Origin of the sequence: Chroococcidiopsis sp. [FACHB-1243], assembly GCF_014696895.1 — a bacterium.
Lineage (GTDB): Bacteria > Cyanobacteriota > Cyanobacteriia > Cyanobacteriales > Chroococcidiopsidaceae > Chroococcidiopsis.
The window spans coordinates 1-109,320 of record NZ_JACJQX010000024.1 but is presented as its reverse complement, the minus strand read 5'-3'; the positions used below and the strand labels follow the sequence as shown (position 1 = coordinate 109,320).

General features: G+C 44.6%; 108 protein-coding genes and 1 pseudogene. 70 read left to right on the top strand and 39 right to left on the bottom strand.

Annotated features, from left to right (window positions below; translation table 11 throughout):
- Positions 1-181: 181 nt before the first annotated feature.
- Positions 182-484, top strand: a complete 303-nt coding sequence (locus tag H6G17_RS18820) for a hypothetical protein (RefSeq protein WP_192159696.1) — start codon at positions 182-184, stop codon at positions 482-484.
- Between the two features lie 38 nt (positions 485-522).
- Here the strand turns inward: H6G17_RS18820 and H6G17_RS18815 are convergent, their stop codons facing one another.
- The gene (locus tag H6G17_RS18815; RefSeq protein WP_192159723.1) at positions 523-1,443 is read right to left on the bottom strand and encodes a shikimate dehydrogenase; all 921 of its coding nucleotides are present in this window, start codon (positions 1,441-1,443) and stop codon (positions 523-525) included.
- Between the two features lie 268 nt (positions 1,444-1,711).
- Here H6G17_RS18815 and H6G17_RS18810 point away from each other — a divergent pair, with 268 nt between their 5' ends.
- From H6G17_RS18810 to H6G17_RS18760, 11 genes are all read left to right on the top strand, one after another.
- Complete coding sequence (locus H6G17_RS18810; protein ID WP_192159694.1) at positions 1,712-2,647, top strand: alpha/beta fold hydrolase; 936 nt, start codon at positions 1,712-1,714, stop codon at positions 2,645-2,647.
- Between the two features lie 165 nt (positions 2,648-2,812).
- Positions 2,813-3,475 (top strand): TIGR00266 family protein, encoded by a 663-nt coding sequence (locus H6G17_RS18805; protein ID WP_192159692.1) that lies wholly within the window; start codon positions 2,813-2,815, stop codon positions 3,473-3,475.
- Positions 3,476-3,574: 99 nt separating this feature from the next.
- Positions 3,575-4,252: a TIGR00266 family protein gene (locus H6G17_RS18800; protein WP_192159690.1), complete on the top strand. Its 678-nt coding sequence runs from the start codon at positions 3,575-3,577 to the stop codon at positions 4,250-4,252.
- 86 nt (positions 4,253-4,338) lie between these two features.
- The gene (locus H6G17_RS18795; protein WP_192159721.1) at positions 4,339-5,031 is read left to right on the top strand and encodes a TIGR00266 family protein; all 693 of its coding nucleotides are present in this window, start codon (positions 4,339-4,341) and stop codon (positions 5,029-5,031) included.
- Between the two features lie 215 nt (positions 5,032-5,246).
- The gene (locus H6G17_RS18790; protein ID WP_192159688.1) at positions 5,247-5,723 is read left to right on the top strand and encodes a chemotaxis protein CheW; all 477 of its coding nucleotides are present in this window, start codon (positions 5,247-5,249) and stop codon (positions 5,721-5,723) included.
- A 59-nt stretch (positions 5,724-5,782) separates the two neighbouring features.
- Positions 5,783-8,806, top strand: a complete 3,024-nt coding sequence (locus tag H6G17_RS18785) for a methyl-accepting chemotaxis protein (protein WP_242038479.1) — start codon at positions 5,783-5,785, stop codon at positions 8,804-8,806.
- Between the two features lie 146 nt (positions 8,807-8,952).
- Positions 8,953-11,775: a hybrid sensor histidine kinase/response regulator gene (locus tag H6G17_RS18780; RefSeq protein ID WP_192159686.1), complete on the top strand. Its 2,823-nt coding sequence runs from the start codon at positions 8,953-8,955 to the stop codon at positions 11,773-11,775.
- 137 nt (positions 11,776-11,912) lie between these two features.
- Positions 11,913-13,103, top strand: a complete 1,191-nt coding sequence (locus tag H6G17_RS18775) for an HlyD family efflux transporter periplasmic adaptor subunit (RefSeq protein WP_199316838.1) — start codon at positions 11,913-11,915, stop codon at positions 13,101-13,103.
- Entirely contained in the window at positions 13,090-13,272 is a 183-nt protein-coding gene (locus H6G17_RS18770; protein WP_192159684.1) for a hypothetical protein, read from the top strand. Before H6G17_RS18775 ends, H6G17_RS18770 begins: the two co-directional genes overlap by 14 nt.
- Entirely contained in the window at positions 13,269-14,507 is a 1,239-nt protein-coding gene (gene devC / locus H6G17_RS18765) for an ABC transporter permease DevC (protein ID WP_192159682.1), read from the top strand. Before H6G17_RS18770 ends, devC begins: the two co-directional genes overlap by 4 nt.
- 1 nt (position 14,508) lies before the next feature.
- On the top strand, positions 14,509-15,183 hold the full coding sequence (locus H6G17_RS18760) for an ATP-binding cassette domain-containing protein (RefSeq protein ID WP_192159680.1): 675 nt from the start codon (positions 14,509-14,511) through the stop codon (positions 15,181-15,183).
- Positions 15,184-15,214: 31 nt separating this feature from the next.
- On the opposite strand, the gene H6G17_RS18755 is transcribed toward H6G17_RS18760, so the two are convergent.
- The 3 genes from H6G17_RS18755 to H6G17_RS18745 form a co-directional block, all read right to left on the bottom strand.
- Entirely contained in the window at positions 15,215-16,351 is a 1,137-nt protein-coding gene (locus H6G17_RS18755) for a glycosyltransferase (protein ID WP_192159717.1), read from the bottom strand.
- Between the two features lie 71 nt (positions 16,352-16,422).
- Entirely contained in the window at positions 16,423-18,666 is a 2,244-nt protein-coding gene (locus H6G17_RS18750) for a polysaccharide biosynthesis tyrosine autokinase (RefSeq protein ID WP_192159678.1), read from the bottom strand.
- A gap of 39 nt (positions 18,667-18,705) precedes the next feature.
- Positions 18,706-19,797, bottom strand: coding sequence for a glycosyltransferase (locus H6G17_RS18745; protein WP_192159676.1), 1,092 nt, complete (start codon positions 19,795-19,797; stop codon positions 18,706-18,708).
- Positions 19,798-20,581: 784 nt separating this feature from the next.
- On the opposite strand from H6G17_RS18745, the gene H6G17_RS18740 reads away from it, so the two are divergent.
- The 4 genes from H6G17_RS18740 to H6G17_RS18725 all read left to right on the top strand — a co-directional run bounded on the left by H6G17_RS18740 (position 20,582) and on the right by H6G17_RS18725 (position 25,218).
- Positions 20,582-21,007: a DUF1824 family protein gene (locus H6G17_RS18740; RefSeq protein ID WP_192159674.1), complete on the top strand. Its 426-nt coding sequence runs from the start codon at positions 20,582-20,584 to the stop codon at positions 21,005-21,007.
- Positions 21,007-21,609: a pseudouridine synthase gene (locus H6G17_RS18735; RefSeq protein ID WP_192159673.1), complete on the top strand. Its 603-nt coding sequence runs from the start codon at positions 21,007-21,009 to the stop codon at positions 21,607-21,609. Before H6G17_RS18740 ends, H6G17_RS18735 begins: the two co-directional genes overlap by 1 nt.
- 326 nt (positions 21,610-21,935) lie before the next feature.
- The gene (locus tag H6G17_RS18730; RefSeq protein ID WP_192159672.1) at positions 21,936-23,990 is read left to right on the top strand and encodes a serine/threonine phosphatase; all 2,055 of its coding nucleotides are present in this window, start codon (positions 21,936-21,938) and stop codon (positions 23,988-23,990) included.
- A 4-nt stretch (positions 23,991-23,994) separates the two neighbouring features.
- A complete protein-coding gene (locus tag H6G17_RS18725) occupies positions 23,995-25,218 on the top strand; it encodes a protein kinase (protein ID WP_192159671.1) in 1,224 nt (407 codons plus the stop codon).
- 265 nt (positions 25,219-25,483) lie between these two features.
- Here H6G17_RS18725 and H6G17_RS18720 read toward each other — a convergent pair whose 3' ends face one another.
- The 5 genes from H6G17_RS18720 to H6G17_RS34185 form a co-directional block, all read right to left on the bottom strand.
- Positions 25,484-25,702, bottom strand: a complete 219-nt coding sequence (locus H6G17_RS18720; protein WP_015154334.1) for a DUF4327 family protein — start codon at positions 25,700-25,702, stop codon at positions 25,484-25,486.
- Between the two features lie 326 nt (positions 25,703-26,028).
- Positions 26,029-26,604, bottom strand: coding sequence for a Uma2 family endonuclease (locus H6G17_RS18715; protein WP_192159670.1), 576 nt, complete (start codon positions 26,602-26,604; stop codon positions 26,029-26,031).
- A 172-nt stretch (positions 26,605-26,776) separates the two neighbouring features.
- Complete coding sequence (locus tag H6G17_RS18710) at positions 26,777-27,106, bottom strand: type II toxin-antitoxin system RelE/ParE family toxin (protein ID WP_192159669.1); 330 nt, start codon at positions 27,104-27,106, stop codon at positions 26,777-26,779.
- Positions 27,106-27,375, bottom strand: a complete 270-nt coding sequence (locus H6G17_RS18705) for a type II toxin-antitoxin system ParD family antitoxin (protein WP_192159667.1) — start codon at positions 27,373-27,375, stop codon at positions 27,106-27,108. The genes H6G17_RS18710 and H6G17_RS18705 overlap by 1 nt, the downstream gene beginning before the upstream one ends.
- A gap of 57 nt (positions 27,376-27,432) precedes the next feature.
- Positions 27,433-27,561 (bottom strand): hypothetical protein, encoded by a 129-nt coding sequence (locus tag H6G17_RS34185; RefSeq protein ID WP_277876033.1) that lies wholly within the window; start codon positions 27,559-27,561, stop codon positions 27,433-27,435.
- A gap of 254 nt (positions 27,562-27,815) precedes the next feature.
- Between H6G17_RS34185 and H6G17_RS18700 the strand changes: the two genes are divergently transcribed.
- Positions 27,816-28,205: a tetratricopeptide repeat protein gene (locus H6G17_RS18700; RefSeq protein ID WP_192159665.1), complete on the top strand. Its 390-nt coding sequence runs from the start codon at positions 27,816-27,818 to the stop codon at positions 28,203-28,205.
- A 39-nt stretch (positions 28,206-28,244) separates the two neighbouring features.
- On the opposite strand, the gene H6G17_RS18695 is transcribed toward H6G17_RS18700, so the two are convergent.
- From H6G17_RS18695 to H6G17_RS18685, 3 genes are all read right to left on the bottom strand, one after another.
- On the bottom strand, positions 28,245-29,042 hold the full coding sequence (locus H6G17_RS18695) for a hypothetical protein (protein ID WP_192159663.1): 798 nt from the start codon (positions 29,040-29,042) through the stop codon (positions 28,245-28,247).
- Between the two features lie 66 nt (positions 29,043-29,108).
- Entirely contained in the window at positions 29,109-29,579 is a 471-nt protein-coding gene (locus H6G17_RS18690) for a type IV pilin-like G/H family protein (RefSeq protein ID WP_192159661.1), read from the bottom strand.
- Positions 29,580-29,853: 274 nt separating this feature from the next.
- The gene (locus H6G17_RS18685) at positions 29,854-30,405 is read right to left on the bottom strand and encodes a type IV pilin-like G/H family protein (protein WP_192159659.1); all 552 of its coding nucleotides are present in this window, start codon (positions 30,403-30,405) and stop codon (positions 29,854-29,856) included.
- Positions 30,406-30,659: 254 nt separating this feature from the next.
- Here H6G17_RS18685 and H6G17_RS18680 point away from each other — a divergent pair, with 254 nt between their 5' ends.
- Positions 30,660-30,830, top strand: coding sequence for a hypothetical protein (locus H6G17_RS18680; RefSeq protein ID WP_192159657.1), 171 nt, complete (start codon positions 30,660-30,662; stop codon positions 30,828-30,830).
- Here the strand turns inward: H6G17_RS18680 and H6G17_RS18675 are convergent.
- Both H6G17_RS18675 and H6G17_RS18670 read right to left on the bottom strand, forming a co-directional pair.
- Positions 30,780-31,124 (bottom strand): DUF86 domain-containing protein, encoded by a 345-nt coding sequence (locus tag H6G17_RS18675; RefSeq protein WP_192159656.1) that lies wholly within the window; start codon positions 31,122-31,124, stop codon positions 30,780-30,782. The two genes, H6G17_RS18680 and H6G17_RS18675, sit on opposite strands and share 51 nt — an antisense overlap.
- Positions 31,121-31,411 (bottom strand): nucleotidyltransferase family protein, encoded by a 291-nt coding sequence (locus H6G17_RS18670; RefSeq protein WP_106545024.1) that lies wholly within the window; start codon positions 31,409-31,411, stop codon positions 31,121-31,123. The genes H6G17_RS18675 and H6G17_RS18670 overlap by 4 nt, the downstream gene beginning before the upstream one ends.
- A gap of 16 nt (positions 31,412-31,427) precedes the next feature.
- Between H6G17_RS18670 and H6G17_RS18665 the strand changes: the two genes are divergently transcribed.
- Positions 31,428-31,574: a hypothetical protein gene (locus H6G17_RS18665; RefSeq protein ID WP_192159654.1), complete on the top strand. Its 147-nt coding sequence runs from the start codon at positions 31,428-31,430 to the stop codon at positions 31,572-31,574.
- A 19-nt stretch (positions 31,575-31,593) separates the two neighbouring features.
- On the opposite strand, the gene H6G17_RS32745 is transcribed toward H6G17_RS18665, so the two are convergent.
- The 5 genes from H6G17_RS32745 to H6G17_RS18635 all read right to left on the bottom strand — a co-directional run bounded on the left by H6G17_RS32745 (position 31,594) and on the right by H6G17_RS18635 (position 33,603).
- A complete protein-coding gene (locus H6G17_RS32745; RefSeq protein WP_199316836.1) occupies positions 31,594-32,085 on the bottom strand; it encodes a BrnT family toxin in 492 nt (163 codons plus the stop codon).
- A 43-nt stretch (positions 32,086-32,128) separates the two neighbouring features.
- Positions 32,129-32,437, bottom strand: coding sequence for a hypothetical protein (locus H6G17_RS18650; RefSeq protein WP_192159650.1), 309 nt, complete (start codon positions 32,435-32,437; stop codon positions 32,129-32,131).
- 36 nt (positions 32,438-32,473) lie between these two features.
- A complete protein-coding gene (locus H6G17_RS18645; RefSeq protein ID WP_199316835.1) occupies positions 32,474-32,899 on the bottom strand; it encodes a type II toxin-antitoxin system VapC family toxin in 426 nt (141 codons plus the stop codon).
- Positions 32,896-33,159, bottom strand: coding sequence for a hypothetical protein (locus H6G17_RS18640; RefSeq protein ID WP_199316834.1), 264 nt, complete (start codon positions 33,157-33,159; stop codon positions 32,896-32,898). Before H6G17_RS18640 ends, H6G17_RS18645 begins: the two co-directional genes overlap by 4 nt.
- A 180-nt stretch (positions 33,160-33,339) precedes the next feature.
- Positions 33,340-33,603 carry a hypothetical protein gene (locus tag H6G17_RS18635; protein ID WP_192159646.1) on the bottom strand — a complete coding sequence of 88 codons (264 nt, stop codon included), beginning with the start codon at positions 33,601-33,603 and terminating at the stop codon, positions 33,340-33,342.
- A 312-nt stretch (positions 33,604-33,915) separates the two neighbouring features.
- On the opposite strand from H6G17_RS18635, the gene H6G17_RS18630 reads away from it, so the two are divergent.
- From H6G17_RS18630 to H6G17_RS18595, 9 genes are all read left to right on the top strand, one after another.
- The gene (locus tag H6G17_RS18630; protein ID WP_192159644.1) at positions 33,916-34,080 is read left to right on the top strand and encodes a hypothetical protein; all 165 of its coding nucleotides are present in this window, start codon (positions 33,916-33,918) and stop codon (positions 34,078-34,080) included.
- 152 nt (positions 34,081-34,232) lie between these two features.
- The gene (locus H6G17_RS18625) at positions 34,233-34,439 is read left to right on the top strand and encodes a hypothetical protein (protein WP_192159642.1); all 207 of its coding nucleotides are present in this window, start codon (positions 34,233-34,235) and stop codon (positions 34,437-34,439) included.
- Positions 34,440-34,449: 10 nt separating this feature from the next.
- Complete coding sequence (locus tag H6G17_RS18620) at positions 34,450-34,824, top strand: PIN domain-containing protein (RefSeq protein ID WP_192159640.1); 375 nt, start codon at positions 34,450-34,452, stop codon at positions 34,822-34,824.
- Between the two features lie 142 nt (positions 34,825-34,966).
- A complete protein-coding gene (locus H6G17_RS18615) occupies positions 34,967-35,248 on the top strand; it encodes a UPF0175 family protein (protein ID WP_192159638.1) in 282 nt (93 codons plus the stop codon).
- A complete protein-coding gene (locus tag H6G17_RS32740; RefSeq protein WP_199316833.1) occupies positions 35,248-35,487 on the top strand; it encodes a hypothetical protein in 240 nt (79 codons plus the stop codon). Before H6G17_RS18615 ends, H6G17_RS32740 begins: the two co-directional genes overlap by 1 nt.
- Positions 35,488-35,523: 36 nt before the next feature.
- The gene (locus H6G17_RS32735; RefSeq protein ID WP_199316832.1) at positions 35,524-35,715 is read left to right on the top strand and encodes a DUF3368 domain-containing protein; all 192 of its coding nucleotides are present in this window, start codon (positions 35,524-35,526) and stop codon (positions 35,713-35,715) included.
- A 304-nt stretch (positions 35,716-36,019) separates the two neighbouring features.
- A complete protein-coding gene (locus H6G17_RS18605; RefSeq protein WP_192159636.1) occupies positions 36,020-39,262 on the top strand; it encodes a DEAD/DEAH box helicase in 3,243 nt (1,080 codons plus the stop codon).
- A 21-nt stretch (positions 39,263-39,283) separates the two neighbouring features.
- Complete coding sequence (locus H6G17_RS18600; RefSeq protein WP_192159635.1) at positions 39,284-40,159, top strand: SWIM zinc finger family protein; 876 nt, start codon at positions 39,284-39,286, stop codon at positions 40,157-40,159.
- A gap of 237 nt (positions 40,160-40,396) precedes the next feature.
- A complete protein-coding gene (locus H6G17_RS18595) occupies positions 40,397-41,071 on the top strand; it encodes a VWA domain-containing protein (protein WP_181245383.1) in 675 nt (224 codons plus the stop codon).
- A 68-nt stretch (positions 41,072-41,139) separates the two neighbouring features.
- On the opposite strand, the gene H6G17_RS18590 is transcribed toward H6G17_RS18595, so the two are convergent.
- Entirely contained in the window at positions 41,140-42,855 is a 1,716-nt protein-coding gene (locus tag H6G17_RS18590; RefSeq protein WP_347276449.1) for a polysaccharide deacetylase family protein, read from the bottom strand.
- Positions 42,856-43,346: 491 nt separating this feature from the next.
- Here H6G17_RS18590 and purC point away from each other — a divergent pair, with 491 nt between their 5' ends.
- From purC to H6G17_RS18545, 9 genes are all read left to right on the top strand, one after another.
- The gene (gene purC, locus H6G17_RS18585) at positions 43,347-44,099 is read left to right on the top strand and encodes a phosphoribosylaminoimidazolesuccinocarboxamide synthase (protein ID WP_192159633.1); all 753 of its coding nucleotides are present in this window, start codon (positions 43,347-43,349) and stop codon (positions 44,097-44,099) included.
- Positions 44,100-44,336: 237 nt separating this feature from the next.
- A complete protein-coding gene (locus H6G17_RS18580) occupies positions 44,337-46,925 on the top strand; it encodes a BamA/TamA family outer membrane protein (protein ID WP_192159631.1) in 2,589 nt (862 codons plus the stop codon).
- Between the two features lie 4 nt (positions 46,926-46,929).
- On the top strand, positions 46,930-47,973 hold the full coding sequence (lpxC, locus tag H6G17_RS18575) for a UDP-3-O-acyl-N-acetylglucosamine deacetylase (RefSeq protein WP_242038477.1): 1,044 nt from the start codon (positions 46,930-46,932) through the stop codon (positions 47,971-47,973).
- 113 nt (positions 47,974-48,086) lie between these two features.
- On the top strand, positions 48,087-48,623 hold the full coding sequence (gene fabZ, locus H6G17_RS18570; RefSeq protein ID WP_015154306.1) for a 3-hydroxyacyl-ACP dehydratase FabZ: 537 nt from the start codon (positions 48,087-48,089) through the stop codon (positions 48,621-48,623).
- Positions 48,624-48,743: 120 nt separating this feature from the next.
- Positions 48,744-49,577, top strand: coding sequence for an acyl-ACP--UDP-N-acetylglucosamine O-acyltransferase (lpxA, locus tag H6G17_RS18565; protein WP_192159629.1), 834 nt, complete (start codon positions 48,744-48,746; stop codon positions 49,575-49,577).
- 109 nt (positions 49,578-49,686) lie between these two features.
- Positions 49,687-50,928: a lipid-A-disaccharide synthase gene (gene lpxB, locus H6G17_RS18560; protein ID WP_192159627.1), complete on the top strand. Its 1,242-nt coding sequence runs from the start codon at positions 49,687-49,689 to the stop codon at positions 50,926-50,928.
- Positions 50,929-51,055: 127 nt separating this feature from the next.
- Positions 51,056-53,224, top strand: coding sequence for a M48 family metalloprotease (locus tag H6G17_RS18555; protein ID WP_192159626.1), 2,169 nt, complete (start codon positions 51,056-51,058; stop codon positions 53,222-53,224).
- A gap of 678 nt (positions 53,225-53,902) precedes the next feature.
- The gene (locus H6G17_RS18550) at positions 53,903-54,400 is read left to right on the top strand and encodes an RNA-binding protein (protein ID WP_192159624.1); all 498 of its coding nucleotides are present in this window, start codon (positions 53,903-53,905) and stop codon (positions 54,398-54,400) included.
- A 695-nt stretch (positions 54,401-55,095) separates the two neighbouring features.
- Complete coding sequence (locus H6G17_RS18545) at positions 55,096-56,376, top strand: glycosyltransferase family 1 protein (RefSeq protein WP_192159622.1); 1,281 nt, start codon at positions 55,096-55,098, stop codon at positions 56,374-56,376.
- A 72-nt stretch (positions 56,377-56,448) separates the two neighbouring features.
- Here the strand turns inward: H6G17_RS18545 and alr are convergent, their stop codons facing one another.
- The gene (alr, locus tag H6G17_RS18540; protein WP_192159621.1) at positions 56,449-57,654 is read right to left on the bottom strand and encodes an alanine racemase; all 1,206 of its coding nucleotides are present in this window, start codon (positions 57,652-57,654) and stop codon (positions 56,449-56,451) included.
- Between the two features lie 244 nt (positions 57,655-57,898).
- On the opposite strand from alr, the gene H6G17_RS18535 reads away from it, so the two are divergent.
- The 9 genes from H6G17_RS18535 to H6G17_RS18495 all read left to right on the top strand — a co-directional run bounded on the left by H6G17_RS18535 (position 57,899) and on the right by H6G17_RS18495 (position 65,886).
- Complete coding sequence (locus H6G17_RS18535) at positions 57,899-58,396, top strand: HNH endonuclease (protein ID WP_015154299.1); 498 nt, start codon at positions 57,899-57,901, stop codon at positions 58,394-58,396.
- Positions 58,397-58,607: 211 nt separating this feature from the next.
- Positions 58,608-59,894, top strand: coding sequence for a bifunctional oligoribonuclease/PAP phosphatase NrnA (locus H6G17_RS18530; RefSeq protein WP_192159619.1), 1,287 nt, complete (start codon positions 58,608-58,610; stop codon positions 59,892-59,894).
- Positions 59,895-60,003: 109 nt separating this feature from the next.
- Positions 60,004-60,540, top strand: coding sequence for a phosphohistidine phosphatase SixA (gene sixA, locus H6G17_RS18525; protein ID WP_192159710.1), 537 nt, complete (start codon positions 60,004-60,006; stop codon positions 60,538-60,540).
- A gap of 91 nt (positions 60,541-60,631) precedes the next feature.
- Positions 60,632-61,771 carry a citrate synthase gene (locus H6G17_RS18520; protein WP_192159617.1) on the top strand — a complete coding sequence of 380 codons (1,140 nt, stop codon included), beginning with the start codon at positions 60,632-60,634 and terminating at the stop codon, positions 61,769-61,771.
- Positions 61,772-62,077: 306 nt separating this feature from the next.
- Entirely contained in the window at positions 62,078-63,196 is a 1,119-nt protein-coding gene (gene nuoH, locus H6G17_RS18515; RefSeq protein ID WP_192159615.1) for an NADH-quinone oxidoreductase subunit NuoH, read from the top strand.
- Between the two features lie 94 nt (positions 63,197-63,290).
- Complete coding sequence (ndhI, locus tag H6G17_RS18510; protein WP_192159709.1) at positions 63,291-63,881, top strand: NAD(P)H-quinone oxidoreductase subunit I; 591 nt, start codon at positions 63,291-63,293, stop codon at positions 63,879-63,881.
- Positions 63,882-63,979: 98 nt separating this feature from the next.
- A complete protein-coding gene (locus H6G17_RS18505; RefSeq protein ID WP_192159614.1) occupies positions 63,980-64,627 on the top strand; it encodes an NADH-quinone oxidoreductase subunit J in 648 nt (215 codons plus the stop codon).
- A gap of 28 nt (positions 64,628-64,655) precedes the next feature.
- Positions 64,656-64,961, top strand: a complete 306-nt coding sequence (nuoK, locus tag H6G17_RS18500) for an NADH-quinone oxidoreductase subunit NuoK (protein ID WP_015154291.1) — start codon at positions 64,656-64,658, stop codon at positions 64,959-64,961.
- A 4-nt stretch (positions 64,962-64,965) separates the two neighbouring features.
- Positions 64,966-65,886 (top strand): NAD(+) kinase, encoded by a 921-nt coding sequence (locus H6G17_RS18495; RefSeq protein WP_015154290.1) that lies wholly within the window; start codon positions 64,966-64,968, stop codon positions 65,884-65,886.
- A gap of 21 nt (positions 65,887-65,907) precedes the next feature.
- Here H6G17_RS18495 and H6G17_RS18490 read toward each other — a convergent pair whose 3' ends face one another.
- Genes H6G17_RS18490 through H6G17_RS34725 form a run of 3 tightly spaced genes read right to left on the bottom strand, consistent with a single transcriptional unit; the run spans position 65,908 to position 66,812 of the window.
- Positions 65,908-66,165 carry a hypothetical protein gene (locus H6G17_RS18490; RefSeq protein WP_192159612.1) on the bottom strand — a complete coding sequence of 86 codons (258 nt, stop codon included), beginning with the start codon at positions 66,163-66,165 and terminating at the stop codon, positions 65,908-65,910.
- A 13-nt stretch (positions 66,166-66,178) separates the two neighbouring features.
- Positions 66,179-66,508, bottom strand: a complete 330-nt coding sequence (locus H6G17_RS18485) for a flavoredoxin (protein ID WP_192159610.1) — start codon at positions 66,506-66,508, stop codon at positions 66,179-66,181.
- A 58-nt stretch (positions 66,509-66,566) separates the two neighbouring features.
- Complete coding sequence (locus H6G17_RS34725; protein WP_347276450.1) at positions 66,567-66,812, bottom strand: ATP-grasp domain-containing protein; 246 nt, start codon at positions 66,810-66,812, stop codon at positions 66,567-66,569.
- Between the two features lie 435 nt (positions 66,813-67,247).
- On the opposite strand from H6G17_RS34725, the gene H6G17_RS18475 reads away from it, so the two are divergent.
- From H6G17_RS18475 to H6G17_RS18465, 3 genes are all read left to right on the top strand, one after another.
- A complete protein-coding gene (locus H6G17_RS18475; RefSeq protein WP_192159608.1) occupies positions 67,248-69,260 on the top strand; it encodes a serine/threonine-protein kinase in 2,013 nt (670 codons plus the stop codon).
- Positions 69,261-69,512: 252 nt separating this feature from the next.
- Complete coding sequence (locus tag H6G17_RS18470) at positions 69,513-70,160, top strand: ParA family protein (RefSeq protein ID WP_192159606.1); 648 nt, start codon at positions 69,513-69,515, stop codon at positions 70,158-70,160.
- A complete protein-coding gene (locus H6G17_RS18465) occupies positions 70,154-70,627 on the top strand; it encodes a hypothetical protein (protein WP_192159604.1) in 474 nt (157 codons plus the stop codon). The genes H6G17_RS18470 and H6G17_RS18465 overlap by 7 nt, the downstream gene beginning before the upstream one ends.
- A 4-nt stretch (positions 70,628-70,631) precedes the next feature.
- On the opposite strand, the gene H6G17_RS18460 is transcribed toward H6G17_RS18465, so the two are convergent.
- From H6G17_RS18460 to H6G17_RS18445, 4 genes are all read right to left on the bottom strand, one after another.
- On the bottom strand, positions 70,632-72,467 hold the full coding sequence (locus tag H6G17_RS18460; RefSeq protein ID WP_192159602.1) for an ABC transporter ATP-binding protein: 1,836 nt from the start codon (positions 72,465-72,467) through the stop codon (positions 70,632-70,634).
- Between the two features lie 63 nt (positions 72,468-72,530).
- Positions 72,531-72,911, bottom strand: a complete 381-nt coding sequence (locus H6G17_RS18455) for a hypothetical protein (RefSeq protein WP_192159600.1) — start codon at positions 72,909-72,911, stop codon at positions 72,531-72,533.
- Positions 72,912-73,069: 158 nt separating this feature from the next.
- On the bottom strand, positions 73,070-73,726 hold the full coding sequence (locus H6G17_RS18450; protein ID WP_192159598.1) for a hypothetical protein: 657 nt from the start codon (positions 73,724-73,726) through the stop codon (positions 73,070-73,072).
- Positions 73,723-74,394, bottom strand: a complete 672-nt coding sequence (locus H6G17_RS18445; protein ID WP_192159705.1) for a DUF2834 domain-containing protein — start codon at positions 74,392-74,394, stop codon at positions 73,723-73,725. Before H6G17_RS18445 ends, H6G17_RS18450 begins: the two co-directional genes overlap by 4 nt.
- Positions 74,395-75,367: 973 nt before the next feature.
- On the opposite strand from H6G17_RS18445, the gene psaB reads away from it, so the two are divergent.
- From psaB to H6G17_RS18430, 3 genes are all read left to right on the top strand, one after another.
- Complete coding sequence (gene psaB / locus H6G17_RS18440; protein WP_192159596.1) at positions 75,368-77,593, top strand: photosystem I core protein PsaB; 2,226 nt, start codon at positions 75,368-75,370, stop codon at positions 77,591-77,593.
- A 420-nt stretch (positions 77,594-78,013) separates the two neighbouring features.
- On the top strand, positions 78,014-78,499 hold the full coding sequence (locus H6G17_RS18435; RefSeq protein WP_192159703.1) for a Photosystem I reaction center subunit III: 486 nt from the start codon (positions 78,014-78,016) through the stop codon (positions 78,497-78,499).
- A 73-nt stretch (positions 78,500-78,572) separates the two neighbouring features.
- Positions 78,573-78,713: a photosystem I reaction center subunit IX gene (locus H6G17_RS18430; RefSeq protein ID WP_192159594.1), complete on the top strand. Its 141-nt coding sequence runs from the start codon at positions 78,573-78,575 to the stop codon at positions 78,711-78,713.
- A gap of 551 nt (positions 78,714-79,264) precedes the next feature.
- Here H6G17_RS18430 and thrB read toward each other — a convergent pair.
- A complete protein-coding gene (thrB, locus tag H6G17_RS18425) occupies positions 79,265-80,185 on the bottom strand; it encodes a homoserine kinase (protein ID WP_192159592.1) in 921 nt (306 codons plus the stop codon).
- Positions 80,186-80,255: 70 nt separating this feature from the next.
- Between thrB and H6G17_RS18420 the strand changes: the two are divergent.
- Positions 80,256-80,441 (top strand): annotated as a pseudogene (locus H6G17_RS18420) (MerR family transcriptional regulator); the annotation flags it as partial.
- A gap of 33 nt (positions 80,442-80,474) precedes the next feature.
- Here the strand turns inward: H6G17_RS18420 and H6G17_RS18415 are convergent.
- From H6G17_RS18415 to H6G17_RS18405, 3 genes are all read right to left on the bottom strand, one after another.
- Positions 80,475-80,831 carry a tRNA-binding protein gene (locus H6G17_RS18415; RefSeq protein ID WP_192159588.1) on the bottom strand — a complete coding sequence of 119 codons (357 nt, stop codon included), beginning with the start codon at positions 80,829-80,831 and terminating at the stop codon, positions 80,475-80,477.
- A gap of 8 nt (positions 80,832-80,839) precedes the next feature.
- Complete coding sequence (modB, locus tag H6G17_RS18410; RefSeq protein ID WP_192159586.1) at positions 80,840-82,654, bottom strand: molybdate ABC transporter permease subunit; 1,815 nt, start codon at positions 82,652-82,654, stop codon at positions 80,840-80,842.
- Between the two features lie 236 nt (positions 82,655-82,890).
- Positions 82,891-84,243: a hypothetical protein gene (locus H6G17_RS18405; RefSeq protein ID WP_192159580.1), complete on the bottom strand. Its 1,353-nt coding sequence runs from the start codon at positions 84,241-84,243 to the stop codon at positions 82,891-82,893.
- Positions 84,244-84,708: 465 nt separating this feature from the next.
- Between H6G17_RS18405 and H6G17_RS18400 the strand changes: the two genes are divergently transcribed.
- Positions 84,709-85,851, top strand: a complete 1,143-nt coding sequence (locus H6G17_RS18400) for a hypothetical protein (RefSeq protein WP_192159578.1) — start codon at positions 84,709-84,711, stop codon at positions 85,849-85,851.
- Positions 85,852-85,924: 73 nt separating this feature from the next.
- Here the strand turns inward: H6G17_RS18400 and H6G17_RS18395 are convergent, their stop codons facing one another.
- Complete coding sequence (locus tag H6G17_RS18395) at positions 85,925-86,701, bottom strand: class I SAM-dependent methyltransferase (RefSeq protein WP_192159576.1); 777 nt, start codon at positions 86,699-86,701, stop codon at positions 85,925-85,927.
- Between the two features lie 275 nt (positions 86,702-86,976).
- Between H6G17_RS18395 and metH the strand changes: the two genes are divergently transcribed.
- Positions 86,977-90,513: a methionine synthase gene (gene metH / locus H6G17_RS18390; RefSeq protein WP_192159574.1), complete on the top strand. Its 3,537-nt coding sequence runs from the start codon at positions 86,977-86,979 to the stop codon at positions 90,511-90,513.
- Positions 90,514-90,591: 78 nt separating this feature from the next.
- On the opposite strand, the gene H6G17_RS18385 is transcribed toward metH, so the two are convergent.
- Complete coding sequence (locus H6G17_RS18385; protein WP_192159573.1) at positions 90,592-91,479, bottom strand: LysR family transcriptional regulator; 888 nt, start codon at positions 91,477-91,479, stop codon at positions 90,592-90,594.
- Positions 91,480-91,647: 168 nt separating this feature from the next.
- Here H6G17_RS18385 and H6G17_RS18380 point away from each other — a divergent pair, with 168 nt between their 5' ends.
- Together H6G17_RS18380 and H6G17_RS18375 are read left to right on the top strand one after the other, a co-directional pair.
- A complete protein-coding gene (locus tag H6G17_RS18380) occupies positions 91,648-92,568 on the top strand; it encodes a glucose 1-dehydrogenase (protein WP_192159572.1) in 921 nt (306 codons plus the stop codon).
- A 202-nt stretch (positions 92,569-92,770) separates the two neighbouring features.
- Positions 92,771-93,007 carry a hypothetical protein gene (locus H6G17_RS18375; protein WP_199316830.1) on the top strand — a complete coding sequence of 79 codons (237 nt, stop codon included), beginning with the start codon at positions 92,771-92,773 and terminating at the stop codon, positions 93,005-93,007.
- 24 nt (positions 93,008-93,031) lie between these two features.
- Here the strand turns inward: H6G17_RS18375 and H6G17_RS18370 are convergent, their stop codons facing one another.
- Positions 93,032-94,477, bottom strand: coding sequence for a bifunctional orotidine-5'-phosphate decarboxylase/orotate phosphoribosyltransferase (locus tag H6G17_RS18370; RefSeq protein WP_192159571.1), 1,446 nt, complete (start codon positions 94,475-94,477; stop codon positions 93,032-93,034).
- Between the two features lie 125 nt (positions 94,478-94,602).
- On the opposite strand from H6G17_RS18370, the gene H6G17_RS18365 reads away from it, so the two are divergent.
- Both H6G17_RS18365 and H6G17_RS18360 read left to right on the top strand, forming a co-directional pair.
- A complete protein-coding gene (locus H6G17_RS18365; RefSeq protein ID WP_192159570.1) occupies positions 94,603-96,177 on the top strand; it encodes an ATP-binding protein in 1,575 nt (524 codons plus the stop codon).
- Between the two features lie 2 nt (positions 96,178-96,179).
- On the top strand, positions 96,180-96,860 hold the full coding sequence (locus H6G17_RS18360; RefSeq protein ID WP_192159568.1) for a response regulator transcription factor: 681 nt from the start codon (positions 96,180-96,182) through the stop codon (positions 96,858-96,860).
- 32 nt (positions 96,861-96,892) lie between these two features.
- Here H6G17_RS18360 and H6G17_RS18355 read toward each other — a convergent pair whose 3' ends face one another.
- Positions 96,893-97,180, bottom strand: a complete 288-nt coding sequence (locus H6G17_RS18355; RefSeq protein ID WP_192159566.1) for a hypothetical protein — start codon at positions 97,178-97,180, stop codon at positions 96,893-96,895.
- A 265-nt stretch (positions 97,181-97,445) separates the two neighbouring features.
- Between H6G17_RS18355 and H6G17_RS18350 the strand changes: the two genes are divergently transcribed.
- The 3 genes from H6G17_RS18350 to H6G17_RS18340 all read left to right on the top strand — a co-directional run bounded on the left by H6G17_RS18350 (position 97,446) and on the right by H6G17_RS18340 (position 99,036).
- Entirely contained in the window at positions 97,446-97,742 is a 297-nt protein-coding gene (locus tag H6G17_RS18350) for a hypothetical protein (protein WP_192159564.1), read from the top strand.
- Positions 97,743-97,751: 9 nt separating this feature from the next.
- Positions 97,752-97,988: a DUF4327 family protein gene (locus tag H6G17_RS18345; RefSeq protein ID WP_015154262.1), complete on the top strand. Its 237-nt coding sequence runs from the start codon at positions 97,752-97,754 to the stop codon at positions 97,986-97,988.
- Between the two features lie 799 nt (positions 97,989-98,787).
- Positions 98,788-99,036, top strand: a complete 249-nt coding sequence (locus tag H6G17_RS18340) for a Mo-dependent nitrogenase C-terminal domain-containing protein (RefSeq protein ID WP_199197493.1) — start codon at positions 98,788-98,790, stop codon at positions 99,034-99,036.
- Between the two features lie 47 nt (positions 99,037-99,083).
- Here H6G17_RS18340 and H6G17_RS18335 read toward each other — a convergent pair whose 3' ends face one another.
- Positions 99,084-99,986 (bottom strand): DUF3365 domain-containing protein, encoded by a 903-nt coding sequence (locus H6G17_RS18335; protein ID WP_192159562.1) that lies wholly within the window; start codon positions 99,984-99,986, stop codon positions 99,084-99,086.
- 148 nt (positions 99,987-100,134) lie between these two features.
- Here H6G17_RS18335 and H6G17_RS18330 point away from each other — a divergent pair, with 148 nt between their 5' ends.
- From H6G17_RS18330 to H6G17_RS18310, 5 genes are all read left to right on the top strand, one after another.
- Positions 100,135-101,013: a PhnD/SsuA/transferrin family substrate-binding protein gene (locus H6G17_RS18330; protein WP_015154259.1), complete on the top strand. Its 879-nt coding sequence runs from the start codon at positions 100,135-100,137 to the stop codon at positions 101,011-101,013.
- Between the two features lie 53 nt (positions 101,014-101,066).
- On the top strand, positions 101,067-101,288 hold the full coding sequence (locus H6G17_RS18325) for a hypothetical protein (protein WP_192159560.1): 222 nt from the start codon (positions 101,067-101,069) through the stop codon (positions 101,286-101,288).
- 239 nt (positions 101,289-101,527) lie between these two features.
- The gene (locus H6G17_RS18320) at positions 101,528-102,139 is read left to right on the top strand and encodes a superoxide dismutase (protein WP_192159558.1); all 612 of its coding nucleotides are present in this window, start codon (positions 101,528-101,530) and stop codon (positions 102,137-102,139) included.
- 212 nt (positions 102,140-102,351) lie between these two features.
- The gene (locus H6G17_RS18315) at positions 102,352-102,819 is read left to right on the top strand and encodes a hypothetical protein (RefSeq protein ID WP_015154257.1); all 468 of its coding nucleotides are present in this window, start codon (positions 102,352-102,354) and stop codon (positions 102,817-102,819) included.
- Between the two features lie 59 nt (positions 102,820-102,878).
- On the top strand, positions 102,879-103,523 hold the full coding sequence (locus tag H6G17_RS18310) for a metalloregulator ArsR/SmtB family transcription factor (protein ID WP_192159556.1): 645 nt from the start codon (positions 102,879-102,881) through the stop codon (positions 103,521-103,523).
- A 30-nt stretch (positions 103,524-103,553) separates the two neighbouring features.
- Here the strand turns inward: H6G17_RS18310 and H6G17_RS18305 are convergent, their stop codons facing one another.
- The gene (locus H6G17_RS18305; RefSeq protein ID WP_199316829.1) at positions 103,554-105,251 is read right to left on the bottom strand and encodes a radical SAM protein; all 1,698 of its coding nucleotides are present in this window, start codon (positions 105,249-105,251) and stop codon (positions 103,554-103,556) included.
- A gap of 142 nt (positions 105,252-105,393) precedes the next feature.
- On the opposite strand from H6G17_RS18305, the gene H6G17_RS18300 reads away from it, so the two are divergent.
- Positions 105,394-105,978, top strand: a complete 585-nt coding sequence (locus H6G17_RS18300; RefSeq protein ID WP_192159554.1) for a hypothetical protein — start codon at positions 105,394-105,396, stop codon at positions 105,976-105,978.
- Between the two features lie 23 nt (positions 105,979-106,001).
- Here H6G17_RS18300 and H6G17_RS18295 read toward each other — a convergent pair whose 3' ends face one another.
- Positions 106,002-107,222: an MFS transporter gene (locus H6G17_RS18295; protein ID WP_192159552.1), complete on the bottom strand. Its 1,221-nt coding sequence runs from the start codon at positions 107,220-107,222 to the stop codon at positions 106,002-106,004.
- Positions 107,223-107,612: 390 nt separating this feature from the next.
- Here H6G17_RS18295 and H6G17_RS18290 point away from each other — a divergent pair, with 390 nt between their 5' ends.
- Both H6G17_RS18290 and H6G17_RS18285 read left to right on the top strand, forming a co-directional pair.
- The gene (locus H6G17_RS18290) at positions 107,613-108,476 is read left to right on the top strand and encodes a hypothetical protein (protein ID WP_192159550.1); all 864 of its coding nucleotides are present in this window, start codon (positions 107,613-107,615) and stop codon (positions 108,474-108,476) included.
- A gap of 190 nt (positions 108,477-108,666) precedes the next feature.
- Positions 108,667-108,939: a DUF1830 domain-containing protein gene (locus H6G17_RS18285; protein ID WP_192159548.1), complete on the top strand. Its 273-nt coding sequence runs from the start codon at positions 108,667-108,669 to the stop codon at positions 108,937-108,939.
- The last annotated feature ends 381 nt before the right edge of the window (positions 108,940-109,320 follow it).

Genomic DNA, 109,320 nt, shown 5'->3' with positions numbered 1-109,320 from the left:
GTTCATTGGATGGAGAAGATCGTGAAATGTTGACCGATTCTCTTTTCACAGAGAAGTATCAAAAATTATATGAAGATTTGTCTCAGGATTCAACATTTCTGCATCTTGGGGGAATAGTTGGCAAAAACTCACTTTAGAACAAAAAAAACTAGTAAGTGAAGTTTTTCACAAACCAGTCTGCTTGACAGTTAAGTTTATCAGTGTAGAAAATTTGATTGGCGATATGAAAATTGAACCCGAACCAACTAATCTAATTAATCGGAAAACTGGAGCTATTTGGTTACTGACTTTTAAGCAAAAACACTTAACAATAAGCGTACCTAACTTTAGCTTTCCAATTTATTCTTGTAGCCCAACTCAATTTAAACCAATCGATCCAGAAATGAAAATAGACATTGAATTTGATGAAGATTACCAAAATCAGAACTTACTGATGCACTTGTATACTAAAGGTCTGAAACGTGCTACTTTTGAAGCTCTTTAAAAGTGAGTAGTAAGTGACGAGTAGTTGTAAAAGCTTTTCTAGAGTTGGTGTTGTAGTGCTTGGCGCATAATCTCTACAGGAACGGGTTGCTGTAACCAAATTTTTAAAGCAGCTGCGCCTTGTTGTACTAGCATTTCCAAACCATCAATAGTTATTGCACCTTGTTGTTGTGCCTGTTGTAGAAAAAGCGTCGGGCGAGGAGTATAAATCAAATCGTAGGCGATCGCACCTTGTTTTAATACTGCCATCTCACTTAGACTCAAAGGCGATCGATCGACATGAGGATACATACCAATGGGCGTTGTATTCACTAGTAAATTAGCACGGGCAATTAAATCCGGTAGCTTATCCCAAGTATAGACTTGCAAGTTAGCTTGAACTTGAGAATTACCCCAACTCGTGTAAAACTCCTGTAACTTTACCTCATTACGCCCTACGACACAAATTTCCGCACAACCTAGCTGAGAACAACCCGCCACTACAGCCCTAGCTGCACCGCCATTACCGAGAATGACTGCTATTGGTAATTGGTAATTGGTAATTGGTAGTTGGTAGTTGGTAGTTGGTGAGTTAGTTTCAACTTTTGACTTTTGGCTTGGGACTTTTGACTTTTCCAAAAGCGGTGCGAGAAATCCTTCCACGTCAGTATTGGTTCCCGCCCACCCTTCATCTGTGCGCCAGACAGTATTGACTGCGCCTACTGCTTGCGCTACGGGAGAGACTTCTGATAGAAAGGGCAAAATCGCCTGTTTGTGAGGAATGGTGGCGTTAAAACCGACTAAGCCAATCGCTGCAAAACCTTGGAGTGCAGCAGCTAAATCTTCTGGTTTTACGGGTAAGGGGAGATAAACATAATCTAATCCTAAATGGGCGATCGCGGCATTGTGCATCGCGGGTGAAAGGGAATGTTCCACCGGATGTCCAATTACGCCAAGTAGTTTTGTTTTGCCTGTAATCATATGAGGGAATTGTCGGGGCGGGTTTTTTGTAGGGGTGGGTTTTGTGAGGATACCTGTCTCGTCACAAATAATTCGGCAGCTAAACCCACCCGTGTCTGCAATTGTAGAAGCGAGTTTATTCAACACGTCCGTGGAAAACAAGTAATTTTCAGTCAAACCCCCTGTACAGAAGTAGGGAAATCACCAATTACCGATTACCAATTACCAACTACCAGTTACCAATTACTACTAAATTAAAATTAGTAAAGTTACTTAACATTACTAAATCGTGCAAACAACAACAGCTGCTACAACCTCGGTTCCTGGTAAATATTGGCAGTGGCGCGGGCATTCGATTTACTATGTCAAGGCGGGAACGCCCCATCCTCAGCACCCACCTTTACTATTAGTACATGGATTTGGTGCTTCTACCGACCACTGGCGCAAAAATATTGCCGAACTGCAAAAGGATTTTCAAGTCTACGCGATCGATCTGATTGGTTTCGGACGCTCCGCTAAAGCTAAACTGCAATATAGCGGTAACTTGTGGCGCGACCAACTGCATGATTTTATCACCGAAGTCATCGAACAGCCTGCGGTACTAGCTGGTAACTCATTAGGCGGATATGCAAGTTTGTGCGTTGCTGCCCAGCGTCCAGATGCCGCAGCAGGGTTAGTATTACTGAATAGTGCTGGTCCTTTTAGCGAAGAACAGCCTAGCGTGGAATCCGAATCAGTGCAAACTGAAGTTCAACCACCACGCCAACCAGATTTATGGCAAAAATTCTTTGGCGATGTGACAAAGTGGATTTTTCAGCAGCCTTGGGCGCGGTTTCTGTTATTTCAGTACATTCGCCAACCGTGGGTAATTCGGCAAACTTTAGAAAAAGTCTATCTCGATAAAAGTGCCATCACAGACCAGTTAGTAGAAGACATTTATCGTCCGGCGTGCGATCCTGGTGCAGTGGATGTATTTGCCTCAGTTTTCAGCACTCCTCAAGGGGAAAAAGTTGATATATTGCTACAACAATTGACTTGCCCGTTATTATTATTGTGGGGTGAGGGCGACCCGTGGATGAATGCCAGAGGGCGAAGTCCCAAGTTTCGTCAATATTATCCACAACTGCAAGAATACTTCTTGAAAGCAGGTCATTGTCCCCATGATGAAGTTCCCGAACAGGTGAATTTATTGTTGCGAGATTGGGTTTTTTCAATTGCTGCGTAAAGTAATATCTCGTAGGGTGCGTTATCAACGCACCCTACAAATTTTGGATTTAATGCACAGATCGTAAATAATTTAGCAAAATCTTATTAATTCTTCAAATAAACTGGACGATCGCGCATTTCCTACTCCATATTAAGTGCATTATCGAGAGTAGGAATTAGGGCTTTGAAATACGATATTCGCTACAAACCAGCCTTTGCTGCTATTTTCGTCACGCTCGATCCTGGGGAAAGTATTACTGCTGAAGCTGGGGCAATGACGAGTATGGATGCCCAGTTATCAATCCAAACTAAATTTTCTGGTGGTTTAATTCCTGCCTTACTGAAAAAGTTTTTGGGTGGCGAATCTTTATTCGTGAATACTTTTACCAATCGGACTCAACAATCCCTTAGATTAGTTTTAACTCAATCCACAATTGGCGATATTGGCAGAATCGATCTGAGTCAGGGAGATATTTGCTTGCAACCTGGGGCATTTGTTGCCCATAGTGTAGGGGTGAAAATGGGCTTGCAATGGGCGGAAATTAAAAGTTGGTTGGCAGGTGAAGGATTATTTAAACTGAAACTTAGTGGTAGTGGTAGGGCATTTTTTGGCTGCTATGGCGGGATTACAAAAAAGCAGATTCAAGGAGAATTTGTTGTCGATAGCGGACACTTAGTTGCCTACGAACCAAAAATTAAAATGAGTATTGGCTTAGCTGGTGGCTTAGTTGGTTCCGTCACTTCTGGCGAAGGATTAGTCAATCGTCTTTCTGGTACGGGCGATATTTATTTACAATCTCGCAGTATTGACGGATTAGTTAGATATTTGCGATCGCAAGTCAAGTAGTCAGTTATCAGTTGTCATTTATCAGTTATCAGCGACATCTTTTCACGCACCACCCAATTACCAACTACCAACTACCAACTACCAACTACCAATTACCCTATGAACATAGATATCTTACATCAACCTGATAGCGCGATCGCTCATATTACGATGAGTGCTGGCGAGGAGTTAGTGGCGGAAGCAGGCAGTATGATTGCTATGAGTAGTTATATCAATGCTAGTACTGCCCTCAGACAAGGAAAAAGCAGTGGCATTCTGGGCGGACTTAAACGAATGATGGCGGGAGAGTCTTTATTTTTGAGTATATTTCGTTCTCCCACACATGACGGTGAAGTCTTTTTAGCCCCTAAATTAATGGGCGATATTTTGATTTATCAAATGTCATCAGTTGGGCTAGTTGTTCAAGCAAGTTCTTATTTAGCTAGCGAAGCGAATGTCGATATTAACGTCGGGTTTCAAGGATTTAGATCGTTCTTTTCAGGAGAATCAATCTTTTGGTTAGATATAGGTGGTTCCGGTCAAGTTATCCTAACATCTTTTGGAGCAATTTACGAAATTTCTGTTGATGGCGAGTATATCGTTGATACTGGGCATATTGTAGCTTTTGAAAAAAGTTTGAATTTTAGCATTACAAAAGTTGGCTCTAATTTAATTGGAGCATTTTTAGGCGGAGAAGGATTAGCCTGTCGCTTTCAAGGTAAAGGTAGATTATTTTGCCAAACTCACAATGCTAATGCTTTCGGTCAAATAGTTGGCTCGCAATTACCTGCAAAATGAGGGAATCAGTTATCAGTGTAGAGACGTTAAATGTAACGTCTCTACAAATTTACCAATTACCAATTACCAATTACCAATTACCAATTATGAATATCACTTATAAACTCGAACATTCTCCCGCTTATACTTCTTTGCAACTCGATTTGAGGGCAAATGAAACTGTGTTGGTCGAATCTGGGGCAATGGCGGCGATGGACTCTTGGATAAAAATGAAGTCCAAGATGAAAGGAGGATTGATGAAAGGAATAGGCAGAATGGTAGGAGGCGAGTCTTTATTTATGAGCGAATTTACCGCTGAAGGACGAGCTGGACAGCTATTGCTTTCCCCAGGAGTACCAGGAGATATTCAGCATTATTATCTAGACGGTAAAGGTTTAATGCTGCAATCTTCGGGATTTGTGGCTGCTAGCCATACAGTGGAAATCGATCCTTCGTTTCAAGGATTTAGAGGTTTTTTTAGCGGTGAATCTTTATTTTTGTTAAGAGTTACTGGTAAGGGCGATCTTTGGTTTAGCTCCTATGGTGCAATTATTGAGATTCCCGTAGAAGGCGATTATGTAGTGGATACGGGTTACGTGGTTGCTTTTGAAGATTCACTCAGTTATCACGTAGAAACGATCGGTGGTTTATCATTTAAGAATCTGAGAACGGGACTTTTAGGTGGAGAAGGATTGGTTTGTCGCTTCCGAGGTCAAGGCAAGCTTTGGATTCAATCTCGTCAAATGTATAATTTACTTAATTTCTTAGACGCTTTTCGTCCCGCTAAGAGTAGCGATTGAATTTAAGGGAGCAGGGAGCGCACGAGCAGAGGAGCAGAGGAGCAGGGGAGCAATTTCAATTCGCAATTCGCAATTAAGTCACGTACCACGCACCACGTACCACATCTTAATGAAATATAAATTTTGTTCCCAACCAGACTGAGGATGTTATGCTAAATGCCAAAATCGTTAGGTCTTCGGTTAGGCAAGCTCAGCCAAATTAGTTGCGATCGCGAATGAATTCAGCAGAAATAGAAACCCGTCCAGGTGAAAGATATTTAAAATTTTATCTGGCAGAAAAAATTCCTGCTATTTTGGCAATGGAGTACGTGCAAGAGGTATTAATGATACCCGCACGGAGAATCACCCCTATGCCCAATATGCCTGAGTGTGTAGTCGGTTTGCTGAACCACCGCAATCGGGTATTGTGGGTAGTCGATTTGGCTCAGATCCTCAGCTTGCAGCCGCTCGACCATAATATCTCGCAATATAACGTCATTTTAATTCAAGCCCAGCAAATGACTTTGGGGTTACTCGTACCAGAAGTCAACGGCGTAAAATACTTTACTCCAGACTTGGTTCAATCCTCAAAAGAGCTGGTAACATCAGCATTAATTCCTTTCCTTCATGGCTGTATCGTCCAGGAACAAGAGTTAATACTCGTAGTCAATGCAGAAGCAATTTTACTTGCCCCCGCTCTGTACAGGAAATAGCTTTGATGTTGAAATGATTGGTGTTTGGCGGAATTGCTCTTACTGGAGACGCTGAGTTTATGAATATACGCTCTAAGAAAGAACCGAGGCAAGACACGGCAGGAGAAGATCGCAAAATTGGGATGAATCGTCAAGCAGATCGCACTCAAGAGCCGGAGTCTGGTTTAACCAAAAGTCATACTAACCCGCTGACGATCGCTGCCGGACAAACTACAGTGCCTCACGGCGTTAACTCAGTTAAGCGTCCTCCCTCCAAGTCGCGTTCGTGGTGGTGGCAGCGGATCGGCTTGAGAGCCAAAGCTACGCTTGGAGCGATCGCGGTTAGCACGATTCCGATCGTTCTTTTAGGAGCAACCGCCTATCACCTCACCAGTAGTAATATTACTCAGAATATCAGACAGCAACAGCAAGTGCGAGTTGCATCTTTCGCCGATCGCTTAGATCGATTTTTAATCGGACGTTACCAGGACGTACAAACCCTGGCAAGCATGACGCTATTCAATCGCCCTTATATTCGGCGATCGCTACCAGAAGCAGAAAGACAAGCATTTTTAGACCAATATATTAAGAACGGTCAAGGCTACGACAGTATCGTCCTGCTGGATCTGGACGGCGATGTCGTGATGCAATCCGTTGGAGATGTGATTCAAAACTACAACAAAATCGACTACTTTCAGGCAGCCCTGAAGGGCGATCGCCCAGTCATTACGCCGCCGCGTAAATCCATCGCCACGGGACAGTACTCGATTTTTACCGCTGCACCAGTCAAAGATCCAGACACGGGGCAAACCATTGGCATAGTCCGTACCCGCACTCCTGTAGGGTATTTCGATCGCAGCGTGCAACAGCAAGATCGGCAACTGACCAAAAATATTCCTGGCTTGCAGATTGAGGAGTTCCTGGCTTTCAACGAGCGCGGTACGATCTTCATTGCCCCAGCATCGTATCCCGAATACTTGGGGAAAGATGTCAAAGCCATTTTTCCCCAGGCAGTCACGCAACTGCAAAAATCATCAACCCTGGGTAGTACATACGATATCAATCGCCAGCAACAACAAGAATATTTGCTATCTTATGCACCGTTACCAGCAATTAAAGAATTAGCCAAACTGAATTGGGGAGTAGCGATTGCTCAGCCTAGTGACGAGCTATTTGCCGACATTCGCGGCGGGTTGCTGCTCACTTTTATGGGAGCAACGGGATTGACCACATTACTAGCAGCAGCGATCGCGACAATTCTAGTCAACCGCGCCCTGCGCCCAATTGTCACCGTTTCTCGCGCCGTGCGCAAACTAGGACAAGGCAGACTCGACACTCGCGTTCCGGTGACAGGCGAAGATGAAGTCGGGGTGTTAGCGGCAAATATTAACCGCATGGCGGAACAACTGCAAACCCAACTCGAACAACAGCAAAGCACTGTCGAAAGAGCTAATTTACTCACAGATCTGACTTTGCAAATTCGGCAGTCGCTTAACTTTCAAGATATTTTAGTCACTGCCGTGCGGGAAGTACGGCGCGTCCTGAAAACAGAGCGCGTTGTCGTCTATTGCTTCGATCCTGACTGGCAGGGAAAAATTATTGCCGAGTCAGTAGCCCCTGGTTGGCAGCAGTTAGTCGGGCAGACAATAGATGATAGCTGCTTTCGGGAAGGTTACGCCCAACAGTATCGCGAAGGCAGGGTAAGGGCGATCGACAATATTTATCAAGCCGGACTAGCAGCTTGTCATGTCAAACAGTTAGAAAAATTTGAAGTTAAGGCTACGTTGGTTGCGCCGCTGATTCGCGATCGCGAATTGTTAGGTTTACTCATTGCCCATCAATGTTCTAAATCACGGATCTGGCAGCAAGCGGATATCGATTTATTTACCCAGTTAGCAACTCAAATTGGCTTTGCCCTCGATCAAGCTCATCTTTTAGAACAGGTAGAAGCTTCTCGCCAAAAAGCTGAAACGATTTCCCTCGACCAAAGACAACAAAAAGAAATTTTGCAGCAAAAACTCGTACAATTGCTAGCCCAAATTGAAGGCACGGCAAGGGGAGATTTGACAGTTAGGGCAAACACAACCACTGGAGAAATCGGCACGGTAGCAGAATTTTTCAACGCCATTATCGAAAGCCTCAGACAATTAGTCGTGCAGGTGAAAAAAGCGGCAACACAAGTGAATATTTCGGTAGACGAAAACGCAGGCGCAATCCGCCAACTCGCCGACGAAGCACTCAAACAAGCCCAGGATATCGATCGCACCCTAGACTCAGTACAGCGCATGACTCATTCGATTCAAGCTGTAGCAGCTAGCGCCGATCGCGCCGCCGAAGTTGCTAGCATTGCTTTTAGCACGGCAGAGACTGGTGGCAAAGCAATGGATCGCACGGTACAGAGTATTTTGAGTTTGCGCGATACAGTGACAACAACCGCGATGCAAGCCAAACAGTTAGGCGAATCGACTCAACAGATCTCGAAAGTCGTATCTTTAATCAATCACATCGCCCTGCAAACCAATGTTTTAGCCATTAATGCTAGCATCGAAGCCGGACGCGCCGGAGAAGCCGGACGGGGATTTACTGTCGTGGCAGAAGAAATCGGGCAGCTCGCCGCCAAATCAGCCGCAGCCACGCAGGAAATCGAACAAATTGTCGAGAATATTCAAATGGAAACGAGCTATGTCGTGCGGACGATGGAAATCGGCAACCAGCAGGCGATCGCAGGCGCGAATTTTGTGGAAGATTCCAAACAAAGTTTGGGACGAATTTTAGAAGAATCGCATCAAATTTATCAGTTGGTGCAATCGATTTCGCGTGCCACGATTTCCCAAGTTGAGACAGCACAAATGGTTACGGAATTGATGCAAGAAATTGCTGGTGTATCGGCAGGATCTTCCGAATACTCCCGTCAAATCTCCAATTCCTTACAACGTACCGTAGAAGTTGCCCAACAACTGCAAGTTTCCGTTGGCAAGTTTAAAGTTGGCGACGAAATGCGGGAGCTGGGGAGGAAGAGAACTGAGATAGTGGGGGGCGCTGAAACAGTTAAGGATGCTGAGACAGCTGACGACGCTGAGACAGTTAAGGGAAAGGAGAGCTGAGGAGACAAGGGAGACAAGGGAGACAAGGGAGACAAAGGAGACAAGGGAGAAGTCAACATTTACCTCTTGCCTCTTACCAACAACCAACAACCAACAACTATTAACCATCAACCATCAACCATCAACTAACCACTCCTCACACCAAAATGACTCAGGATAAAGAACGTGAAATTCAGCTCCAGTTTTTAGAAGAAGCCCAAGACCATTTGGATGCGATCGAGTCAAAGCTAATTGGAGTGAGCGGTCGTGCGGAACTGACACGGCAAGAAGTTGATGCGATGCTGCGATCGGCACACTCGATTAAGGGTGGAGCGGCAATGATGGAATTTTCAACTCTGAGTCATTTAGCTCATCGCCTAGAAAACTTTTTTAAAGTCATTAGAACTCAGAAGCAGATTCAGCCAGAAGTAGAAAGGTTGCTGTTGAGCGCTGTGGATTGTTTGCGCCACGTCGTCACGACAAATCGTCAGACAAACGTTGTAGACGAGCAATGGCAAACAAGTCAAGTTCAACCGTTATTCGAGCAGTTGCAACAAATACTCGGAGAACCAAGGGAAGAACAGGAAACAGTTACACCTCTGTCACCGCAGCAGGGATTAGAAACGATCCAAATGCTGTTTGAAGCGGAAGTTGATGCTTATTTGCAGCAGCTAGAGACGATTTTGGCGCAAGAGAATAAGTCTAATTTGGGCGCAGAAGTTGTGACGATCGCCCAAGATTTAAGCGATTTGGGGGAAGTACTAGAGCTACCAGAGTTTAACAGTTTGTGTAGCTCCGTAAAACAGCTATTAGCAACTCAACCCGCACGGGAGGAAGAGATCGCCCAGGCAGCTTTGCAGGCGTGGCGGCGATCGCAAGCCGCAATTATGGCGGGACAATTACAGGGTTTACCCTCGACGCTCAATTTAGATGGTGTTGTAGAGGAAGTTGTCTCAAGTCCAAGTACTGCCGATCCTGTACTCGTTACAGATGCTAGTCCTGCTAGATTATCATCTCCGCTCGATCTCGCGCCGCCAGCCGAACTGAAGGAGACGCAGGAAAATACCGTTAGAGTTCCGCTCAAACAGCTGGAGCAACTCAACGATCTGTTTGGGGAGTTGACCATAGAACGCAGCGGACTCGACTTACAAATAGAGAGGTTGCGGAACTCCGTCAAAATTCTGGAACGGAAAGTGCGATCGCTGCAACAATCCCATCACCGTCGTCGGACTGCGACACTGCCACCGTCTCCATTTCCATCAGCTTTACCCACGACATCATCTTTTCTATCAGAAGTTGCCTTTTCTCCTGACAGCAGCCAATTGCGGCAGGAAACAACCCCGCGATCGCCTCAGCCAACGCCCCCAATAGATAGTGGTAATAATCTAGATGAGGCAGCAGACGAGGCTTCGACAGAAGTAATGGCAAACCTGGTGCAATTGCAAGAAGTGAGCGGAGACATCGATCTGTGCTTGCAGGAAACAGAGCAAATTGTTGGCGACCTCAACCGCACGGCAAAACAACTGCAATTTTGCATCAACCAACTGCGAATGCGTCCGTTTGCCGATCTGGTCGGGCGGTTTCCTAGAGCCTTGCGGGAATTGGCTTTACAGCACGGTAAAAATGTCGAACTCAAAATTCAAGGCGGCGATACTCCGATCGATCGCAGTATTTTAGAAGCCCTGGGCAACCCGCTGATGCATTTGTTGCGTAATGCCTTCGATCATGGTATAGAAGACCCTGAAACTCGCAAAGCTAGCGGTAAGCCGGAACAAGGTACGATTTCAATTGAAGCATCATATCGGGGCAATCAAGCCCTGATTACCTTCAAAGACGACGGGCGGGGGATTGCGCTCGATAAAGTCAGACAGCGGGCGCAACACTTGGGACTCGATCGGGAGGCGATCGCCAATGCTAGCGATGAAGAAGTTTTAACCCTGATCTTCGAGCCTGGTTTTAGTACTGCCGATGAAGTCACTTCCTTGTCCGGTCGCGGTGTCGGGATGGATGTCGTCCGCACAAACCTGCGTCAAGTGCGTGGCGATATTAAAGTAGAAACTAAGGCAGGAGTGGGTACGACATTTACGATCGGCGTTCCCCTCACTTTATCGGTGGCACGGGTGCTATTGGTGGAAAGTCGGGGGATATTACTGGCTTTTCCCACCACGGCGATCGAAGAAATGCTCCTGCTCGATGTAGAACAAATATCTACAATCGAAGACAAACCACAACTGCACTGGAAAGAATACTCAGTCCCGCTGATTTATCTGGGCGATTGGCTGAAATTTCGTCGCCTGCAAAACGCTAACGAAGAAAGAACTCAGCCCCTCATGAGCGCACCAACAGTATTATTAATTGCTAATGGTAGCGATTGGGTTGGTTTGCAAGTAGACCGTTGTTGGGGCGAACAGGAAGTTGCCATCCGTCCGGTCGAAGGTAACATTCCCATGCCTCCTGGCTTCAACGGCTGTACGATTTTAGGCGATGGTAAGGTCGTTCCCTTGGTCAACACCTCAGAGTTACTTTACTGGATTGCCACTAGCCAACACCCTGCCAGCTTAGAGCCAGAGGATCGCCATCGTGCAGCGGCAGAGCTACAAAACCAACGCCCGACAATTTTAGTCGTCGATGACTCGATTAATGTTCGTCGCCTCTTATCTTTAACGCTAGAAAAAGCAGGATATCGAGTCGAACAGGGCAAAGACGGACTGGATGCTTTAGAAAAGTTGATGAGTGGTGCTCAAATTGCTGCTGTAGTTTGCGATATCGATATGCCTCGGCTCGATGGGTACGGTTTCTTGGCTAGGGTGAAATCCAATCCAGCTTTCCAACAGTTACCCATTGTCATGTTGACCTCTCGCAGTGGGATTAAAGAACGCCAACTGGCTTTAAACTTGGGTGCAACTGCCTTTTTCTGCAAGCCTTATGACAAGCAGCAATTGTCAGAAACGCTGGAGCGTTTGATAAATGGGGGGGAAGAAGAGAGCTGAGGGAGCTGAGGGAGCTGAGGGAGCAAAAATACCACTTACTACACCCCACACCCCTTCCTCACGCATCGCGCACCACGCACCACGCACCACTGATAACCGATAACTGATAACTAATAGCTGATTTAGGAGACGAATGCGTGGCTCAGCAGCAAAATCGAGCAACTTCTCGTCTGCGGTTGTATGCGCTCCGCATGGCTATTTTGAGTTGGAGTTTGTGTGTTGGTTGTGGCAGTATTCGCGCTCAGAATGATACGCCGGAAACACCATCAGCTATCCCTAAAGCTGTGACTCGTGTAGTTGCTTTGGGAAAACTAATTCCAGCTGGAAATGTGACGAAAATTTCAGTTTTCAATGCCGAAGACAGTCGCGTGAACCAAATCTTGGTGCAAGAAGGCGATTTCGTGCAGGCAAATCAGACGATCGCAATTCTGCAAGGACGAGACAGGCTCGAACAACAATTGCGAAACGCGCAAGCCAATGTAGCTGTGAAGCAGGCTCAGTTGCTCAAAATTCAACAAGGAGATGCAAAAACTGGAGAGATTGCGGCTCAACGAGCAGCGATCGCCGAATTAGAGGCACGGTTGCGTAGCGAAACTAAGCAGAAAGCCGCTGCGATCGCTGAAGTGGAAGCTACTCTGAGCAATGCTAAGTTGAGACAACAACGAAATCTTTTTCTGTGGCAGCAAGGGGCGATCGGTCGCTCTGAACTGGATAACACCATTGAAGAGATGAACAAGGCGCAAGCAGTGCTAGCAGAGCGGCAAGCCGACGCAGACAATACCAGCTCGACTTTACAAGCACAATTAGTCAAAGAAAGAGCAAATTTGTTTAGACTACAAGAGGTTCGCCCTGTCGATGTTAAAATTGCCCAGGCTGAGCTAAAGCAAGCAATAATTCAGGTGCAAGAGCGGCAAGCTGAATTGGACGATACTCAAGTCCGAGTTCCCGTTGCCGGACAAATTTTAAGAATTAACACTCGCGTTGGCGAACGAGTCAACGTTGAAGAAGGAATTGCCGAATTAGGTAAGACAAAGCAAATGTACGTATTGGCTGAAGTCTACGAAACCGATATTGGTAAAGTGCGATTAGAGCAGGCTGTCACAGTCTCCAGCGAGTATGGTGGTTTTTCGGGGGAACTTCGGGGTAAAGTCGCTCAGATCGGCTTTCAAGTTGGCAAAACTCGCCTCAATCAAGACGATAGCAAGCCAACCACTGATGTTAATGCCCGCGTCGTAGAAGTCAAAATCCGCCTCAACTCCGAAGATAGTCCGAAAGTTGCTACCTTCACGGGGATGCAGGTACGAGTAAAGATTGATGTTAACCAATAGGGGTGTCGGAAGTCGGGGAAGAGAGCAGGGGAGGAAGAGAGCTGAGGGAGCTGAGGGAGAAGTCAAAATTCAAAATTTACCACTCGCCTCTTGCCTCTCGCCTTTCACCAATTACCCATTACCAATTACCCATTACCAACTACCAACTACCCATTACCAATTTTCATGAAACTTTCCTTGCTCAAATCTTTACGTAAGCGTTTCCCATCTGAGATAGAGACTCCGTTGGCTTGGGCGCAGTTGTCTCATCAAAAAGTTCGTCTTGCTGTAGCAACGACGGGGATTTGCTTTGCTAATATTCTGATGTTTACTCAGCTGGGACTGCTAGCCATGCTGACAGATGGGACTACGAAACTGCATCAAAGTCTAGCAGGGGAATTGGTACTAGTTTCTGCATCTAGCCCTAGTTTGCTATTTAGAATTAATTTTCCCCAGGCTTATCTTTACCAAGCTGCGGCGGTTGAAGGTGTTACTGCTGTGGCTCCGGTGTATATTAGCAGAGCAAATTGGGTAGATCCACAGCAACTTGCTGCTGGGCAAGATAGCTCTAATAGCCAAAAACAACCACGTGCTTTTGGCAACGAAGTCAGAGTTATTGCAATTAACCCTGCCCAACCTACACTCAACCTACCAGAGGTGAATCAGCAGAGTTTCAAATTAAATGCACCAGATGCGGTATTGTTCGATCGCCTGTCTCAGTCATCTCTAGGGGAGATCTCCGCCATGTTGCGCGATCGCCCAGAAGTTTTAACCCTGATGGAAAATCATCGCACTTACGTTACGGGACTTTTCAGTATGGGTAGCACCATCAACGACAAGGGTAATGTCATCGTTAGCGATTGGACTTACGCTCAGCGGTTTGGCGAGGAGAGCATGGAAAAAGTCAGGATTGGGGTCGTAAGTTTGTCCCCAGGAGCCGATATTGCTACAGTACAGGCTAGATTGCGCGATCGCCTGTCCAAAGATGTTGGAGTTTACACCAAAGCAGAATTAATCGAGCGCGAACGACAGTTCCACGAGGCGCAGCCAGAAGGCATTATTCTCAAGTTTGGTACGGTTGTGGGTTTTGTCGTCGGAGTAATTATTCTCTATCAAGTGCTTTACTCTGATGTCAGCGACCACCTTTCAGAGTATGCCACGCTTAAAGCAATGGGTTATAGCGATCGCTCCTTACTCATGGTCGTTCTAGGCGAAGCGATCGTTCTCGGTGTCATGGGCTTCGTTCCTGGTTTTATCGCCTCAATTGGACTGTATGAATTGTTGGTGATATTGACTAGAATTCCCTTAGTCATGAAAGCAAGTGTTGCCATTCAAGTATTTATTCTTACCATAATCATGTGTGCCATTTCCGGCGCGATCGCCTCCAGCAAACTCCGCTCCGCCGATCCAGCCGAAGTGTTTTGATATGGAACAACCTACTGTTACCGTCTCCAGTCTTAACCATGCCTTCGGACAAGGGACGCTACGCAAGCCCGTACTGACAGAGATAAATCTAAAAATCTATCCAGGGGAAATTATTATTCTGGCGGGACCATCTGGTAGCGGTAAGACAACACTATTATCGCTAATTGGCGGATTGCGATCGGTACAAGCGGGCAGCTTAAAAGTATTAGGCAAAGAATTACAGGGAATTGGTAAACATCAGATGACCAAGGTACGCAACCAAATTGGCTTTATTTTCCAACACAACAACCTGTTGAAATGCCTTTCTGCTGCTGGTAACGTGCGTATGTCTTTGAAACTACACCCAGAAATTCCCAAACGGGAGTACAGACAACGAGTCACAGCGATTCTAGAATCTGTCGGACTGGGCGATAAAATTGACTCCTACCCAGCTTTTCTTTCTGGCGGACAACAGCAACGAGTGGCGATCGCTCGTGCTTTGGTAGCTCAACCCAAATTAGTATTAGCCGACGAGCCAACCGCAGCTCTAGATAGCAAGACGGGACGAGATATTGTTGATGCAATCCAGCGTCTTGCCAAAGAAACAAATTGCTCTGTTTTGCTCGTCACCCACGACAATCGGATCTCGGATATTGCCGATCGCATTATCCAGATCGAGGATGGGAGAATAAAGTGAGAATTCGGAATTCGGAATTAAAGTGCAACTGTTAACTGTTAACTGACTCCAAAAGCTGGGCAATTTGCCGATTTATCTCATTCAATTCAAAGCGTTGACTGGCTGAAATTTGGGCTTGATGGGCGATCGCACTAGCTAATTTAGGCTGCTGACGACAAGCATTGATAATCTCTGCTAATTTCTGAGCATCTCCTGGTGGTACGAGCCAACCTGTTTTTCCTGTCTCTACCAGTTCTACTGCACCCCCAGCTTGGCTGGCTACGACTGGACGACCGCAAAGCATAGCTTCGACAATCACGCGCCCGAATGGTTCCGCAGCAATCGATGTGTGGGCAACTAAGTCACAGGCTGCCATTAATGACACGACATCGCTACGAAAGCCTAAGAATTGGACTCTTTGTTCTAGTCCTAACTCGGCAACTTGCTGGTGTAATTGTTGCTTGTAGTCCTGTTCGCCAAATAAAGCATCTCCAACAAATATTGCTGTCACTTCTGGCGGACACTGCGTCAGTGCTTCTAGAAGTATGTGCTGTCCTTTCCACGGTGCGAGTCGGCTGAAATGTCCGACGACAAACTTGCCATCTAGTCCCAACTGCTGTCTTGTCTGAGCTACAGAATTTTCCTGTCGATACAACTGGGGGGCAAATCCGTTGTAGACAACACGAACGAGTTTAGGATTTCCCCCTGCGGCGAGGAAAGCTTTTTGACTTGCTTGAGAGTTAGCAATCACTAACGAGGCACGATTTGCCAAAGTTACAGCTAAACGCAAGTTGGTGCGGCTAAAATGCTCGGTTGAGAGGATGTCATGTAGGTGATAGACCAGAGGGCGGCGACTGAGGAGGGATGCGATCGCTCCTACCACCAGTGCTTTTTGCGTATTGGCATAGATGATGTCATACTCGCGGGCAATTTTGGCAACGCGGGCAATCAAAGGCAGCAACTGACCGAGGCTACTCGCGCCTTGGAGCAAACCACTGTCTTTACTCACTTGTAGCGATCGCCCAGTTAGCACCTGCACGGGAATTTCGTGCTGTTGGAGTAAATCTTTAAACCCACCATCGGCGAACAAACCAACTAAACAGCGATCGCGATATGGTTTAGCAATATCCAACAGACAAAGCTCCGCCCCTCCTGGCTTGCCACTTTGATCGAGGAATAGGATTTTCATACGAATTGGTAATGGGTAGTTGGTAATTGGTAGTTGGTTGTTAATTACCATCAACTATCAACCATCAACTATCAACCATTTCCCCAAACTTTTTTCAGCTCAACTCCTTGTTCTCTGGAGTAGGCTCCATATCCGTAAGAAACGTTACTCACGCCATTTGCCACCACTCCAATCACGTTAAGCTTTCTCAGCATGGCGTTGGCTTGTACTAACTCTGTCTTCTTCACCATACCAACGCGAGAAACTAGCACGACACCAGTACAGCAAGAAGCGGCAATCATCGCATCTACCATACCCAGTAAAGGTGGAGCATCGAGTAAAATCAAATCGTAATTTTGCTCGAATCCTGCCATCAACTCTCGCATTCTTTGCGAGCTGAGTAGGTTGGCTGGGTCTTCTGGCTGTGGTCCAGCAGTCAAAATGTCTATGTAGGAGCCAGAAGACTGAATTGCATTATGAATCGGCAGCGTGGCATCGCTGCTCAACAAGGTAGACAGTCCGTAATCGTTGGGCAAATTCAGGATTTGATGTAAACTCGGACGGCGCAAGTCGGTATCGATCAACAACACACGCTGGTGCAGCCGTGCCGCACTTAAAGCTAGACCCAAGGCTAAAGTAGATTTACCCTCACCTGCTACGGCGGAAGTTACCACCAAAGATTTGAATGCAGCCATTTCGTTCATCAACTGGAGATTGCGATAAATCAAATCCAGCGATTCCCATGATGGGGGCCAATTTCGTACTTGTACCGTCCAGGGCGACAGGTGAAGTGGCTTGCCAAAAGGCAAACTGACTTCTGGTTGTGCCACTCTGCCTCTGGGCAATTCTGGAGTCATGCCCAACAATGGTAGCTCGAATTGTCTCTCCAAGTCTTCGGAACTGTGGACGGAATCATCGACGGCATCGCGCAAGAAGGCGGCTAAACTACCCAGCATCAACCCCGCAACTAGACCCAACAACAAGTTCAGCTTCAAGTTGGGACCAACTTTCAATCCTAGACGCGGTTCTTCCAAAGCTTGCCAGTCAAATCCACCTCTAGCAATTTCTAAACTTAATTCTTGCTGCGCTCTCAACAGCTGCTGGAGTTTATCGCGGTTAATTTGGACGAAGGGAACTAGACGGTTGTATTCTGCTAATAGCACTGGGAAGCGCTTAAGATCGCTACGTAGCTTCTGCTGTGTTTGCGCTAGACTGTTATCCCGCGCCCGCATCGCATTCATGTTTGTCTGTACTTCGATCAATTGACCTGCAAGGTTGAGGTCGAGCGCTCCTAATTGTCCTTGCTGGAGAATACCATCTGCCGCATTACCAGCTGCTGCTGCTTGGGATGCTTGTCCCTCACCCAGAACTCGTCCGCCTTCCTGCTTCATCATGCTGAGCAGGTTTTGCCGTTGTTCGAGTAATTTTTTCACGTTAGGGTCTTCATCCGTGAAGACAACCCGCCGCTGTGATAGGGCGAGTTCCGTTCTCTGCAACTCGTTGAGTAGCGTTTGATAGCGCGATGATTGGCTCAAGCGGGAAGCAACTAGCGCTTGTTGGGGAGAACGAGCGAGTTGCTGTTGCAGTTGACCGTAGCGTGCTTGCAAGTCATTATACTGGGCGCGGATGACTTCGCGTTCCTGCGCGATCGCATTTAACGAGTTGTTGACTGTCGCCGCTTGTTGCTCTGGATCGATCAGGTTATTATTTTTGCGAAACTCTTCTAATTTATTCTCTGCTTGATCGACTGTCTTGGTCACGGCAGGGATTTGTTCGTTAATAAACTTCAAACCCTTTTTCAACCGCTGTTCTTGTTGTTCGCGGTTATAAATTTGATAAACTGTATGGACGGCTTTCAGGACTTTTTGTGCTTTAATCGGATCGTTTGCTGTATAAGTCGCCTCGACGATCTTGGTATTGGCTTTTTCTTCAACAACTTGTTTTAGTACTAAGTTTTTCTTCACCTCCGCCACTGTAAGCGTAGGATATTCGGAGCGGAGAATATCGACTGCCCTTTGAATCAGCAGCGAACTACGCATGACGTTAATTTGCGTGGCATAGTCGTCAATCGTGACTCCAGAATCAGCATACTGTTCGCCTTGTCTCGGGGTCGTGCCATCTTTCTTCCCCTGATAATTCGGCTCGATCAGTAACTGCATCTCGCTCTGATATGTAGGCTTGGAGATTAAGGTAAATACAGTGGCAATTGTCAACACCGCTCCCATAACCCCCAGCAGCCAGTAGCGACGGCGCATCAAAACTGCTAACAACTGCCCGTAACCACCGTCTGATTCTTCGACGGTCATGGGCATATGACTTTCATTTACTCTAACCATGCCTAGCACTCCAAACAGTCTACAACGATCCTAATGAACTTATGCAATGCTACTCACCGTATCGGCGATCGCCCGTTCAACTTTGCTAAAAAACGCTTGTTCTGAAAAATGACTCAGGGCGTGATGGCGAATTTTGCCGTAGTCCCACTGAATTTCTTTGGCAGCAAGCAAAGCATTTTGGATTGCATCTGGCGATTGTCTGTAAAAGAATACTCCTGTATGTCCTGGAATTTGAGTGTCTATGACTCCTCCCGCGCCATAGGCAATCACGGGCGTACCGCTGGCATTTGCTTCTACTGGTACTAGCCCATAATCTTCTAAAGCCGCAACAACAACAGAGCAAGCTTTTGACATCAAATATTTTCGTTCGGCATCACTGACATGTCCTAAAAATCTGACGTTCTTCAGCGCTTTTGACTCTAGCCGTTGGCGTTCTGGTCCATCGCCGATGATGACTAAAGGTAATCCCAGCCAGTTAAAGGCTTCCACAATTACGTCAATTCGTTTGTAACTGATTAGACGAGCTGAAGCTAAATAAAAATTTTCCTTGTCATTAGAAAAAGTAAAGTTACCGCTATTAATTGGGTAGTTAATCACCAGCGCTGGTTTGCCATAGTGCTGGTTAATTCGCCGAGCTACGATACTAGAGTTAGCGATATAAAGGTCGGGTTCTTGAGCATAAATTCGGTCAACCTCTCGCATTTTGCGAAAGATCAATTCAATTAACGGATAGAAATAATGATAGTCCCCATACTCTCTCAAGTAAGTTTTTGTATCCCACAAAAACCGAGTCACGTTATGGCAAAAGCAAATGTGTTGCGCTCCCTTCCTCTTCTTCACAGCTTTAGCAAAGCTACTGCTGCTACTAATAATGAGGTCGTAATCCTGCAAATCCAGAGAGCGAAAAGCCGGGAAATAGAGAGGAGCCAGCATTCGGAAATATTTTGCTGCACCTGGAATTTTTTGTAATCCTGTCGTGTGAACTATACGGTTACCTAAATCGACAGTTTGTTCGGGATCGTATACAGAAGTAAAGATGTCTGCCTCGGGATAGCGTTGACAAAGCAGTTCAAAAACTCGCTCTGCGCCACCTCTTTGCGTTAGATAATCGTGAACTAGGGCTATCTTCATGAAAAAATAATAGAAGTTTATTTAGTAGAGTCAAACTTTAGGAACAGGCATTATTACAATTCATCTGTTGAATCCGCGAACGTACAAATAACTATGTCTCCAGAGATAGTACTTGTTGGTAAGAGCTGGCATTTGCGTAGATACACTGAAAATATAGGTAAACAGAAATTATTATACTCAACTTGTTATCGAGAACCGATGGAATTGCATACCTAGCTGAGAAAATTTACCTAAACTTTAAATAATTGAGCAATGGAAGCACTAGCAAAAAATGAATCTTATGCGAGGGAGAATCGCAGTTCGCGTTCTACATTCAATTGGACTTGACGCATTCACAGAGGAATTAGTTGCATTGAATACAGGATTCACAACATATTGGCAGAATTACTGAAACTAAAATCGAGGTTCATGCTTTGCTCATATTTTTCGGTCAATCCAAATCGAATCTATAGTTGAGTAGAATCGTTGACATCAAGCGAACTTAACTGAGGTAACAGTTCGTGCCGAGTTGGAAAAGCCAGTAAATTCTGACTTTCCATATGCTACGATGAGAGACTAAACTTTAAATCAAATTCGCAATTGGCAAGAGTTTAGCCTCGACCAATCGATTATAGGTCTAGTTCTAGGCAATGTTTTGAAAATAGTTTGGAATTAGCTTGCCTATTCTTTAGAAGTTACTTCAGGCTGTAAATTATTCCCTCCGTGTTGCTTGGCATAGATTGTTCTACTATGGCAACAAGCAGAGCTTCAGGCGTTATTTCATGCATCTCATGCATCGCTGCTTATGTCTCAGCCACTTTCGGATCGTTTCGCGATCGCCACAGCCCAAAAATTACTGGAAACTTTCAGTTGTTTGGAAGTTAAATCGGTAGAATCGGCAACAGAAGCCGCCCAGCTGCAACAAGCATTGGTACTCCTAAGCACGCAAGCAGATTTCGTCAACTTCGGAATTTGTGCCGACACGCCAGAGCAGGGGCTAGCAGCATTAGCATCTTATGCCAAAGCTCTAGGATATTCAATTGCCATCGCTCCTACCGATTTAGCTGCGGCGATCGCTCCAGTTTATATCAAATTCAACGGTCAAAGACAGACGTACTACCTCGACTCATACACGGGTAAGTATCGCGGCGTGCTGGTATCGTGTCATTCATTGGTAGAGGAATCGGTCAACGGTACTTACGGTTACTTACCGTTAGATTTGTTTCAGTAATGGATAAATACCGTTACATTTTGTTTAATAAACCCTACGGGGTGTTGAGCCAGTTTAGCGATGGCGGCGCTGGTGCAAAAGAGCGGCGCACGCTTAAAGATTTCATTCCCATTCCCAAAGTTTATCCTGTCGGTCGCCTCGACTGGGATAGCGAGGGATTGATGTTACTGACCGATCGCGGACAACTTCAACATCGACTTGCCGATCCTAAATTTGGACATAGCCGCACTTATTGGGCGCAAGTAGAACGAATTCCAAATGCATCAGCGATTCAGCAGTTAGAACAAGGAGTGATAATTGAGAATTATCGAACTCGACCAGCCAAAGTTAAACTGCTAGAACCCGAACCAACCTTACCCCCAAGAAATCCGCCAATTCGCGATCGCAAAAGCGTACCTACAGCATGGTTAGAACTCGTCTTGACAGAAGGTAAAAACCGTCAGGTAAGGCGGATGACGGCTAAAGTAGGATTTCCTACCTTACGCTTAATAAGAGTGGCGATCGCTCACCTATATCTAGGCGATCTGTCTCCCGGTCAATGGCGCGACTTAACCACCCCAGAGCTAGAATTACTTTTAAAGGATTTAGGAATTAGGGGATAGGGAAAGAGGACAAGGGAGACAAGGGAGAGGAGGGAGACAAGGGAGCTTTGTGTGCTTTGCGTGCAGGTGTAGGGGAGCAACTACCAACTACCAATTACCCATTACCACTCTTCACGCTCTTACTGCTAGCTGATAACTGCTAAGCTGAACAAAGTATTGATTTTTTAAGCCTCGTAGCTCTACTTGGGTATATCCTGCTATTATCTATAGCTCGAACTATTCCTGAGTAGGGAAAAGTGACTTGTGACGACTTGGATGGGTAGCCAGTTTTCTGCCGTCATCGGGGTTAAAACTGCTCCTAAAATGGGAAGACAAGGAAGTTAAAGATGCTGATTTGCCCCCAGTGTCAGAGCGAAAATGCCAATACCAACAAGTTTTGTCAAGGTTGTGGTACTCCCCTGACCTTCAAGTTTTGTCCTGAGTGCGGAACTCAGGTGGCTTTAAATGCAAAATTGTGCCACAACTGCGGCGCTCAAACGGGGACAGTGTGGTGGGCGATCGTCATGGGAGTTGTAGAGACGCAGGAATGTTCACCTGTCAACAACTCAGGAGTCGTAGAAGTGCTGGACGTAGCAGGAGAACCAAAAATTGTAGAATCGCTACCCAGCAGTATATCTCAGCAGAAATCAGAGGGAACTGCACCGCCTGCTCCCTTGGCTCTCTCACTCACCACTCACCACTCACCACTCACCACTTCTGCTTTACCAGCAGGAGCTTATTTAGATCTACAGCAGCGCTATCAGTTACTCGATCCGTTGGAAATGCCTTTGAATCCAAGCGATCGCATAGAGGCGCAAGTGAGAGTCCTCGACTGCCAGCCATTTCAACTATCGCCCCTAGAAGCAGGCGCAAACGTGATGGTGGCACAATCAATTCCCGCGATCGCCAAAACCTATATTGCCCTCAACTCTAAATTTGGGGAAAAATATCGTCAAAAGCTACCTAAAATCCACGATGCTTGGCAGCAGGGAAACCAGCAAGTGATCCTGATTGCCGATCGCTCTGATTGGCAAGACCTGATGCAGATGTGGCACGAACCCAGCACGACTCCAATGCAGATTATGCAGTGGTTTGAGGATATGGTACGGCTGTGGCACGAACTGGAGCCTTGGCATTGTCGCCAAAGTCTATTGGAGCTATCTAACTTGCGCGTGGATGCGACTGGGAGTCTTGGATTGCAACGCTTGTATCCCGATCCACCTCAAGAAAATTTAACCTTGCAAAATTTGGGACAGATTTGGCAGCAGTTATTTCAAGAGTCTCAACGCACTAAATTTGGTTCCTTGGTAGAGTTGCTGTTGGATTTAACTGCGGGTGACATCCAGACAACAGATGAGCTACAATCGCGCCTGCAAGCTACGAGCAGTGAATTACAATTAGAGGCGATCGACGCACCTTATTCTCCTTCAGTATTGAATACACAGGAGGCAGCTGCCGATCGAGGAAAAGTTGGAGTAACTTTAAATAACTCTGCTGCACCAACTGTTATTCAAATGAACGAATCTCAAGAGAATTTTATGAAAAGCGAGGAGTTACCGACTCTAGTGCTGCCAATGCATTTGGTTAGCATTGAGGATGCGGGTAACACTGATGTCGGTCGTCAAAGGCATCATAACGAGGATTGTTTTGGGATCATCACCAAAGTCGATAAATACGTGTTTCCTAGCGATCGCACGATTGAGGCACAAGGTATTTATATTCTTTGCGATGGTATGGGCGGACACGCTGGTGGTGAGGTAGCTAGTGCGTTAGCAGTGAAGAAGCTACAAGAATACTTTCACGCCAATTGGCAACCGTACCAACCTTTACCCAATGAAGCTTCCATCCGCGAGGCAATCCGCATTGCCAATCAAGGAATTTTTGACCTCAACCAGCAGGATGCCCGTTCGGGTGTCGGACGGATGGGAACGACTTTGGTACTCGTTCTCGTCCGTAACAATCAAATGACTGTAGCTCACGTTGGTGATAGCCGTCTCTATAGCTTTAGCCGCAAGCGCGGATTAGAGCAAGTCACCTTGGATCACGAAGTGGGACAGCGAGAGATTCTGCGGGGCGTGGAACCAGCGGTCGCCTATGCTCGTCCTGATGCCTACCAGCTGACGCAAGCATTGGGTCCAAGGGACGAAAATTATGTCAATCCTGATGTCAGCTTTGTGGAATTGAATGAAGACACTCTGTTGATATTAGTATCGGATGGAGTTTCGGATAATGGCTTACTAGAGCAACATTGGGAAACCCACATCGAACCCCTACTTAACACGGGCGCTAGCTTAGAACGAGGTGTCACCGAATTGATTGAATTAGCTAATCAGTACAACGGGCATGACAATATTACTGTTGTCTTAGTACGGTTGAAAGTGCGCCCGAAGTTGGAGCATTAATCGTGTGGTCACGCTATATCTGCTACATCCAGAACAATCCAAACCCCTGCAACAATGGCAATTCGAGGATGCGTCAATCGTCCGTATTGGTCGCGCCCCCGATAACGATGTAGTTTTGGCAGATCCCCTAGTTTCCCGCCATCATTTACTGCTCCAGCGGCAAAATGGAGAAGATTCATCGAGTCATGTTTGGCAGCTGATCAATCAGGGGACGAACGGGACTTTTCTGGATGGCGTATTAGTCTCCCAAAGCGCGATCGTCGATGGGTCGATAATTCAACTAGCAAAAGGTGGTCCTACTCTCAGGTTTCAATTTCAACCCGTCAGTACGGGAGCAGGGAAGAAGATTTGCACCCATAGCGGTAATGCGCCACAAAACCTATTCTGCATTCACTGCGGTCAGCCACTTTCAGTACAGCAGACGATTCACCAGTATCAAGTGCTACGCATCTTGGGACAGGGAGGAATGGGAACGACATATCTTGCTTGGAATCCCAGTCAGAAAAAGCATCTGGGGAACAATTCAACTCGCGAGTCTCAGCCCCAATTGCTCGTTCTAAAGGAAATGAATGCTGAAATTGCCAAAGTTGCCAAGGCTCAAGAACTCTTTGAGCGGGAAGCTAATGCCTTGAAGCATCTAAACCATGTAGGAATTCCCAAGTATTACGATTTTTTTGTCGAAGATGGGAAGAAATACTTGGCGATGGAACTGATTCATGGTCAAAATTTAGAACAGATAATTTATAAATACGGTCCTGTCACCTCAGCAAAAGCGATTGATTGGATGCTGCAAGCGTGTGAAATTTTAGACTACATTCACAGGCAAGAGCCACCGCTAATTCACCGCGATATTAAACCCGCTAATTTGATGTTGCGATCGCTCGATCATCGGATTGTGGTGCTAGATTTTGGTGCGGTGAAAACTGGTGGAACTGCTTTTGTGACGCGGATTGGTGCTGAGGGATATTGCGCTCCCGAACAAGAACGCGGACATCCATTAATTCAGTCTGACCTTTACGCGATCGGACCTACTTTAATTTTTTTGTTAACAGGCGAAGCGCCGTATAAATTTTATCGTTCTAGTAGTAAGGGTTATCAATTTCAGTTGGATGGCATCCCAACTGTCACTCCCGAATTGCAGGCAGTCATTACAAGGGTGACGGAGACTAAACCTAGCGATCGCTATGCCACGGCTAAAGAACTGGCAATAGCACTGAGCGAGTGTTAATTCAATATATCTCGGTTAGTGATGCAAAGATCCTGGAGATTCCCCAACTCCCGCCAAATCGAGGGCTTTAAGTTCCCCCCTTTTTAAGGGGGTTAGGGGGATCTTGCCTTAACCAAAAAGTATTGAGCGTTAATTCTGGAATTTATGTCTACACAAATAAAATCCGTTGGCGCAGACTGGATAGTAAGGTAGCCTACGCAGGTAGGCTTTGTTTGTATGCGCCTCAGACCTAATCGTCTGAGGGCAAATTTAATGCGGACAGAATTTATTCTTCGTCCCAAGCTTCTACCGATAGCAGTTCGCTGACGGGATCTTGCATGGAAAAGCCGAAATCCGTTAATTCTTGCTTCCAATAAGACCATTCATTACCAAATACGAGGGCAATTTTCCAGATGCTATCTGTTGGTCTGACAATTTTGGATTCTACGAGCGAACGGATCTGGTGCTGGAACTTCACCATTGGGTGAATAACAGGCTGAGCCATAAGTTTTACTTAGATTTTCGATTGAGTTTGCTAAATACCTAACTTGAAACGCTTCCGAATTTTGATCAACACCGATGCGTGGAGTTTTTCTTCGGCGCAGAAGCAATTCTCTACTCTTGTACTCTACCACAAATGATTTGGCAAGTACCTTGACAATTGTTATTGGTTCGGGAATTACTACTGTGCCAGATGAGTAACTGGAATGCAGGGAAGTGAAATTGGACGCTAAAAGCGATCGGTTCTTCTTAGCTATGTAAAATATGATAACAATAATTGCTGCTCTTTGATGCAGTACGGTTAATTAGTAGTAAGCGATCGCCCCAAACTTAGATGAAAATTCGCTGTAAATTTAACCCGAAACCGGGCAGCACATCTTCACCAGATAAAGTTAAAGGAGCTAGCAAAACTTCTACTGGTTGTCCCGGACGGTAGATTTCAACTTGACGTTCTTGAGGATTAATTAACCAACCCAAACGCGCACCATTATCCATATATTCCTGCATTTTAATTTGCAGATCTTCCAGAGCATCGGTGGGGGAGCGCAACTCGACGACAAAGTCAGGACATAGGGGAACGTAACCATCTTGCTGTTGTTGGCTCAAAGCCTCCCAGCGCCGTCTTTCTACCCAAGAGGCATCAGGAGAACGTTTTGCACCGTTTGGCAGCACGAACAAGACGTTGGAATCAAATCCTTCTCCCAAATTCAAGTTTGCTTCTACCCATGTATCTAATTGTCCAGTTATACTGCGATTCTTGCGGCTAGATGTTCCTCCTGTGGGTGGCACAACAATTAAATCTCCTGCTGCTGTTTGCTCAAAATTCCACTCTGGATTAGCTCGGACGATGCGATCGAACTCTGCATCCGAGAGTTTTAATGAATTGATTGTCAGGCTACTGTTCATTGCTGTGTTAAATCTACAGGCAATTCTTTTAATTCAAATGTATCATCGACTGGCGATCGCAGAATTATAGTTTTGTTCGGTTGCGATCGCGTATTCTTTTTATATGCGATCGCAATTCTTTTTATGAAACTTGCTATATTTAGCTACAAGGGCAAACTGATAAAACCTCACCTCAATTATTTTCTCTCATATCATCGTCCAAAATTGCTTCAATATCTCTGGCACTATGAATGACTCGAAGAATTTCGATTCCTGAGTCACTAGGACGATAGAAAACAAGATATTTTTTAAATCCTTTTATACCCTGCTGCCGAATACCAGCCAGAATAGGATTGGAAAATTGACAAAGTTTTCCTATCTGAGGCATTTTAGCAAGTTGATTGAAGGTTGCTTCTGCTGCTGCTAGAAAGCGATCTGATACATCTAAGTTATCTTCTGCGATGTATGTAGCTAGCTCTATTAAATCGCGGATGACTTGGGGTCGTTTGTTGACTTCACTCATCAATCTTCGCTTGAACTTTGGCGCTTAGTAATTCTCTCACGCACGGTTTGGCGAATGTCTTGCCAATCTTGAGCAGTAATCGGAGTTTCTTGACCAGAGGCTAGACCCTCCAATAATAAAGCTTCCAAACGCTCTTGGGCTTTACGCTCTCGATCTTGGCGCACTAATTCGCGAAAATACTCGCTAATTGTACTATAGCTACCGTTTGCCACTTGTTCTTCAACATAGGCTCGCATAGCATCAGGTAATGAGATATTGATGCTTTTCACAAGATTCCCCTAATTAACTTCTCTCTATATTTTGACAATTCTTGCCATTTCTTGTCACTACATATTTTTAGGCACGATCGCCATTAAGTACTCTTTAAGCAACTTGCTACATTGAACTGCAAACGCGAGTTGATAAGAAGCCACTGTTGTAGCAGAGTGCGATCGCACGTTCTCTGTAGAATGCATCTTTTTCTTAAACAAGTATTAAGTATCGAAGTCTTTTCCCGTAGATTTACTGAATTATGACTTTGTTAATTGGTAAATAGATGAGTTCTTTCCGTAAAATTGCGCTTGAGTAACCCCAAGAGGTAGCGTTAAATAGCTATGTCAGGGTGCTAAATCTACTTAAGTGCAAATACTTTGTAATTAATAGTAATGGAGGCGATCGCTCTTACATGAGAAGTGGGTAATTTAGAGCTATCTCTTTCTTAATGTTCTATATGTCTAGAAAAAAAATTGAACGAATAGCTGCAATTATATCGATCGCCTCATTTGGTGGTTCTATTTTAGTTGGCGGAATACAAGCTATTGTTACTGCGATGAATCAATCTCAAGAAACTTCTCAAACAGCAAGCGTAGATGTAAAGTCATCGAAGCGATTGCGGAATTCTCAACTAAATTTACAAGCAAAAGAGTATAAAATAGTTTTGAAGCAAGAACCAGACAACCAAGTAGCACTCAAAGGATTGGTAGAGGCAAGGATACAAATGCAAAATCCTAAAACTGCAATTCAACCTTTAGAAAAGCTAATTGAACTGAATTCTAGCAACCAGGAGTATAAAAATTTATTAGCTCAGTTAACACAGCAGGACAAAAAGAGCGATCGCTAATTAAATTTTAAATTATTTATTAATAATTTTATCTTTGATTCAATCTTGTTGAGGGAGTTGAATGTTTACTGCACCTTCAGGCGTAATAGATATTTTTCCTCCTAAAGCTTGAATACGAGCGATCGCTGACTTACGTGTCAGCTCATCAAATGCATTGTCTAAAATCAATATCCAAGCACTAGCTTGAGCTAATTTGCTTTTAGGATTAGTTGCTAAAAAGTGAGCTGATTGGCGAGACAAACTCGCCACATTTTTACTTTCAATATCCGAATAAAAGCTTGCCCATTCTGCTGCTGTTTCATAGGAATCTTTGGCAGCTTGAGAATTGCCTAAAAAGAGTAATTCGTCAGTTCCTTTATAACGCCAAACGTAATAAGATTTAGATGGGACTTGTGGAGAAATATGTTTTAAGCCTTGGTCGATCAAAGCTATCGTTCGCTCTGGCATTCCTGCGTATAAAGTCGTACTGCTAGAAAGGAAACGATAAGCTTCTAAAAAGAATGGATCGCGTTCGATAATGACTTGAAAATATTCTGGGCTAAGACCATAACCTATTTTGTTGCGAGTTGATTCATCTCCAAAGTATTGTAAGAACTTAAGAAAAGTAAAATCTGCGACTAAATTTTTAAAGCCAAAAGAGGGAAGCTGCTGCATTAGATTGAGATGCTTCTTGTCAATCTCAGCTTCCTGCTTCAAAGCTTGTAATGATTTTGTTTGACTTGTAGATTTTAGCTTAGCAATTTGAACTTGCTGTAGAAATGCAATTCCTACTACACATGTGACAGCTATAATAGACGTTACTAATACTTGGTTGTTTTTATAACGAGCAGACAGCATTTGTAGTGACTGAAATAAAATAATAGAGCTATAACTATTTTACATAGCTATATATCTTTGTGTAAGTTACGACGGACAAGTAGGAGCAGAAGCGTTCGATGTGCCAGATGTAGGAGTTGCAAGGAAGATTGCACCAGTAACTGAATCTCCTGGGTTTGCGCTTACGCAACCGCTGAATGCTTTTAGATCGATAGTTGCTGGTGTAGCTGTAAAGCGTGCCCTAGTTGCACTTGCACCGTCGATATTATATGTATAGCTTGCCGTGTTATGAATACTAATGCTAAGTTGCGAAATACTACTAGCAAATGATGAATTTTCTAGTCGATAAGCTTGTTGAGCGCGATTTACAGTACCAACATAAATTTTGGCTTCAGATTCTTTTGCTTTATTTGACTGATTGATGAATGAGGGCCATGCAACAGCTGAGAGAATACCTATAATGATAATAGTAACGAGTATTTCAATTAAGGTAAAACCTGAATTTTGGTTTATGCTGAGTAGAGTTTTTAAAAATTTTACTGGTAATCGTTTCTTCATAAATTCTCGTTTTCGAGTTTTATTATTATTTCGAGCAAACGATCGTCAAAACTCAATTATTTAGTGATGATAATGTATGAAAACATATCGTAGCCTGTTATATAAAATTCTACAGCAGATATAATTATTGCCGAGTTTAAAGTTTTTAGTAAAATAATAAAATTTGTGGATTATTAAAAATGCCAGCTAATTTATTAGCAATACTAGGCAAACGCAATTTTGCCTAGTATTTAAGTATTAAGTCAATGTATGTATCAATTGACTAGTTGGACGATTAAGGAGTGCCAGTACCGCCAGTAGTACCAGTACCGCCAGTAGTACCAGTACCGCCAGTAGTACCAGTACCGCTAGCAGATGGGCAGGTGGGAGGAGTTGCAGCCGCTGTACCACCCGCATTAGCTACTTCAATACTTGAGCTAGTGGTTGAGTTGCCTGGGTTAGCAGATACGCAACCGCTAAACGCTTTCAAATCACCAGTTGCTGGTGTAGCTAGAAAGCGCCCTGTAGTTGCAGTACCTGTATCCATAGTGTAAGCATAATTAGCACTGTTTTGAATACCAATACCTAACTGGGTAATGTTACTAGCGAATGCTGTATTTTCTAGCCGATAAGCTTGTTGAGCGCGGTTTACAGAACCAGCATAGGTCTTAGCTTCAGCTTCTTTGGCTTTAGCAGCTTGGTTGAGGAAAGAAGGCAGTGCAATTGCTGACAGAATACCAATGATGATGACAACTACCAGTAATTCAATCAGGGTGAAACCTGCATTCTGCTTTTGATTTTTCTTAGTTAGGTGTTGTAGTAGTTTAACTTTGAGTTCGGATTTCATGATTCTAGTTTCCTTTAGGGGGTGAAGTGCGTGGCTTATTGCCTTGTTACAAGTAACTTACCCACCCCTAAATCGGATCATGTCACCTAGTTGCAAAATTCAGTACCTACACATAGTTTGAGCGGATAAGGTGAAAACTTCATATTGTTTTAATATAAGTTTGTTGTAGATTTTGTGAATATTACGTAGTCGATCCCCCCAACCCCCCTTAAAAAGGAGGGCGATAGACTCTCGCACAATATATAGAGTATGGAGTGAAATCGCCCTTTAGTGAAGTGAGGATGCGATCGCCCTTGAGTAAAGTAAAAATGCGATCGCCCTTTGGTAGAGTCGGGATGCGATCGCCCTTTGGTAAAGTCGGAATGCGATCGCGGTTACAGTTCCTCGTCCAACTCCGGCAAAATCAGCGAAATCTGCTGCTTTAGATCTGGTAAATTACGCTCTACCACATTCCAAACTTCGCGAATATCTATGCCTAGATAGTCGTGAATCAATACATCTCGAAACCCAGCAATCCGCCGCCAGGGAACTTCTGGATATCTCTGCTTCAAATCTTGAGAAACCCGCTTAATCCCCTCTCCAATCAACTCAAAATTGCGACTCACTGCATCTTGAATGATGAGAGACTGTAAAAAAACATCCCTTCCACCCTGAGTATAAAGCTCTATGCGCTGGATACGCTCAGCAATGTCTGTCAAGTAAGATCGATCGTCTTTCACAAAAGTAATGCCTCGTTGAGAATGCGATCGCGTAAACATTGCCGTAGTCCTTGCTCGGTCGCCACATCTACCTTTATTCCTAAAAGATCTTCTAAATCTTGGATAAGTGCTATGCGATCCAAAAGACTACGACTCGGCTCTAGTTCTACTAGAAAATCCACATCGCTATCTGGTCTGGTTTCCCCACGGGCTACCGAGCCAAAAATTCGTACATGAGACGCACCGTGCTGGGCAGCAATGCGGAGAATGTCTTTCCGCCTTTCTTGCAACAGTTCATGAACACTCATGGCTTAACTATCTCTAATGCTCTTGTATTATTATCTCGACTTTAAAGCAACAGGGAATATTTGTGGCAAAATCAACCATGCAAATACGCGATCGCCTGTTGGTCAAGTAGAAATGCGATCGCCTGTTGGTAGAGTCGGGATGCGATCGCTGGCAAAAGAATAACGATGCTTGGTCCCGTAACTCAGTCTTCTTCTGACTTGCTCTCAGGTCTAGAGATGAGTTCTCCATAAACGGCTTGCTCTGCATCCCATGTTTCTCGCGCATGTTCTGGAACCATATTTCGTTGGATGTCTCTTGCCAACCGAGGTGTATACTTGCCTCGCACTCCACCCCGAAAATCGTACTCATCACGTAGATCTAAATCTGAGTTAGTCTTTTCATCTTGAGAAGGTTTAGGTACTTTTTTCGTAGGTTCTGCGTTCATAACGTGTAGCTCGTCGGGCGCTGATGATACGAATATTGTCCCCCGATCGAGGAATACGACAACCAACAGCCGTCCTCGGTTGGAAGAGCCGATAATTATATATCTTTGTTCGCTCTGCGAATGGTTGGGATCGTCAATCGCGATCGAAAGTGAGTCGAGAAATACTGTAGTGGCTTCTACAAACGAGATATCATGCTTAACTAAATTCTGCTGCGCCTTGTTTTCATCCCACTCAAAGCCCTCAATCATCTAAAAACTGAATTCCTCAACACCATTTCGTGTTAAACCCGAGCTAACACTCAAGACTAATTATGTCAGACAACGCTATTGTAAAAAACAAATTACATCTTGTGGTAAAAGTAGAAATGCGATCGCACCTATTGGTAAAGTTATAAACGCGATCGCCTGTGAGTAGAGTCGGGATGCGATCGCCTGTTGGTAAAGTTGGGATGCGATCGCCTTTGGGTAGAGTTGGGATGCGATCGCCTGTTGGTAAAGTTGGGATGCGATCGCCCTTGAGTAAAGTAGAAATGCGATCGCCTGTTGGTAAAGTTGGGATGCAATTGCACTTGTTGGAGAAGTGACGATGCGATCGTGCCATATAAACAGAAGTATGGAGCAATCTAGGGAAAATCAGCTAGATAGACCAATCTTGAATCATGAGGTTGGGAACCTTCTGAAAGTCTTGCAAATTTCTGGTCAGGAGAATTCCGTCGTGAGCTATAACAATCGAGGCAATGCGTAAGTCCTGTGTTCCTACTCGAATTCGTTGAGCCTTAAGCGATTGATAAATCGTATGGGAATTTGCATCATACTGAAGTACTTGAAATTCAGACAGCAGCATTACCGTTTCTACCAATCGCTGATATGCATTTGACAATACTACTCCATCTCTTGCTTCTGCAACCTGTGCCAAACGCCCCCGCAACTGCTCTTCGACGTTAATTGCAGTCGTTGCGATCTGCCCTTGATTTGCCTTTGCCTGCAATTGAGCGATAACCAGGGGATGATTGCGCCCATAGAGACTAAGGTGGTCGGTGTCTAAAACGTATAGAGGTATCACTCATCTGTCGCAGCATTTGCCTGTTTGCGGATGAGTGCTAGTTTTTCTATCCAATCCTCAAAGCTAGGATCGTCAGCAAAAATTCCAGCATACTGCATTGCAAAAGCCGTCCGATCGGGTTCAGTGGCTAAGTCAAGCTTAATAGTGACAAACTTTCCCGTAGCAAGTTGGGATTCTAAAGTAGCTTTTGCTTTAGCGATCGCTTCTTCCTCCGTGACTCCTTCCGCGCTCACCGTAGGCATTCCTATCACTGATGCCACAAATTTTCGTTCGGCTGGATTCTGGACAAACACCTGATATTGCACGCTTGATTTCTCTAAATCACATTCCTATTCTACAAAAAAGAGCAATTCTCCTTTTGTTCTATTTGTAAAAATTGCCTCTTGACTCCCATCGTGACAGAGATTTACCTATGTCAGCGATAGAAAATCTACCCGAACTTAAAGAAAAGCTGAAGTCTGCGATCGCCCTTTGCTGAAGTAGAAATGCGATCGCCTATTGGTAAAGTAGAAATGCGATCGCCCTTTGGTGAAGTAGAAATGCGATCGCCCTTTGGGTAGAGTTGGGATGCGATCGCTTGGACAGATAGCTCGATCGAGCGGCAAAAGTCGCTTTTGGCTTGGAATAACACTACGGTGATATGATTTGTCTATTCGATCTAATAACAGATGAATGCCCGTTCCTCCAAGAATCGCCGCTCTCATTGAGCAATTACATCAAGAAATAAACCAAACTGAGCAAGCAGTAACAGCAGGATTGCAAATTGCTAGACTTAAGCTGAACAACTACCCTAACAATTCTCTTCTCATTTAAATTTATGCCAGTCTCAGTAATTATCTAGTATTTATAGAAATATCCAGAAGGTGCATAGATTATAGCGAAGTAATAGTAGCATCTGAGGCAGTAGCAGAACTTCAAATCCAAGAAGCTGGAGAAATGCTATCTGAAATCTTAGGCAGAGTTTTAGAAGCTAAAATAGTCGTTGATAGAATTAAAACTCGTTTGGAAAATTGGTCATGACACAAAAAATAACCTCTGATAAAGAACGAGAGTTACTAGAAATTTTAGAATTAGTGCAAGAAGGAGAAGAAAAATTGAGGGAAATTAGCGAGAGATCTACAGAATTGGCACAAAAATGCCAATGTTGGTACGAACAGAACACGGTGCGGTCGCGGGAGTGACAGTTTGTAGCAAAGGTGTGAGCCTGTTGGTATAGGAATGCGATCGCCCTTTAGTAGAGTAGAAATGCGATCGCCCTTTAGTAGAGTCGGGATGCGATCGCTTGAAACCTAACTCATTAGAATATGCTTAGGGTGTTAGATAGGAGAGCAAGATGCATACATCTATCCTCGATCGCGTGGTCGAGCAACTGAAAGATATGCCTGAGAATTTACAGCAGCAAGTACTTGAATATGCGCGCGCTTTGGTAGGCTCAAAAATTCAAGGTGTTCCAGGTCAACAATTACTGCGTTTTGCAGACACAATACCAACAGACGATATTCAGTTGATGCGCGAAGCAATTGAACAAGGCTGCGAGTAGGTTGACACCAGTGAGTGGTAAATACCTGCTGGATACTAATATCATTATTGCGCTTTTTGCAGATGAAGCAGCAGTCAAAAGCAATCTTGCACGAGCAAATGAAGTCTTTATTTCGAGTATTGCCATTGGTGAGCTGTATTATGGTGCAAGACGATCGAGCCGCTCAAACGAAAACTTAGCACGTATTGATGAGTTGGTAGCCAATACTACTGTACTTAGATGTAATACACAAACCGCTCGTTACTACGGAAAAGTTAAGAATAAGTTGCGTCTTAAAGGCAGACCGTTACCTGAAAATGATATCTGGATTGCAGCACTTGCGCTTCAGCATAGTTTGACACTGGTTACACGCGATGCCCATTTTCAACAGGTTGAAAACCTCTAAATAGTCGTTTAGTGAGTAAGTTGTAGCTGGCGATCCGCCTGTTGGTAAAGTTGGGGTGCGATCGCTTGTGAAATGTATGAGAGCAATGCGGTTTCCTAGCTAACGCAATACAATATTGAAACAATCATCACACTAGAAACTTATGCAAATTCAAATTGCTTTACCGGATGATGTCGCCCATTCTTTAGAAACAAAATGGGGCAATTTAGAACAGAAATTACTAGAAATGCTGGCGATCGCGGCTTATCAAGAAGGCTCTATTAGTGCTGGAAAAGTGCGAGAATTGCTGGGTATGTCTACTCGTTTAGAGGTTGATGCGTTTCTCAAAGAAAAGGGTGTATACCTGCACTACGATGAGGCTGACTTTGAACAAGATATTTATACCATGCGGAGGCTAGAGCAAGAGGGGCAGCTAAACCGGTAATGATTGTTGTTTCGGATACCTCGCCTCTGTGCTATTTACTACTGATTGAAGAAATTGAAGTTTTACCGCAGTTGTTTAATCGAGTAATTATTCCTCCAAGAGTACGCGATGAGTTATTAGCACCAGCTGCACCTCTAGTTGTTCGGGAGTGGATAGCACAGCCTCCAGCCATTCTGGAGGTGCAAGCGATTACAGGTGAAATTGATGTAGCCTTGAATCAGTTAGATTTGGGAGAGTAGGAAGCCATTACCTTAGCTCTTCAACTGAAAGCAGATTTGATTTTATTAGATGATTTGGCAGCAAGACGCATAGCAACCCAGTTCGAGCTAGAGATTGTTGGTTTGCTGGGTATTCTTGGTTCTGCGGCAGAGAAAAGAAGAATTCATTTCTCTACTGCTATTGAGCGGTTGCAACAAACCACATTTCGAGTTTCACCAAAATTGATTCAGTCTCTTTTGCAGCAGTAGCAAAAGGACGAGCAACTATAATTCCTATGAGTTTAACTAAAGGATAGTAGTTTTGCAGTGGCGCGATCCCCTGTTGGTGAAGTGGAAATGCGATCGCCCTTTGGTAGCGTCAGGATGCGATCGCCCTTTGGTAGAGTGGATGAGTGCAGGAGTCCGAGAACTCCGCTAAGCTATGATAATGCCCCATCAGGTTTCTGCGATCGCGTCACGACAAAAATAATTACATTTCTTCTAGAATAAGTTATTCAGCTATTCAGCCTAAAATACAACTCATCAGCTTGGTGCATATTGACTCGTCGAACATATGGCAATTTTACACTGTAATTGGATTCAAAAAGACCAGCAAAGCTATCTATTTGTTTGGGGTGAAATTTGGCGTTCTTTAGTAGGAGATATCGAGATAAATTCAGCTACAGACGTTCCCGTTCACCCTTTAGCAATGACAGCTCACGAACTATTAGAATGGTGGCGTGGCTCAGATATTTCTATTCCTAAATCTTTATCTTTATCAGAGCAAAAGCAGGCGCGATCGCAGAAAAATAGCGAACCGTCACCGATCGACCTCCCAATTTTAAACCAAACTCTTGCCTTACCAAGCATAGAGACTCAGAAACCAAAAAAAATCTCGATCCGTCCATTGTATTCTGCTCCTATAACGGAAGAAAACGACGAACGAGAAACTACAAAATCTCAATTTTTCTATCCGTGGCAAGTTGAAGGTTTTTACCTAAAACCACAAGAGGCGATCGCCTTTTTAACATCACTACCTTTAGCCGTCGATCGCCTAGAAAATTCATGGATGGGGGGCGATTTACGTTTTTGGTCGCAAGTAGCGCGATGGAGTTTAGATTTACTCAGTCGAGGCAAATTCATTCCTACTTTGAGCCAACAAAATCACGATTCTAACAACAATGTTATGGCTCGTTGGCGATCGCTTCTCGACAGTGCGATCGATTCCTCACGGTTGGCAAAGTTTGCGAAAGTAATGCCTGTGGTTTGTTATTTTTATCAGAATACAACAATTGTAGGAGCGCACGGCTGTGCGCCCCTACAAATCAAATTTCCATCGCCGCCACAAGAATTAATCTTAGAATTTCTCAACGATACAATTGACGTACAGGTTAGAGCGATCGCGCAGCAAAATGTGCAAAATAATTCTTTCCCTGCTGTACCTTCACCTCTGAAAGAATGGTTACAAAGTTTGGCTGCTGTTGATGCAAAAATAATAGTAGATCTAGCACAATTAGAACGCTTAGAAGCAATTGTCAAAGCTTGGACTGCACCAATTCAATATCAATTAGAAGGGCGAAGTTTATTTCGGACTTGTTTTCAGTTATCTCCTCCAAATGAAGGTAAGAATAATTGGACTCTAAGTTACTATCTACAAGCAGTAGACACGCCTGAATTTATTGTTGATGCAGCTACAATTTGGCAGCATCCAGTCGCTAACTTAGAATATCGCGACCATCGCACGATCTCGCAACCGCAGGAAACTTTACTAAGGGGTTTGGGATTAGCTTCAAGACTTTATTCTCTAATTGCACCAAGTTTAGAACAACCATTTCCTCAATCTTGCAGCCTCAATCCCCTACAAGCATACGAATTTATTAAATCAGTCGTATGGCGATTTGAGGATAGCGGTTTAGGTGTGATTTTACCCTCCAGTTTAGAGCGCGAGGGTTGGGCAAATCGTTTAGGATTAAAAATTAGTGCCACAACTCCGAAGAAAAGCGATCGCCTGGGATTGCAAAGCCTACTGAATTTTAAATGGGAATTGGCGATCGGCGGACAAACTTTATCAAAAGCAGAATTCGATCGCTTGGTGAAGTTAAACAGTCCCCTAGTCGAAATTAATGGCGAGTGGGTGGAATTGCGTTCCCAAGATATCAAAACAGCCCAAGCTTTCTTTACGGCGCGAAAAGATAACTTGAATTTAAGTCTAGAAGATGCTCTGCGATTGAGTACGGGCGACACCCAGACGATTGAAAAGCTTCCTGTCGTCAGTTTTGAAGCATCAGGGGCTTTGCAAGAGTTAATGACAGCGCTAACGGATAACCAAGCGATCGCACCTTTAGGCACACCAGAGGGCTTTCGCGGCGAATTGCGCCCCTATCAAGCACGGGGTGCGGGGTGGTTGAGTTTCCTCGAACGTTGGGGCTTAGGTGCGTGTCTGGCGGACGATATGGGACTGGGAAAAACGATCCAGTTCATCGCTTTTCTGCTCAATCTCAAGCAACAAAAAGCATTAGAAAAACCAACTTTGTTAGTTTGTCCTACTTCTGTATTGGGAAACTGGGAACGGGAGGTGAGAAAATTTGCCCCGCAGTTAAAAGTATTGATGTATCACGGGGATAAAAGACCAAAAGGTAAGACATTTGAGCAAACTGTCGCAGGTAAGGATTTAGTTATTACTAGTTATGCTTTGATCCAGCGTGATTTAAAAACTCATCAAAGTGTTTCTTGGCAAGGAATTGTTTTAGATGAAGCACAGAATATCAAAAATTCTGAAGCCAAGCAATCTCAAGCAGTGCGTCAGTTAGAAGCCCAATTTCGCTTTGCTTTGACGGGTACGCCAGTAGAAAATAGATTGCAAGAATTGTGGTCAATTCTAGATTTTATCAATCCTGGTTATTTAGGACAAAAGCAATTCTTTCAAAGACGATTTGCAATTCCAATTGAGAAATATGGCGATGCAGCTTCTTTAAAAACATTGCGATCGCTAGTTCAACCTTTTATTTTGCGACGATTAAAGAGCGATCGCAGTATTATTCAAGACTTGCCAGAAAAGCAGGAAATGACTGAATTTTGTGGTTTATCTCCCGAACAGGCAAAACTGTACGAACAATTAGTTGAAACATCCTTAGCTGAAATTGATGCTGCTGAAGGAATTCAACGCCGAGGGATGATTTTAGCTTTGTTAGTAAAATTGAAACAACTGTGCAATCATCCAGGGCAGTTTTTGAAAGAAACAATGCTGAAAGAACCACAGCGATCGGGTAAATTGATTCGATTACAAGAGATGTTAGAAGAAGCAATTTCAGAAGGCGATCGCGCTTTAATTTTCACTCAATTTGCGGAATGGGGCAAATTATTAAAACCGCATTTGGAACAAAAATTGGGAAAAGAAATCTTTTTCCTCTATGGTAGTACTTCCAAGAAACAAAGAGAGGAAATGATCGATCGCTTTCAGTACGATCCACAAGGACCACCCGTGATGATTTTGTCTCTCAAAGCTGGGGGAACGGGATTAAATTTAACGCGGGCAAATCATGTATTTCACTTCGACCGCTGGTGGAATCCAGCCGTAGAAAACCAAGCCACAGATCGGGTATTTCGGATCGGGCAAACTCGTAACGTTCAAGTCCACAAATTTGTTTGTACGGGGACGTTGGAAGAGAAAATTAACGACATGATTGAAAGCAAAAAAGCCTTAGCAGAGCAAGTGGTAGGCGCAGGTGAAAATTGGTTGACTGACTTAGATACAGACTCTTTACGTCAATTATTAGTGTTGGAACGCAATGCGGTAATTGAAGAGAATGAGGATTAACAATAACTGTAGGAAGATACAATGACTACAAACCAGAGTTTTCAAGCTAGTCGAGAGTGGTGGTCGCAACGCTGGTTAGATCTATTAGATTCCTATCGGTTTAAAAAGCGGTTAGAACGCGGTCGCAACTATGCACGACAAGGAAACATTTTAAATATCAAATTTGAAGGCTCTCAAGTATTAGCACGGGTGCAAGGTACAGACCCAGAACCGTACAAAGTTTCACTATCTTTAGAAAAATTTGATGACGAACAGTGGGGATATGTTATAGAAACCATGTCCCAAAAAGCAGTTTATGCAGCCAAATTACTAGCAGGAGAAATGCCGCAAAATATAGAAGAAGTTTTTACTACTAATGGTTTATCGTTGTTTCCTTTTACCCTGTCAGAAGTTAAAAGTCACTGTTCTTGTCCCGATAAAGCTAACCCTTGCAAACACGTTGCCGCAGTCTATTATCAACTCGGCGATCGCTTCAGCGAAGATCCGTTTGTCTTGTTCCAACTACGGGGACGCACTAAGGATGAAGTTCTTACTTCCTTAAGGGAATTTAGGAGTCAAGAAGAAAAGTCAAAAGTCAAAAGTCAAAAGTCAAAAGTTAAAAGTCAAAATTTCCCGACTCCCGACTCCCGTACGGGCGAGTTTCCAAACCCGCCCCTACCGACTCCCTCATTTTGGCAATACAATGAATCACTCGACCCATCGTTAGTGGTCATAGCACCGTCACTCAGCGGCGAAACGATTTTAGATGTCTTAGGAGAAATTCCCGTGGCAGAATTAGAGACTGATGAAGCAGATCGAGGTGATGCCACTGCGTCTGGAATAGTACAAAAATACTTAACTAACCTTTACCAACAAGCCAGCCAACAAGCTGCGATCGCAGCGATGAGTAGTGGATGATGGGCTAGGAGTGAGGGAGACAAGGGGGACAAGGGAGACAAGGAGGATACACAATTCACAGTTAATTCCAACTTCCAACTTCTTTCCCCGCATCCCAAGACACGACAGTCTTTTCCCTGCTCTCTACTGCCTGCTCCCTGCTCCCTAATAACTGACAATGGGTGGAATATATGGCGATCGCGTCGTTTAATAAACTAAGGTCTTAAATCTTAATGTTGTTTATTTTCTCACTCAACTATGGCTGAAGCTTTGAAACTTGAAGATGCGGTGGAATTTGCCGAAAACCCAGAACCGCGCTGTCCGTGCGTCCTACTGTTAGATACTTCTGGCTCCATGCAGGGAGTAGCTATTGACGCTCTCAATGAGGGTTTACGCACTTTCAAAGAGGAACTCAACCAAGATAACTTGGCGCGCAAGCGGGTTGAAGTGGCGATCGTCACGTTTGGTAGTGACGTGAAAGTAGCACAGGATTTCGTCACTGCTGACATATTTGAACCGCCTAGCCTATCAGCTCAAGGTTTAACTCACATGGGTGGGGCAATTCTCCAAGGGCTAGATATGATCGAAGCCCGTAAAGGTCAATATCGTAGTAATGGCGTGAATTACTATCGTCCTTGGGTGTTTTTGATCACGGATGGCGAACCGCAAGGAGAACCAGACAGCATCATCGACCAAGCCACCCAGCGGATTCGCGACGATGAGGCAGGTAAGCGAGTTGCTTTCTTTGCTGTAGGGGTAGAATCAGCCAACATGACGCGCTTGAGTCAAATTGTCGTCCGCAGCCCCTTAAAGTTACAAGGATTAAACTTCAAAGAGCTGTTTATCTGGCTATCGGCAAGTATGCAGCGGGTTTCTCAATCCAAACCAGAAGATCAAGTTGCTCTCCCGCCACCTGGCTGGGGCGTAGTTTAATTCTTATCTGTAGAGACATTACATGTTTATCTGTAGAGACGTTACATGTAACGTCTCTACATGTAAATTCATCGTTTCACTACCAAACAACTAGCTTTCTCTTCTCCGTCTGGTGGCAGCAGGGCGACGACGTGAGGCACGGGACGGGGCGTATAAGGGACTAATAATTCACCCTTATAAGCAAGAGAGGAACTGTCGCCGGAGTCGAGCATCACCGCATCTCGCAACCCAGCTTTAGCTAATACTGCACCCAGCTTGACAGCATCGACATTTCTCGGAGCCACGCCAATTGTGGGCTGTCCTGCCTGGTTAATTCCCCAAAAAGCCCGACGACGCGCCGCATCGAAACCAAATAAGTTACCAAAAGACTCTCGCGATCGCGGTTGTCCGTCTTTTACCAGCCAAGCAGCAGCGACAAAAGCATCTGTTACGTCTGACATCTCCGCCTGGATTCCTTCTAACGTGTTGTGTAAGAAGGGATCGAAGGGAATATATTTAACTGCTTGAGTACCAATTAATACCAAGGGTCTACCCGCAAGCAGAGGATTTTCACCAGCGTTACCTGGGATAAAATGACTCGCTTTTTGACTCAATACGGGACCGACCATCACGTTAGAATTGAGGACTTTGAGCGAGAAAAAGCCCCCATCTACGCCCGCAACTGCGGCAGTATCGGCTAAAATCTCTGGTACTTGGTAGCGGCTTTTCGCATGGATCGTTATTGGTCTACCACCAGAAATTAATAACAAGTAGGTGCGATCGATGGTGGTTTTGTTGAAGGTGACATTGGCAGAAAAATCAAATTCTCCCCCCCAGTTGGAAATTTTCATGCCACCTGAAGCTTGAGAGAGAATGCTAGATTCTGGGTTGGCGATCGCCCGTGCTAAGTTAGATTGACCGAAGCGACCGATGGCAAGTAAACTTTCCGAGTCGCCAGCAAAGCGTTCGTCGTTGTCGTTCATCGTCAGCGCCGACAGATAACCAGCTTTCTTGACTGCTGCGGCAACTTTTTGGTTATACCTACCAGCCGGATACGCAAAATAGCGGATTGGTATATCTAGCTTATTTTCCAAAATCTGTTTAGATTCAGTCACTTCCATTTGGAGTTTGTCGTCGGACAGGCGGCGCAAATCTTCAGGATGGGTAACGCTGTGAGCCGCAATAGTTATCAACGGATCGGCTGCTATTTCCTTCAGTTGTTCCCAACTGACATGACTTCTACCGACGTTGTTGCCTACCCCAGAAGTATAAATAGAAAACACGGCTGGATAGCCATATTTTTTTAGAAGCGGATAAACGTATTCGTAATGTCCCCCATAGCCGTCATCAAACGTTAACATAATCGGTTTTTCTGGCAAGGGTAAACCCGTCCGCAGATGAATAACCAGTTGGTTGTAACTGATGGGGGTAAAACCCTGTTTTTTAATAAATTGAAGATGCTGCTCGAATTCTTGGGGTGTGACATCAAAAAAGACTTGTTTTTTGGGTAAGATGTCGTGATACATCAAGATGGGAACCTTTGCCAATTTTGCCCTTTCGTTGATATTGGGGTAAGGGCTGGAGTTGAAATAGGCAGCTAATTGTGGTCCCAGCTTCAAGCTAAGAAACTCAAAGAGCTTGGTTTTATCCTCTGTCCAATTTGTCGTCTGAAGCAACTGAGTTGCCAAACTAGTAAGTTCGGTTCCATAAGGTGAAGCTTGCTGACAATGACTTAAAGACGGTGCTGACTTAGAGGAATTGTTTTGCTTTTCTTGCGCTTGAGCTTCAGTTGCAAAAAGCAGCACGGGAAAAGCCAGCGTTACTGACAGGAGTAGTTTCCAGGCGATATCCCTCCAACCCCCCTTTTGAAGGGGGGCTAGGGGGGATCTCTTGTAGGAGAGTTTTGACAGTACGCATCTGAAATGTCGAGCAGCAAAAAACAGATGTAGGCGAGTTGGCGACATGGGTATTTATAAAAACGAGCGAAACTCTTAGATTCTGAGCCAATAAAGTTTTAGCCAAGTGTAAGCCATTTCAAAAAGTGAGACAATTACACCCTAATAACAATGCATTAAAAGTCTAATATCTACTGCTTAAGTCTCAGCTAAGGCAGCTTTAAGTTACTGCAAATGCTGGCTGGGAGTCGGGAGTCGGGAGTTGGGAGTCGGGGAAGAGATAACTGATAACTGTTAAGTGTCAACTCATTCCCTGACTCCTCATTTAAGTGTCCAATAGTGGCTAAAATGATTAAGCCTGTACCTGGCAAGCTAGAACGCTAATCAAGAGTAATCCTGAAATGGTTGCACGATCGCTGCTCTACGAAGGCAAAGCAAAAATTGTTTACACGACAACAGAGCCAGAAATATTACTGGCACATTTCAAAGACGATGCCACTGCTTTTAATGCTCAAAAGCGAGGCAGTATTGTCGGCAAAGGAGAGATTAACTGCACCATCTCCACCGTGCTGTTTCAGTATCTAGAAAAGCAAGGCGTTCCGACACACTGGCTGGAAAGCATCAGTGCCAATCAAATGCACGTCAGGCGATTGCAAATCTTGCCGTTAGAGGTGGTCGTCAGGAACATTGCCGCAGGGAGTCTCTGTCAACAAACAGGATTACCTCTGGGGACAGTTTTGAAACAGCCGTTGGTAGAGTTTTATTACAAAAACGATAGTTTAGGAGATCCCTTATTGACGAGCGATCGCCTCTTGCTGTTGGAGCTGGCAACTTCAGAACAAGTCAACCAGTTACAACAAATGGCTCAGCAAATTAATCGCTATCTAGGCGAATTTTTCCAGCGTTGCGATCTGACCCTGGTAGACTTCAAGCTAGAGTTTGGGTACGATGCTCAGGGACAGTTACGACTGGGTGATGAAATTAGCCCCGATACTTGTCGCTTATGGGACGTAGCTGAAACAGACCCCAATCGGCGAGTGATGGATAAAGACCGTTTCCGTCGCGACTTAGGCAATGTCGAAACCGCCTACCAAGAGGTGCTGCGTCGCGTTTTAGCTCAAGCTGATGGGGGAGGCGAGAGTCGGGAGTCGTAGGGGCGGGTTTTGACCAAAAATCTAAGGCTTTAGCTGTTAAACTCTTTGCTAAACCGCCCGTACAGGGGAGTCGGAAGTGGGAGACAAGGAAGACAAGGGAGACAAGGAAGCAGAGGAAGAGAGGAGCAAACAATTGCTAACCGTCAACAGTCAACCGTCAACTACCAAATGACAAATGACAAATGACGAGTGACAAACTTTTATTGGTGTGCGGACGTGCTAAATAGGTGAAACAAAATGCGTTTATTTCGTGTATGGGTGGCGATCGCGGCGATCGCGAGCTTTCGGCAAGTTATGCTGGTGCAAATGCCAGCAACGTATGCAACTCCTGCTAATCGAAGCGCGACAGAGGAGCAAGGAAAACAATTTAAAGTCAAAAGTCAAAAATTAAAAGTCAAAAATAATTCTGAAATTGCCGGAATTCGGAATTCTCCGACTTCTTCACGTCAAGTGTTAATCGCCAGCTTAAAGGGAGAAAAGGTTGTAACAGCAACACCAAAATTAGCAGCAAAAAAATTAGCAGCTAAAGAAAGCTTTTCTCTAAAACCAAGTACAAATCGTAGCGATCGCCATCTGACAGAGCATGGCGCAGCGGCACTCAAAACGCGAGCGATCGCCCAACTCGACTCGCAGGACGAGACCCCCAGAGGACTTGAAATTCCGATTAACCGCGATCGTCAGCCAGCACCGGATTCTGATAATCCTGCCGCACCAACGACAGAACCAGCCACGCCGCCAACAGTACCAGTACAACCGGCTCCAGGTACGGAATCTCTACCGCAGCAAGAAACACCCAATCGCATTCAAGTTCCCGTGACTCCCAACGGCGCACCTGCACCAGGAAGCGTTCCCGATCGACCAAATCCACCTATTCCTCCATCCACTCCAGCACCAGAACAAACCCAACCGCCAACAGACGCTCTACCACCTACGCCAACTCAGCCAGGAACACCAGGAGAAACTCAACCCACGCCAGAAACTCAACCCGAAGCCGCAGAACCTAGAGTTCTTGTCGCAGAAGTCGCTGTGAGTAGCGAAACTGGCACTTTGACTGAAGAATTACAAAACGAAGTTTACCAAGCAATTCGTACCGCTCCAGGGCGAACGACGACGCGATCGCAATTACAAGAAGATATCAACGCCATTTTTGCGACAGGCTTTTTCGCCAACGTTCGGGCTATACCGGAAGATACACCCTTGGGCGTGCGAGTGGCTTACATCGTGCAACCCAACCCAACCCTTCAGCGAGTTCAAATCGAACCTAACCCTGGTACAAATGTTCCGTCTGTCTTGCCTCCCAAATTAGTTGAGGATACTTTCAAGCCGCAGTACGGCAGCATTCTGAATTTCCGCCGCTTGCAGGAAGGAATTAAGCAGCTCAACCAGTGGTATCAGAAAAATGGTTATGTTTTAGCACAAGTGATTGCCGCGCCCCAAGTTGCACCCGACGGCACAGTCACGCTCCAAGTATCGGAAGGGGTTGTTGAAGATATCCAAGTCCGTTTCGTGCGGGAAGGCGAAGCGACCGACGATGAAGGCAAACCAATTCGCGGTCGGACGCGAGATTTTATCATCACGAGAGAACTCGCCCTGAAGCCCAATAACGTATTCAATCGCAACGTGGTTCAAAGCGACTTGCAGCGAGTTTACGGATTAGGGATATTTGAAGACGTAAACGTTGCCCTCAACCCCGGTCAAGACCCCCGGAAAGTGATTGTCGTGCTGAACGTGGACGAACGCCGCAGCGGTAGTTTGGGATTGAGCGGTGGTATTAGCTCTGCTAGTGGCTTGTTTGGAGCAGTCAGCTTTCAACAAAACAATTTGGGTGGCAATAACCAAAAGCTAGGGGCAGAGTTGCAGGTTGGTACGGAACGGAGCGAGTTGCTGTTCGATCTTCGGTTCACAGACCCCTGGATTGCTGGAGACCCCTACAGAACTTCCTATACAGTCAACTTATTCCAGCGGCGATCGATTTCGCTGATTTTTGATGGAGATGACGAGAATATCGAGGTAGGCGACCTCGATGATGGCGTGCGTCCCCGCGTACGGCGACAAGGTGGCGGCGTTACCTTTACCCGCCCTTTGTCTCGCAATCCCTTGGCTCGGTCGGAATGGACGGCATCCGCAGGCTTGCAATATCAGCGTATTTCCATCCGCGATGATGATGGTGAAGTCACGCCAGAAGGTAGATTTAACGGTAGAGAAGATATCCCCTTGAGTTTTTCTGACGACGGTTCAGACGATTTGCTCACCGTACAGTTAGGAGCAGTGCGCGATCTCCGAAATAACATCACGACACCTACTGACGGTTCTTTCCTGCGGTTGGGTGTAGAGCAATCGATTCCTATCGGTAGCGGTAGCATTCTCCTGAATCGATTGCGGGGTAGCTACAGTCAATACATTCCGGTCAACTTTACTAGTTTCAATGAAGGACCGGAAACTTTAGCTTTTAATATTCAAGCTGGAACGGTCATTGGCGATCTACCTCCTTACGAAGCCTTTTCCATTGGTGGTAGTAACTCGGTACGGGGTTACGGAGAAGGAGAATTAGGCAGCGGACGCAGTTTTGTCACTGCTACAGCCGAGTATCGCTTCCCGATTTTCTCGGTTGTCGGTGGCGCTCTATTTGTCGATTTCGGCTCCGATTTAGGCACGGCAGGTAACGTACCTGGAGAACCAGCAATTCTACTCGATAAACCAGGTACGGGCGTCGGCTACGGTGTTGGCGTGCGAGTCAATTCTCCCTTGGGACCCCTGCGCTTAGACTACGGCTTGAACAGCGACGGCGACAGCCGCATTCAGTTTGGCATTGGGGAGAAATTTTAAGCATATGGAGAGGAGGCAGGAGAGCAGAGGAGCAGAGGAGCAGGGGAGCAAAGGGGAAAATCAATTCAATATCCAAAATTCCCACACCCCACACTCCACAACGCCAGTTGCTTCAACGGGGGAAACCCTACGGTCGGTTGCTACAACGGGGGGCGACGAAGTTCGCGATCGCGCCACCCCCGCAACGCACCGACCTCCCGCAACGCACTGGCTCCCCCACACCCCACATACTCTCGCAGGTACGATCGGTCAATCGGGAGTAGGATTGCATAGTGGAGAGACTAGCCAAGTTCGCATTTTACCCGCCGCAGTGGGGGAAGGGCGCTATTTTGTGCGGGTCGATTTACCAAATCAGCCCAGAATTCCTGCTCGCGTTGAGGCTGTTAGTCAAACCGTACTTTCAACGCAGCTCGAAGCCGGAGCAGCATCCGTTCGCACCGTAGAACATTTGCTAGCAGCTCTAGCAGGTAGTGGAGTCGATCATGCCAGGATTGAAATTGACGCAGCAGAAGTGCCGTTGTTAGACGGTTCGGCTCGCATTTGGGCAGAGGCGATCGCCAAAGTTGGGCGATCGCCTCTGCCAGCGCCTATTATTGTCCCCCAATTACTAGAACCCGTTTGGGTACGCGAAGGCGATACTTTTGTCGCAGCTTTGCCCGCACCAGAAACCCGCTTTACTTACGGAATTGACTTTGAGACTGAGGCGATCGGCAATCAGTGGCATAGTTGGACGTATAATACATCTACATTTGCGGCAGAAATTGCCCCAGCACGCACTTTCGGTTTGGCAACCCAGATCGAATTCTTGCGATCGCAAGGGTTAATTAAAGGTGGAAGTCTAGAAAATGCTATTGTTTGTACCCCCCAATCATGGCTGAATCCACCATTGAGATTTGCAAATGAACCAGCACGTCATAAAATTTTAGATTTAGTGGGAGATTTGTGCTTACTGGGGACATTCCCCAACGCTCATTTCCTTGCTTATAAAGCAAGCCACAAACTACACGTTCAACTTGCCCAACTGCTGGAGCAAAAAATGAAATCATGAAGTTGGAAGTCGGAAGTCGGAAGTCAGAAGTTGAAAGCCATAACTCCCCTGCTCCCTGCTCCCTGCTCCCTACTCCCTGCTCTGCACAGCCCCGATCTTTGAGAAATTCAGCCATGTCAACCCTGATCCAAGTTAATTCCCCAGATTCTCCTGCTAGCGATGATGCTAATCTCCAGCATCTCGATCGTCAAACTGAAGTTACTCCTACCCCAGAGAAAACAACCCTCACAGTCGAGCAAATTCATGCACTTTTGCCTCATCGCTATCCTTTTGCCCTGGTAGATAGAATTATTGAGTACATCCCAGGGAAAAGAGCGGTTGGGATCAAAAACGTGACTTTCAACGAACCTCATTTTCAGGGACATTTTCCCCAAAGACCATTGATGCCTGGAGTTTTGATTGTAGAAGCTATGGCACAAGTCGGTGGAGTCGTGTTAACTCAAATGCAAGAAATGGACGGCAATTTGTTTGTGTTTGCTGGCATGGATAAAGTTAGGTTTCGGCGACAAGTAACTCCAGGAGATCAGTTGGTGATGACAGTGGAACTGTTGTGGGTAAAGCGTCGTCGTTTTGGGAGAATGCAAGCCCGTGCTGAAGTTGACGGTCAACTCGCAGCAGAAGGTGAATTACTCTTTTCCCTTGTAGAGTAATTTAGCAGAAGTCAGAAGTCAGAAGTCAAAAGGCATTTTCCCTGCTCCCTGCTCGATCTCTCTCTGCTCCCTTTCTTCACTGACAACTGATTTTCTAGCGCCTCGATTGGAGATGCATCCTTGAAAACACTCATTCATCATACTGCTGCAATCCATCCAGGAGCAGAACTACACCCGACTGTAGAGGTAGGTCCCTACGCGGTTATTGGTCGGGAAGTCAAAGTTGGTCCCGAAACTACCATTGGCGCTCATGTTGTGTTGGAGGGACCAACAGAAATTGGGGCGAGAAATCAAATTTTTCCGGGAGCGGCAATTGGGCTAGAACCACAAGACCTTAAGTACGATGGCGGTTCCTCAATGGTAAAAATTGGCGACGGCAATCGTATCCGCGAGTACGTCACCATCAACCGCGCCACTCGTACCGGAGAAGCCACAATTATAGGTAACAATAACTTATTAATGGCTTATGCTCATGTAGGTCATAACTGTATCATTGAAGACTCTGTGACGATCGCAAATGGTGTGGCTCTAGCCGGACACATCCACATTGAATCACGCGCCACAATCAGCGGAGTTTTGGGCGTACATCAATTTGTGCATATCGGCAGACTAGCAATGGTGGGTGGTATGAGTCGTATCGCTAGGGACGTGCCACCCTATATGTTGGTAGAAGGCAATCCCGCACGAGTGCGATCGCTTAACATTGTAGGCATTAAACGCGCTGGTATTGCCCAAGCAGAACAAGGGCAAGTCTATAGTTCCCTGAAAAAAGCTTTTCGCATTCTCTATCGTTCCGATTTCACTCTCACTCAAGCTTTGGAACAATTAGAGCTAATTGCAGATAACGAACACGTACAGCATCTGTTGCAATTTCTGCGAATGTCCCAGATGAAACCCAGACGCGGTTCCATTCCTGGGCGACAATTGCCTAACAGTGACGAGGAAATATGTTAGGCAAAGTCAAAAGTCAAAAGTTAAAAGTCAAAAGTTAAAAGTTAAAACACAATTGACAACCAACAACTAACAGCTAACAACTTATCAAATGACAAATGACCGATGACTAATGACCAAGCACCAAAGAATTTTCATTAGTACGGGCGAAGTTTCGGGCGATCTTCAAGGAGCTTTACTTGTAGAAGCATTGCACCGTCAAAGCCGCGCTCGCAATCTGCCTCTAGAAATTGTTGCCTTGGGAGGCGATCGCATGGCAGCAGCTGGCGCTCGTCTTTTGGCTAATACTGCTAGCATTGGCTCTGTTGGTACTGTCTGGGAAGCAATCCCGTTTGTCTTGCCTACGCTCAAAATTCAAAGCCAAACTAAACAGTATCTTCAACAACATCCCCCCGATCTTGTCGTACTCATAGATTATGCCGGACCCAATCTGGCTTTAGGTAGCTACATCCGGCGAACTTTTCCCCAAGTTCCAATCGTGTATTTTATTGCTCCCCAAATGTGGGTTTGGTGGTCTAATCGGGGAGAAATCGATCGCTTAGTCAAGATGACGGATCGGTTGTTGGCAATATTTCCCGCAGAAGCCAGTTATTTTGAACTCTTGGGCGTGTCAGTTACTTGGGTAGGGCATCCTCTACTCGATCGCGTGCAGGCAGCACCTAGTCGCGAAGTAGCAAGGGCTAAGCTAGGTATTGCACCAGAGGCTTTGAGCGTAGCGTTAATTCCTGCCTCTCGTCACCAAGAATTAAAATATCTGCTGCCAGCAATGTTTCAAGCAGCAAAAGCAATTCAGGCAAAACTACCACAAGTACGTTTTTGGATTCCCCTATCTTTAGAAATCTATCGCCAACCGATCGCCCAAGCAGTAAAAGATTACGGCTTACAAGCAACTATACTTTCCGGTCAAACTTTAGAGGCGATCGCGGCAGCTGACTTAGCAATTACTAAATCTGGCACGGTCAATCTAGAAATTGCCTTGTTAGACGTGCCACAAGTCGTAATTTATCGCGTCAGTCAATTTACAGCGTGGATCGCCCGCAATCTCCTCAAAATTAACTTACCCTTGATTTCGCCACCGAACTTAGTTGTCGATCGCGAGATCGTCCCAGAGTTACTTCAAGATCGAGCCACACCGGAAAATATTACCCAACAAGCTTTAGAATTGCTGCTCAACCCAACTCGCCGCCAGCAAGTTTTAACAGACTATCAGCAAATGCGATCGCTTCTAGGAGAAACAGGCGTAGGCGATCGTGCTGCTACAGAGATATTGCAAATGCTTTTAGTAGGGAGCAGAGAGCAGGGAGCAGGGAGCAAGGGGAAGAGAGGCAATTCAAAATCCAAAATTCAAAATTAATTCCGCGATCCCCGAATTCCGAATTCTCCTCACGCAGTTTCTACTCATATCTGGCTGATTGTGCCAGAATCGGTGGCGATAAGGTATTGGCGATCGGTGAGAGCATGAAATTTTATGGTTTATGGCTATGACTGGCGATCCTGAAATGTTGCTAGCAGCAACAAAAACAGCACTCCAACAAGAAGACTATCAAGGAGCGATCGCTCATTTAGAAATACTTTGTCAGACAGAGAATATCTCCATCACCGAGCAACAGACTCAGCCAGCTACTCCTAATAGCGATGTTGAATACTTACTCTCCTTGTGCCAACTCTTAGCGAAAAGCAGTAACCCCCAAGTCAGAGAGCTGGTGGGGAAGTTAGGGGAGTTGGGAGACAAGGGAGATAAGGAGGATTTACAATTTAAAATTCAAAATTCAAACTCTCCAATTCAAACTTTTCCGACTCCCTTCCAATTCAAGCAAGTACCAAGAGCGCAACGCTGGCAGCCATTACCAACTATTAATTTGATTCCATTTTGGTTGTTACAGTGCGGTAGCGCGATCGCTCTATTTTGGTCGATCCAACAACTCATTGAGTTGGCGATGAGATTGACTAACGATTTATTGGTAAAACTCCCCTATCTAGAACCGTTTCAGCCGTTCTATCACGACCATACTACCAAGATCGTATTCGTATTGGTGCTGTTGCTAGCCCTATCCCCTTGGTTGATAGATAGGTTACTGAGATGGTGGCACGGGCTTCAACACCTATCTCTGGAAACTTTGGAAATTTCTAGCCCAGAAGCTAGCAGGCTGCTACAGCGCTCTTGTCGCCAGCACCACTATCGTTTACCTCAGTTGCGCGTGCTACCTACAGCCGTGCCGCTTATTTTCACTTATGGCAACCTGCGCCGCACGGCAAGAATAGTCGTAAGTCAAGGTCTGCTAGAGCAACTCGCAGATGATGAAATTGCCGCTATCTATGCAACACAATTAGGGCAGATAGCTAATTGGGATTTTATCGTTTTATCTCTATTTTTATTAGTTACTCAGTTACCCTACATAACCTATTCCCAGTTATCGCAGCGGGGCAACAAGATATCGAATAAAACTCTCCAAGCCTTTATCGCGATCGCCGCTAACTTTGCTTATGGACTTTGGTTGCTTCTGCGTTTACCTGCGTTTTGGCTCTCTCAGTTACGCATATACTACAGCGATCGCCTTGCCGCAGAATTAACTGGCAATCCTAACGCCCTCAGTCGCGCCATACTCAAAATTGCCCGTGGTGTGGCTCAAGATATTCAACAGCAAGGACATACCAGTTGGTTGCTAGAAGGTTGGGACTTACTCACAATTATCAGTTACAAACAAGCGATCGCCCTGAGCAATCTACATTCATTACCCGAATTAGAAGTAGCTTTAGCCTGGGACTGCACGAATCCTTTGCGCTACTGGCTTAGCATCAACCAAGCTCATCCCTCAATGGGCGATCGCCTCCAACGGCTGAATCAAATTGCCCACTTTTGGCGCTTGGATACTGAATTAAATTTACCGGGGAGTCAGGGAACAGAGCAGAGGAGCGATCGCCAATTCCGAATTCCGTCAGCCGAAGGCGAAGCGAAGCGTTATTCTGAATTCCGAATTCTCCCCACACCCTTCTTTCTTCACGACTCGCTATTATTACAAGTTTCTCCTTACTTAGGAGTTCTCCTCGGTGCTGCTTTTAGCAGTTTTATGTGGCTGATTGGATGGCTCGGCGGTTACTGGTTGGGTAATCCTTACTTAGCTTGGATGTGGGGTGATTGGTGGATCGTGCGCGGTAGCTTGGCGATTGGCTTGAGCCTCGGTATTTTTCTGCGGCTAAATGCTTTATTTCCAGAAATAAAGTCTACTAGCTTGTTAAATCGTCCCAATCTTGCCGAGCTGTTGTCTAATCCCGATTTATTACCAGTTGTCCCGCAGCCTCTCCGCCTCCAAGGTAAGTTGTTAGGACGGCGCGGTATTGGCAACTGGTTCGGACAAGATTTACTGCTGCATTTACCAACTGGCTTAGTCAAGCTGCATCATGCTTCTTGGCTGGGACCCCTCGGCTGTCTTTTGCTTAGACCCTCTACCGACCCTACCGATTTAATTGGAAGGCATGTTATTTTAACAGGCTGGTTCCGCCGTGGGGCTACGGCTTGGATCGATATTGAAATTTTACGAACTCAAGCCGGTAAAACCAGTACCAGCAGCCATCAGGGTTGGTCGATCGCACTGGCGATCGCCGCTACAATTTGGGGCGTGTACGTCATTGTAAAGGGAGGCAGTTATTAATTATCAGTTATTAGTTATCAGAGAGCAGGGAGCAGGGAGCAGAGGAGAATAACAACCAATTACCAACTACCAACTACCAATTACCAACCAATAATGTAAAGATTAATTGCAAAATCCTAGTTGTTTATGTTACATTTATTTACATAAACAACTAAAGTCCAGATCTAGCTGCAAGTTAAAGCGACATAACGTCTTACGCTTCGGTTAATTTGGGTCAGGTTTTTCTCCTTCCAACACAGCAACAGCTAGACCAGCCACAGGCTGGTTTTTATTTCAGGAGTCAGTGAGACAGGTATCGCATTTCTGTACTCAATAGCCGATCCGAAGTTAAAAAACTGACAATAAGCACAAATCTATTTTGAAAACAATATCTATAGTGTCAACCGTGATATTTTAGAAGATGGTGTCAACTTTCCAGGCGATCGGAAATATCATCAGGAGTCAAACGCCGTTGCGATCTAACCGCCAAAACTGCGCAGTCAAGCTTTTAGATCGTACCGTAGCATGATAAACTTATCAGTCTTTGCCAATACAATGAATTGGATTTTAGAAGTTGACAGTTTAAGGCAAAAGTTAGTTGACGACGGTTTGCGGCGATTCTTGCCACTATTCACCTCACCCTCCTGTCAGAAATTTTGTTAACAACCTTAATTGCATCCAAGTTGAGAGGTACATTTCATGCCAGTCCGTTTATACATTGGTAATTTGCCAAAAGATGAAGTCGATCGGCAAGAGTTGCAAGCGGTTTTTGCTGATGCGGGTAGTAACGTGACTACAAAAGTCATTAAAGACCGCAAGACCGGAAAGTGCCGTGGTTTTGGTTTTGTTACTGTCAATAATGACGAGCAAGCAGACGAAATCATCGAGAAATATAACGGCTATATGTTTAAGGAAACGCCACTAAAGATTGAGAAGGCGTTGCCTCGTAACAAAGGTCAAGAAGAAGAAGATCAAGCCCCTGTTGCTAGTAGTGCTAATACTGGAGATGTTCCTGTTAGCAGCAACGCAGAAAAAAGCGGTGGCAATAAGCGTAGTGGGAAAAAACCTCGTCGTGGTGGTTCTGCCGGAACTTCTACAGGCTCGTCTGATGCTGAGGGAATTCGTCCCGATCCTCGTTGGGCTTCTGAACTCGAAAAGCTGAAACAGATGTTGGCAGCTCAAACTACTAATGGATAGGCATTTAATTGAGGGTTAGGTGTTGGGAGTCAAGGATTGTTTGCAATTAGCGGTTGACGATTAGCGAATAGTTGTCAGCTGTTTCTCATCTGCACTCCTACTCTCCCCCTATACTCTCTGAGTGGGTGTTCTAGTTGTTAGAGTGACTGCGGCATCAACTCAACCTTGCCTCAGAATCTTTTGGGTGAAAATGTGCTGCGCGATCGCTTCAGAAGCATATGGAAAAAGTCGGATATTGAATGTATCCAATTAAATATTTAAATACCATATAGAAAATAAACTTATATATTAAGTCAAAAATTATACAAAACTAACCGGAAGTTTTGCTCATATACTTAGTGGTTTTTATACTTAATCTCATAGAAAAAACTCGCTTGTAAGTTAACTTTTGCCAACAATAACTAATTGAAGCTGTGCTTTAGATAGAGAGAACTTGCAGTCATGCAACCTTTCTTAACTATTTGTCGACATACCTAACTGTCATCAATAAAAAGTAACAGTAGAAATCTATCTTTTGGAGCGGATAATCCCTAAGGAAGATTTGTATGTATGGCAATTCATCCACCTAGAGGATGCGATCGCGTGTGGTATTCTGTAAATTAAACTTAATAAACTTTAGGGGTAAAGACAGAAGCCTTTGTAAAGTCTCCTTACATTCACCCCTGTTACGGTGCAAATTCAATAGCCACAAAGCTATGAACAACAAAAATCAAAAGCGAATTGCCCTAATTTCAGTCCACGGCGACCCTGCGATTGAGATTGGGAAAGAAGAAGCTGGAGGGCAGAACGTTTATGTCCGCCAAGTGGGTGAAGCATTGGGTAAACTAGGATGGCAGGTTGATATGTTTACCCGCAAAGCTAGCGCCGAACAAGCAAAGATCGTCGAACATAGCGAGAATTGTCGGACAATTCGCTTAACCGCTGGTCCTGAGGAATTCGTTCCGAGGGACAATATTTTTGGTTATGCCTCGGAGTTTGTCGAAGCATTCCTCCAGTATCAACAGCAAACTGGTTATCGATATCCTCTAGTGCATACCAACTACTGGATTTCTAGCTGGGTGGGCATGGAATTGAAGAAAGCCCAATCCATCAAACAAGTCCATACATATCACTCTTTAGGCGCAATTAAATATAAGTCGGTTGCAACCGTACCGCTGATTGCCTCGAAGCGGCTGGAAGTCGAAAAAAGGGTACTAGAAACAGCCGAGCGGATTGTTGCCACTAGCCCGCAAGAAAAAGAACACATGCGATCGCATGTCTCTACCAAAGGTAATATTGACATTATTCCTTGCGGTACAGATATTCATCGCTTTGGCGCGATCGACAGCAAAATTGCCAGACAACAGTTAGGAATTCCTCCACAAAGCAAAGTTGTCTTTTATGTTGGACGATTTGACGAGCGCAAGGGAATTGAAACTTTAGTGCGAGCAGTTGCCCAGTTGCAATTGCGTGGCAAAGAAGACATCAAACTGATTATCGGTGGTGGTAGCCGCCCAGGACAAAGCGATGGCATCGAGCGCGATCGCATTGAAGGTATTGTCAAAGAATTAGGGATGAGCGATTTTACCTCCTTCCCCGGACGGCTAGGTGATATCGATCTACCTGTTTATTACGCCGCTGCCGATGTTTGTATCGTTCCCAGTCACTACGAACCATTTGGTCTAGTTGCCATTGAAGCAATGGCAAGCGGTACGCCAGTGGTGGCTAGCGATGTCGGCGGACTGCAATTTACTGTCGTCCCAGAAGAGACAGGTTTACTCGCTCCACCTAAAGATGATGCAGCTTTTGCTGTTGCTATTGACCGAATCTTGAGCGATACTGCCTTCCGAAATCGCCTCGGCTCATCAGCAAGACAACGGGTAGAAGATATGTTTAGTTGGGAAGGAGTCGCCAAACAACTAGGCGAGCTTTACACCAAACTGATGACAGAAACATCAACCGTCGTACCCACGAAGAAAAAAGCTATTAGCGCGTAATGAGTGGTGCGTGGTGAGTGGTGCGTGGTGCGTGGATAATTTCCTTGCCAATTGCCACTCGTCACTCTTTTCCTACTCCCTGCTCCCTGCTCCCTGCTCCCTATTCACAGCAACCCGAGGCAGACGGTGCTTAAAGCCGCAGAGGATTTCCCAAGAAATTGTTTTTAAGACTGCTGCCCAATCATCAGCAGTAATTTGTTCTTTACCTTCTTGTCCGAGGAGAGTGACGACTTCTCCAACTGCTACATCTGGAATTGCCGTCACATCTAGCATTAACTGATCCATAGTAATAGCACCAATTTGGGGGATGCGCCGACCGCAAATCAGAGCCTCCATGCGGTTAGAGAGATTGCGCGGTACGCCATCAGCATAACCAATTCCCACCACAGCCAAGCGGAGTTCGCGATCGCTGACAAAATGATGCCCGTAGCTCACGCCTGTATTGGGGGGGATAGTTTTTACCTGTGTAATTCGCGCTTTGACTTGCAGTACGGGTTTCAACCGGACAGAACTGCTGAGATGAGCTGCTGGGTAGAGTCCATACATTGCTAACCCCACACGTACCAAATCGTAATGTAGCTCGGGGCTAGTCAAAGTAGCAGCTGAGTTGGCTAAATGCAGCAATGGAAGAGAGATACTAGCTGCTTGAACCTGTGCGATCGCAGTTTCAAATCGCTGCTGTTGTTGCTCCATTATCCTGCGGTCTGGGTTTTCTGCCGTTGCTAGGTGAGAATAAATACTAGCGATTTGCAAATGCGGTAAAGAATTTACTAGCTGTACGAACTCTGTTGCTTGTTGCCAAAGGGGTCCAAGGCGAGACATTCCCGTATCGAGTTTGACATGGACTGGTAAATTACCACCCGTAGTCGCAGCCAAAGTTTCAGAGAAGACCAAAGCTTGTTTGGGGTCGCACAGCGTTGGCTGAAGTTGCCAGTGGGCGATCGCCTTTAGTTGTTCCGGCGTATGCGTTGCACCTAAAATCAAAATCGGCGCGTCAATTCCTGCTTGGCGCAGTTCAATTCCTTCCGGTATAGTTGCCACACCCAACCAATTTGCTCCAGCACTCAAAGCTGTACGTGCCACCGTCACCGCTCCGTGACCGTAAGCATCTGCCTTCACAACCGCCATTAAAGCTGTTTTAGCCGCTAGCAAGCCCTTGAGTTGCCGCACGTTATCGGCTAAAGCACCTAAATTGATTTCCACCCAGGCTCTTTGACGCAATCCACCCACGACATCATTACTAAAAACCGTCTTCTCACTCTGCTCCTGACTCAGCATCCCCACTCCTCTTGTTTTCAGTGACCAGTTACCAGTTACCAGTTACCAGCTAATTCCGAATCCCTCGGACTTTCAATTTTCAAAGCAGGTCTAATATAGGCAAATATTTGCTTTATCACAAGATGGTACAATTTTGTTTCTTTTTTCTTACCACGCACCACTCACCACTTAATTAATGACAAATGACGCAAATATGAGTAATTATGTTAATATCTTGTAAAAAAGTTGGCTGCTGCGATACTCAATGGCTAAGGTATTAGTCCTGAACGCCTCTTACGAGCCGATTAACATCACGAGCTGGCGACGGGCAATTGTATTGCTAATTAAAGGCAAAGCGGAGCAAGTCGAACACAACGGCAAAGTCATTTACGCCGAGTTTCCCTTGCCGACTGTCATCCGCCTGCGTCACTACGTTCGCGTCCCTTACAAAGAAATTCCCCTTACCAGACGTAATATCCTCCATCGAGACAGTCACAGTTGTCAATACTGCGGCTACATCGGGGAGGATTTAACGTTAGATCACGTCCTACCGCGATCGCGTGGCGGGATGGATACTTGGGAAAACATCGTTACTGCGTGCGTCCGCTGCAACGTCAAGAAAGGTAGCCGCACTCCATCTGAGGCACACATGCATCTGCGCCATCCGCCGCGCAAGCCTTACAGCAGCCTCTACTTTGAAGTCACCAAGCATCTCAAGAGCGGTCTGCATGATGAGTGGCAAAAGTATGTCATCGGTCTTTAATCGACCTCTGGCTGAATAGTTGCTATAGAGCTATGATGAGAAATAGAATTTGTATTTCATCCCAGCGCCGGATTGAGTAGCATAACTGTTGATACCTAAAATAATTGCAGTAAAAAATTGCAGTCACTGTGCGATGAGGCTGATACAGTTTATCGAGTAATAGTAACATTTTTGACCACAATTTTCGCTTCACACGCATACGATAGTATTTATGCCCTTGAACTCGTTCAAGCAGCTTAAGAGTCTGCCTTCCACTTCCAATAGCGAGTCTTCTGTTGAAGAAGTTGAGATAGATATGGGATCTGCGGTCGCAACCCAAGAACCATCTCTCGCTCCCTTGTCCGGCGATTCTGGAACTCAACCAGTTGGACGCAATAATAATGGTTTCTCCACCTCAAAAGTGGAAGCATTACGGCAAGTTTTAGAGCGACATCAGCACGAACGACATTTAGTCTTATTGCAAGACTTCCCCGACCCCGATGCTCTTTCGTCGGCGTGGGCGTATCAACTCATCGCGCAGCAATATGATTTGCAGTGCGACATCGTTTATGCCGGAACCTTGAGCCATCAAGAAAATATTGCTTTAGTCAAACTAACGGGACTACCAGCGCAGCGCCTACCAGTTCAAACAGCTAAAAGCAAAGACTTATCTGGTTATAAAGGTTACGTGCTAGTTGACAATCAAGGGACGACAAGTCAACTGCTCTCGCTCGTTTTAGAAGCAGGTTTGCCACTCATATCGGTCATTGACCATCACAGCCTGCAAGGAGAACTCAAGCCAGAGTTTGCCGATATTCGTCCCAACGTCCGCGCCACAGCCACAATTTTGACCCAGTACTTGCAAACAGGGTTACTGGTACTCGATAGTAGCGTCGGACAACACGTCAAATGTGCCACTGCCTTGATGCACGGCTTGCGTTCCGACACCAGCAGCTTGATGCAAGCACAAGAAGAGGATTTTCAGGCAGCAGGCTTTTTGAGTCGATTTTACGATTATCAATTGCTCAAAGCCGTATTGCAGACCAATCGCTCCAAACGGGTGATGGATGTGATCGAGCGATCGCTGAAAAATCGTATAGTTCAAAATAACTTTTCTATTGCAGGTGTGGGATACCTACGTTATGACGACCGCGATGCTATTCCTCAAGCAGCTGACTTTTTAGTCACAGAGGAAAACGTCCACACGGCTGTCGTTTATGGTATCGTTCACGACGAAGATGAAGAACTAGAAGTTGTCATTGGGTCGCTACGTACCACCAAACTTACCCTAGACCCCGACGAATTTCTCAAAGAAGCTTTCGGACAAGACAATCAAGGACGCTTCTTCGGCGGCGGACGTAGCGGCGCGGGTGGCTTTGAAATTCCGATGGGCTTCTTATCTGGCAGTAATGAAATTTCTGCGTACGCCAAAATGAAATGGGAAGTCTTCGACTCTCAAATCAAGCAGAAGCTTCAACGACTGGTCAACCCACAAGATAGTCCGATTCAGACTGAATAGGTAATGGGTAATGGGTAATGGGGAAGCAATTAGTTCACGGCTAACAGAATATCGCCAATTGCTCAACGCTACCAACAGCCAACAACTACCAATTACCAATTACCAAATTATGGAATTGTATTTAATCCGTCACGGTATTGCTGAAGAAAGAAGTCCCGATGTGGAGGATGAAAAACGGGAATTGACAGCTAAAGGGCGGGAAAAAACCCAACAAGTAGCAAAACGCCTCTACGAACTCGGCTTGCGATTTGAGCTAATTTTGACCAGTCCTCTCGCTAGAGCAAGGCAAACGGCAGAAATTTTGAAAACTTGTGGATTGAGTTCTCAAATTGAAGAATCTAGCTATCTATCTCCAGAAGGAGATTTTCGTCTGTGGTTGAGCTGGCTAGAACAAAAGCAAATGCTGGCTACTGATACTCAACTAGCTTTAGTCGGTCACGAACCAGATTTGGGACAATGGGCAGAAATGCTGATTTGGGGAAAACTCAAACAAGAGTCAGCATTTGCTGAAAATTCTCTGGATGATGACTCTGCTGCCCTAGTTCTGAAAAAAGCAGGTATCATTGGTATTAACTTACCAAAAGTCAATTCTCCTATGGGTCTAAGTCAACTGTTTTGGCTAGCTCCACCAAAGTTTCTACTCTAGATAGCATATAATTCTGGTAAAACTAACTACACAAGGCAAGTTTTTGGTAAGTTAGCTTGAGTATTGTCTTTTCTATGCAGCCAGTGTAGCTATGTCCGTTTGCGAATTTAGACCAGGTCTAGAAGGCATCCCTGCCGCCCAATCCGGTATCAGCTTTGTCAACGGACAACAAGGGATACTGGAGTATCGCGGCATCCGCATCGAAGAGTTAGCCGAAAAAAGTAACTTTTTAGAAACTGCCTACCTCTTAATTTGGGACGAACTTCCAACTCAGCAAGAGTTAGAGGAATTCGAGCATGAAGTGAGGCATCATCGGCGAATTAAGTATCGCATTCGGGATATGATGAAAAGCTTTCCTGAAAGCGGTCATCCGATGGATGCACTACAAGCCTCAGCAGCGGCATTAGGCTTATTCTATTCTAAACGCGACTTAGAGAACCCCGTATACGTCAGAGATGCCGTCGTGCGGCTACTAGCAACAGTACCGACGATGATTGCAGCGTTTCAGTTGATGCGGAATGGCAACGACCCCGTGCGTCCCCATGACGGCTTGGATTACTCCGCAAACTTTCTCTACATGCTCAACGAACGGGAACCAGACCCATTAGCTGCACGGATCTTTGATGTTTGCTTAATTCTCCATGCCGAACATACGATGAACGCTTCCACGTTTTCGGCACGGGTAACGGCTTCGACGCTAACCGATCCTTACGCTGTAGTCGCGTCAGCAGTTGGCACTCTCGGCGGACCGCTACATGGAGGAGCCAATGAGGAAGTGATTACGATGCTAGAAGAAATTGGCTCGGTAGAAAATGTCCGTCCTTACTTAGAGGACTGTATGCAGCGCAAAGCTAAGATCATGGGCTTCGGTCATCGAGTCTACAAGGTGAAAGACCCGCGAGCAACCATTTTACAAAAATTGGCAGAGCAGTTATTTGAAAAATTCGGCTACGACAAATACTATGACATCGCCGTAGAGTTAGAACATGCCGTAGCAGAAAAACTGGGCGGGAAAGGCATCTATCCTAACGTTGACTTTTACTCTGGCTTGGTATATAGAAAGATGGGTATCCCTACGGACTTATTTACGCCCGTATTTGCGATCGCCCGCGTAGCAGGTTGGCTAGCTCACTGGAAAGAACAGCTCGTCCAAAACCGTATTTATCGCCCCACCCAAGTCTACAACGGTCATCACGATGTCTCCTATACTCCAGTTCATTTGAGACAGTGAGTCGTGAGGAGTGACTAGCGGCTAGTGACTGGTGAGTAGACATAAAAAGCTGACTCTGCTAGCCACCAGCCACCAGCCACTATCCACTCACCAATTACCCAACTATAGACAAACCTCGAATACAAGTATAAGTACAACTTCTCAAGTACTCTGCTTTGCTGTGAGCCAGCGAACGATATACTAGGCAGTGGAATGTTAAAAAAATCTTCATGAAGAGGAGTAAAGAGTGAGGAATGAGTTTAGTGTTTGCACTACTCACTACTCCCTACTCCCTACTCACTGCTTACTTCTTACCAAGTGCAAAGCATGAATTCAGGAATAGACCTGCAAGGTACTTTTATTGAAACCCTAATGGATTTGGGACTACCTGCGGATGCAGCCAAAGTCATATGGATGCCACTGCCGATGATTTTAATGATTATTGGCTCGACAGTGGGGGTGTTGGTATGCGTATGGTTGGAGCGGAAAATTTCTGCTGCCGCGCAACAGCGAATTGGTCCTGAATATATCGGTCCATTTGGTTTACTAGCTCCTGTAGCTGACGGTTTGAAACTAGTCTTCAAGGAAGATGTGGTTCCAGCCAAATCAGATTCGCTACTATTTACCCTCGGACCCATCATTGTTGTCATTCCCGTGTTTCTGTCTTATTTAATCGTGCCGTTCGGACAGAACTTGGTAATTACTAATGTAGGGATGGGAGTTTTCTTATGGATTTCATTGTCGAGCATTCAGCCGATTGGTTTGCTGATGGCTGGCTATTCGTCCAATAATAAATACTCCCTACTCGGAGGCTTACGAGCAGCAGCGCAGTCAATTAGCTACGAAGTTCCCCTTGCCCTATCAGTGCTGGCGGTTGTTATGATGTCTAACAGCCTTAGCACCATCGACATTGTGGAACAGCAATCGGGCTACGGCATTTTAGGCTGGAACGTATGGCGACAGCCGCTTGGTTTTGTCATTTTCTGGATTGCAGCTTTAGCAGAATGCGAACGGATGCCCTTTGACTTACCAGAAGCAGAAGAAGAACTGGTGGCGGGATATCAAACCGAATACGCTGGCATGAAATTCGGTTTGTTCTACTTGGGTTCCTATGTTAACCTCGTCCTTTCTGCCCTGATGGTAGCCGTTTTATACCTCGGTGGTTGGGAATTTCCCATTCCCCTCGATATTCTCGCTGGCTGGGTGGGAGTGAGCAGAGATAGTTCTTGGTTGCAAGTCGTCGATGCATCTTTAGGCATCACTATGACGCTACTCAAAGCTTATTTCCTCGTCTTTATTGCCATCCTACTGCGCTGGACAGTACCTAGAGTCAGGATCGACCAGCTATTAGACTTAGGATGGAAGTTTTTGCTGCCTGTAAGTCTAGTTAATTTACTTTTGACCGCAGCGCTGAAGTTAGCTTTTCCCTTTGCCTTCGGCGGGTAATGGGTAATGGGTAATTGGCGATCGGCTACCAATTACCAACTACCAATTACCAATTGCCTATGACCTTAAAAGAGAGAAACACCACAGTACCATGTTGAAATTTCTCAAGCAAATTGGCGATTATGCCAAAGAATCAGTTCAAGCAGCTCGCTATATCGGTCAAGGGTTAGCAGTAACCTTCGACCACATGCAACGGCGACCGATTACAGTCCAGTACCCCTACGAAAGACTGATTCCCTCGGAACGCTTTCGCGGCAGAATTCACTTTGAATTTGATAAGTGTATTGCTTGTGAAGTGTGCGTTCGTGTTTGTCCGATTAACCTACCTGTCGTCGATTGGGAATTTGACAAACCATCGAAAAAGAAAAAACTCAACCACTACAGTATTGATTTTGGTGTTTGTATTTTCTGTGGTAACTGCGTGGAATACTGCCCGACAAACTGTCTATCCATGACAGAAGAATACGACCTCTGTACTTACGATCGCCACGAACTCAACTACGATAACGTAGCTCTAGGTCGCTTACCGTATAAAGTTACCCAAGATCCGATGGTCACGCCACTGCGAGAACTCGTTTACTTGCCCAAAGGCGTACTCGAACCGCACAATCTACCAGCAGATGCCAAACGAGCTGGTATGCTACCAGAAGAAATTGTCAAGCAAGAAGAACAGACTGCTCAGTAGAATTGCTCATCTGTCATTCGTCATTCGTCATTCGTAAAGACAAATGACAAATGACAAATGACAAATGACAAGTGACAAATGACAAAGGATAAAGAGTTGTGAACATAGCACAAGGGGTACAGATTGTTTCGTTTGGCATCTTAGCAGCGATGATGATTGGGGCAGCCTTGGGAGTGGTGCTGCTGTCCAATATCGTCTACTCTGCTTTTTTATTAGCAGGGGTATTTATCAGTATTGCGGGAATGTACTTGTTGCTGAATGCTGATTTTGTCGCCACGGCTCAGGTGCTGATTTACGTCGGAGCGGTGAACGTACTGATCCTATTCGCGATTATGTTGGTGAATAAGCGCGAGGATTTCGCCCCGCTGCGGAATGCTTGGGTACGCCCGACATTAACTGCGATCGTCAGTTTGGGATTATTCGCGCTGTTAAGTACGATGGTGCTGGCAACGCCTTGGGTATATTCTACTGGCGTGACACCTGGTAATAATTCCATCGTCTCGATTGGACAACATTTCTTCAGCGACTTCTTGCTACCGTTTGAACTGGCTTCAGTTTTGTTATTAATGGCAATGGTAGGGGCAATTATATTAGCGCGGCGGGAATTTTTGCCAGAACAAACAATTTCGCCTCGTCAAGAACAACCCGTATTGACATTGCCAGAACGTCCGCGCGAACTTATTACCGTGTCGGGCGATCGCACCAGCAATTTAAGTAAAGACAAGCAAGCCAAAGGCAACTCTTAGATTTAGATACTCGCAAGCCAAGAAATAAATGCAACTCCAGTACTTTCTCATTCTCGCCGCCGCCCTATTTTGTATTGGGATCTACGGCTTGATTACCAGTCGCAATGCCATCCGCGTCTTGATGTCAATTGAATTGTTACTCAATGCCGTAAATTTAAACTTGATGGCATTTTCAAACTTTTTAGATTCACAAGCAATCAAGGGTCAGGTTTTTACTGTATTTGTCATTACCGTCGCTGCGGCTGAAGCAGCTGTAGGATTAGCAATTGTGTTAGCGATTTACCGTAACCGCGACACAATCGATATGGAGCAATTCAATCTACTAAAGTGGTAGTTGAGTGCAGTTAAAGCAAGTCATCATCGCTCATAAAGCAGGAGATTCCCTCAGTCGCCGCTGGGCAGAAATTTGCGCCCAGCAGTTAGAAGACCGTGGCTGTAGAATACTGATGGGTCCGAGCGGTCCCAAAGACAATCCTTATCCAGTATTTCTCGCCTCAGCAGTTGCACCAATCGACCTAGCGATAGTTCTAGGAGGCGATGGCACGGTACTCACAGCTGCAAGGCACTTAGCTGCTGAGGGAATCCCTATTTTAGCTGTCAATGTGGGTGGAAATTTAGGTTTTTTAACCGAGTCATTTGAGAGTTTTAAAGATTCAGAACAAGTCTGGGATCGCCTGTTGGAGGATAGATACGCGGTTCAGCGGCGGATGATGTTACAAGCGGGACTTTATGAAGGCAATCGCTCGCAGATAGAAAGAGTGAGCGATCGCTTTTTAGCATTAAATGAAATGTGTATAAAACCCGCATCTGCTGACCGCTCGATCACCTCGATTCTAGAAATGGAAATTGATGGGGAAGTGGTCGATCAATATCAGGGTGATGGGTTAATTATTGCGACTCCCACTGGTTCCACAGGCTACACCATTTCCGCCAATGGACCGATCGTTCATGACGGGATGAAAGCGATTACCGTGACTCCCATCTGTCCGATGAGCCTTTCCAGCCGACCGATTGTTTTACCACCTGGTTCCGTCGTCAGCGTGTGGGCTTTAGGCGACTATGAACTGAATACTAAATTATGGATGGATAGTGTTTTAGCAACTGCAATTTGGCCCGGACAGCGAGTTGATATTCAGATGGCAGATTGCGACGCTAAATTCATTATTTTGCGAGAAAATTATTCTTATTACCAAACTTTACGCGAGAAATTGCAGTGGGCGGGAGCGAGAATTCAATATACTAATAATCACCGCAATTGAGACTCGAATGGCAATTGTTAATTAATCATTTACATAGTTTGCTGCTTCTAATTCTCGAATTTGCTCCCAAGAGATTGACGCAACCCATACTTTTTCTTCATTAGAAAATTGCACGACTCCATCAGTTTCTAACTCTTCACTATAAAGCGTGAGTTGCTGCCCATTTCTTAATTCAATCTGCTGGCGATGTAAATCTTCAATTGTGCCAATACAATTCAACCGCAAACGACCTTTCTCATCCGCGTTGTGGAAGTCAACGAAAATTCTAGGGTAGCTCATAGATCGTCTTCATTTAGGATGATAGTTTAGCAGGATTTGGAAACGTCGGAGTTAATAATTTGCTAATTTGCTCTGGTGTTAAGCCAGTCAAAGTTGCATGATTAGAACTACGTCCAGATGTACGAACAACATCGCCACCAGCTAGCCGAACCTTTCCTACCATTGTCACGCCAATCTGTCCGTGAGGAATAGTTGCTGCCAATTCCTCTACTAATAATCCTACTGCACATTCTACAGAAATACCTGATACACCACTGGGATGCGTTCCAATTCCCCGTCGAATATCTTCTGGGCGATTTCTACCGCCTCTTACAACTAATGCTTCATCTGGAATGCGTTTCACAAGTAGCTATATTAACAATAAGGGTACTGCTACACTCAAATAGCAATCAATTGAAATACTAGCATTCGCCTAACCAAATCTCAGCAAAACGTTCAGATGTCCATCCAACTAGATCTGAAACTTGCCCATCTCCAATTTCAACAATTCGCTTAACTCCGTCACTACGTTCCACTACATCTACAGAGAAAAACTTACTGATAATTCTTTTCGCACATTCTTCTACAATAGTTGGAATTTTTTCGTCTGAATTGGCTACAAACGCTCTACTATTAATAACAAAGTAGCGCCGCTCGGAATCCGATATAAAATCTTCAACTAACTCACTTGCTATATGGTAATCAAGTGAGTGAAACTTCGTTTCTGGAGTTAAATCGGCAATTATAGGATATTTGACGAATTAGTTGCCAACGATTCTAATGAGGTCGCAGAAGTAGCAAAACCCGCATTTTGCAAACATACAGCTTGAGCAAGATAGGCTTCATCGATCTGTTTCGGATTAAAATAATCGCTAGGAAAAAGAAATGTTAACATATCCAAACTGACATTTTATTCAACAGGATAAATCAGTATAAATTCAATAAAATGAAAATAGGTGAAAATTAGCGCTGAATCGAGCATGACGAAAAAGGCTTTCGAGCTGCAAGGGCGATCGCTCTGCTGAGAGCGGTTTCAATAAGCGGTATAAATAAGTTATGGAAACGACTTATCATAATACCCAACGGTTGGTTAACGGCTGATTATGAGTTATTGCCTCAACCCTAGTTGCCAGAAGCCTTTGAATCCCAAAGGAACGCCCTTCTGCCACAGTTGCGGCAAAGAAATTCAGCCGCTGCTGCGCTATCGCTATCAGATCGTCCGCCAGCTAGGAAGCGGCGGGTTTGGTAGAACTTTTTTGGCAGAGGATACAGACAAGCTAAATGAACCGTGTGTTGTCAAGCAATTGGTATCGCAATTTCCAGGAACCAAAGCTTGGCAAAAGGCAAATGAGCTGTTTCAGGAAGAGGCACAGCGCCTACAACAGTTAGGGGAACATCCGCAGATTCCGGCGTTATACGCCTACTTTGAACAGGATAACTACCTGTATCTGGTACAGCAGTTGATTGTAGGGCAAACTTTACAGCAGGAAGTAGAGCAACAAGGGATATTTAGCGAAGAAAAAATTTGGCAACTGTTGAGTGACTTATTGCCAGTTCTCCAGTTTATCCACGCCCATCATGTGATTCATCGGGATCTCAAGCCAGAAAATATTATTCGCCGTCAGAGTGACGGTAAACCAGTTCTGATCGATTTTGGCGTTTCCAAGCAATTATCAGCAACGGCGATCGCCAGCCCAGGGACGAGCATCGGTTCCTTTGGCTACGCTTCCCTAGAACAAATGAATATTGGGGATGCCTATCCAGCTAGCGATCTCTACAGTTTAGGCGTAACTTGCTTTTATCTACTAACCCAGATCCATCCATCTCAACTGTGGACAGAAAAAGGCTACAGCTGGGTGACAGACTGGCGACAATATCTCAAAACGCCAATTAGTCAAAAACTAGAGCGAGTCCTAGACAAGCTGCTGCAAAAGGACTTTCTCCAGCGCTACCAACATGCAGATGAAGTTATGCGAGACTTCAGCGATCGCATCCAGTTATCTGTTGACCCAGCGACAATCGAAACCCAACTACCATCAAGCGAAATTGGTAGCATCAAGGCAGATTCTAACCCTATAGGACAGCCTTCGAGTCAGGGAAAGCGACTGCAACTCAAGCGCGATCGTACTCACCCGCCGCCCACACTTGTTCCTCCCCAACGGTTGCAGAAGAGACTGCTAGCAGGGGGTGTTATCCTGCTATTAGGATTGCTGGGATATGGTTATTGGTATCTCAATCGAATCTCCACGATCGCAGGGCATACTGGGGAAGTTAATACGATTGATTTCAGTCCAGACGGACAGAAGTTTGCTAGTGGTAGCGACGACAAAACGATTAAAATTTGGAATTTTAGCGATCGCCGAGAACTCAACACCCTTAAAGGTCATACCAACTGGGTTTACTCTGCCGCCATTAGCCCAGATAGTCAAACTCTAGTCAGTGGCAGTAAAGATAATACAGTTAAAGTTTGGAACTTGAATACGGGACGGGAACTTCGTAGCCTCAAGGGTCATGCTAGCTATGTTGTTACTGTTGCCATTAGCCCAGACGGTCAAAAAATTGCTAGTGGGAGTTATGACAAAACAATTAAAATCTGGAACTTCAAGACAGGAGAGGAACTTCGGACTTTGAGGGGTCATGCTGCTGAAGTTTTGTCCGTTGCCCTTAGCCCAGATGGTTTAAAGCTTGCCAGCAGTAGTACAGATAGAACGATCAAAATCTGGAATTTCAATACAGGACAGGAAATTTTCACCCTCAGAGGGCATACAGGCGATGTTAACTCCCTCGCCTTTAGTCCGACTGGTCAAGAACTGGCGAGCGTCAGTGACGATCGCTCGATCAAAATTTGGAATCCCAACACGGGACGAGAAATACGCACCTTGATGGGACATTCAGCTGATGTCAATTTTGTCACTTTCAGCCCAGACGGTCAAAAAATTGCTACGGGCAGCGATGACAAGACTATTCGAGTATGGAACTTGACTACAGGAGAGACACTAGCTACCCTGAGAGGACATTCAGCTCCGGTTTGGTCTGTTGCTTTTAGCCGCGACGGACAGACTCTAGTTAGTGGTAGTGCAGACAAGACAATCGCCCTTTGGCATCTATTGCCGTAATCGGGAGTAGGGAGCAGGGAGCAGTGTGAATAAGAGAGACAAGGGAGACAAGGAGGACAAGGGAGACAAGGGGAGAAGAGAGAAAAAAATTCTCCCTTGCGTCCTCCCACACTTCCCACACTTCCCACACTTCCCACACCCCACACCCTACACCCCATTCTTCACTGAATAACTGGTCACTGCTCCCTGTGAATTAAAACATTTTAGGGACGCGGATTTGGTAATCTATTCTTGTCCCTAGAAAGATGCGCAATGGCTCGGCAACCCAAGATAATTGTTGTGGCGAATGGTAAAGGTGGCGTGGGTAAAACCACAACAAGTATGGCTTTGGCAGGAATTCTTGCCGAGCATTACAAAGTCTTAGCGGTCGATGCTGACGTTCAAGGCAGTTTATCTTGGTGGGTCGATCGCGGCGAACAGAAAATGGGCTTCGATTTAGTACAGGAGACCGATCCCTTACTATTGGGCAAATTGAAGCGGGTAGACGAATACGAACTCGTCGTCGTCGATACGCCGCCAGCACTCAACTCGGAATCATTGACAGCGGCGATCGCGGCAGCAGATTATTTATTGTTACCAACACCGCCAGCACCGATGGATTTAGCTATCCTAGTTGAGACAGTCAGACGTGCAGTCGTACCATCAGGGGTAGCCCATCGCGTCCTTTTAACGCGAGTCGATCCTCGGAGTTGGACGGACGCGCAAGCAGCTCAAAATACCCTCAAAGAACTTGGTATCCCAGCTTGCAAGACTGTCATTCGCGCTTATAAAGCCCACGAACGAGCAGCTTTAGATGGCGTGCCAATCGTCCAGTGGCGAGGAAAGCACGCAAAAGAGGCACAATTAGATTACCGTAAAGTCGCCGACGAAATGGAGAGGGATTGGAGGAAGTTATGGTGAGAAAAAATCTATCCGATTTATTGAAAGAAGAGGCGCAAAAATCTGGCGAACCACAGGAGATTACGGTAGAAGCAAAACTTGTTGTGGAAGAACCTACTTCAGAAGAGACATCCGACACCACAAATCATCGCCGTAGCAGTCCTACTAAAGCTGAACTGGAAACTACAGTGAAAGAATTACAAGCAGCGCTCGAAGCAGCCGAAACAGAGAATCAAGATTTGCGATCGCAACTCCAAGACCAAAAAGCTTTAGTCGAAAAAGTTGAAAAGTTGCAAGCAGAACTCGACCAAGCCAAAGAAACAATTTTGAAACTGACAGAAACAAACACTAAATCTAGCTCCAAAACAAACTCTAAATCTAACTCTAAACCAGTTAGTTCTGCCTTAGCTAGACCAGTACAATCCTACGCTTTACCTGACATGTCATCATCTGCATTTTCAGATAAAGATATTGGTTGGTTTGATTAATATTTTATTGATATCCCGCTGCTTGCAGGCGAAACAAATGAGCATAGCGTCCTCCCGCCTGCAATAATTCTTCGTGAGTTCCCTGTTCTACTACTGTTCCGCCAGATAAAACCATGATTTTGTCTGCCATTCTCACAGTAGAAAAGCGGTGGGAGATCAGAATTGCCATCTGATTTTGAGTTAGCGATCGCAAACGTTCAAAAATTTGAAATTCTGCTTCCGCATCCATAGCGGCTGTGGGTTCGTCTAGAACTAAAATATCTGCTTTATTCCGCATAAAAGCGCGAGACAAAGCTATTTTTTGCCACTGTCCTCCCGATAATTCTTGTCCGCCGCGAAACCATTTACCTAATTGCGTTTGAAAGCTGTCTGGTAATTGTTCGATTAAAGGTAGCGCCATTCCCTTGTCTGCTGCTACTTGCCATAGATCTCTATCTTCAATGCGGGTAACATCACCGACACCAATATTTTCACCTACGGTAAATTGATAGCGAATAAAGTCCTGAAATATTACCCCAATACGTCTTTGTAAAGCTCCTAAATCCCATGCTTGCAAGTCTAAACCGTCAAGTAAAATTCGCCCTTTATCTGGATTATATAATCGAGTCAATAACTTAATTAAGGTCGTTTTACCAGAGCCATTTTCACCAACCATAGCTAATTTTTCTCCGGCTCGAATCCGAAACGAAACATTATTTAAAGCAAGTTTATTACTGCCAGGATAAATAAAGGAGACATTTTCAAATCGAATGCCATCTCTAGGTATTAAACCTTGGGTAGCTTTGCCTTTAGGTAAAGAAATAGGTTGTTCTAAAAATTCGTATAAATTAGATAAATAGAGATTATCTTCATACATTCCGCCAATACTAGTTAAAGTGCTAGAAAAAGTCGTTTGTCCTTGGCGAAAGACCATTAGATACATCGTCATATCACCCAGCGAAAGTCGTCCGGCGATCGCTTCAACAACAATCCAAGCATAGGCAAGATAAAACGCTGCCGTACTCAACAAACTTAATAAATATCCCCACACACCACGCCGTAGAGTTAAATCTCGATCTTCCCCATACAGCCGATTAAAGATCGAACGGTAACGTTCTAACAACATCGCCCCCAACTGGTATAACTTTACTTCCTTAGCAAAGTCTTCGCGAGCGATCAAAGTTTCTAAATAAGTCTGTTCCCTTGTTTCCGGCGCACGCCACCGAAATAGGCGAAAAGCTTGCCCAGCAAATCGCGTCTCAGCAATAAATGCAGGTACGGCTGACAACAACAAGACTATGACTGCCCAGAAAGAAAACTGTAACAACAAGCCACCGTAGGTCACAAGAGAAATCGCATTTTGGACAATACTAAACGTGCTACTCACTAAAGACAACGGACGACTAGAAGCTTCTCTTCTCGCTCTAGTCATCTTGTCGTAAAATTCTGAATCTTCAAAATGGATGAGATCTAAAGTTAACGCCTTCTGCAAAATTAATAGATTGACTTTTTGTCCCAGCAACACTCGCAACAGAGATTGAGATATAGTCAATCCTCTCTGACTTCCTGCGAGTAATGCGACTAAAATCGCTTCAATTCCCAAGTAGCCTAGTGTAATCAGGCGATCGCGTTCTAATCCCGACTGATGGGCTAAAACCACACCATCGACAATTAACTTACCCACATAGGCGATCGCGGCTGGGAGTAAACCCGCTACCACAGTTACAATCGCCAAAACAAAGGTTAGGGCGCGGCTTGTCTGCCAAACTAATCCTACCGCTCTACCTGTATACTGAAACACCTGCGATCCTTGTTTCAATTGTGTCAGCAGTCTTTGCAGGATGTTTCGTGGCTTTGGCATTTTTGGAGTTGGTAATTATTGGTGGTAGAGACGCACAGGTGTGCGCCCCTACTGATGCGATCGCTAATTTTTATGTTCGTAATATTCTGAAATGTGTTCGTAGACGTGTTCTGGAAATTGTAGATCCTTATACACGTTGCCTGCATCAGGATCGTCAGCATTGGGGCAGATCGAAAAATCTTGATGCTGTTGCCATTCTAATATCCGTTCCCGTTTGGGCGGATTGTAGTCTTTGGCTTGTACCTGGTGGTAAAGGCTGCGTGCTTCTGTTTCACTACAGTCTTTATCTTTAGTCAGGTAGTTAATTAATTCTTCTTCACTCAAAAAATGACGCGCCACCATCGCAAACACCAACCTACCGTAGTGTCCGATATCCTCACCTGTGTCTAGGGCATCCAGAAGATGCGCCATCATCCCATTCTTTCGCAATTCTGCCACTGCCATAACTAATCGTTCTCCCGATAACTACTTCTTATATGGTACACATGAACTATATATGTTGTTGGTTGTTGTCTCTCATAAGGGCGGGTTTTGAGAGAAGATTTGTCCTTGAAGCTGTTTATTTGTTTGCTAAACCCATCCCTACGGTTCCTGACAACTGGTCACTGGTCACTGGTCACTGACTTAATGGGAGGTCGCCAGCAAAGGTATGCTAATGGACCCAGCAGTGGTACTAGCGCTATCATCCAAAACAGTTGGGAATTGCTAAGATAACCGCGCCGTGCCATGTCATCACCCAATACAGTTGGGAACAACAAGCAAAATAGACAAAATGCTAAACTCATGCCATTGATAAAGCGATCGCTTAGAAATTGCTGAAGATAATTTCCCCAGTCACCAAAAATAATTCCAAAGCCAAGTAAAGCAAGAGTAAATAAAGTCAGAAACAACCCTGTAATGCGCGAGTCTAACAACTGCAAAAAAGCATCTTTCTGCCCTGTAAACTCTTGATTTGCTTCTCGCAAAGCTAAGTATGGGATTAAACCAATGACCCCCGTGCCTACAGAGGCGATCGCAAAAGGATAAAATGGTAACTTCTGCATTCTGCCATCAAAGAAAAGCACGCAACTGTAGAGAGCAATGCAAACGCCAATTAAAGCAAACAAAGATAAGATAACTGGGTTTACACTTGTCCACTGGAACGTCAATATTTTCATCAACAAATTCAAAGTTTCTTGCCAGTGAATCGGCGGGGCAAGAAACAACACGTAGACGAGAAAACCCGCCCAAATCGTCCATAAAGCAATTTTTCTGTTCATGTCACCACTTGCTGACTCGCTACTGCCGAACTATCCTCTGGTAGAGGCGGATGCACGCACAAATAACCTAAAGAGCCAAATAAAGGAATTAACGCTGTTAACCAAAAAATCACCGAATTATTCATGCCTCTGCGTACCATATCATCCCCTAATAAAGCAGGAAATAAAACACACAGTAAGCAAAAATCCAAACTCATGACATGAATAAAACGGCTAGTTTGCCACTGCTGCAAAAAATCTGCCCAATCTCCTTTACCCAAACCGTATGCAACTAACGCGATCGCAACTATACTCAGAACAATACCCGTGAGCCGTGCATCTAATAACTTGAGAAATAGATTTTTTTGACCTGGGAACGTTGGATTCGGCTGACGTAATGCCAAATAAGGCAATAAAGCAAATGCACCTACACCCATTGATATAGTCGCAAATATCCAAGCAGGAATCTTTTGCCCCCTACCATCAATAAACAGCAAGCAACTGTAAATTAGTGGAAAAACTCCCATCAAATTAAATAGGGAAACAATTAGAGGATTAATTCCCGCCCACTTGCCTGTAGAAAGATTTGTAATTAACTCCAGTGTATTTGGTTGGTCGGGGGGCGCGAATCCGAAAGCGTAAGTAATAAATCCTAGCCACAGCAACCAAAATCCAATCTTTCTGCTCATCATAAGGTAAGTATGTAGAGTAAAAGAACTAAATAACAACTCTACTTTAATTGTGGCGATCGCCCAAGATATTTAGATAGAATCCTCGACTCGCTCTCTTAAATCTTAAAATTGCCCTCTTTTATTCACTTACACCTAAAGGAGGAGTTGTTTATCAGTTGTCAGTTATGCGTGCAGTCACAAAGCGCCCACAACCAAAATCCAGTCATGAGAAAATAGAGGATGTTTATCATTACTTATATTCCTTGAACTATAGTTTAGTAACTTCCTTTCTATGGGGCAAATTACCTTCGCATACTATAGTTAGGATGCCCAATTTAACTAATAAAACTGAACTTTGTGATGTAGAGAGTATTTAGAGCATATTTTGGCGATCGCGCATTAGAATTATTTATATTTTTCCTCGTGGGGTAGGCAGCGCCCACCTTCAGCTCATTTATCTAGAGAGCGTTTGAAACGTACTCTAACAATCGCATATTAGAATTATTTATGGATATAATTGATTAAGTCACTCATGAGTTGTTGACTCACTGCGACATAACATAAAGTGCCAAATTAAGAAGGTTGCTTAAACAAATGCAACATGACTCTATGGTGATGCTTTAGCTGCAAAAGCTTAGTAGAGTTAGGGTTTGATAGATTTAACCAGAACGCCTCAATTTATAAATCTAAAAGCAATTTCATAATTTGAAAAGTGCTTTACTAGCCTTAATAAATCGCTAAATAATTTAATAATGCTTCTATGTGCGAATGCACAAGGACTGAGTTGATTTTTATTCGCAATAAGTTATTTTTATTGCATTTAGCGATTGAATTGCGCTATTAAAACTACACCTCAATACGGTATCTAGTGAATTTAATTACAGTAGTTTCTCTTCGGCTTCATGTCGAGGGAGATTTCGTTTGTCTGTACTGTTTTGCTAATTCAGATTAATCACAACGGATTAGCTAATTGGAGGATTTAGTAAAGTAAATGGCAACTAAATTTCCCAAATTTAGCCAAGATCTCGCACAAGACCCGACCACTCGTCGGATATGGTATGGGATTGCTACCGCCCACGACTTTGAAAGCCACGATGGAATGACTGAAGAAAATCTTTATCAAAAGATTTTTGCTACACACTTCGGTCACATTGCCATCATCTTTCTTTGGGCATCCAGCCTTCTATTCCACGTAGCTTGGCAAGGAAATTTTGAGCAGTGGATAAAAGATCCGCTGCACGTCCGTCCCATTGCCCACGCAATTTGGGACCCTCAATTCGGTAAAGCCGCAGTTGATGCTTTTACCCAAGGTGGGGCAAGCTATCCCGTCGATATTTCCTACTCTGGTGTTTATCACTGGTGGTACACCATCGGGATGCGGACGAATAACGACCTCTATATGGGTTCGGTGTTCCTACTCGTGCTAGCTTCAGTATTCTTGCTAGCTGGCTGGTTGCACTTACAGCCCAAATTCCGCCCAGGACTCGCTTGGTTTAAGAGTGCGGAGTCTCGCCTGAACCATCACCTAGCGGGATTGTTTGGCGTTAGCTCCTTAGCTTGGACAGGACACCTGGTTCACGTTGCAATTCCCGAAGCTCGCGGTCAGCACGTCGGTTGGAGTAACTTTCTGACTACACCTCCCCATCCAGAAGGTCTAACGCCCTTCTTTACGGGGAAATGGGCGGCTTATGCTGCTAACCCTGATACTGCCAATCATGTCTTTGGAACCTCTCAGGGTGCGGGTACGGCGATCTTGACCTTTTTGGGTGGCTTCCACCCTCAAACTCAGTCTTTGTGGCTGACGGATATCGCTCATCATCATTTGGCGATCGCGGTATTATTCATCGTTGCCGGACACATGTACCGTACCAACTTCGGTATCGGTCACAGCATCAAGGAGATGATGAATGCCAAAACCTTCTTTGGTGTTTCAGTAGAAGGTCCGTTCAATATGCCTCACCAAGGCATTTACGACACCTACAATAACTCTCTCCACTTCCAGCTCGGCTGGCACTTAGCTTGCTTAGGGGTCATCACCTCGCTGGTGGCACAACACATGTATTCCCTGCCTCCCTACGCATTCATGGCGCAGGACTACACGACCCAGGCAGCGTTATACACTCATCACCAGTACATTGCTGGATTCATCATGCTGGGGGCTTTTGCTCACGGCGCGATCTTCTGGGTACGGGACTACGACCCAGAACAGAATAAGGGCAATGTCTTAGAGCGCGTCCTGAAGCACAAAGAGGCGATTATCTCTCACCTGTCTTGGGTATCGCTGTTCTTGGGCTTCCATACCCTCAGTCTTTACGTTCACAACGATGTAGTGGTTGCCTTTGGAACTCCTGAAAAGCAAATTCTGATCGAACCCGTGTTCGCACAGTTCATTCAGGCTGCTCACGGTAAGGTTCTGTACGGCTTCGATACTTTGTTGTCTAATCCAGATAGTATCGCTTCGACAGCTTGGCCCAACCACGGGAATGTCTGGTTGCCTGGTTGGTTAGGTGCGATCAATGCTGGTACAAACTCTTTGTTCTTGACTATTGGTCCTGGTGACTTCTTAGTCCACCACGCATTTGCTCTCGCTTTGCATACAACCACGTTGGTATTAGTTAAAGGTGCGTTGGATGCCCGTGGTTCCAAGCTGATGCCCGACAAAAAAGACTTCGGCTATGCCTTCCCTTGTGATGGTCCTGGTCGGGGTGGCACTTGCGATATCTCCGCTTGGGACTCCTTCTACCTGGCTGCGTTCTGGATGCTCAACACGATTGGTTGGGTGACGTTCTACTGGCATTGGAAGCATCTAGGAATTTGGCAAGGCAATGTGGCTCAGTTCAACGAGTCTTCGACATACCTGATGGGTTGGTTGCGCGATTACCTGTGGCTATATTCAGCTCAGTTAATTAACGGCTATAACCCCTATGGCATGAATAACCTGTCTGTCTGGTCTTGGATGTTCCTGTTGGGACACTTAGTATGGGCAACTGGTTTCATGTTCCTGATTTCTTGGCGCGGTTACTGGCAAGAGTTGATCGAAACTTTGGTCTGGGCGCACGAGCGGACACCTCTAGCAAACCTGATTCGCTGGAAAGACAAGCCTGTGGCTCTATCAATCGTTCAAGCTCGCGTTGTGGGGTTAGCTCACTTTGCAGTTGGCTACGTTCTCACTTATGCTGCTTTCGTAATTGCTTCGACTGCTGGTAAGTTTGGTTAATCGGGCGTAGGGTGGGCAATGCCCACCCTACATAAAATGTCTATTGTTCGCGAACGATCGCATCCCGGCTGGCGTTGTAAAGAAAACGAAAATAACTAGATGAGTTGAGATTTTTTCTTCATAAATGAAGCTACAAAATGAGTTGCTGAGATGGTTCTTATTTTCTAAAACCCTTTTGCAGTTAAGTTTTAGTTTTTGAAAAACAATATGTAAAGTAATAAAACACAAAACGTTTTTTATCTTGTAGTCAGGACAATTTAAATTTTATCAAATCAGATTAAATTGGATTTTGAGTCTGTTAGGATACTTGCCAAAGACAACGACGATCGCTCTTTTGCAGAGGCGATCGCGCCTCTAAAACGAACCATTAACAATGCTATGCAGTTCATAAAAAGTGACAGAACAAAAAGCGAAATTAACATGAGGCGGTTATTATTTACACTAGCGATCGCCTTTGTAATTTGGAGCAGTACAATTCCTACGGCTTCTGCGGCTAATAGCACTCTCGTACCTTGTAGCAAATCGCCAGCTTTTCAGGCGCGGATGAAAAATGCTCCTGATACCTATTACTTCAATAAGCCATTTAAGGCTTACGCAAAATACGAACTTTGCGGCACGGATGGTTTACCTCATTTGCCACTCGATCGCTTAGATCGAGCTACTGATGTTTTAGTTCCCATCGGTCTATTTTTGTACGTTGCTGGTTTTATCGGCTGGAGCGGTCGTTCTTATCTCCGTGCTACTAAATTAGCTAGCGACCCCGAAATGAAAGAAATTTTTATCGATTTACCGTTGGCATTGCAGTCTATATCGAAAGCTGTTCTTTGGCCTCTTTTAGCACTGCAAGAGTTCTTGAGTGGTGACTTGACTGCTAGAGATGAGGAAATTCCAATCTCACCACGATAGCCGAATTAGTTAAGTTGAACTAGTTCAAAACTTTGTGTCGCACTATTCGCAATCTCACATTAGGAAAATAGCCATGCAACATGTGTTTAAATATCTCACTCTTGCTCCTGTAATAGCAACTTTTACAATGGTTGCTCTTTCGGTAGTGCTAATTATGTTGCAAATTTGGTTTCCAGGTTTGCAGTATGGCACGTATTTTAAGCCTACTCCCTAATAGTCATCGATCGTCGGTCATTAGCAATTTAAATGTAAGGTGGGCAATGCCCACCCTACTAAATAAGCTTATAATATTTTTCTTCTATTTGACTAGAAGTTAAGTTTTTGCTGTAAATAAAACTATTCGCGACTACAATAAAAATGCCTCTAGGTTAGTAGAGGCAGGATTTAATTTATCACTGAGGAATGATAAATTAAAACCCAGGCAACAAATTTTTCCCTTTCATTTTAGAGTATCAACAAAGAATAGAAATATATAAGGTCTTGTTACAATTTTAAACACTAATTGGATTGAAAAATACAGATGTTCTTTTATTGAATATTGAGTCTTATTTGGCAGTATTTTGAATTGGTTTTGCTAGCTAATATAAGTTAAATATATAATGCTATCTTCAAGAGCGATCGCTTGAATCATAATATTTTGATAAAGCAAAAGATTGAGTTCGATTAAAGCTAATTATTATGAATGCTACTATTACTAACTCAATCAATTGTAGGCGCTTTTCTGGTAGGGTAGGCATTGCCCACCCTACATTTAAATTTCACGAATCAAACAGGGTTGGTAGTTGCCCCTCGAGTATCGATCGCCAGCGATCGCACCTCAGCATCAATCCCTTGTTGTTGCCAAGCTGTCTGCATTGCCGTTGCTACAGCCGCCGCCTTTGCAGTTTCCGTCAACGCGAGTAAAGTTGGTCCCGCGCCACTAATAACCATTCCGTAGGCTCCAGCAGCTAAAGCAGCATTTTGTACGGCTTCATAACCTGAAATCAGTCTTTGACGGTATGGTTGATGCAGTCGATCTTGCAAAGCTGCACCGATCCATTCTCCATTACCTGTTGCTAAACCCCGCAGTAGTAGTCCTAAATGTGCTGTATTAAAAATTGCATCGGCGCGACTCACCTGAGTTGGTAAAACCCGTCGCGCTTCAGATGTCGATAGCTCAAAATCAGGAATGGCAACTACAGGTACGACATTTTCTTGCCACGGAATATCGCAAATTTGCCAATTTGACTGGCTGTCGCTAGCCGCTAGCCGACAGCCACCTAGCAAGGCTGGTACGACATTATCAGGATGTCCTTCCATTGCGATCGCTAAATTCATCACCTCAGCTTGACTTAAAGGCGTACCTGCTAATTGATTTGCACCTACGAAACCACCAACGATTGCAGTAGCCGAACTCCCCAAACCCCGCGCCAAAGGTACGCCTAATTCAATTTCAATTGCTACTGCTGGCGGCGATTGCTTGATGTGTTGATACAGTCTCAAAAAAGCCTGGTATAGTAAATTACTCTCATCTGTCTTAACTTTGGCGGCTTCTGTACCTGTAACTGTTATACTCAGTTTGCCTACTTCCAAGCGGGAAAACTTGAACCGATTGTATAAAGTTAATGCTGCACCAATACAATCAAACCCTGGTCCTAGATTTGCCGTGGTAGCAGGAACGGTGACGGTAATATGAGATTCGGACATTGAAATAATTTACTCTTGATGCCCTTAGAGGAGGGTGTGTACTAGAAATAGTTAACAGTTAGAGGCATTGATGTTTAAAATTGGTGACTTTTCTAAACTTAGTCGCGTATCCATCAAAGCGCTACGCCTCTATGACGAAATGGGGCTTTTGAAACCAATCCAAGTAGACCAGTTTACCAGCTATCGCTACTACTGTGCTAGCCAATTACCTAGATTAAATCGGATTTTGGCTCTGAAAGATTTAGGGTTTTCCTTACCGGAATTCAATTTCCAGTGTCAAAAGTTGCTACTAGCTAATCCGAGTGCCATTTTCTACAGGTAAGTTTGGTTCTAGTAAAACTACTCCTTGATTATTAGGAACTGCCCCTAATATTAAGACTTCCGACTTAACGCCTGCTACTTTTTTCGCTGGGAAGTTAACGACAGCAATAATTTGCTTACCGATGAGTTCGGCTTTAGAATAGTTATCGGTAATCTGCGCCGAACTCATTTTTTGTCCCAACTCACCAAAGTCAATTGTCAAGATATAAGCAGGTTTTCTCGCTTTTAAATTATCCTCAACATCAAGAATTGTCCCAACTCGCATATCGACTTTGAGAAAGTCATCAAAAGTAATCTCTGCGATCGCTGTTTCGTTAACATTCATAATCAAATTTACGTCATCAAAATTAACCGCATTGGATCTAGCCTAATATACCAGGGAAACGATCGCCCTTTCAGCATCTCCCACTTTTCCTTAAAAACTTCTGCTTGCAAGTGATAATCGCTAGAGTGGGTTGGCTGTTGGTACAACTTGAGATATACAGTCATACGATGGGGAGTTTCGCTGGTTTGGGCTAAAAAACAAGGAAAAGTATTTTCTCGGTTTGATTCAGTCGTAAAAACAATTTGATGAGCGCGAATTCCTACATATTTTAATTGTTTAGAGATAGATTCTGTGACTTGTAAATCTACTCCCCAATCTGTTGCTTTTACCATTCCATTGACAGCAATCTCGGCACGAGAAAAATTTTTACATCCAGTTAATTGAGCTACGCTGTAAGTTTGAGGACGTTCAAATATATCGTGTTTGGACCCGCTAGCGATCGCAATTCCTTTTTCTATGACTAATAAATTTTGACAAACTCGATAAGCTTCTTCTAAATTATGACTGACAAACAGAGTTACACCTTGATAATTAGACAAAGTGGAAATTAATTGCTGTTCTAGTTGACTGCGTAAATGAGTATCTAAAGCTGAAAACGGTTCGTCCAATAACAACGCTTCTGGTTGACTAGCTAAAGCCCGTGCTAAAGCGACTCGCTGTTGTTGTCCGCCAGAGAGTTGATGGGGATAACGATTAGCACAACCATGTAGTTGCATTGATATAAGTTGAGTTTCTACGACTTGGATAATTTGTTTTTTTGGCGTAGCTTTCGGTAAACCAAAGGCAATATTTTGTCCTACTGTGAGGTGAGGAAATAAAGCGTAGTTCTGAAACAGAAAACCAATTTTGCGATCGCGTGTGGCAAGATTAATTTGGCGTTGAGAATCAAATAGCACCCGCCCATTTAACTCAATTTTACCAGCATTAGGCGTTTCAATCCCTGCCAGACAGCGCAAAATCATGCTTTTACCTGCGCCAGAAGCTCCCAAAAGTCCTAATGGGCGATCGTCATTACTAAAAGTTACATTCAAATCAAATTCTGCTAATTGTTTTTGAATATTTACAAATAACTTTGATTCGGTAATTGGTAATTGGTAATTGGTAATTGGTAATTGGTAGTTGGTAGTTGACTCTTCTTGCCTCTTGCCTCTTGCCTCTTGCCTCTTGCCTCTTGATTGCTGCCAATAATTTACTGCTACAATCCCAGATAGCGAAATTGTCATGATGACTAGCGCCCATATCCAAGCTTCCTGCATCGAGCCGCTTTCAACTGAGAAGTAAATAGCCATCGGAATAGTTTGCGTTTGTCCTGGGATATTACCTGCTAACATTAATGTTGCACCAAATTCTCCTAACGCGCGGGCAAAAGCTAGCGTCGCACCACTAATAATCCCAGGAATTGCTAAAGGAAAGCTGACACGCCAGAAAACAGTCCATTCAGAAGCACCTAATGTTCTTGCTACACGGATTAAATTTGCGTCGATTTGTTCAAATGCTCCCAAGGTAGTCTTGTACATTAATGGAAAGGCTACTACTGTAGCGGTGATGACGGCTGCATACCAGGTGAAGACAATATTGAGATTAAAGGCGGCTAAAAATTGTCCGAGTATGCCGTATTTTCCAAATAGTACTAGTAATAAAAAACCTACTACTGTTGGTGGTAAAATGAGAGGTAAGATGAATATTCCCTCAATTATCGATCGCCACTTACCTCGATACCCTAGCATCCAATAGGCGGTGATAATTCCTAGAAAGAAAGTAATAGTTGTGGCAATTAAAGAGGTTTTTAGAGAAATCCATAGAGGGGAAATGTCATTGAACATTTATCTTTCTCTGGCGGTAAGTTTGGCGATTCTCTTTGCATCTTTGTAGGAAGCAAAATAGTATCTTACAATCTATTTTGGAATGACACCTATTTCTCTATAGCGATCGCAACTCAGTTGTGATTTTAAGATTGTAAACCAACTAAAATATATGTAGCAGTCCTATTTGCTACATGTAACTCAAGCTTAGGATAGGAAGTAATAGATCGCGCGATCGCCAGAACAAGGGATTGTTATTAATGGTTGGTGATTGGGAGTTGGCGATCGACAATTGTAACTTGTGGCTTACGACTGGTAATGTGTTGTGCAAGTGCGCCCAGGCTGACAAAGATCGCCATGAGGGTGACGATCGCCCCTAGTACGGGAATAGCTGTCAGCAGCACAAATCCCAATAAACCAATCTCCAGTGCTACTAATTGTCGTACTGGGGGTTGTATGGGAGTACTAGGTTGTAATTTTTGCCATAGCCAGCCTCCGGCTAATAAGCTAAAAATAACTTGCGGCACAAAACTAGCAAAAGTTACAAAGCTGATTGTAAGGGCAAGATTAGCGACTATTCCCAATCCCAAGACTGGTAAAGCGAGACTAGGTAGAGCGATCGCAAAGAGAATAGCGAGTATAACAGTTACAGTGGCGATCGCAATCGTACTTACTCCAACTGCCACAAATGCTAGTATCCCCCAACCTAAATTCGATAACGGTTTAGCTTGGACTCTTGCCGCTAAATTATGCGTCCAAGTGGGGACAAATCGTAGCAATAACCAACCAACTAAGAGTAAAGCCAATAGGCGCTGAATCTGCCAAATAACTTCCCTAACTGGATTTGATGTAGGTGCAATTTGATGTTGTTCTAATGCTTCTCTTACAACTCCACCCGCAATCTTTGCTCTTGGGCTAATTTGAGCCGTAGTCGCAGATTTATAATTGACTTTGCCATCAATTTGTGCAGTATCGGTCAGGGTTAAACCTGGTTTAATTGGTGCTACTGTTACGGGGGGTTGAGGCACAAAGGGAATTTCAACCAACTGGGGATCGCCTACTGCTGTGGCTTGCATATTTCCGCCGACGCTTCCCCTCAGTTCCAAGGCATTTGTTGCCGCGATCGCATCGTGTTCTATACTTCCAGCTAACAAAGCTTGGTTGGCAAAGATAGTTAGATCGCCACCTATATTACTACCAGTTTGATTTTCCCAACTGAAACCAGCCGCGATCGCATCGTCTGCTATCCGTGCTTTTGGCTGGAGAATTAACACCTGTCCAGCCAGTCGCGCATCATCGCCTACACTACCATTAATTGTAATGACTTGTCCTGCCGCAATTAAGTCGCCTTCAACTGTGCCATTCAGGGTAATTTGCTTTGCTGCCAAAACCGCATCGCCTTTGACAGTACCATTCAACAAGATTGTCTCTCCAGCCAAATACACGTCATCGGGAACAATTTGTCCAGCAGCGATCGTGACTTGCTTGCCACTTACGGTATCCTTTGCCCAACTTGGCGTAACGAATAATAGCACTGATAGTAGTACCAAAGCACAGAGAAACTGAATCAAATGTCTTGTGGCAAAGTGCCAGCCTTTGCGACTGTTCATTAGGCTTGCAGCTCCATCTCCATCTGTCTTCACTCTTATGAAGGCTTTTGTCTCTCCTTTAAGTTAGATAAAAAAGTTGAGGAAGTTGTGAGGATAGCCGTTCGATCTGGAAAGTTGGAGCGCGATCGCGCTAGATTTTTGCAATCGGTGTCATTGATTACAAATTCAGATAGCTATACTTTTATACCTCAAGATTTACTTGTTTTTTTTTATTCTTTCTTCATAAATTCATAATATTTTTTGATAAAAAGCATACAAGAATATTAACTATTAGTAAGCAATTTAGCATATATTCTCTATTAGATGAACTAAGAGCTATACGAGGGCGATCGCCCCTTCATCCAAAATTGCTTAAAATCATGTTTCGACTTTTCCAGAAAAATTAAGATGGCAGCAGAATTTTATTACAATAAATGCAGATACACATGTTGTATTGTCAACACTGCATCATCTCAAGAACTCAGAATGAGAAACGAACGTGGCGAAGTTTTAGCAGTAGAAAAGGGTAAAACAATCGGTCTTCAAGGTAAGAGAAGGGAGAATTCTAAACGAGTAAATGTTTCTCAACCTTATTTATATAACTTAATCAAAGCTGCTATGAATGCTTTAGAAATAGCAGATAAAGCTCGGATGCTGATGGAACAAGAAGCTGTGATTGAAAAGCAGAACGAACAGGTCGAACTTCTGAAGCAAGAACTAGAGATTTTTCATCGAAACAAGATTTTATCGTTAGAACAAGAAAATAAATTGTTGCATTTGCAAAATCAACTCAAAGAGCATGAGTTTTTAGTTGAGAAACAAAAGAAGAAAATTTTAAAACTTGAAGACGCACAAAGTCAGTTTCCACAAACTATTTCTTTAGAAAATGCCGAGAAACAAGTTAAGTCCAAGCTAGGACTTTTAACGTGGAATTGCTTGCACCCAGCTAGCCAAAGAGATTTACGCAACGCCTACAGATATTACAAAATGATAAAGACAGAAGAGTTCACCACTTCTGCCGATTATTCCGATGCAGGACATCCCTTGGGATTAGTAGCAGAAAGAGAAATTGTCAATCCTTTTTTCAAACAACTTTATCAGTTCTTGTTAAATAAAAATACCTCTGTTAGTTTTTTTGAAAAAGCTCCTATTTTGCTAGGAAGCATTAATCTAACCGTTGATAGAGAATACACGCTGGGAGATCTACGAATCTTGTTATCTCAGCAGTGGCAAACTTTTACAAAATTTAGCTTGCAGCAAGAAACGATGCCTAAGACAAATTTATACTACACCGTTGAACGTAGCGATAAAATTAGTCAAGCTGACCGACTGTTAGTGCAACAATTCTTGCAACAATGGAAACACCCCTTATCCCTGTGGTTAGCTCAAAGTTATGTAGCTGCTTCTACCATAGATCAAATAAGAAAATTACGTAATATTGCTGCCCATTCAAATTCTATGCACTTATGGCAGTTCACAGAATTATGGTTTCTGTTGGTTGGTAGTAAAACCCGTAAGGGGGTGTTACAAGAAATTCATCACAATAGCTCTCTCAACGAAAATGTTTGTCATGCAGTAAAAGAGAAAGCAGTAACTTTTAACTATTTTCCGACATACTCAAGTATATAACAGTCAGATTCAATTGAGGGAATTTAAGTGGAGGGTGGATAATGCCTACCCTCCTATCTGTTTTCTGTAATTGTCATTTAGCAACTATAATTCGATAACCAACATCAAATTCTGTAAATTCTAAATATTTGCCATATTTTATCTGCCATTCCCCACTCGCTAAATCTGCTTCTAGTTGCTTCACGCCTGTCTCTACTAACTGAGGATCGGTTAAAGCAAAAGCTGACATACTCGCCCGAATTTCAGAATTTAAATACATTTTGGGTTGCTGCCAACCTGCGGCAAGAAACAAATCTGTTAAATCTGGTGGTAAAGGAAAAGGGTAAATATCTACTGTCTTTTTAAGATGAGTTTGAATAAACGATACAATATATTCCAGGGGAAAAAATGAGTCTTCATCATATTCCCAAAGAAACGGAAAATAATCATCCAACCAAAAATCTTTTCTAGCTTGAGAGTCATAAGTAAAAAAAGCGATCGCCCCCGTCCTGACAACTCGATGTATTTCCAACAAAGCAGCTTCTAAATCTGTAAAATGATGTAGAGACAAAATACAAATAGCTGCATCAACTGAATTATCGGGTAAAGGAATTGCCTCTGCACATCCATCAACCCACTTCACATGAGGATGAGATATAGCCTGAGAACGCATCACCTCAGAAGGTTCGACAGCATAGACTAAAAATCCTCGTTCGGCGATCGCCCGACTATATCCTCCCGTACCCGCACCAATATCGGCGATCGTACTACCAGGAGGCAACTGGAGGACACTCAGGACGAAATCTACAATCCGGCGATCTGGAAACCGAAATTGCGAATAAGACTTGCCGATAACATTATAAATAGACATGGTAATTGGTAATTGGTAATTGGTAATTGGTAATTGGTAATTGGGAGTGGCTAGTGGCTAGTGGCTGGTGGAACCAGAATTGCTTCCTTGTCCCCCTTGTCCCCCTTGTCCCCCTTGTCCCCCTTGTCCCCTCACTCCTCACTCATTACATAAAAATTCTGCGATCGCTTGGAAAATTCCAGAAAGTCGGCAAAATAGATAACAGGTAAGAAAATCTTAAATTATCTAAACTGTAGTCCAAATATCATTCCTATCTCTGCTAAACAGCGTGGCACATGAATAGTTTGTTTCTATCTCGACTGCATAGCCCAGAACGCCCAGTAATTGTATTTGACGGCGCAATGGGGACGAATTTACAATCGCAAAACCTGACGGCTGAGGATTTTGGCGGTTCCCAGTACGAAGGCTGTAACGAATATCTCGTTCACACCAACCCAGAAGCAGTGGCAAAAGTTCATCGCGACTTCTTCGCTGCTGGTGCGGACGTAGTGGAAACCGATACCTTTGGCGGGACATCCATCGTTTTAGCAGAGTATGACTTAGCGGATAAAGCCTATTATTTAAATAAAACCGCAGCAGAACTTGCCAAGCGGGTAGCCGCAGAATTTTCTACCCCAGAAAAACCGCGCTTTGTGGCGGGTTCGATGGGTCCTGGAACTAAACTGCCAACTTTGGGACACATCGATTTCGACACGATGAAAACGGCTTACGTCGAACAAGCAGAAGCCTTGTATGATGGTGGTGTCGATCTATTCATTGTCGAGACGTGTCAAGACGTACTGCAAATTAAAGCAGCCTTGAATGCGATCGAAGAAGTGTTTGCGAAAAAAGGCGAACGCCGTCCTTTAATGGTTTCCGTAACGATGGAATCGATGGGGACGATGCTAGTCGGAACGGAAATTAATGCCGCGCTAACAATTCTAGAACCCTATAAAATTGACATTCTCGGTCTGAACTGCGCCACGGGACCAGACTTGATGAAGCCGCACATTAAATATTTGTCGGAACACTCGCCTTTTATCGTTTCCTGTATTCCTAACGCGGGTTTACCAGAAAACGTCGGCGGACAAGCACATTATCGCCTTACACCGACAGAATTGCGGATGCATTTGATGCATTTTGTGGAAGATTTGGGTGTCCAAGTAATCGGGGGTTGCTGTGGGACACGTCCGGCACACATTCAACAACTGGCTGAAATTGCTAAAGAATTAAAACCAGGGGTGAGAAATCCCCAACTAGAACCAGCCGCAGCATCAATTTACAGCACTCAACCTTACGAACAAGACAACTCTTTCCTGATAGTTGGGGAACGCTTAAACGCCAGTGGTTCTAAAAAGTGTCGCGATTTACTCAACGCTGAAGATTGGGACGGACTGGTATCGATGGCAAGGGCGCAGGTTAAAGAAGGCGCGCACGTCCTCGATGTTAACGTGGATTACGTGGGACGAGATGGCGAACGGGATATGCACGAATTAGTGTCCCGTTTGGTGAATAACGTCACCCTACCTTTGATGCTGGACTCCACGGAATGGCAGAAAATGGAGGCAGGGTTAAAGGTGGCTGGAGGTAAGTGCATCCTCAACTCCACCAACTACGAAGATGGGGAAGAAAGATTCCTCAAAGTTTTGGAGTTGGCGAAAAAGTATGGTGCTGGTGTCGTCATTGGTACGATTGACGAAGATGGAATGGCACGGACGGCAGATAAAAAGTTTGAAATTGCCCAGCGTGCCTACAGACAAGCAGTAGAATACGGCATTCCTGCCCGCGAAATCTTTTTCGATACTCTCTGTTTGCCAATTTCGACGGGGATTGAAGAAGATAGGAAAAATGGTAAAGCGACAATTGAAGCGGTGCGTCGCATTCGCCAGGAACTACCAGGCTGTCATATTATGTTGGGTGTTTCCAACGTTTCCTTTGGTTTGAACCCAGCCGCGCGGATCGTACTCAATTCCATGTTTCTACACGAAGCAATGCAGGTAGGAATGGATGGGGCGATCGTCAGTGCAAGTAAAATCTTACCATTAGCGAAGATTGAGGAGAAACATCAAGAAGTTTGCCTTCAGCTAATTTACGACGATCGCAAATTTGAAGGTAATGTCTGCGTTTACGACCCCTTAACTGAGGTGACGACGCTATTTGAAGGGGTGACAACGAAGCGCGATAAAGGTGTAGATGAAAATCTTCCGATTGAAGAACGCCTCAAACGTCACATCATCGACGGCGAACGGATTGGTTTAGAACAAGCCTTAGCCGAAGCAATGAAGCAGTATCCACCTTTGGATATTATCAATGTCTATTTACTCGATGGCATGAAAGTTGTCGGCGAACTGTTTGGTTCGGGACAAATGCAACTCCCATTCGTGTTGCAGTCGGCGGAGACGATGAAAGCAGCCGTAGCTTATCTCGAACCCCACATGGACAAGTCGGAAGGTGGTAACAGCGCCAAAGGAACCTTTATCATTGCTACGGTGAAGGGTGATGTCCACGACATCGGCAAGAATTTGGTAGATATCATCCTGTCAAACAACGGCTACAAGGTGATTAATCTGGGAATTAAGCAGCCTGTAGAAAATATCATCAATGCCTACGAACAGCACAAAGCTGATTGTATTGCCATGAGTGGCTTATTGGTAAAATCCACCGCTTTCATGAAAGAGAATTTGGCGACATTCAACGAAAAAGGAATTACCGTTCCGGTAATTTTAGGCGGTGCAGCGCTAACATCTAAGTTTGTTTATGAAGATTGCCAAAATACTTACCAAGGTAAAGTCGTGTATGGCAAAGATGCGTTTTCCGACTTGCACTTCATGGATAAATTAATGCCAGCAAAGGCTACAAGTCAATGGGACGATCTTAAAGGCTTCTTGGGTGAATCGACTGATACCGAAGTAAACGGCAACGGACACAAAGAACCTGTTGTAGAATCTCCGATAGGGGCACACAGCAGTGCGCCCCTACCTACAGAAATTGACACCAAGAGATCCGAAGCGGTAGCAGTAAATATAGAACGTCCTACACCGCCTTTCTGGGGGACAAAGCTATTGCAACCACAAGATATTCCTTGGGATGAGATCTTCTGGCATTTAGATTTACAGGCTTTAATTGCCGGACAATGGCAGTTCCGCAAGCCGAAGGAACAATCTAAGGAAGAATATCAAGCTTTCTTAAATGAGAAAGTCTATCCAATTCTAGAAGATTGGAAGCAAAAGATCGTTGCCGAAAATCTCTTGCATCCACAAGTGATTTATGGGTATTTCCCCTGTCAGTCACAAGGAAATACATTGAATGTCTACAATCCAGAAAACCACGCCGAACAAGTAACATCGTTTGAATTTCCCAGACAAAAATCCTTACGCCGTCTGTGTATTGCTGATTTCTTCGCGCCGAAAGAATCGGGAATTATCGATGTTTTCCCCATGCAAGCGGTGACGGTAGGACACATTGCCACAGAATACGCCCAAAAGCTATTTGCAGCCAACCAGTATACAGACTATCTCTATTTCCACGGGTTAGCGGTACAGTTAGCAGAAGCTTTAGCAGAGTGGACGCACGCCAGAATTAGACGAGAGTTGGGATTTGGGGCTGAAGAACCGGATAACATTCGGGATATGTTGGCGCAACGCTATCGCGGTTCGCGCTACAGCTTTGGTTATCCCGCGTGTCCGAATATTCAGGATCAGTACAAGCAACTGGATTTGTTAGAGACGAAGAGGATCGATTTGTATATGGATGAAAGCGAACAGCTTTATCCAGAACAGTCTACTACTGCGATCGCAACCTATCACCCAGTCGCAAAATACTTTAGTGCTTAAATTTGAGGGAACGGGGAACTGTTGCCTGTTGCCCATTCCCTGTTCCCTCTGATGCGACAGAAAGGATTTCAATCGGATCTAAGCAAAACTGTTGACAAGAAATTCCACAAAGCATTGAACTTTAGGTAACAAATAACGGTTCGTGGGAAATACAGTATAAATTCCCACTTCATTCTCATCTTCATAGTCGGTCAGTAAACGCACCAACCGACCCGATGATAAATCTTGACTAGAAAGAAATTCAGTCACGCGACCGATCCCCAATCCTGCTATGACAGCTTTGTAAAGTGCTTCACCGCTGTTAACGGCAAAATTTCCTCGCACGTCGATTTCTCTCAACCCAGATGCATCTCGAAACCGCCACTGGTTCAGGGTGGTTTTCCGAGCGTTTAAGCTGAGACAATTATGATGGGCGAGATTGTCAGGACTCATTGGCGTACCGTAGCGATCGAGATATTGCGGCGAAGCGCAGATAATCCGGCGATCGCATACCAGTTTTCTGGTCATTAAGGCAGAATTAGCTAACTCGCCAATCCGAATTGCTACGTCAATTCCTTCGTCCACAAGATCGGCGATATCATCAGTCAAAATCAGTTCGATCTTTACCTGCGGGTATTGTTCTAGAAATTGAGGCAGACGGGTGAGAATACATTGATGCGCAAATAAAGTAGAACAACTGACGTGCAGGGTTCCTTGGGGTGCTTTGCTGTGTTGTTTGGCTTCGCGTTCTGCTTCCTCAAGTTCTGCCAAAATGCTCAAACAGCGCTTGAGATAGCGATCGCCTACTTCTGTTAAGCTGAGGTTTCGGGTAGTGCGATGAAATAACCGCACGCCTAAATGGTCTTCGAGATAACTAATGCGGCGACTAATTGCTGAAGGATTAAGTTGCAATTCTGCCGCAGCTTTAGCAAAATTGCCGCTTTTTACCACCTGCACGAAAACTTCCAGATCTTGGAGGCGATGCATTAACAAGTCAAAAGTTACAAGTCAAAAGTTAAGATGCTAGTTGCCGTTCAATTATTGCTATTTTTGCATGGTACTAGTGCCTAAAAAAGCTATTGTCAATATTTTAAGCATGAATCTACACTTGAGCTATCGCAGATGTTTTTACTTGCCAAATTGTTGAGGTAGCTAATGAAACGCAACAACACGCGATCGCCTAGCCGTCGTCAACTCATGCAAACAGGAATTGCTAGTGTTGCTGGAGCTGCTGCTGTGGGATTGACAAAAAAAGCAGTTCATGCTGAAAAAGGGGATGAATTCACATCACAACGCCCTAATAAGGGCGATCGCTTTGTAGGAAAAGTAGTCTTAATTACGGGGGCAACTTCTGGAATCGGTCGTGCAGCCGCGATCTCGTTTGCGCGGGAAGGGGCATCAGTGGGCTTTTGCGGGCGGCGGGAAGCATTGGGACGCGAAGTCGTGGCAGAAATCCAAAAAGAGGGCGGTAAAGCTGTTTACGTCCGCGCTGACGTACAAAAAGCAGATGAAGTAGCAGCTTTTGTGGAAAAAGTGGTAAATACCTACGGTCGTCTCGATATTGCTTTTAATAACGCTGGAATTGCGCCTCGGAAGCCGTTGCACGAAATCTCCGAGTCAGAATGGAATGAGGTGATAGACACGAACCTCAAAGGTGTTTGGTTAGCAATGAAGTACGAGATTCCGCACATGATGCGTCAAAAAAGGGGTGTCATCATCAACACTTCATCAATACATCAAGTTGCGACTCGTCCAAATATGTCGCATTATGCTGCTAGCAAACACGCTATGCTGGGTTTGACCCAAGCCGCAGCAATGGAATACGGACAGCTAGGCATTCGCGTTGTTGAAGTCGCACCTGGAGTTACAGATACGAGATTATTTCGCGATACTCCAGGTGGTAGGACTACAGAGGGACGCAAGCGGGTAGATGAATCTATCGCCGGACTCAAACGAATTGCTCAACCTGAAGAAATTGCCAAGCCCGTACTTTGGTTAGCATCGAATGATTCTGCCTATATTACTGGTAATACATTGCTGGTTGATGGTGGCATCGTTGCAGGATTACGCGGATAGCCCAGACAATGCTATTGCTCTAACTACCTTCATAAACTCGTGTACGACAGGTAAAGATTCCTTCTCCAGCCGCTGCTAATCCCAAGCGAGTTTGAGTGAGTGGAGCCTCTTGCACGATGTTGGGAACAAACCAGATGCCTTTCTCAAGCCCCTATTAGCAGCAGCTAAAATTTAAAATTGTGTAGTTTACCTTTTTTAGATTATGAGCGATCGCATTGCAGAAGTCCGTGAATTTTGGAATTCAGTTGCTGATGATTGGGACATCCAAGTAGGAGATGACGGAGATAGCAACCGTCGTTTGAACTCCGATCCGGTTTTATGGAATTTTGTCGGAGATGTTCGAGAGCTTCGGATTCTGGATGCTGGATGCGGAACAGGCTATCTTAGTATGAAATTGGCAAGTCAAGGAGCTATAGTAACGGCGATCGACCTATGTTAAGTAACAACTGACAACTGATAACTGTCAAATCTTGCCAGTCAAAACCCGATACTGTGCCTCATCAATTTTGCCTGCTTCATATAAAGTTTGGGTAATTTCAGAAATTTTTAGCACGGCATGGGCGCGATAGCCATTATCTTTGAGCCTATCTCTTACCCCTTCTTCATGGTCGATAAATACAACAATATCTTCTACATTTAAACCCGCCGATTTTAACTTTCCCGCTCCTTCTATTGCACTTTTACCGCTAATCAGAATGTCATCAACGACTACAACTGTCTCTCCTGGCTGAAAATGTCCTTCAATAACTCTCCTCGTTCCGTGGGCTTTAACTTCCTTGCGGGGAAAAATCATCGGGTAATTCATTCGCAATGCCAAGCCTGTAGCAGTGGGTAAGGAACCGTAGGGAATTCCAGCAATGCGATCGAAGTTGAGATTTTGTAAGATTTCTGCATAAGCGTTGAGAACTTGCTCGAAAACTTGGGGATTAGAAATAATCGTACGTAGATCGATATAGTAAGGAAATTCTGCCCCCGATGCCTGTACGTAGTTACCAAAAATAATGCAGCCAAGATCGTAGAGTTGCAAAATCAATTGGGTGTGGGGGTGTTGTTGCAACAAACAAACATTGGGAAACCACACGTCACACTGAGAAGCACTTTTAACAGCTGCGGTTCTAGCTTGCTCTACTTCTTGTCGCAAAGCTTGAATCTGAGTTGCTGGATTCTTTTGACTCAAAAAATCTTGAGGTACGGGAACGAGTAATCCGCTACCGTTGGAATTTAAACCTGCGGCTAATAATTGAGGTAGATTACTTGCTTGCGCCCAAATACTCCGAGCCATAATCGTTCTTTCAGGTGTAATGGCTCGAATTTTGGCTAGCACGTCAGGGGAAGTAGTTCCAACTTCTAAACAAACTTGTTCGGGAGTCCCCCAGATTTTCGCTTCTTTCACTATTTGTAAGTAAAAGGGAGATTCAGGCGAAGGATATTGCTGTAATGCGATCGCCCCAGGATTAGAAGTACAGCACAATATAAATATTCCTTTGCCGGGATAAACCAAAAATGGTGCGACGCAATCTTGCCCAGGATAAGGACTGAGGGTGACAGCATCTACCTGCCAGCGCTCGAATACTGTTTGGGCAAAAATTGTACTAGTGTTGAGGTCGCTGTGTTTGGCATCCAAAATAATTGGTATGTCTTCAGGAATAGCTTTGAGCGTCCGTTCTAGCAACTCTATACCTGGTACACCTAAAGCCTGATAAAAGCCCAAAGTCGGCTTATAAGCGCAAATTAAATCTGTCGTTTGGGCGATGACAAATTGCAACCAGTCCCCCAAATCGTCGATAATACTCTTCTCAGACCGATTTGAATTTTGGCTTGGCATCATTTCAGGATTTGGATCGAGTCCGAGAAACAGCAAACTCTGATTGCGGGCGATCGCAACGTTTAATTTATCAAAAAATGTCATAGACAGTTATCAGTTATCAGTTATCAGTTATCAGTAAAGAGTGGTGCGTGAAACGCTTGTGACTTGTACTTGCTCCGCTCCCTTGTCTCCCTTGTCTCCCTTGTCTTCCTGGTCCCTTAATGCTCATGTCAGTTTTCAAAAAATGGCGATCGCGGTTGAGGCAATTTTCGCTCCGAAATCGGTTGTTTGCTCCTTTGTATGTCAGTTGTTTGCTACTGATCCTATTCCTTATCGTACAAGGTTGTCTGAATTTACTAGTAGAAAATCTCCATCAGCAAGCTTTTGGTTGGGTGACTCATTCTCTACTTGTAGAACAGAAAACGGAACAGATGTTGAGTCATGCCTTAGATCAACAAACTTCGATTCGAGGCTATTTAATTACTAAAGATAAAGAATTACTCGATAATTACGATCGCGCTAATAATGCTTTTCGTAGCAGTTTTCAATCTTTAGAAAAATTGACAAAGGGAAATCAAAGTCAACTAGAACAGCTCCAGGTAATTGAATCAATTCATACTATTTGGCAGGATAGTTTTGTGCAAAGTGTCATAGCTGGTACTGCTAGTAAGACTTATTTACCTGGAAAGATTTTATTCGATCCCATGCGCGATGTTGTCAAAACTATGTTGCAGCATGAAGAAAAAATCCTGTCTCAGCGCCAGCAGCAATTGCAGCAAATTAACCAGATCAAGACCGCGCTGGAAGTCTTCAACGTCTTCATAGCTAGTGTTGGAGTTAGCTGGAACTTATGGTTGTTACGCAAGCGGGTAGAAATTCCCCTACGCCACTTAACTCAAGTCAGCCAAGCTTGGCGGGCTGGTAAACTGGAAATTCGGCTCGGTTATACTACATCAGATGAGATCGGACGTTTGGCTAGCGTACTCGATGAGATGGCAGCAGAAATTCGTCAGCGTCAAGAATACAGTCAAATGCGTAACCAACAGCTAGAAGATTTGATCTCTGCACTGTCTCATGACTTGCGCACGCCTTTACTCGCCACTCGCAATACATTGCGCCCGATGTTGAATGGGGCTTTTGGTTCTGTTGACGAGACTTGGAGAGAAATTCTAGAAGAGTATCGCCAATCGAACGAGCAATTGCTGAAGTTGGTAGATAATTTGCTGGATGTATCTCGTTATGAAGCTGGTGGCGGACAGCACTTAAACTGGGAACCCTTAGATTGGGCAAAGATTTGCTCTCAAGCTGTGGAGCTAATTTGTCAGATTCACGCTCGCCAGCGTACTCCCACTATTTATATCGCTGCCTCACTCCCTACAGTCTACGGCGACCAGTTAGAAATTCAAAGAGTCGTGCAAAACTTATTAGATAATGCCGCACGGGTTAGCCCACCAGATAAAGAGATTACAATCAAAGTCAGTTTGTTAGGAGGCGATCGCATCAAAGTCTCCGTTCGCGATCGAGGTCCTGGAGTCCCACCCCACGAAAAAGACAAACTCTTCCATCGGTTTATCCAAGGGAGAGGTAGGCGGGGTGGTGCAGGATTGGGTTTATATCTCTGTCGTCAGATCGTCGTTGCTCACAGAGGTACGATCGAAGTGGATAGTCAGCTAGGTGAAGGCAGTACCTTTTGGTTTACCCTGCCAGTTTTTTGGACATTCGATGGGGAAGCGGGAGTCGGTAGGGGCGGGTTTGGAAACCCGCCCGTACAGAAGTCGGGAGTCGGAGGAGTCGGAAACTAGTAATGAGCGAATATCAGACAGAGGGTGCAGTACGAATTTTATTAGTCGAAGATCATGCTTTGATGCGTCGAGGGATGAAAGGACAGTTTGCCCTCGAACCCGATTTTTGTGTCGTGGGAGAAGCTGCTGATGGCAGGGTGGCAGTTCAATTAGCTGCCGAGTTAGAACCAGATGTCGTATTAATGGATATCGATCTGCCCGTGATGGATGGGATCGCGGCAACTCAGCAAATCAAAAGCGATCGCCCCACGACGCGAATACTCGCCTTAAGTGCTTTTGATAATAATATTCAAGTAATGGGCATGTTAGCCGCAGGGGCTGATGGCTATTGTCTCAAAACAATTGAATGGGAACAACTGCTAGCTGTAATTCAGTTAATTCAAACTGGTGGCGCTTATCTCGACCCACAAATAGCCCGCAAAGTGGCACGGATGCTCAAGCCTAATCCGGTAATTCCCATTAAAGAACAGCATTCCACCATCTCACCTATTCCAGTTCTCAGCAGCCGCGAACGAGAAGTTCTCAAACTAATTGCTGAAGGATGCTCGAACCAAGAGATTGCCCAACAACTGTTTCTTTCCCTGGGAACGGTCAAGTCTTACGTGCGGATGATTCTCAATAAACTGAGCGTTGACGATCGCGTTCAGGCAGCAGCTTTAGCCGTGCGCGAAGGACTAATTTAAATTACGTGAATTAAATTACACACATGACATCTTCAATTAAAATCTTGTAGTGTTTGCCGCAACATCTTTGCTAACTCTGCCGGATTAGACGCAATCGGCAGCTTGAAATTTGCCTCTAGTTCAGACCACAAAATAAAAGGTTTGTCTGTCTGAAGATAGAGTTGTTCTGGGGCGGGCAGACATATTATAAGGATGTCTGGATCGAACAGAGTCATCTCCTCACCAGTAGGAACTCCATAGTAAGGTAAGACTTCTACCGTTTGTTCGAGACAGTAGCGGCTTACACGTTGTACTGTTGCAACAAGTCTACCGAGAATCATGACCCGGCAAGGCTGCTTGTTATCGCACAATTGATGCAGAAATTCAGTCACGAACAAGTATTTTTTTATTTAATAGAAAATTTGTTAACTTAATCACACTAAACTGGATAACTTTATTTACGCCTCCATCAAGTGGATATCCAGGTGGATATTTTTTTTTGGTGAAGAATGCAGCCTACAAGTATCCACTGGGTAGTTTTCCCCAAACTGTATCTAGCAATACTGTATTAATGCTTAACAGAATTAGGGGTTTCGGACAGTAGCTGTGGATACAACAGAACAGGTTTATCAACTCATCAAGCAATGGTGTTTTGCAGGCGATCGGTTGCAGGCGGGTGCTACTTTACGCCAGATAGCCGTCATTACTGAATGTTTGCCAGAAGTACCCGAACAGTTAACAGACAAGCAGCTTAAATATGTTGTGCGATGGATACAGGAAAATCACCCAAATGCCTACTTGTGGGCAATGGGTCAACGCTGTGTAGGTCATCCAGCCGCAGTCTGGGGTATGGGCTTACCGAATTTAGATTCAGTGATGCCGAGAATTGCTAGTAGTTTTTGAGCGAAAATCATGTCTGTAAATGCACTACTTTCACCAGTTGAATATTCTTTAGACGTTATCAAACACGAAGTCTTACATCTAGTACAGAAAGGAATTATTAGCCGTAGGCAACCAATGTACGTCCTCTGCGAATACATCCCAGCTAGGGATTGGACGGCTTTTGAGCGAGAATTGGAAAAACACGAGTACAACTTGCGCGATCGCATTGCCGATCTCCTCGATTGCGAACGCTGGGAAAATGATTAAACGAATGGCAAAGGACTAGGCTAAGACTAGGAAGGCGATCGCAGGGTAAAGAGAAAAGGAAATTACCCTCGATCTATCTCCCGAGTTCCAAACGCCAAGGGTAAGATTTTATCTATTTACAATCAAATGATTTACTACATATAGAAATATACGTAGTAGGGTGCGTTAGCCTTTGGCGTAACGCACCCTACTATATGTAACGTGTCTATTTGAGTCATTTATCATACCCTACGGGAAGGGCTTCGCCCTATGTCATTTGTGAAACCACTGTTAGTATGTCACAGACAGATAGACGGTATTTTCACAATTGGTTTAGACCCGCTATATTGCTAGAAATTATTAGCAAAGTTAGGCTCATGCACTCTAGCTTAGGGAAGAATAAAACCAGCTTAGGTAGTGAAAAACTTCCTTCTTGAGATACTGTGTGCTGATGTTTTAGATAGCTAGATTATATATATAAAATCACAATAAGCTGCATTAGCAATCGATCCTGCTAAAACGCTGTCACCACAAAGATAATTTGCTATTTTTGAATTAGGAAAGCAAATAAGTTTTCTCTATTAATTCAACGTAATTTCGAGGGAAAAAAGTTAGCGATCGCGCTTTCTAATTCTGCGTGTCAATTTTCCAAAAGTTAATCGTCGCTAGGCAATGTCTTTGTATTTTTAACGCCATACATTAAGAAGAGCGTGAGGAAGGTAGCTTACATATGATTCAGGTTGTCAGTTTAATCTCCCTTGTAGTAGAAGCAAGCATTTCACACAAGTCCCGTCCATCGATCGCATTTACATTATCTCCAATGAAGTCTTTGAAACAAAGGATAGATACTTTTGAGATTGCTCACCCCCAAGTTGCAAAATTAATTGCCAAAACTATTCCAGCTCAATGTCCTTTCGAGCGAGATATTATTCTGTTCGGTCATAAAGTAGGACACATTCCTCCTCTATGCAAACTCAACCCCCTATACGAGCAATTGGTCGGTTTGAGATTTCGTGCTTTATGTTACCTTGCCGACTGCTGCGGTGAAGACATTCAAGCATACTGTTAAAGAAGTCAGAAGTCAGAATTAACTGACAACTGATAACTGACAATAGTTCATCGCGTTTGCTGACTGAGTAACTTCATCGCAATTTCTAAGCTCGATTTCATCCGATTGAAAGAAGCTGCAAGTACACCAATTTCATCATTAGAATTTTGCTCGAAATCCGCACTCATTTCTCCCGTGCTAACTCGCTCTGCGGTTCTAGACATTTTCCTAATGGGCTGAATTACAGAGCGTTTTAAGAAGAAGTTGAGCCACAGCACGACGATCGCAAAAATTCCAAACAATATCCCCATAACTAGAGATAAAGAGCGTCTAGAACTCTCAAAAATCTCGCTTGAAGGTACAGAAATAATCTGTGCTGCTACAATTTCATTTAATTTCCAACCAAAACCCCACTCCGAGCCATAGGTAGCAATTTGGCTTTTAGGTGCTGCTTCTGGGGTAGAGTGACACCGCAAACAGCTTTCTTTTGGGATCGCTAAAGGTCGAGCAATATAAAAGACTTCTCCGCCTGGTAAATTGCGAAAACCAGAAATTTCTTTAGTATTCGATTCGTTGCGGAAGCGCTCGACAATTTTAGTTTCAAAAGCATCGGCTTTGTCACGTAAGTTGGTAGGATTGAGCGTAGCTTCTTTATAAAAGAAGTTTCGATACTCTTCGTTTTTACGCAAGTTTTCAAAGACTTCCGTAGCGGAGTAAGCTGGTACTGTTTCAGGAATAAAGACTGGTTCGGTTTCGAGTTTAGGTGCGAGTAATGGGTTGACGCGCTCGTTAGTATATGCTCTGACAGCATTCATCGCCTTGATCAGAATTGTTGCTTGAGAAGTGACTTCCCTTTCCGCCCTCTGTTCGAGTACCTTGGAAAGTGCCGCACCACTGATGATAATCCCACCGATGAAAACTACGACCAACATTAAGCTAAATTTGGCAGTAAGCTTAAGATTTTTTAACATTTTGGCTTGTAAGTAGAGATTTATTTTACGATGGTAAAAGAAGTGTATATAATACTACTTAAAATTATAAATTGTTTTCATCTTTCCCCCTAAGTGGAGATCGCACCTCATCGATCCAGCAATACTATTCAACTACAGCTGGGTGAAAATGAATTCCAGATATTCGCGCCGTCTCTTTTTACTTCAATTATTTTTCTTAGCAGCTTGTGGTTCGCGATCGCTACAAGGTGAGGGAGAAGAGTTAATTATTGGTACAGTTAGCTACTCTGAAGGTCAACAGACGCTCAGTCAGTACGATCGCTTGATCAATTACTTAGGCGAGAAGACTGGTTCGTTGGTGAGGCTAGAGCCTGCCTTTAATGAGAATAAAGCCATAGAACGAATTCGCAATCGCTCTTGGTCGTTGGTGTTTGCTCCTCCAGGCTTAGCTGCGATCGCCATCACCCAGCAACAGTACCGTCCCCTGTTTACCTTGGAAGGAGTTCAAAACTTACGCTCGATTTTGGTTGTTCAAGAAAACAGCCCCATTCGCTCTCTGAAAGACTTAGCAAATAAAACAGTAGCCCTGGGTCAACCTGGTTCGGCAACGGGATTTTATTTACCTATTTATAATCTGTATGGCTTAACTTTAGCAGAAATTTTATTAGCACCTACGCCAAAAACTATATTGAGTTTGGTAGCGGAAGGTAAAGCAGATGCGGGGGCGCTTTCTCAAAGAGAATTTAATTTTTATAAAACGCAGTTTCCGCAAATTCCTTTTCGCGTTTTATACACCGATCCGCACAGCGTACCATTGGGATCTGTTTTAATTTCGCCAACTATCGAACGCAATCGCCAAGAATTTATTCGTCAAATTTTAAGCGAAGCTGCTTCCGTTTTAGCCCAAGAAACAGGTTACGTTCCTACAGGTTCGATTCCAGATTACCGCTACATGATTTCTGTAGTCGAGCGTGTCAAAAGCATTTTTCCCTACGAACTACAACCAGGAAGCGCTCAATTAAAACCTGCACGGTTGTTTAAAGGGTAAGTGGTTGTTGGGAAGTGGGTAGCAAGTAGTGAGTAGTAGGAAGTTGGTATTAATTGGCAAAAGTGTATATGCGATCGCGATCGCTTGGACGCGACTGTAATTGGGCGTTCATTATCAAGCGCGATATTTTAGCAGGATGGATGGTTTCAGTCGCTTGGGCAATTGGAGTTAGCTTTCTCGTCAGACTCAAGCGGACTGCGGCGATCGCTCCTTACACCGAACAGCCAAAAAATGAAACTACCTTACTACCCGAAGAAAGCGAGGAAAAGTCGTAAGTCGTAAGTCGTAAGTAGAGAATCAAATGCTCGTGCGCTCCCTGCTCCCTACTCCCTGCTCCCTGCTCCCTCTTAATCTCTAACCTTTGAGACAGGAAAGGCGATCGCCAAGATTGTTACGTTTTGGTTGTGATAGTTAGCACTTGCTCACAGTAATTGTCATATTTTGATAGATTTACCTATCAAAAGTTTTGATATATTAGTCTATCGAAACCTCTAGTTAAGAGGAAAAAGAGTTTATGGCTTTTGAACTGCAATCTCTACCCTATGCAAACGACGCTTTAGAACCATACATAGACGCGCAAACCATGCAGATCCACCACGATTTGCACCACGGTACTTATGTCAAGGGTCTAAACACAGCTTTGGAATCGCAACCAGATTTACAAAGCAAAAGTATTGACGAGTTGATTCGCGAGCTGAATTCATTACCCGAAGCAGTTCGTACTCCTGTCCGCAATAGTGGTGGCGGACATTTCAATCACTCGATCTTTTGGACATTGATGGCTCCCAATGCTGGCGGAGAACCCACAGGTGCGATCGCCCAAGTCATCAGTGATAATTTTGGCGATTTTGAAAACTTCAAAACTCAGTTTAACGATGCTGGTACAAAGCGCTTTGGTAGTGGCTTTGTGTGGCTAGTCCGCTCGGCTGGTGGCAAGTATGAGATTGTCAGTACGCCCAACCAAGATAATCCTTGGACGGACGGACACTTCCCCATCATGTGTAATGATGTTTGGGAACACGCATACTACCTGAAATATCAAAACCGTCGGGCTGAGTACCTCAAGCAGTGGTGGAATACAGTCAACTGGAGTGAGGTCAACAACCGTCTATCGACAGCGCCATAATGTAGCTAGTTAGGTAGAAAAGATCCCCCCTAGCCCCCCTTAAAAAGGGGGGAATCAATTCCTTATAAAAAAGTGAGGAATGAACGTCCTTCTGGAAGAGAGGAAACAAATGCCCCCGATTTGGCGGGGGTTGGAGGATCGAGATCTCAAACTTCTAGTGCGTATAACTCCTGCTTGTAAAATTCAAAATCTCATATCGAGCGGATGTCTCTATGGTTCCAGCTAATTTCGTAGAGCGTAGAAGCTGCGATCGCATTTTTTCTCATCGAAAAATCATTTCTCTCGGTGTAATCGCAGTTATTCTCTATACGGTGGTAGGTTTCTGTCTTGCCAGTCTCAAGATTAATTTGGGCTTTTGGTCTATAGGAATTTTGTTCTATCACTGGCAGCTAGCAAACTTAGTCGGTGTAGCTAGCAGTCGGTATCGACAAAACGGATCGATCGCCTTGACGGGATTAGTGGGTACGGCGATCGCCTACCTCGTCCAGCAGGCAAAATCGAGCTTGTTGCCCTATCACTGGTTGGCAATTGGTCTAGTGGCAACGATTAATTCTTATGTGATGACGGCGATCGCGCTGAGGTATTGGCAAAAACTAGGAGCGATCGCATTTACAACAGCAGTAGCATGGTTGGGCTTATTGTTGGGATGGATAGCATATAACTATCCCGGCGTTTCTTAAGCTAAGTTAAAATTTGCGTTAATCTAGGTTTGATAGCCCAGTAAGCCTATCTACCTGGCATGAATGATGCGATCGAGCGGGTAAGGGTCAAAAATCAGATTTTATCTGTTATCAAAATGCACGGCTCGCAAACGGCTGTGGATTTAGCCACTAAGTTGCAGGTTTCACCTATGGCAATCCGCCAGCATATGCAAACTCTTCAAGATGAGCAATTAGTCACTTATAGCGAGCAAAAGCAAGCGGTTGGTCGTCCAGTCAAGTTTTGGCAATTAACAGAAAAAGCCAACGCGCTTTTTCCCAACCATCACGCCGATCTGGTGGTGAAATTAATTGAGGGAGTCCGCAAAGTATTTGGCGAAGCTGGGTTAAAAGTTTTAATTGGCGAACGTACTCAAGCTCAAATTCAAACATACTCGGCGCAGATGGAACACGCTCGAAACTGGCGAGAACGAGTGGCAATTCTAACTCAACTGCGGACTCAAGAAGGATATATGGCAGAGACAATAGAAGAGTCACCAGGAGTCTTGTTACTGGCGGAAAATCATTGTTCGATTTGTGCTGCTGCCCAAAGTTGTTCGCAATTGTGCAGTTCAGAATTGCAAGTGTTTGAAACTCTGCTTGGTTCTGATGTTAACGTCGAACGAGTCGAGCATATTTTAAGTGGCGATCGCCGTTGTGCTTACCGCATTTCTGGTTGTAACTGAGACAAGTTGCTGAATTTTACTCTCAATTTTTTAGTAACTACTCCCTGCTCCCTGCTCCCTGCTCTCTGACAAAGCTAAATGTTTCAATAAAGTTGCCTGTGACAAAGGTGCTTGCAGGTGACTCCAGGGTAAGACTTGTTCGTGCGACCAATTGCGAAACACATAGAATTCTAAATCGGGTATTTGTCCGCGTAACTCTTTAAAAGCGCGACGATAGCTACCGAGACTGTCACCGTAGTTTCGCGTCAATTCCAACAGGCGGGACAAACGGCGATCTCCTCTCGATATTAAAGCCTGAATCACCGACCAATTATAGCTTTCGGGACGAAAATCAATCCCTTGGGGTTTGAGGTGTTTCTGTAAATATTGCAAGCGCTTCTCGGCTTGGGGATTGACTCCGTACCACTGAAACGGCGTGTGTGCTTTGGGGACAAACGTACTGCATCCCAGGGTTAACCTTAATCCTGGGGCAGCTTTTTTGAGCGATCGCATCATTTTAACTGTTTCTTCCAGATCTTCGGGTTCTTCCCCTGGTATGCCCACCATACCGTAAAGTTTCAAGCTACTCAGTCCTCCCGCTTTGGCATTTACCGCCGCTTGGACGATCTCATCGTTATGCAGTTTTTTGTTAATAATTTGACGCAACCGTTCCGAACCGCTTTCTACAGCAATGGTGAGCGATCGCGTGTCTCTTTTTGCTAAAGTCTGTGCTAGTTCTACTGTGACGGTATTTGTCCGCACCGAGGCAATGCTCAAACGGACATCATCGTATTTTGGTTGACTTAAATAAGCTAATAAATCGTTAAATTCTGGATGTTGGGTGACGGATGCCCCCAATAATCCTATCCTATTTGTAACTGTTAATCCTCGTTTGATCGCGGGAATCAGAGAACCTGCCAAACTTGCCGTGCGAAAAGGTAGAGTGAGATAGCTAGCCAGACAAAAGCGGCACATCTCAGGACAACTGCGTACCACTTCCACCATAAAAATATTTTCCCACGCTGCTTTTTCAGTCACAACCGTAGAAGCAGATAGAGTATTACCTCGATAAGTTTGCTTTTCTATCTGATGGGGAATATCTGGCGCAATTGGTTTAATAGATTGAATGCAGCCTGTAGGATCTTCATACGTCACCTCATACAAGCTGGGAATATAGATTCCTGGTACTTGTGCTAGGTGATGTAATTTAGTTTTTCTATCAGCTGTCCGAACTTGTTTGTAAGCTGAAATAAAATTTCCTAATAAATTTTCTCCATCTCCCAACAGAATCACGTCAAAAAATTCCGCGAAGGGTTCGGGGTTAGCCGTCAAAACAGGACCACCACCAAATACTAGGGGATCGCTGTCAGTGCGATCGCTGGTATGAATTGGAATGGAGATAGATTCTAATAGACTCAGAATATTAACATAATCCAATTCCCACGAACAAGAAAAGCCGACTAATTCAGGCTGACGTGGTAGCGGTTCGGATATATCAGTAAATAAGCGACTGACATCAACATCAGCACGCATTGCCAAAGTTGCCCATACGACTTGATATCCCAAGCTAGTAATTCCTACGGTGTATTCGTTAGGAAAGGCAAAGATAGCGGGGATCGCATCGGATTCTGGAGTTGTTGGGGTAAATAGCAGGCGTTCGGCGGAAAATGTGGATTTACGGGAATCGGGAGTCGGTACGGGCGGGTTTAGAAACCCGCCCGTACGGGAGTTGGGAGTTGGGTAATTCATGGAATGACATTTGTAGGGGCGCACAGCCGTGCGCCCTTTCAAGGGTGCGGGAACAATTTAGAATTATCTATATCTAATTTTAAGACCTACAATTATATTGTTCTCTATGATTTGGTAAAAGACAAATAACCGATCAAAAACAATGCAACCCGATCTAATCAATTTGTATATTACCAGAGATGAATTGCAACAGCTCGCTGGTATGAGCAGAAGAGACTGGAAAGCATACGACACCTTAAAAAAATCAGACAACATCCAAATTATTATTTTGCCAGGATATCTAGAGCAAGTTTTTTTACTAGGTTGGGGATTAATTCCACTTTATTACTTATACAAATGGAAATATCGTCGGCAGCGATTGAGAAATTTGCTACTAGAAGTAGATCGGTATAACGATTTAATTAGAATTATCAATCTCGGTGACGAACTAGAAGCTGCGGGGAATCAGGGAGCTAGCATCGAGAACAGACAAAAGGCGATCGCGGCGTTACAAATCACAAGAAATAGTTTAAGTTGTGCAATTAAGACAGAAAAAATTCTCAGAAAAAACAGAGATTTAATTAACCGCAATCTAGATCTACTATCGAACGGCATATTATCACTGCAAGCCTTACAGATTAACGCAGAAGCATCTGAGTATAGCAAGTTACTGAACGAAGCCGTGCAATTAACCATAGACGTACAAACAGAGATGAAAAAGCTAGAAGCGAGTGGGGAGAAGTCGTAAATCGTAAGTAACTGAGTCTCCTTCTAATATCGCAGCGTCCTTGCTAGTACTAGCATGACAAAAGCTGCCAGTAACGCCCCCACCACAATACTAAAAATTGCCGCATCAAAACTACCAGTCACCGCTACAATCGAGCCAGGAATCAGCGAACCGCCAACACCACCAAACAGGACAGAAAGCCCGTTGTACAGCCCTGTTCCCGCACCAACTCGGTGTGGGGGTAACAAGCGTTGAACGATCGCGTATTCTTGTGCGCCGTAGGCACTCTGGAAAAAGACGGCGATCGCAAAGCATAAGACTAAAATTACTAGCTCCTCGGCACTTGACGCAATATAGACAAATACGCCCGCGATCGCAAATCCGATACTGGCAAGCAAGGCGCGTCGCTGAAGTTTGTCACCTAAATAAGCCATCAGAGCAATTCCGACAATTCCCGCTGTAAAAACGATTGTTAAAGGATAGCCCAACCGCTCGAAATCAATTCCTTTGGCGCGGTTGAAGTAGGTGGGCAACCAGTTGAGCATACCGAAAGCACAGAAGGCATTGAGCGCACCGCCGAGGGTAATTAACCAAAATCGCCAATCTCGCTTGTAGTCTGCCCCTGGCGCGTCATCAACTAATTCGCGATCGTCGTGCTGGTGCTGCGGCTTATCTTCTACAAAGAACCAAACTAAGGGAAGAGAAACCAGCATTCCCAGTGTACCGAGGATGGCAAAGGCGATCCGCCAGCCTACAGCTTGGATGAGTGGAATAATGAGTAACGGGGCGCTGGCAACAGCAAGAATAATTCCTGCGCCCCAGATAGCATTGGCGCGCGATCGCTCGTTGGGAGAAAACCAACGACTGGTAATTGCACTCAACATCGGAATATGTACTCCTTCCCCAAGTCCTAGCAGTAGACGCAGGACGATCAGTGCGGTTAGAGACTGCCCTAGCGGGGCACTGAGAATAGTGAAGAGGGAAAATGCTGCGATCGCAGCGATGATACTCCGCTTGAGTCCAAATCGCTCGGCAAGCGGACTGAGTAGCATGTTTGACAAGGCGTATGACAAAAAGAATGTCCCTAACAACCATTCACCATGCGCTCCAACTTGGCGATCGCTCCAACCAAAATCGCGGGCAATCCGGGGTAGTGCTAAAGCTAGATTGTTACGGTCTAAGTAGTTGACGAATACCGTAACGGCAAGCACGATTGGAATGCGCCAACGGACTATCTGAGTAGATTTAACAGTAGTAGCTGACATCTACAGCCAACCCCAACTCCAAATGAAACAGGATTGTACAGCATAGTGAATGAATTGAATAGCTTTCGCTGAAGCTCTACTCTCAAACTAGAAAATGAAATATTATTAACAAATAATTTTTTATTTTAAAAAATTTAAATCGTCGTAATAGTTAATCATGTTGAGTTGATGTTTTTCTAATTTACGCATTAACTCTTGCCGCAGCAGACGAATGCCGTTAAAACACCCTCTTTTCAATTGAATTTTCTCGGCGATCGAGTAATACGGACAAAGATCTGAAAACTGACCTTTTCTAACTTAACCAGCCTATTAAATACCTGAACTTATTTATATCGACAACACTCGATATATCAAAGAACATACTGAAAGCACAAATTAATTGTCCTGTTAATGCTGAAAACTTATTCGTTTGGTCGTCGCTCTCTTTTATTATTAATATTTGGTTTACTACTAGCACTTTTCATATCAGCAGCTCAGATCGTAACAGCACATGCCACAGCGATTAAAGTTAATGCGATCGAAAAGAGTGGCTTACATCAAACACTCGTGCAAGCAAATCCAGATAATCTTGATGAAAATTCGGTAGAACTGATCGTCAGCGATATGCAGGGTCAACATGAAGGTAAGATGCGCGGAGTACCAGCATCATATGACTGGTCGCAAACTCCAAGAGTCAAGTTAGGTAACAATCCTGGAGAATTGCAAGCACTAATTGGATGGGGGATCGTCAACGAAGCTGCCGAGGGCAATCCAGCTGCAAATACTCGTGTCGAGCTAGGAGAAATTCACACCTATCTATTACAAAAAAGTAACAACCGATGGTTAGCTTTGCAGAGTTCTATTCCTGTAGGAGCTGCATATAGGGAGGACTTTGCAGGAGGCATCAATATTCCTGCGGATATTCGACAGGAGCCACAAGGCACTATCTCAGTGACAGCGGGCAATGGATATAATTTTCATTTTTGGTCCAGAAACAGAGCAGGAATAGATCCAAATGATGTCGCAGGTGTGTTTACAACGTTTAGAGCCAGATTAATTCTAGATAACCCTAGTCAGCCAGACGATCGCGATCTCGCGCGATATCTTGCTCTAGCTGGAGCCGATTATTGGACAAATGTTTGTTCGTCCAATGGTGAAAGAAATGCAGATGCTGCGATCGGCAAAGCTAAGTATGTTACACGAGAATGGAAATATTTCAACATGACAACAGCATCTCCAGAAGTTCTCAGAAACAATCCTCCTCCACTGGAGTAGCAGATTTTGACGCATTGGCGTTAGGAACTAGCGTCAATGCCTATAGAGACTCTATAAATTTCAAGCGTGGATTTTTCACGTCCACGTTTGAGCAGAAGCCTGAGAAGTAGGAAGCCTGCGATCTTCTCGCAGGTAGTTTACGTTAGCATATGTCAAATTTGTTTTGGCGCTGTTGCCAGGAGGCAAAACTATGGCTCAGATCGTAGACTCCTTACCTGATGAGTACCAAGAGCGCATTTTGTGCAACTATAAGAATGCAACAAGTGGAATTCAAATTGCACGGATCGCGAATATTCCTCACTGGTACTTGGAGCGAGTTGTATTTCCCGGTCAGCACTTGCTATTTGAGGCAATCCCAGAAGCGCAGTTAGAGATCCATAGTGCTAAGATAGCTAGCGCTATTCCTGCTGACACCATTCTTTGCGAACAACTGCAAGTTGATGCAGGCGAAGAAAATAATTAGATCGGACAGCTCTGCTCTCACGCTCGAAGCAGCACTACAGGCTGGCATGGCACGGTTGATAAAGGGCGCGTCCTGCACCCTTTATTCAACTTAAGAGAGTTGAATAGCACTTAAATAGTTCTTCAGCGCAATGTTTTAATTGGCTCGGCAGGTATTCGCTCTCTCCTTGACTCGGCAAAGAAACTAGAGTAGAAAAAACCTGCTAGTGGGACTTTGTAGAAAAGTAAGAAAAAATAGAGATACAATACAGTCACCGAGGTAGTTTTACGTCAGTCTCAACAGGAGCAGCGTAAATGAAAGATCAAGTAAGTGCAGCGATGCCAGCATGTTTTGATAACTGGTGTCGTCGGTTCGACGATATATTTTCTCGCCAAAAGCAGA

Bases quoted from the DNA above. Each gene is read 5' to 3' on its own strand.
- H6G17_RS18815 (WP_192159723.1), bottom strand. From the start codon at position 1,443: ATGATTACAGGCAAAACAAAACTACTTGGCGTAATTGGACATCCGGTG.
- H6G17_RS18800 (WP_192159690.1), top strand. From the start codon at position 3,575: ATGAACATAGATATCTTACATCAACCTGATAGCGCGATCGCTCATATT.
- H6G17_RS18795 (WP_192159721.1), top strand. From the start codon at position 4,339: ATGAATATCACTTATAAACTCGAACATTCTCCCGCTTATACTTCTTTG.
- H6G17_RS18790 (WP_192159688.1), top strand. From the start codon at position 5,247: ATGAATTCAGCAGAAATAGAAACCCGTCCAGGTGAAAGATATTTAAAA.
- H6G17_RS18785 (WP_242038479.1), top strand. From the start codon at position 5,783: ATGAATATACGCTCTAAGAAAGAACCGAGGCAAGACACGGCAGGAGAA.
- H6G17_RS18780 (WP_192159686.1), top strand. From the start codon at position 8,953: ATGACTCAGGATAAAGAACGTGAAATTCAGCTCCAGTTTTTAGAAGAA.
- H6G17_RS18770 (WP_192159684.1), top strand. From the start codon at position 13,090: ATGTTAACCAATAGGGGTGTCGGAAGTCGGGGAAGAGAGCAGGGGAGG.
- devC (WP_192159682.1), top strand. From the start codon at position 13,269: ATGAAACTTTCCTTGCTCAAATCTTTACGTAAGCGTTTCCCATCTGAG.
- H6G17_RS18760 (WP_192159680.1), top strand. From the start codon at position 14,509: ATGGAACAACCTACTGTTACCGTCTCCAGTCTTAACCATGCCTTCGGA.
- H6G17_RS18755 (WP_192159717.1), bottom strand. From the start codon at position 16,351: ATGAAAATCCTATTCCTCGATCAAAGTGGCAAGCCAGGAGGGGCGGAG.
- H6G17_RS18750 (WP_192159678.1), bottom strand. From the start codon at position 18,666: ATGGTTAGAGTAAATGAAAGTCATATGCCCATGACCGTCGAAGAATCA.
- H6G17_RS18745 (WP_192159676.1), bottom strand. From the start codon at position 19,797: ATGAAGATAGCCCTAGTTCACGATTATCTAACGCAAAGAGGTGGCGCA.
- H6G17_RS18740 (WP_192159674.1), top strand. From the start codon at position 20,582: ATGTCTCAGCCACTTTCGGATCGTTTCGCGATCGCCACAGCCCAAAAA.
- H6G17_RS18735 (WP_192159673.1), top strand. From the start codon at position 21,007: ATGGATAAATACCGTTACATTTTGTTTAATAAACCCTACGGGGTGTTG.
- H6G17_RS18730 (WP_192159672.1), top strand. From the start codon at position 21,936: ATGCTGATTTGCCCCCAGTGTCAGAGCGAAAATGCCAATACCAACAAG.
- H6G17_RS18720 (WP_015154334.1), bottom strand. From the start codon at position 25,702: ATGGCTCAGCCTGTTATTCACCCAATGGTGAAGTTCCAGCACCAGATC.
- H6G17_RS18715 (WP_192159670.1), bottom strand. From the start codon at position 26,604: ATGAACAGTAGCCTGACAATCAATTCATTAAAACTCTCGGATGCAGAG.
- H6G17_RS18710 (WP_192159669.1), bottom strand. From the start codon at position 27,106: ATGAGTGAAGTCAACAAACGACCCCAAGTCATCCGCGATTTAATAGAG.
- H6G17_RS34185 (WP_277876033.1), bottom strand. From the start codon at position 27,561: ATGCATTCTACAGAGAACGTGCGATCGCACTCTGCTACAACAGTGGCT.
- H6G17_RS18700 (WP_192159665.1), top strand. From the start codon at position 27,816: ATGTCTAGAAAAAAAATTGAACGAATAGCTGCAATTATATCGATCGCC.
- H6G17_RS18695 (WP_192159663.1), bottom strand. From the start codon at position 29,042: ATGCTGTCTGCTCGTTATAAAAACAACCAAGTATTAGTAACGTCTATT.
- H6G17_RS18690 (WP_192159661.1), bottom strand. From the start codon at position 29,579: ATGAAGAAACGATTACCAGTAAAATTTTTAAAAACTCTACTCAGCATA.
- H6G17_RS18685 (WP_192159659.1), bottom strand. From the start codon at position 30,405: ATGAAATCCGAACTCAAAGTTAAACTACTACAACACCTAACTAAGAAA.
- H6G17_RS18670 (WP_106545024.1), bottom strand. From the start codon at position 31,411: ATGAGTGTTCATGAACTGTTGCAAGAAAGGCGGAAAGACATTCTCCGC.
- H6G17_RS18665 (WP_192159654.1), top strand. From the start codon at position 31,428: ATGCTCTTGTATTATTATCTCGACTTTAAAGCAACAGGGAATATTTGT.
- H6G17_RS32745 (WP_199316836.1), bottom strand. From the start codon at position 32,085: ATGATTGAGGGCTTTGAGTGGGATGAAAACAAGGCGCAGCAGAATTTA.
- H6G17_RS18650 (WP_192159650.1), bottom strand. From the start codon at position 32,437: ATGGCACGATCGCATCGTCACTTCTCCAACAAGTGCAATTGCATCCCA.
- H6G17_RS18635 (WP_192159646.1), bottom strand. From the start codon at position 33,603: ATGAGAGCGGCGATTCTTGGAGGAACGGGCATTCATCTGTTATTAGAT.
- H6G17_RS18630 (WP_192159644.1), top strand. From the start codon at position 33,916: ATGACACAAAAAATAACCTCTGATAAAGAACGAGAGTTACTAGAAATT.
- H6G17_RS18625 (WP_192159642.1), top strand. From the start codon at position 34,233: ATGCATACATCTATCCTCGATCGCGTGGTCGAGCAACTGAAAGATATG.
- H6G17_RS18615 (WP_192159638.1), top strand. From the start codon at position 34,967: ATGCAAATTCAAATTGCTTTACCGGATGATGTCGCCCATTCTTTAGAA.
- H6G17_RS32740 (WP_199316833.1), top strand. From the start codon at position 35,248: ATGATTGTTGTTTCGGATACCTCGCCTCTGTGCTATTTACTACTGATT.
- H6G17_RS18605 (WP_192159636.1), top strand. From the start codon at position 36,020: ATGGCAATTTTACACTGTAATTGGATTCAAAAAGACCAGCAAAGCTAT.
- H6G17_RS18600 (WP_192159635.1), top strand. From the start codon at position 39,284: ATGACTACAAACCAGAGTTTTCAAGCTAGTCGAGAGTGGTGGTCGCAA.
- H6G17_RS18595 (WP_181245383.1), top strand. From the start codon at position 40,397: ATGGCTGAAGCTTTGAAACTTGAAGATGCGGTGGAATTTGCCGAAAAC.
- purC (WP_192159633.1), top strand. From the start codon at position 43,347: ATGGTTGCACGATCGCTGCTCTACGAAGGCAAAGCAAAAATTGTTTAC.
- H6G17_RS18580 (WP_192159631.1), top strand. From the start codon at position 44,337: ATGCGTTTATTTCGTGTATGGGTGGCGATCGCGGCGATCGCGAGCTTT.
- lpxC (WP_242038477.1), top strand. From the start codon at position 46,930: ATGGAGAGGAGGCAGGAGAGCAGAGGAGCAGAGGAGCAGGGGAGCAAA.
- fabZ (WP_015154306.1), top strand. From the start codon at position 48,087: ATGTCAACCCTGATCCAAGTTAATTCCCCAGATTCTCCTGCTAGCGAT.
- lpxB (WP_192159627.1), top strand. From the start codon at position 49,687: ATGACCAAGCACCAAAGAATTTTCATTAGTACGGGCGAAGTTTCGGGC.
- H6G17_RS18555 (WP_192159626.1), top strand. From the start codon at position 51,056: ATGACTGGCGATCCTGAAATGTTGCTAGCAGCAACAAAAACAGCACTC.
- H6G17_RS18550 (WP_192159624.1), top strand. From the start codon at position 53,903: ATGCCAGTCCGTTTATACATTGGTAATTTGCCAAAAGATGAAGTCGAT.
- H6G17_RS18545 (WP_192159622.1), top strand. From the start codon at position 55,096: ATGAACAACAAAAATCAAAAGCGAATTGCCCTAATTTCAGTCCACGGC.
- alr (WP_192159621.1), bottom strand. From the start codon at position 57,654: ATGCTGAGTCAGGAGCAGAGTGAGAAGACGGTTTTTAGTAATGATGTC.
- H6G17_RS18535 (WP_015154299.1), top strand. From the start codon at position 57,899: ATGGCTAAGGTATTAGTCCTGAACGCCTCTTACGAGCCGATTAACATC.
- H6G17_RS18530 (WP_192159619.1), top strand. From the start codon at position 58,608: ATGCCCTTGAACTCGTTCAAGCAGCTTAAGAGTCTGCCTTCCACTTCC.
- sixA (WP_192159710.1), top strand. From the start codon at position 60,004: ATGGAATTGTATTTAATCCGTCACGGTATTGCTGAAGAAAGAAGTCCC.
- H6G17_RS18520 (WP_192159617.1), top strand. From the start codon at position 60,632: ATGTCCGTTTGCGAATTTAGACCAGGTCTAGAAGGCATCCCTGCCGCC.
- nuoH (WP_192159615.1), top strand. From the start codon at position 62,078: ATGAATTCAGGAATAGACCTGCAAGGTACTTTTATTGAAACCCTAATG.
- nuoK (WP_015154291.1), top strand. From the start codon at position 64,656: ATGCAACTCCAGTACTTTCTCATTCTCGCCGCCGCCCTATTTTGTATT.
- H6G17_RS18490 (WP_192159612.1), bottom strand. From the start codon at position 66,165: ATGAGCTACCCTAGAATTTTCGTTGACTTCCACAACGCGGATGAGAAA.
- H6G17_RS18475 (WP_192159608.1), top strand. From the start codon at position 67,248: ATGAGTTATTGCCTCAACCCTAGTTGCCAGAAGCCTTTGAATCCCAAA.
- H6G17_RS18470 (WP_192159606.1), top strand. From the start codon at position 69,513: ATGGCTCGGCAACCCAAGATAATTGTTGTGGCGAATGGTAAAGGTGGC.
- H6G17_RS18465 (WP_192159604.1), top strand. From the start codon at position 70,154: ATGGTGAGAAAAAATCTATCCGATTTATTGAAAGAAGAGGCGCAAAAA.
- H6G17_RS18460 (WP_192159602.1), bottom strand. From the start codon at position 72,467: ATGCCAAAGCCACGAAACATCCTGCAAAGACTGCTGACACAATTGAAA.
- H6G17_RS18455 (WP_192159600.1), bottom strand. From the start codon at position 72,911: ATGGCAGTGGCAGAATTGCGAAAGAATGGGATGATGGCGCATCTTCTG.
- H6G17_RS18450 (WP_192159598.1), bottom strand. From the start codon at position 73,726: ATGAACAGAAAAATTGCTTTATGGACGATTTGGGCGGGTTTTCTCGTC.
- H6G17_RS18445 (WP_192159705.1), bottom strand. From the start codon at position 74,394: ATGAGCAGAAAGATTGGATTTTGGTTGCTGTGGCTAGGATTTATTACT.
- psaB (WP_192159596.1), top strand. From the start codon at position 75,368: ATGGCAACTAAATTTCCCAAATTTAGCCAAGATCTCGCACAAGACCCG.
- H6G17_RS18435 (WP_192159703.1), top strand. From the start codon at position 78,014: ATGAGGCGGTTATTATTTACACTAGCGATCGCCTTTGTAATTTGGAGC.
- H6G17_RS18430 (WP_192159594.1), top strand. From the start codon at position 78,573: ATGCAACATGTGTTTAAATATCTCACTCTTGCTCCTGTAATAGCAACT.
- thrB (WP_192159592.1), bottom strand. From the start codon at position 80,185: ATGTCCGAATCTCATATTACCGTCACCGTTCCTGCTACCACGGCAAAT.
- H6G17_RS18415 (WP_192159588.1), bottom strand. From the start codon at position 80,831: ATGAATGTTAACGAAACAGCGATCGCAGAGATTACTTTTGATGACTTT.
- modB (WP_192159586.1), bottom strand. From the start codon at position 82,654: ATGTTCAATGACATTTCCCCTCTATGGATTTCTCTAAAAACCTCTTTA.
- H6G17_RS18405 (WP_192159580.1), bottom strand. From the start codon at position 84,243: ATGAACAGTCGCAAAGGCTGGCACTTTGCCACAAGACATTTGATTCAG.
- H6G17_RS18400 (WP_192159578.1), top strand. From the start codon at position 84,709: ATGAGAAACGAACGTGGCGAAGTTTTAGCAGTAGAAAAGGGTAAAACA.
- H6G17_RS18395 (WP_192159576.1), bottom strand. From the start codon at position 86,701: ATGTCTATTTATAATGTTATCGGCAAGTCTTATTCGCAATTTCGGTTT.
- metH (WP_192159574.1), top strand. From the start codon at position 86,977: ATGAATAGTTTGTTTCTATCTCGACTGCATAGCCCAGAACGCCCAGTA.
- H6G17_RS18385 (WP_192159573.1), bottom strand. From the start codon at position 91,479: ATGCATCGCCTCCAAGATCTGGAAGTTTTCGTGCAGGTGGTAAAAAGC.
- H6G17_RS18380 (WP_192159572.1), top strand. From the start codon at position 91,648: ATGAAACGCAACAACACGCGATCGCCTAGCCGTCGTCAACTCATGCAA.
- H6G17_RS18375 (WP_199316830.1), top strand. From the start codon at position 92,771: ATGAGCGATCGCATTGCAGAAGTCCGTGAATTTTGGAATTCAGTTGCT.
- H6G17_RS18370 (WP_192159571.1), bottom strand. From the start codon at position 94,477: ATGACATTTTTTGATAAATTAAACGTTGCGATCGCCCGCAATCAGAGT.
- H6G17_RS18365 (WP_192159570.1), top strand. From the start codon at position 94,603: ATGTCAGTTTTCAAAAAATGGCGATCGCGGTTGAGGCAATTTTCGCTC.
- H6G17_RS18360 (WP_192159568.1), top strand. From the start codon at position 96,180: ATGAGCGAATATCAGACAGAGGGTGCAGTACGAATTTTATTAGTCGAA.
- H6G17_RS18355 (WP_192159566.1), bottom strand. From the start codon at position 97,180: ATGATTCTCGGTAGACTTGTTGCAACAGTACAACGTGTAAGCCGCTAC.
- H6G17_RS18345 (WP_015154262.1), top strand. From the start codon at position 97,752: ATGTCTGTAAATGCACTACTTTCACCAGTTGAATATTCTTTAGACGTT.
- H6G17_RS18340 (WP_199197493.1), top strand. From the start codon at position 98,788: ATGAAGTCTTTGAAACAAAGGATAGATACTTTTGAGATTGCTCACCCC.
- H6G17_RS18335 (WP_192159562.1), bottom strand. From the start codon at position 99,986: ATGTTAAAAAATCTTAAGCTTACTGCCAAATTTAGCTTAATGTTGGTC.
- H6G17_RS18330 (WP_015154259.1), top strand. From the start codon at position 100,135: ATGAATTCCAGATATTCGCGCCGTCTCTTTTTACTTCAATTATTTTTC.
- H6G17_RS18320 (WP_192159558.1), top strand. From the start codon at position 101,528: ATGGCTTTTGAACTGCAATCTCTACCCTATGCAAACGACGCTTTAGAA.
- H6G17_RS18315 (WP_015154257.1), top strand. From the start codon at position 102,352: ATGGTTCCAGCTAATTTCGTAGAGCGTAGAAGCTGCGATCGCATTTTT.
- H6G17_RS18310 (WP_192159556.1), top strand. From the start codon at position 102,879: ATGAATGATGCGATCGAGCGGGTAAGGGTCAAAAATCAGATTTTATCT.
- H6G17_RS18305 (WP_199316829.1), bottom strand. From the start codon at position 105,251: ATGAATTACCCAACTCCCAACTCCCGTACGGGCGGGTTTCTAAACCCG.
- H6G17_RS18300 (WP_192159554.1), top strand. From the start codon at position 105,394: ATGCAACCCGATCTAATCAATTTGTATATTACCAGAGATGAATTGCAA.
- H6G17_RS18295 (WP_192159552.1), bottom strand. From the start codon at position 107,222: ATGTCAGCTACTACTGTTAAATCTACTCAGATAGTCCGTTGGCGCATT.
- H6G17_RS18290 (WP_192159550.1), top strand. From the start codon at position 107,613: ATGCTGAAAACTTATTCGTTTGGTCGTCGCTCTCTTTTATTATTAATA.
- H6G17_RS18285 (WP_192159548.1), top strand. From the start codon at position 108,667: ATGGCTCAGATCGTAGACTCCTTACCTGATGAGTACCAAGAGCGCATT.